Source organism: Paenibacillus sp. J2R1T-4 (genome assembly GCF_059692235.1).
Genome location: NZ_JCAUBA010000007.1, coordinates 1 through 115,343, shown reverse-complemented (window position 1 = coordinate 115,343; position 115,343 = coordinate 1). Strand labels below are relative to the sequence as shown.

The following is a 115,343-nucleotide window of genomic DNA, read 5'->3' as shown; positions in this document are numbered from 1 at the left end:
CGCGAATAATGCGCTTGCCAGATTCGTAAGTGAATGCCGGAGTGAGCGATACACGGAAGGTTGAACGGCAAGCATGGATATTATGCCTGCGAAATGGTCAGGCTCAAGTCCGAGAAGTCGGGCAATAGAGATGCTGATCATAATGGAAACGGCTGTTTTTACAACACGTAGACCGACAATCATGCAAGCACCTCCAAGGCTGAGTTATATGTATGTTATGTATTGTAACACATAATATCGGAATTGACTTGAATTTATTATTTTATGTTATTTTATATGACATAATATCAACTTATCTGCAAAAAAAAGACCCGCCTCAGCGAGTCTGACATTTCGAATGTATCTCTTATACTATTGAAGCTTCTGAAGCAGGGCTTCCAGCTCTATTCGCGCTTCGCGGATCGTTGCATCCAATTCTTCGAGGGTTGGAGCAGTCGCGTTCGTGCCATCTACACGCTCTACTACTACAGGCCCGTTGAAACCTCCCGCATGCAGGTAGCGGAACATGGCTCCAAAATCCACATCGCCTTTACCTGGAATAGGAAAATCGTTAACTGCCCGACCGCCTTTATGATCTTTGGCAATGAAGGAAGTAATCTGACTAACAGTCAGCAGCTCCATATCGCGAACAGGATCAATTCCTTCATAAAAATGTACATTTCCCGGATCATAGCTGGCTTTTACGAATGGCGAGCCAATCGAAGCTATCGTCTCAATCAGATGAGAGGCCGTTGCCGTATTCCCTGTGTGAGGCTTGAGCGTAACCGTAATCTCGTATTCCTCGGCAAGCTTGGCAACATTACGGAATTGCTCGGCGAATCGCTCGCTCTTCTCGCGAATCTCCTGCTCTGGCAGCGGGGTATCCGGGAACGCTTGATATCCCCACACGCCAAGTGAGAGCAGCTCAGGGATGCCCAACGCTCGTGCTGTCTCGAAGCGCTGACGGGCTCTTTCGATCGGTTGGTCGGGAGCTAACTGGTTCGTACTGACCAACATAATCGGCTCCACCCCGTACTGATCGAACAAACGCTGCAGCTTGGCGACGGCCTGCGGGTCCTGCTCATCGGGGACGTCGCTTCCTGCATGAGGTAAACCGAACGCGATATAACGGAATCCAGCTTGGGAGATTCCTTGCAGCGAGCGTTCGAATGAATATTTCATGTATGGCAGGGTCATACAAGCCAGTTTGAAGTTCGAGGAGGTAGTGTTCACGACAGCGCTCCTCCTGTCTGTACGAACACTTCACGGCGTTCCTTCAAGGATGTGTAAGCCGCTTCGGATACAGCGATTACCTTCAAACCGTCTTTGAGTGAAATTAGCGGCTCTTGGTCATGGCGGATGCAATCAATGAAATGTTGGTTCAGCTTCACCCACATATCATTTTCCGAGAAGGCGATCCGTTGTTCTGGGTCATTACCAGATTTCAAACGAATCTCGCCGTTGTTGTTCACAACGGTTAAGTTCTCTGTAGCGACACCGGTCATATCATACTCCACACGTGTAATCCAAGGAGTACTGACATGAGCGATACCTCCGTTCTTGAAGCGCAGCGCAACAGTAAAGGCATCTGCAACGCTTCCAGGAGGAAGCAAGTAAGTACCCCCGTACGCGAACACACTTTCAATATCTCCGCACATCCACATGAGCAGGTCGTAATCGTGAGAGCCATGGGAGTAGATTGGTCCTTTTGCCGTTACATCATCGAAGTACCAGCTAGGGGTATCGTAGTGGTGGTCCCTATATTTGTCGTACACTTGTTGATTCGGATCCAGAAAATGCGTGCGCATTGACCAAGCCTGCAGCGGCTTGCCCGCTCCAGCGCTGGACACGGTTTCTTTCATCTTACGGTATCTTGGATCGAAGCGAAGCGGGTACCCAACCATTGCCTTCAACTCAGGATGACGGTCACCTGCCGCAACGATTTCTGCGCCATCGGCCACAGAGGTCGCAAGCGCTTTTTCCAGAAACAAATGCTTGCCTGCATCCAGTACGGCTTTGGAAATATCAACATGCAGATGATCCGGGGTAGCTACCCATACTGCATCAATATCTTGCTTCAATAATTCTTCATACGAATCATACACGGTTGCTCCGACCTCTTTGGCCAAAGCCTCTGCTTTACCTCTTGAACGATTATGAACAGCCGTTACCGATACACCAGGCAATGTATGCAAGGTTCTGCCGTGCAGCGATCCCATGAGACCGCAACCAATAATTCCAACTTTGATGTTCTTCATTAGATTCAATCTCCCTTTGGCTTTGTAGGCTATTTCAGAAAACGAACGGCAGCTTAAGAGATAGGCGCATCCGCTGGGGATACAGGTTTGCCGGCATTTTCAGCTGACTCATACATTGCCCAGATTGTCCGTAATGATTTCATCGCTTCCACTCCGTCTGTATCTGGTTGCGAGCCATTCTCTATGCACTCAAGGAAATGCTCCACTTCATATAATGCATTCGTGCCTTCTTCTTGCTTCAATGGAGGGATCGGACCCACGATCGTGTGTCTGCCTTCGGCATCAACTACATCAATTTGGGACATATTGTCGAGAATAAGAGCCCCCTCAGTAGCATGAATCTGCATAAAGCCCGGACTTTGCTTGTATTTCATCCCCCAGCTCGCCTGCAAGCTAGCTACAATTCCGTTCTCAAATTGTAGAATACTGTGTGAAGTACCTTCTCCCTCCATCCACTCCGTACCTACTCTTGTTCCGAATGAAGCTACCGAAGTTGGGGTTCCGAACAGCCAGATCAACAAATCGACATAGTGACAGCCATGACTGAACATTACACCGCCGCCCAGAGCATCTTTGCGAGAGAACCAGGTTCCCGGCATTGGCGGAAGATAGGCTTGAATCCAAATGTTGCTGCTGAAAGGCTTGCCATACTTTTCGCTTGCCAAAATCTCTTTCAACTCCATAATGGCAGGAAGGAAGCGAACAATGTATGCCATCATAAATGTAGTGCCTTTTGCTTTGGCCGCTTCAATAATTTTAAGACAATCACTTTCGGTGTTAGCTAACGGCTTCTCCAATAAAACATGTTTACCTGCTGCAATAGCCTGAAGTGACTGTGGAGCGTGCAGATGATGAGGAGTTGCTAAGCTGATTGCATCGACATCGTCGATGATCTTGGTCCAATCTGTCGTATAATTACAGCCTAGCTCCTTCGCCACTTTAGCCGCTTTCTCTTCATCGAGATCGACGACCCAACGCAAATCAGCCCGTTCTGACTTGGCATAAGCATAGGCGTGCTGAAGACCCATATTTAACCCTACAACAGCTGCACGAATTTTACTCATAATAATATAGCCTCCCAAATATAGTAAGATTCATTTGTTCCTGATCGGTTGCATTCTTTCCACTGTAACTTCTACCAGTTTGACCTTCATGTTAAGGGAATTCGGGAGAAAGGTCTTTACATAATCGGACTGATTTTTTGCACTTTTTTATCTGCAGGTGAAGAATGAAAAGGGTTTCTTTTGATTGAAAATTCGATTAAACTAACAAGTGTAAGTGCTAACGACCGCTTGCAGGAAGCATGCATAACGCTGTTCGGGAGGACAAACCAGTATGAGTAAGTTCGTCAGGTTGCGCCTGCATGAAGATATCGTCGTTAATAAGCTCATATCATTCCACTACAACGAGCTTGCCAAAGATTATGTGTACCCTGGGGAAAAGCATAATTTCTGGGAGTTTCTTTACATGGACAAAGGGGAAGCTGAATTCACGATAGCCGACCGCACACTCATCGTGAAGCAGGGGGAGCTGGTTTTCTATTCTCCGAACGAGTTTCACGCCATGCGCGCTAATCAACGTGTAGCTCCCAATGTGCTTGTTATTTGTTTTGAGTGTAGATCGGAGGCTATGAATTATTTTCACAGCCAGAAGTTCAAGCTGAATGACGAAGAACAGTTGCTGCTGTCAGGGATGCTTCGCGAAGGCGGGAATGCTTTTGATGTAGGCAAGCCGAAGAAAGGCGGAATCATGAGTAAAGTCCCTCGTGTTTTTGGCGCCGAACAGCTCGTGAAGCTCTACCTTGAGATGCTGCTGCTTACACTCATTCGCAAGCAAACAGGGATAGGCACAGGGAACATCCTACACTTGGATAAAAATCATGAGGTACAAGGACAAGAGAATCGAGAATCAGTAAACTTATCCTCTTCGGCTAAGCTAAAAACGGATGCAGAGATTTGTTCATCCCTGAAGGAGCTCTTGCACAAGCATGTTAGCGAGCAGGTCAAGCTCGATGATATCAGCCGCAGGATGAATATAGGCAAAACGAGGCTGAAAACTATATTTAAACGGGAAACCGGGGTAAGCATTCTGGAGTTCCATCATCATCTTAAAATAGAAAAAGCTAAAGCCTTTATTCGTGAAGAAACTATGAATTACACCCAAATCGCGGAAGCGCTAGGGTACAGCAGCATCCATTATTTCTCCAGGCATTTCAAGCAAGTAACGGATATGACCCCCTCTCAGTACGATAAAAGCCTGAGATCGCGGGTGCTGGATAACAATAGTGTCCTTAAAGTGAAATAGTTTATTTTATTACTTCTATAATGGACAAGAAGTTGGAGGCGTCATGAATCAAGAACAATCGTATACGATCCGCACATTGAACGAATGCACGTTTGATCAAGCTGTTGAGCTATGGAACGGCGGATTCTCGCAATACTACTCAGACATGACCACGGACGTGGAGAAATTCATGATCTATCTAGGCACGAAGCGCATTTCCCCTAAGCTGTCCGTCGGACTATTCGTAGGCGATCGTCCTGCTGGTTTCGTCTTGATTGCAACCAGAGAAGTGGATGGGAAGCTGTTAGCTTGGAACGGTGGTACTGGAGTGCACCCTGACTTCAGGGGAATGGGACTCGCGAGGCCTTTAATGCGTGCAGCCGTAGACAATCTGCGCGCTGCCGGCGTACATACGGCATATTTGGAAGTGGTATCGAAGAATGTGAAAGCGATCGCCGCTTACGAGGGTTCGGGCTTCCGCGTAGTGGACGATCTAATCGGGCTGAAGCGAGCTGGTGCATTCGAAAGTGTACCTTTTGCGATCGAGCCGGGTTCCGCTGGCGTAACTAGTCCGACTATTGATGACGCTACCGGTTACAGTGTCATTTATGGCAAGCCTGCGGAAGTCATCCAACTGCCATTCTTTATGCAACACTCCCCGTGGAGCGGACAATGGTTCCAATTGCAGAGCAGTGGTGCAGACTCTTTGCAAGTGTTGGATGAGGCAGGCGTCGTTGTGGGTTACTCCCTTTTCAGTAAATATTACAACGACAAAGGGGGAATAAGCTCAATCACCCTTAACCACTGCGAAGCCGCTCCTGGCTTAACAGAAGCCGAGGCGAATGCCGTCGTGCGTATTGCTCTCTCACGTGTATTCGGCCCGTTTGATCTGGCTATCCATCGACAAACTGATAACTTGCGTGCCTCGAACCCACTAGTCATAGCTGCGCTAACAGACGCTGGCTTCGAGATGGTTTACGAGCAGAAGCTTATGCTCATTGAGTTTTGATTAGGTTAGCTGGTACGGCTTAGATTCGAGATGATTTGGCTCGGTCGGTTACTATTAGTAAATTTCACTTAACTAACTCCACATGAACACTGTACAAGCACCCACTAATCCAGATTTAACACTTGCCAATCTCTTATTCTTCCATTATTATGTAATCAATAATCATTTACGGAGTGAAGCACACCCCATCTAACAGACATTACTGTCTGTTATGGGGTGTTTTTTGTTTTCACTAACTACTCAGATCAAACAGGCTTTAGGAATTGGTGGTCTTTAACTCATGGAACAATAACCGCAGAGGATGCCGACATCTGGGTACTGCGTAAACAATATGTAATTCATCTCGCCCTTTGTAATCAGGGTCGTATTCGTCCAGCCGATGTGTCCCAATCATTCAAAATCACCAGCGTAACTGCAACTGCCTGGCTAAGAAGGTTCGTAGCCGAAGGATACTTCGAGCCAATACAACAAGCAGAGCGAGTTACCCATTATGCACTCCAGAACTATGTCCAAGCTGGCAATGAAACACTTAACAAATAAGCATAGTCGGTTTATGATACAAGAGAGGTGATCGAATATGCCCACTCCCCTTCCACCATTAGACCGGATTACTTTTAGCAAAAGCGGATCCTACGGTAAACGAATTTGTCAACCTGGTTGGTATTGGGATCATCAGATTCCTTTTACGGATTATGACATCTTCTATGTACTTGCCGGTCAAGGCGAAATGTCTTTGGGCGAGGAGAAATTCCAACTCCAGAGAAAAAGCTGCCTGATCATGCACCCCGGAGACTTGCCAAAAGCAACACAAGATCCGGACAACCGTCTTACCGTTCTATATATGCATTTTCGGATCTCAGGATACCCTGGATCTTCGCTTTCACATTTTCCCTTACCAAGATTCACTGTTGTGGATAATGCATTCCAGACGGAAACCATTCTTTATCAGCTTATGGAGCTTCTTGAATTCCCTATGCTTATGAGTGATCTGGAGTATGATTGTATGATGAAAAAATTTTTCATCCATCTGTTTCGCGAGCAGTCTAGCGACAAGAGATTGCGCGTACTATCGCCTAAGCAGGTTCAGAAGGTTCGTGAAATTATGAAATATATTCGTGAACGCAGCGGAATAGGGATTGATTGGCATAACTTAGCAGAACATATAGACACTTCTCAACAATATATGAGCCGACTATTCAAAGCTTCAACAGGTCAAACAATCAAACAGTTTATTGCTAAAACCAAAATGGAGCATGCCCAGGAAATGTTACTGGAAACACGAATGAGCCTTTCAGAGATTGCCGATTATTTAGGGTATAGTGATCTGTTTGCCTTTAGCAAAAGCTTTAAGCTAGCGTATGGAATCGCTCCATCCGATTATGCAACACATATCCGACACCCAGCAACATTAGCAGCACCTCCACCAAACAAGGCTAAAAGTTAGGCTCTATTTTTCCTTGATAGAGTTACCTCCAGATTAGCTAATCTAGAGGCGTTCAATCGGTATTCTTACGATCGTCTGCCATTTCTCGACCGGGTTCCAGTTAGGCGGATTTAAGTAAATTTCTCGCCTCTTCCCTCTGACAATATATCCCATCTCGGATATATAGGAATGAATCTCATGGGCTGTCTTATTCGTGTCCTCATAATGGCCGAGATGTAATTTCTGTGCACATAGGCCTTGCGATATTCGTACAAAAGATGGTTCCGTAAACTCGACCTTCTTGTTTTTGGTTCTTACATTGCGTATCGCTTCTTGAAATGTCACCAGGTCTACTTGATCCGGCAGTTGTACCATCACCGTTCGGCTCCATACTCCCGTAGGGAGTTGCTCATGCCACAACATCTCGAATGGCATATGCCTGAAATTGTATTGCAATCGTTCTGACGTTATTAGCCGAAGTTGATTCTGGATGCGACTGAACAGCCATATTAATGTGTGATCCTCACCAACCAATACTTCTTTTCTTGCTTGTCCATGCAATACGAGAAAATTAAGATCAGGCACCTCAAGGATTTGTATTGTTCCAGGTTTTAGTTGATATACTGATTTGAATACTTTTCGATTATCCGTTAATTTCACAGCCATCCCCTTCATCCCCTCCATTTGTTATCTCTTTTCACGAAATTGTTGCTTACAATAATTAATTCTTACACAAACGTATCACAATCTCCTGCTTCGAGAGTATTGCTTTATTGACCTTGATCAACAAAAGGTTTTATCCGCGTCTAAATTACAAAATATACGTTTCAGAACATGCCTGAGCAAGCCATTCCATTCCTAGAATTGCAGCCGCCTGTTAGGATTAAGTCAAGAATACCTTATCCTATCAAGGAGGAAACCAGTATGATAAAACCAGCAGCAGATCCATTAGAAATTACGAGTAAGCTATACAGATTCGATAAAATCGCGTCACATCGAGTCGCTACCCCCGAAGATGTAACGGAACAAACAATAAGTACGTACAGAGAGCTCGGTTATATTGCCATTGAGCAAGTGCTTACGGAAGAAGAAGTCCAAGCAGCCCTTCAAGACATTAAAGATGTCATACATGGTAAAATTGTTGGGCCCCGAATACAATCCATGAAAGATGCCCAGTGGAATACACCGGAAGAGAGAGAATTCGTCGTGCGTAAGCTGCACAAATTCATCGAACATTGCCCTGCTTTGCACTACATCTGCTATCATCCCAAAATTCTGCGTATATTGGCCCAAGTTTTCGGAGAGGATGCACGCTTCTGCGAGGATCAAGCCCTGCTCAAGCCTCCTTCTCCGGATGCGGGAATCGAGAAACCATGGCATCAGGACATGGCATACTCGAATTTCAGTTATACTCGAATGGTAGCAGGCGTCTGGGTCGCCTTGGACGAGGCTACTCCCGAGAACGGCTGTATGCACGTCATACCAGGCTCCCACCGCGAAGGACCTGTCCCTCATTATGCTATCCGCGACTGGCAGTTATGCGATGCTTCCGTGAATATACTCCGCGATGAGATGGTTCCTTTGAAGCCAGGCGGACTCATGATTTTCTCGGGATTGATTCATCATGGAACACCGCCGAACATGTCCAATCAACGCCGACGTGCACTTCAATTCCACTACGCGCCTACTTCCGCTGTCAAGATGACGGCGGACCAGTATAAGACAGCTTTTACGAACGAAATGACTCAGGCCGAATGCTAAGGCTGGCCTGAATACTAACGAATTGACGAGGTGCCATTGCCTGGCATCTCTTTTTTTGATTTGATATTGTTGTTGAAAGCATGGAAAAGATTTGGTAAAGTGTATACATAGATTTACGATGCATTACAAACCTATGTATATATCTAATTTATGAAGGAGCCCTCGTATGAGCGTGAACAAAGAACTGATGAAAGGCAGCACCGTTATTATGATTCTCAGTCTCCTTGATCGTAAGCCTATGTACGGATATGAGATTACCAAAGAAATTGAGAGGCTTTCGAGCGGCCTGTTTACTCTCAAAGAAGGAACCCTCTACCCGATCCTGCATGGTCTGGAGTCAGAACGCGATGTAGATACCTATTGGAATGAAATGGATGGACGCAAGCGCAAATACTACGTCCTGACAGAACATGGCCGAAGAAAATTAGGTGAGAAGAAGCAGGAATGGTCGCTGTTTCACAAAGCAGTGGATCGTATCCTGGGGGAGGGGTCTGTATGAAATATAAGGACAATCCTCCCATTATTAATGAGTACGTGACTAATGTCTGCAGACAAGTTAGAGCATACGAGATGCATCCGGATATTCGAACTGAGTTGGAGAATCACATCCTTGAGCTTGCTGATGACTTGCAATCCGATTCACCTAATTTAACCTATGAAGAAGCGCTAAAAGCTGCTATAACACAAATGGGTGATCCAAAAGTGGTTGGAACACGATTAAATCGCATTCATCGCCCCCAAACCGACTGGAGTCTGGTCTCCATTGTAGTTTCTTTACTAGGTATGGCCTTAATTACAATGTATTCAGCTGAGAAATCACTTCTTTTCCGTACTAGTGTACATCCGTTTGAATTGTTTGACAAAAAAATCATATTTGTCGCAATCGGCCTTATCTTCCTTGTCGGAGTACGTCTAATTGATTATCGAAAAATCAAGAGTTATTCAAACATTATTTATTGGTGCATGCTAATATTAATGATTATCACGATTCAGCAAGGTCTATCCGTAAACGGAACGCGTCACTATTTATCATTATTCGGAATCATGTTCCCTATTATGAGCATTAGTCCATATGTACTGCTTGTTGCGCAGTGCGGTCTGTTATTCAAAGAAGAGAATAACCGGAACCCATGGAAGCAATGGGCCATTTATGGATTCCCGCCTTTGGTATTATACATAATGACCTCTGACCTCACTTTGATGTTATTTTATTTCATCGCAGCTTTTATACTCTTTGCTTCAGCATACAAGAGTAGGTTATTCCGAACGCTTGTTCCAATGATTCATTTTGTTCTCCTGCTTCTTCTCATTTTCATCAAGCCTTCAACATTAATGAATCTAATAGAAAGGTTAGACATTTTTCTCGATCCCTACAGCGATCCTCAAGGAAGGGGTTATATGGCGGTCCAATCATTCAAAATCATTCGTGAAGCAGGCTGGTTCGGTCAAGGAATAGGTACTCCAAACTCGGTACTCCCTAATCATCACACAGATGCAATTTACACCTATATCATCTTTTCATTTGGATGGTTGGGAGGCCTTGTTCTTGTCTGGACCGTTCTAGCACTGATGTTCCGAATTATCGTCACAGCAAGAAAAGTGAAAGACGATTACGGCAAGCAAATCATAATTGGATTAGGTCTCTTTTTAAGCATGAAGTTTATCTGGTCCATTGGGATGGCTTTAGGATGGCTGCCATGGACCTCAGTCCAACTCCCCTTCCTATCCTTCGGGGGTTCCGGCTTAATAGCCGATATGATAGCCGTAGGACTAATAATGGGCATTTACCGTCGCAAAGATATGATCCGTCTGTCTTCCCAACCAAGCTCATATCGTATAAACTAATAGAACATACGAGTTATATATTGAACCCTGGCAACGTGTCAGGACGATATGAGGGATAAGAATGACAGAGGGAAAACCAATCAATTGTTTGAAATGCCGACATTTCTATGTCACATGGGATCCGAAATTCCCTAAAGGCTGCCGAGCCTTTGGGTTCAAAACTCAGCTGATGCCAAGCCATACTGTGCTGCAATCCTCAGGGAAAGCATGCTTGAACTTCGATCCCAAGGACAACAGAGGCAGCTGATGATCCAGAAGCCATTTAGATACCAACATGATAATCAAGTAGTCTTAATAAAGAAGAACCGCATTCTCTATTGGAGAAAGGCGGTTCTTCTTTGCTTACCCATAACCTATCAGCGAAATGAAACAGCAGAATCTTGCGTAGACCTGGCCAGGATTCGCACAATCTGTTCACGGTTAACGTTATCGCCGCGAGCTGGAAAAGGCATAGCAGGCGTGGCGGTTGTAAGACTATACAAATAAGCAAAGTTAGGAAAGGTAGATTGATCGAGCATATACGCTGATCTTCGAGCCCATCTTCTGCGTAATTTGTTAAGGTCTGCAATGACACCTTCTGCTGTCATAACACCAATGCCATGGCCGAAGTACGCGTTCTGTCCGACTTTTATCAGATTCTCTCCGCTCCACTCAGGCTTATTGCGGTCATAATCCGGGTTGTTGATATAAATGACATCACCGACGAACATTTCGGTCTTCGTCTGAATGGTCGTGAGACCTAAATCCCTGTCCGCATTCGTAGTTATTAGCAGCAAATTGTCAAAATAACGATTGAACAGCTCGTCACCAAGCAAGTCCAAAACTGCTTTGTACATGATGATAATGACCGCCGAGGCGCATTCAAAAGCATACATGGGTCCATTCATGTAAATATCACGGATCGCATCCGATGGGCGAACACCTGGTCTTAGCTGAAACCCGCCCACTCTGGTGCGAATCCAGTAATACCCATTCGCTTTTGAATGTCGAAGCGGAGCAAATACAGCTCCACTTTTACCCAGATCCAGTGCAGATTGAACTATACCCGCCCTCAGCTTAAGCTCGAATAACAGTTGATCCAATGATTCATAATTATATACCACTTGAGATTGTTGCTTGCTGGCAAGTATCGCTTGTTCAATTCCGCTAAGCGAGTAGCTATCAATCGGGGTACTACCCCCGGCAACCTGAATCATGATAAACCAAGCCTCCATACAAGTAATTGTGCTGTTGTATTGTATGAAAGCAGCCCATGATTGGCTACAATACCAGAATCTTCACTGTCTCGCCTCTTAGTCTGAATGACTAAGGGGTATTCGGAAGGCTGCACCTGGTACCAAATCATAAATGAATCCTTGCTCAGGTTCTTCCTGACTCCGGTAACGACGGATCAAGGTGATATCCCCAATGTCTAGACGGAACTTCCCAAGCTCTAGCTGTGTCACATCAAGAATCTTATAAGATGCATTCCACTCTCCGTCATTTTCAACATAAATAAAAGTGCCCTTAAGCTGATCCATAGCAAAAGAAGTTAGATTCATCGATACATCTATGTAATTAGTTGAACTCATTTCCCTCGTAAAATCCACAATCTCTCCCTCGATATGCCCTATTCCAAGTAAGTTCGATTCCCCGATGATACCAATCCGGGTTCCGTCATGAACGTAACGGTGCACAGTTTCCCCGTTGTTTTCGGAATATAGACCGAAGAATCCGCTGAATTCAATACGTCCATCAACCAAGTATATTCGATCCGAATGGCTGGCACGCATCAAATAATCCACTCGACCATTGCTCAGCGTAACCTTCACCGCTTTCGCTTCCTGTTCATCTACATAATCCCCGTTGCCAGTCACAATCTCGACAGACTGAATAGAGGAAATAAAACGTTCCCCCTTATAAGGTTCTATTACGGAAGTGAACAGACTGTCAAGCGCTTCTCCGCGTCCATCTCGATGAGCAAGCATATATCGGAGAGTTGCTGGATTGCCGGGCTTATTTCTGGGAGGTACGCCATCTGCTAGAGCCACCTCGTCAACTTTGGTCAGCATTGTCAATCGTAAATGGATGTCTGTTGTCGCACCCGTGCCGTTACCAAGGACATTCCAAGTATCCTTCACACACCAATCAACACTGAATCCAGCAGATGGACTTCCATCACGCTCCACATTACGAAGCCAATGGAATCCTGGTCCACTATAGTTTCCGCCTACCACAGTCTCATGTTCAGGACGAATACCGAATTGTGTATCCGTACCGGCATAGGTGCCTGTCTTTTGTTCTACTAAATCTAATCCTTCTGTTAGCACCGTGCCTTCAGCCCCATGGAAACTGAAATGGTGTTCACTTCCCCCGCGTACACGGAAGAAATCAATGGCGTAGGAGTTATTGTCATCTACTCTGATTAATGCTGAGGTCCGCTTATATAAGTCCGTCTCGGGATACAGCAGAGGCGCTTCAACATCGATCAATTTTACTATTTCCGAGTCATCATAATGCTTAGGAGTTGCTACCCATTGAGTTCTAGGATTGTGACGATCCACTTGGATCGTATTATGGCTAACGACATGCTTCACCCATTCCAGCCTGTGCATGTCCGCAGGATTGGCCTGCTCCGGATACCCTAGATCTGGCATCAAATCTATTCCAAATGCATGTATACCGATATTCAGAGTATCGCAATGTCCGTGTCCGCCATTATGTCCATAATACAGCCATAGATCACGCAGGGTGCTGTTCCCTGCTTCCAATTCCGACGGTCCCCCATCTCTCAATGCAGTGAAGCCGTATCCTGTCAAATTAGCACTATCAAGCTCGAATTTACCATACTCTTGAATAACTTGCGCAATATCATCCGCAACACGCTCCGGATTGTCTGTGAATATATCTCCATGAATACCCGTGACGACATTTCCATTCAACATGTAAACAATCTGGGCAAAGATGGGCTCCCCATATCTTTGAAAGGCAAGCACAGATTCCGCCTTATTAAGTAAGGTTCCTGGATTGCCTGTCACTCCAGTATCCCCGATTTGTGCGGTATAACGCTCAACCATCGTCACGGGATATACACTATGGAACATCTTACGAAACTTAGCATTTCGGAATAAATCTACCGATGGATATCGGTCGTAACCGTCTAATACATCCGCCACCTTTAAAAATGTAGTCAGCCACAGACGATTATAACCAGGGGCCGCTTCATTGCCATGCCCATCCCGATCCACATCATTGATCAATGTATTCCAGACGTTACCTCCAGTTAAATGCTGTGGATTAGTCTTGTAACCACCAGCCTGAAACGTATAATCAAGCCATTCCTTCGTTTCTGGATCTGAGTCCAGGACAACAGCCGCATAAGCCAAGGCACTTTGATGAAAGCCATTATTGCCGCGAATCTTGGCTGTCTTAAACCCTTCGAAGGTCTGCCTTAATATACCGTTTTCTATATTAAATGCAATCTCTGCGGCCGAATTCTTCGGGGCTAACCCATATCGTTTCGATTGGTTACTCAGGAAATCAATTGTAATGGGATCATCTAACGCTGGAAAAAGAGCATCATATGAGCTTATTAGTTCTTTTACCAACCCCGTCTCCCATATACACCCGATCGCTTTCCCCTGCCCGCTGCCGCCGTGAGAATTCAAGTACAGCTTGGGATCATGCAAACTTACGTCCATGCTCGGGTAGATGTCCGCAATGCGGTCCAACAGCACAATTCCAGCCTTTGCATACTTGCTATCTCCAGTGAACAAATACGCATCACGCAGAGAAGTAAGACCTCGAACAACCAGATTATTCGCACCGAACCATAAGAACCAGTGCACATAATATGATATAAACGTATATCGATAGCCAGTGTCGGTATCCACCCAACCGTATCCGTCATCAACTCCCCAATCCGCCCCTTTTTCAGGATAAAGCGTATTCACAAGTAAGCTGCGGTCAGCTAGCGCAGGATTAAACTCTCCTTTACCATCCAGACCGCTTCTGTAGTAGGCACCAAAATCATTAGTAGGAAATTGATAGCCGGTCGTAGGATCGGTCAGCTTCCAAGGATTGTTCAAAGGATCCGCAATCCAAGGATAATTCCCAAGCTTGTTCAGAGGGTTATCGCTTGGTTCGGCTGTTGACAACGGACTTAAGTTACCTAGAATTTGATTAGTCTGGTAGCTTCGAGGCAAATTCTGCCCTGGTACAGCTTCCCAAATAAACATGAGCCCTCTGTCCAATAATTGATTGGCTTGGAGTACTGCCTGGTCTCGTTCCGCTGCTGCCCAATCTAATTTCTCAACATTTGCACGAGCCGCTTTTACTTTTGCGGGCGTATAATAGGTGCTTCTGGTCTTCACTTGTTTCAAGTTTGTCCCTCCCTAATACTTATGATCGGTTCCTCATTCGCTTCCATTATGGAGTTCTCCCCTTAATCTGTCTACATCAAAAGCTCGCAAAAACAAAAAGACTTACATCTGAAGGGGTTAGCCTCCAGATATAAGCCTTTACGAGTTACAGAGCTTGAACCACTAGTCGATAAAATCGGCCTTGGTCAAGAAACGCTTAAGCATTGTTGCGGACTGAGCCCGAGTTGCATTCTCGCGAACCGCCAATGTTGTGTTGGTCATACCATCCACAATACCGGCTTCGATTGCTGCTGCAATCTCGTTATGTCCCCATACGATCTGGTTGGAGTCACTCCAAGCCGCCAAGATCGAAGCTTGCTTCGCAGCGTCGATTTTGATCTCCATGCCCGCATACTTGAGAGCACGAACGACCATTGCCGCTAATTCTTCGCGGGAGATCTGTGCATTCGGACGGAATGTACCATCTTCATAACCGTCTACCAGCTTGGCTTTAGCTGCTGCGCCAACAACTCCACTGAACCATTCACCTGCAGCTACATCACTGAAAGTGGATGTGTCTGTAGCAAGTTCAAGTCCAAGTGAACGAACTAGTAATGCTGCGAACTCGGCACGAGTAATGTTGCGGTCCGGCTCGAACAACTGATCCGTCACTCCATCAACAATCAGCTTACTGGCTAGCATCTCAATATAAGATTGAGCCCAGTGCGCATTGATGTCGTTGAAAGACTTCTCTAGCTCTATTACCGTATAAATACTGTTCGAGTTGCGCTTAATAGTAGCAATTGTTTTGTCATTCGTTGTAGAGAAAGTACTTGGAACAAAGCTAACCTTACCATTTTCGAATACCACGCCTGTTGTTGGTTTAGTCGGCTTGCTCGTTAATGTAAGTTGGCGAGACACATAAGTGTCTCCGAAGGATTCGATCGCAATTTTCTTGCCGTCTTTTCCCTCGGCGGTCAGAGTGAAGTCCACAATATCTGCAACCAAAGCAGCGCCCAATTCTTCGACCGCCTTTGTAACAGCTGTTCCTTGTTCACCTGTTACTTTTGTGATTCCAACGTTGATTTTCAGATCTTTGACATCAACGCCTAATTCTTTAGCCAGTTCTTCTAGCAGAAGTACCGATACCGGGAGTATATATGTACCATTTTCCCCAACTATCGTAATCGTAACGCCGTCTTTCTTGGCAGCGTCGATTAATGCTGAAGCTGGAATTTGTACGGTGTCCCCTTTAATGTTCAGGGTAACATTGTCGTATTTAGCTAGTGCATTTTTCAATGTATCGCTATCTACTTTACCGTTTGTTACTTCAATCGTGTCTGTTCCTGTTGGCGGGATAATGACTCCACCACCGCCACCGCAATTGACTGTACATCCAGTTGGCGGAGCAGGAAGCCTGGTTAAAGGACCATAAACATCCCACGTAACTCCATCTACTAAAGCATGTAAGTCAATCGAGTTATACGTTGCATCGGTTACTCTAATATTTTCGAGATTATAGTAATAATAACCATTCTCGTAAGTTGCATAAGTCGCCGTATTTACGGAATTCGCAGAATAAAAGTCTCCATTGGAGTACACATTCAGATATACACTGTCTGTGACTCTCTCAGAGTCGAAATATACTTGACCCGTAACGGTTCCATCATGATTAAACTTAACATCCCTAAACCCCACAAAATTTGCTGCGAAAGCAAAAATTGGGACGAGCATGGAAACTATCATCACTGCTGCTAGTAAACTTGAGGTTTTCTTTAACATAGATTTGTTCAGCAAGCTTCTTCCGCTCCTTTCTCTCTCTGGAATATGTTCTGCTGTCTCGTAAAAACTATTTTTATTCATATAATTTTTTTCACCTCCTTTCCACATGAATAAAAAGGCATACGAATCCCTAGACATATACATTTATAAAGATTCGTTATACGTTAATAGTATAAGGGGGTTGTTGGAAAAAAACAACAAAAATAGGGCAACATGAACTATTAACCCTCGCAGTGATGTTTGAAACATAAATAGAGCAGCTATTGTAAAATTATTTTTTGAGCAGAAAATAAAGCTGAAAACAAACAAAAAACCTTCCGGACAATGCCCGAAAGGTCTGTATTTTCTCAAATATTTGAAGTTTAATTCCTTATTTAAGTAATAAATCTAAGAATTAGAAATAAATAGATCACAACTACTGGGATTAGGAAGAGATTCTTAAAAGCTAGCAAAATAGCATTTTGCAAAGTAGGTCCATCAAAACGAGTCCCATTTAAGGTGTCGCGAAGAGTAAAGGTTATCGTTGCACGCACAATGAAAAATAAGAATAATTTATAGATCGAAAGAACTATTACAAATCCTGTAATTTCCCAGATCACTTCAGACTTATGTATCAGGTGAATTCCGGCGAACATTTGCCCCCATGCCGATATGGATGAGAGCAAATCACTTACCGATGTCCCCGTTCCTAACATTACAATTGCCGTATATTGGATGAGTCTGACCAGCTCAACGATAACCTCAATTGCACCATGTACAATCGCTCTGAACTGGCTCTTGTATAGGACTTGAAGAGTTCGGACAACTGCGATCGGGATGGAGATCAGGTATAGCACAGGATGCGAGAAGTAGTAGCTATAAGCTTCCCCAAGCTGTTGCAAAGCATGAAACAAGAACAAGCTGGATCTACCTCCTCAAGCTATTGCTGAGCACTTTGCTTCGTGTAACTCATCTATTTTTTTGACATTATTCGACAGATGTCTATTTGATGCTAATCTACTATATCTTTACTTTAACAATACCATTTTTGCAAGGCTCTTAGGAGCTGCAAGACAGTACCCCTCCACAAGAAGAGGTTCCAAATCCGCCCAAATTCTCGGCTCTTTGGCCCAAGTTGACACCCAACCGTGCTGACCCACATAGGGTGTCTTCCAGTAGGGCTCCTGCTGCACAAGGAATTCTTGAGTCTCGCGGGTAGCTTTGAAAGAAAGTGAGAATCCGCGTTCGTCATCTCCTCCTATCCGAGCAAAAGATTTGTCTTTCACTCGGAATACAATATGACCAAAACCATCCACCTCTTCGACGACTTCGGGTAAGGAGCTAACGATTTCTCTCACTGCTGCCACCATTTCCATACCCTGTTTAGATTGTTCAATATTCATGTTCATATTAAGCTCCTCCTTTACGTCTAGATTGGGCTGATAGGAGAAATCTGGTTCCCTTTCTCCGCAAGCTGTTCCCTGGCAATCATTCTCGAAACAATATTCTCTACCTGACCTTTAACGTCATCTGTGGCTCGCGATAAACCAAACAATTGACATATTGCTTGAGGTAAATCCTCCCTATTCATTCCGTACGAAGCTTCAACCACTTTCCTTATGGCAGCTGCAATTTCTTGCGGAGCGATAAGATCTATCTTTTTAAAAGCAAGCTCACTGCGATCTCTAACGATTGGAACTTGCATATCTGGAATCCACAGGAAGTCGCCTCTTGGAACAATCTTCTCTTTGTTAGTCAAATAGCGAATAGCCTCTTCCACAATAGCTTGTATTCTCGTACCGGCTCTCTTCAACCCAGCCAATTCACTAAGGCGTCTTACGACTTCACTGCTGTGAATAGGGCTTTCTACTCTAACAATATCATGCACCCAGGAAGCAATCGTTGCGATTGGAATGGTATGCAGCTCATGTCCAACGAGATCGATCAGGATATCCGCCACAACATACTTTGGATTTTCTTGATTCGTCTGTTCCAATCTTGCTCCATCGTTGCTTTCACGTTGGATCTCTTCATTCTCTGTTGGAACCTGCGGAACCTGTTGTACCGGCAGCGGGTTCGGTTCTGGAGCTTCTCTCAAGCCCAGACGGGCTTTTTCAATAGCTTCTATAACGCGGGCCAATTCTCGCTCAGGATGCCGGAACCAATCGGTGCTCCATATTCGGTGAATCGTCCAACCTAGCCCCTGGAGAACCTCTTGACGCAGCCGATCGCGATCCCGAGCGGAACGGGCACTATGATAGCTGGCTCCGTCACATTCAATCCCCATCATGTATTTTCCAGGCTTGAGAGGATCAATGACTGCCATATCGATATAGAATCCTGCCGATCCTACTTGTTTTTGTAGCTCATAACCAGCATCGGTCAATTGCTTGAACACGGCCTCTTCAAAAGGCGAATCGGCTTCCTTCTTAGTTGCAACGGGCACATCAAGTCTGCCACTTTCCGCATATTGCAGAAAAGTTTTGAGAGCTTTGACACCGCGTGCTCCACTGCGATTCAGATCGATGTCTTCTGATCTCAAGTTGGTGAATACTTCACAGCGAAGTCGTGCTCGCGTGATCAACACATTCAGTCTTCGTTCTCCGCCTTCGCGGTTGAGTGCGCCGAAGTCCATGGCGAGGTAGCCTTCTGCGGTCTTGCCGTAACCAATACTGATATAAATAACATCACGCTCATCTCCCTGCACATTTTCCAGGTTTTTGACAAAGAATGGCTCGTGAGCGTGGGATGCGAAGTAGGATTCACAGGAAGGATCTGCCCGTCGTAACAGCTCCAGCTCATCTATAATCGCCTGCATCTGGGCCATACTGAAGGCTGCGACCCCAAGAGACAGCATCGGATAGTCTCTCGCGTGTTCCATAACCGCTTGTGCAACAGCTGCGGCTTCCAGTTTATTCGTACGGGAGCGTCCGCGATCATAGCTTGTATGACCCAAGTAGCGGCTGATTAAGCCAGAGTCACTGCGGTCCGCATCCGGGCTTGGAAAAATAACGAGTTTATGATCGTAGAACTCATGATTGGACACGGTGATCAAAGACTCATGACGACTGCGGTAATGCCATCTCAGCATTCGCTGCGGCGCATTTTGCCCCACACACAGGCCAAGAATACTTTCCATATCTCGGGCAATATGATCATCGTCGTCATCCAGATCATCTTCCTTCGAGATGGAATCGAAGAAATTACTTGGCGGCATTTGTTTGCTGTCACCGACAACAACAACCTGCTTTCCTCGAATAATCGCACCAAAAGCATCAACCGGTTTGACCTGACTCGCTTCATCGAATATGACCAAGTCAAATTCCAGACTGCCTGGGTTCAGAAACGTAGCGATTGATAAAGGACTCATCATAAAAACCGGCTTGATAGCCTGGATTGCGTTACCAGCTCTCAACATGAGCTGCCGAATCGGCAAATGTCTTGTTTTCTTCTCGAACTCCCGCCGCAGTACACCCAACTGTCCGCCTGCATCATATTGCGGAAGTTTACGCCAATGCGCTTCCGCGAGCTTATACCGGTTCATATAGGTCAGATCCATATCTAATTGCCCGAACTTCTGGATCGTATGCGCATGGCGGCTTCCCTCGAACTGAGATAAGGAGGGCCGTTCTTTGAATGCTCTCGCCGCAAGCGTCTGGTACCAGTTCCAGCGAAGACAATCGAGCAGTCTCTCACCCGAAAGCTCCCATTGAACCGCCAACTCGATGAAAGGCTTCAAGCCCTGGTCCTTGCATGCTTCCGAAAGCTGATTGAAGGAAACCAGGGTCTGTACGGTCGGCACATGTTCGGACCATCCTGCAAGCATGTCGACGACAAGGGAGAAATCTTGACGCATAAGCGGAAGCTGATTCTCAAATCGTACAGCACCGTCGAATTCCAATAGGGATTCTATTCGATCTAGGCATGAGATATAACGGTGATTGAGTTGTTCCAGCTTGCTAACCATCTGCCCCATATCCGGATTGTGCAATTGACTATTCACATATCGAATCGTCCATTCCGGTAGGACACCGCTGCGAATATCCTGTTGCAGACGACTAACCCAATCAAAAACTTGCGCCGCTCTCTCCCAGTCTGTGTTCATCCCGTTCCAATCCCCGTCGAATAGCTCTCTTGCCAGTCCTTCGTAAACCATTGCAGATTTATTCGTTTGTTGAACCTCAAGAATGGCGTCGATGGTACCTAAATAGTCCAGGTTCTTATTATCTGGTGACCGGTGCAAGGCACTTATTTTATTCTTGGCCCTCCTGTAATCAGAAGAAATAAACCCCCACCATTTGCCTTGAAAACGAATAATCGATTGTCTTGCCTCCAGAACATCCTGCTCCCATGCTGCAGCAAGGAGCTGATTCTCCCATTTGAATCGAAGGGCTGCGTTCTTCTGTCCTAGTTCTATAAGCTGCTTCAGCTTATCCCCGTTTGACACCCATTTGTCTGAGAGCAGATTAATCTGTGCTAAGGAAGGGGCTTGCATTATCCTTTTACCTAACTCTATGAAAAGATTCACATCCGATTGCTTACTTAGCTGCGGATATTGAGTTACGGTTGCCAGCTCTGCCCCATACGCATGCAAAGCCTGAGTTTCTTCTATCGCTTGGAGTAACCCGATTCTCAGCTCGTCCAGTTCATAGGGCATAATCATTCTTTTCCGGCTGCCCCAGAAAGGATGTTTACTCGGCAGGCCCATGGAACGTACTGTACTCTGAAGCTCTTCTATTAGGAGCTCAAACTTGTTGAACGATTGGGATGTCCACTCTCCCATTGCTTCCAGCTGGATTTTGGGAAATGTCACCTGTTTGGCTACAACATTATAGCGGGTCAGCTCACCTAGTGCCTGGTAAGGTGTTACGCCGGAATTTCCTATTGGGGAATGAATGGCTTCACAGTAATCATTCAATCGATTCCGCAGATCATCGAGCAGCTCAGCGCTGTTATTAGGCGAGTACACGGGTCTGCCCAGATCTAATGTAGAGGATAGTTCATTTAGCAACGACTTTTTGTTCGTTTTATGACTGTGCAGCTCGAGACAAGCAATACCTAGACCTGCTTCATCCAGCCGGCGCTTAACAACCTCTAACGCTGCCATCTTCTCAGATACAAAAAGCACCTTCTTGCCATTTCCGATAGCTTCGGCGATCAGATTCGTAATGGTCTGCGACTTCCCAGTTCCAGGAGGACCCTGAATAACCAGATTCCGGCCTTGGATGGCGTCCGTAATTGCTAATAATTGCGAGCTGTCTGCTTCCTTGATCAGGTTGGACTGCTCGGGCTTCAAGAATTGATCGAGCTGATCATCATCTCGAATCGCTGATGACGGCTCATTAAATCCGTCCTGCAGCAGTGCCGTAATTACCGGATGATCCAGTTGATTAGCATGCTCCGGCCAGTTGTCCACATCCAGATCCCAATACATGAGAAATTTGCCGAACGAGAAAAATCCGATGACCACGGAATCATAATCAACAGACCACCGCTTCTGCCCGGCTGCTGCATTTTCAACTTGCGAGAAGTAATCGTTGATCCCAGTCTCCTCATCGTCGAATTCAGGAATCGTGATCCCGAAATCTATCTTCATCTTGGCGATTAAGGAAACATTATGACCGATGTCCTCTTCGGTATAGGTCAATGTGAACCGCTCGCGCGCACTTACACGATCGATCTTGACTGGAATAAGTATCAGCGGAGCGTGTCTGGGCTCTTGGCTGGAATCCGCCTCATACCACTTGAGCATCCCGAGCGCCATGTAGAGAATGTTAACCCCTTGCTCCTCTATATAGGTTCTTGCCGCTGTGTAGGTGTTCAAAAGACGGCTTTGAATTTGCTTTTCAGAATAGTTCGTTTGCAGCTTCGCATCCTTGTATGATTGTTCTGACACAGGCTGAGGTACGGAAGCAGGTGCAGATGTAATCTCCTGTGAATCAGGCTGAGTCTCAACGATCTCCACCTGCTCACGTGTTAGAAAGGTCATCTTCTTCTTATTGGAAACAACAATTTGGTATACATCCTCAGGCCTCTCATCCACTATATCAAGACCTCTTGCCTTGAGCGTTCTATAATTAAGTAAAGGATTTCGCAAGCCAAGATCCAGCAGCTCTTGCCTGGCTATGTCTAATTTTTTGCGTATGGTGCTGCTCATAATAGGATCCTCCGACAGAAATTTCGATATTTTCTATTATAATTCGATATTTGCTGCGGTAAACCTTTCCTGAGGGGATTTAAAAAGAAAAGCTGCATCCAGAAAAATCGGATACAGCTAGATCATTGCATAAGTCTAGTTCGAGCGATAAACTTCTTTACCCATCACATGCGTGGATTGCAGCTCCAATTCTGGATTAAGAATCAAGAAATCAGCATCCTTACCTTTTTCCAGTGAACCCTTTCGATCATCAAGACGGACTTGCCGCGCTGGAACAGAGGTCATGGAAGGCAATAATGTCTCAAGCGAATACCCAGTGTAACGAAGGGCGTTCTTCAGTGCCTGAAGCATCGTTAGAGAGCTGCCCGCCAGACTCGATCCGTCTGCCAGGTAGATCTCGCCGTTATTCACTTTGACCCTCCCATAGTCGCCATTAGGAAGACCTGCGCAAAAGACGGCATCGGTGATCATGCATACTTTGTCCACTCCTTTAACCTGGAACAATAGCTTCACCACTGCAGGATGAACATGAATACCATCGCAGATCAATTCTGTCGTAAGCTCTGGAAGCATCATACCCGCTCCTGCAACACCTGGCTCCCGATGGTGAAAGGGACTCATTCCATTGAAGTGATGAGTCGTATGATTAATACCGGCACGTACAGCTTCTTCCATCTCTGCATATGTTGCATCGGTATGGCCAGCGGAAACGGTGACTCCTTTTGCCGTGAGATGACGAACTGCCTCGTAACCTCCCTCGACCTCAGGTGCCAAGGTAACCAGACGAATATGTCCATTTGCGGTTTCTAGAAGGTGGTCAATCTCCCTCAGATTCGGCAGGCGGATATGCTCTTTACTCTGAGCCCCTCTCCGCTTTTCATCCAAATAAGGTCCTTCCAGATGAATACCAGCCAGTCCAGCCCCGGTTGTTCGACCGATCGCTGCTGCTGCATTGCGTAACGCTCCCTCTATTCGATCCATACTTGTTGTAGAAGTAGTAGCCAGGAATGCGGTAGTCCCGCGCTCAGCGTGAAACTTGCTCATCCCGTCCAGCCCCTCGAAGGTGGACTGCAGCATATCGAAGCCGCCTCCGCCATGTACATGAACATCAACAAAACCAGGAAGCACTAGCTTGCCCGTGCAATCAATAACCTCCGCGTGCTCGGGGATCTCTATATCCCCGTTTCCGATAGACTCAATTTTCCCATCTTTACTAACGAACAAGTAACCATTTATAATGACCCCTGTTGGGGTATAAATCGTAGCATTCTTTAGTATTTTCTGTGTCATTTCTCTCTCGCTCTCCTCATCTTTTGTTTATCTGGTCCGGTTATTTCCACTCACCTTTAATTCCTTTTTCCTTAAACAGCTTGTTCATTTCGATTCTCGGATTTAATCCAATTAATGGGATTGATGTACGCTTTATAGCCAGCTTAATAGCAGGCTTTGCTCCCATTCTCTCACATTACAACACTGCTGAGAAGTAGGTGTGCTAGGCAAAACGAACACCGATACTGCCTTATCCATACCTTCGGTCGACCTTGACTTGCATGTACTTCCGCAAGAGGAATAAACCCGCCAGCGGCATTCGCGAATAGATGTATACCATTTCGACATCTAACCCGAAGAATCGGCCATATTAGGACTTAGATGTCGAAGAATTGTACAACTAAGCCCTCAAAACAGCTCAAAACTAGCCCTAATACTATCCTAACTCGTCTAAACGTGACTTCCATGTCGAAATGTTCTACATCTAGACGGTGAAACTGGCAAAAACAGCTTGTCTGTGTATAAATCGTCGACATCTACTTTACCTCGATAAAGGGAATTTCGCATTTGTGCTTCAACCGAGTCGCGGGGGCGATTAAAATACATTAATCCTTTTTATTCTTCATAAAAAGTCCAATACTAATAAGAATAAAGCCGAACAATCCTATAAAAAACTCATTGCCATAAAAATTGATTCCTGGTTCCCCCTGAATGTATATAGAAACTAATAGTAGAGCTACGCCGAACAACATCAGTTTTATTGATTTCATCGGAGCTACTCCTTTCAGCTTATATAAGCCTCTTCTCATAACAAAGACTAGATTCACAGTCTATGTAATCACCAAACTTATTCGTTTCTTTATAACCATGTTTTTTATAGAAACTAACGGATTCCGGTTGCTCAACCCCGGTTTCCAATCTTATGTATTTGAACTTAAGCTGTTTTGCGGTCTTCTCTAATAAGTTCAATATTCTAGCTGCTACTCCCCTGTTTCGGTAAGGCTTATCAACAAAAAATCTTTTAAGTTCTGTACTTTCATTGTCTAATCGTCTAATTCCCCCACATCCAACAGGTAGTCTATTCATATAAGCTACAACAAACACAATTTCTTGTGTCATTGGATCATCAAAATTAATTCCAAAAACTTCTTCAGCCGGATACCTTTCAAACAATTCTTCATCTAATTTCGTTATTAAATGTAATAAATCCGGATTATTCGGTTCCACAAACGATAAAGTGATTTCTTCCATGCCATGTCGCCTCTTTCAATAATATTCCATCCTGTCATTCAATTGTCCTGTTTGAAGTTCAAATTTATGTCCTGTAATGTCTTTCTTCTTCAGCACTTATCATTTCACCTCTTGGACAACACCCCATTTCATGCCCGCATCTTTGATGTCATCCACGCTGCCTTCTACTCGTTCAGTTTTGTACAATATCCAATCAGAATATTTTTCAGAAATAAAGCCAAAATATAGCAGAAAATATATTTTAAATTTAGGATGATGCTGGCTATGTATTTATTTTTCAGATTATTTAAAAGAAAACGATCTGCCCCTCGAACACCATCCGCAAATCATTCCCAAGAACCAGGCAAAGTTGAAGGACAAACCCTCCATAGTGATTTGTCTAGTAATTTGATGAACCTTCAGCAGTTGTTCCCATTGACACCTGATCTTATTGTGCGACGGTTGACGATAAGCGGCATGGGAATTGAGGCTGCTCTTGTCTATTTGGATTGCCTGACCGACAAGACGACCATCAATAATAATATTCTCCGACCGCTTATGGACGAAACTGCCAATATAAAAGGGGAAATTCCGCTAACAAATGTAGGGAATCTTAGTAGCGGGACAAACTGGAAAGAGGTGGAGGAAGCCGTTCTTAGCGGGAATAGTGTCCTGTTCCTGGACGGTCGCGCTGAAGCCTATATCCTGGATTCAAAAGGGTGGCCGCAGAGGGCTCTCTCGGATCCACAACTGGAAACCTCTCTTAAGGGCGCTCATCAAGGCTTCTTGGAAACCGGGTCGCAAAATATTGCCTTAATTCGCAGGTACCTCCCAAATCGGGAACTTAAGATCAAGCAGATATCGATTGGGGAGCGAGGCAAATCCAAGGTGTGGATCTTGTATATTGCAGATGTAGCACATCCGGAAGTACTTCAGGAATTGGAAACGCGTATATCCAATATTGTTATTGATTCGATTATCAACACCGGGGAGCTCGTCGAATTAATTGAAGATAACCCCTATTCGCCATTCCCGCAGTTCATTCTAACCGAACGTCCAGACTCGACTGTTTCTCAACTACTCCAGGGAAGATTAGCCGTAATCGTGGATCGATCCCCGAGCGTGATGATTGCACCGGCCACCTTTATATCCTTTTTCCAAAATATTGACGATTACAGCACTCGTTGGCTGATCGCTTCATTTATTCGTCTGCTTCGTTTTATCGCTTTTGCCATTGCTTTACTGCTGCCAGCGATGTATATCGCTATTATCTCGTTTAATCATGAAGTCATACCCACCAAAATGTTGTTTTCCATTGCCGAGTCGAGGGCTCTCGTTCCGTTCCCGGCCTTGCTTGAAGCCTTGATGATGGAAATTACGCTCGAAATGATGAGGGAAGCCGGGATCCGTCTGCCCGCACCCGTTGGACAAACGGTGGGAATCGTTGGCGGTATTATCATCGGTCAAGCAGCGGTGCAAGCAGGGATTGTCAGCAACATTATGGTTATTGTTGTAGCGTTGACCGCTATCGCTTCTTTCATTATCCCAAACTATGATATGGGAACGGCTATACGGCTGCTGCGGTTTCCAATGATGGTAATCGCGTTTATGTTCGGCTTGGTGGGGATCATTATTGGAATGATGACTTTATTGGCTCATCTCGTTTCCCTGGAGTCACTGGGGACTCCATACGGAAGTCCGCTATCTCCCTTCCGCTGGGCAGATATGAAGGATACATTCGTTAGGCTGCCGATTTGGACGATGGTTAAGCGGCCCAAAAGCACCAGATCTATACAAGACACGCGTCAAGGGAAGAACCGTTCGAAAGAGGACCCGTCATGAAAAAATATGCCATGAACGAAGTCACCTTGATGCAGTATATATTTCTCATACACGGGGTTCAATTCGCCACGGGTATCCTGTCTCTTCCCAGGGAGTTGGCTGAAAAAGGGGGAACAGACGGATGGATGTCTCTGATCGTCGGCTGGATTCTCAACCTGGTTGCCAGCTTGTTCATTGTCCGAATTCTCAAACAATTTCCGGACCATACATTGTTCGATCTGCTTGTCCGTCTATTCGGCAAATGGATATCCAGAATCATCGCACTGCTTTGGATATTCTTTTTTGCCTATTCCGCATGGATCATCCAGATCAAAGGGATGCTTTATACCAAAGCTTGGTTTCTGCCTCAAACCCCTGATTACATCGTCATGCTGTTGTTTGCTGTGCCGAGTTATTTGCTCGTTCGAAACGGTTGGAGGGTATTGGGTAGGTACAGCGAACTCGTGTTTTACATGACGATCTGGATGCCGTTTATTCTGTTGCTTGCTTTAAAAGACAGTTATTGGATTCATTTGTTTCCTTTGTTCAAAGAAGGAATCCTTCCGATTTTTCAAGGTTTGGAACCTTCGATCTTTTCGCTGCTCGGATTTGAAATTACGTTTTTCCTCTACCCTTTTTTGCAAAACAAACAATTGGCTACTCGCGGGATTGTTATTGCCAATACGTTAACGCTACTCTTATACTTGCTCATCACACTAATATGTTTCGCATTTTTCAGTCCAGACGAAATTACGATTTACAATCAGCCCGTATTGAACTTGCTGAAAGTGATCGAATTCCGATTCTTAGAACGATTCGACATGATCTTCTTAGCACTGTATTTGTTTGTAGGCTCAACGGCTTGGATCCCCTATTACTTCTGTGCTTGCTTCTGTACGAGCCAACTGCTGGGAAAACAGAATCATAGTCCATTTGTTATTGTATTTGCCCTCTTGTTCATTGTAGCGACGTTCCTGCTGCATCCTTCCTGGATTCAGTCGGAGAATTGGACAAAGTGGATGAGCAGGTTCGGAATTGGCATCGCCTATGTATTTCCTTTGCTCCTTTGGATGTATGTTCATGTATATGTTAGAGTTCGGAGGGGGATCAAACCATGAAACGATGTATTTTGTATTGGATAGCCGTGATTGTGGTTGGGTTGGCTACAGGTTGCACCGACCGCACCAATGTGGAGGATACTACATTCACTATGTTGATCGGCATAGACCTGGATGATCAGAATCGTCTTGTCTTTTCCCTGTCAAGTCCTGTTTTTAGCAAAGAAGCTAAGGACAAGGAGGAGGAATATATAGCCCGTACGAAAACCCTAAGAATGTCCCGAGAAGAATTTGATCGCACCGTTGGAGGTACAATAATCGGGACAAAAGTACAAGTGATCTTGCTCGGCAAGCGAGTCCTGCAGCATGAAGGCTGGTTTAAGCTTTTGGACCCCTTGTACCGTGATGTCAAGAACACAGTTCAACCTTTTGTAGTGCTTGTGGATGGCTCTGTATCCGATATCGTTAGTTTTCAACCGAGGGATAAAGAGCGTCTTCCCCTCTATTTGTCCAAGCTGATCCGTACAGCCCATAAAAGGAATATTACGGTTCAGACGACACTGCAGGAGTTACATCGGCAAATGTTCGAGAAAGGTATGACTCCAAGCTTGATCGAATTGCGAAAAGATGGGTATTTGAAAGTAATGGGTACAGCCCTGCTGGAGGAAGACGGCCGTTACCTGCTTAGTCTGAGCTCGGCAGAAAACAAATTGTTAACTATATTGAGTCCTCACCCAAGAGGGGAGTTTCCTTTAATGATCAAACTGCCTTCTCAATCGGATAAAAGCAGTATTTTCAACTTTGATAGGATTAGTTTTAACACCACAGGTATTTCAACCAAAACAAAGGTAACCTACGCGGAGAGCAAGTTTAAATTTGATCTTAATGTGAATTTAAGAATTGCCTTGTCCGAAAGGCCGTTTCCTTACGATGTGAGACGGGATGCGCAACTATTGGAGCAAGAGATTGAACAAGAGCTCGAAGACCAATTCGCTCGACTGATCAAGAAGATACAGACAGCGAAGATTGATCCGGTCGGGTTCGGACTGTATGCACGTGCCAAACAATATCAGCATTGGAAACCCGTTCAAGATCAGTGGGGAGAAGCTTTTGCAAAGTCTGATGTGAACGTGGAAGTGAAAGTGAAAATTATGGCGATGGGCGCGATCAAATAAATCAATAGCTGCCCTGATCGGAGTTATTTGATCCTAGTCCTATCGCCATTATATCTTTAAATGCTTTATTAAGCTTATGCGAATGATTTCATCCCAAATGAGTCCCCGTCTAACTTCCTTATACCCAATTTTCTTATTGAGCTCCACAACATGTAAGTTACGTTCTTCTGTATGCGTATAGATTAAATTTATATCATTAGCTCTTGCTACTTCTTCCAATTCTTGTTTAAGTTTTGTCGCAATTCCAGACCGTCGATAATCGGGGTCAACCCATAGTTGAAAGATCTCCACAAAGCGTCCATCTTCCTGAAATAAGCTTCGATCTAGTTCATGAAATATGGTTTTCCAGGGATACTCCCCATCTCTATTAATAATTGAATACATAATCATTCCGATTCTTTTTCTACTCAGCCTATCTTCATAGATAAATGCCCCTCTATCTTTCTCTGTTACAAATTTCGTTATTTTCTCTCGATGCAATCTCAAATCATCTTTCGTCATCTGAGTTTCAGTAGTTGAAGTAACACCTTCATCTTTCAAATCTATGTGAACTAAAAAATCGAGGTCAGTAGGATCAGCATTACGTATCACAACTTCTCGCTTCCCCCTGACCCAGCATCCAGCTTGCATTCGCTGCTGACCCGATTACCCCTGCGCTATCACCCAGTTCTGCCAGCTTGATCTCCAAACCCTCGGCGTACATGCGCAGCACCTTGCTCTTCAGTTCATCTCTTGCAGCAGCCAGAATCCGATCACCCGCGTTGGACGCTCCACCACCCACCACGATTACATCAGGGTTATATAATGTAACCGCATAAGATAAAGCCCTGCCTAGTATGCGGCCGCTATGGTGCATGATCTCAATGGCAACTGCATCACCTTGATCATAAGCTTCTGAAATATGTGCTGCTGTAATGCTCTGGGTATCAGGGACAAGCTGTGTCAACAGACTTGCCCGGCCCTCTGCTAGGAGCTGCTTGGCTTGTCTGGCTAGACCTGTGGCGGAAGCTACTGTCTCAAGACAGCCGAACATCCCGCACCCGCATTGTGCGGTTTCACCCTGCATGTGAATATGACCTAATTCACCGGCTATGAATTTCGAGCCGTAGAATGGTCGTCCATTGACTAATAATCCAGCCGCAATCCCAGTTCCTAGTGTTACTCCAAGAACTGCATGATGCTCCTTACCTGCTCCGAATAAAGCTTCCCCTAACACATACATTCTGACATCGTTATCTATAAAAACTGGAATATTAAGCATTTCTGCCAGACTTTCCGCTACCTTGACATTTCTCCACCGCAGATTGGATGCCCCCATACAGATTCCTTCTAGTGGATTGATGAGACCAGGTATACCTGCGCCTACAGCCTCAATGGCAGACAGGGAAAGCCCATTTCTTTCTGTTAGTTCTATTACGGTATCTGCGATTCTACGAAGCACACCTTCACTTCCTAAGTGGACATCCGTCGACTTTTTAATTTCATCCACTACTTTATTATGTTCATTCACCAAGCCGCAGACAATATTAGTTCCTCCAAGATCAATCCCAACACGATATTTCATCTAATCGCTGATCCTCCTCGATATGTATGTGTATTCTTACATTATATAGGTTGAAGAGCTATTCGTGGAGTCTCAGTTTTAATAGGATATGTCTGTATTAAAAGGACACAATCAAAAAACCGTTCGGATGCATTCATCCAAACGGTTTTTATTCAAAGCGTTTCTTATTCTGACGCCTCTGTGTCTGCTGTTGGTGCTTGTGTTTGTTCCGGGCGAGGAGTGCGTTTGTTTTGTACAAATTGCTTCAATTGATCCGTTATTCCATCTTTCAGCTTGCTGATCAGAGTATCTTCAGACACACCTTTCTCTGCCGCAATCTCTGACAAAGATTTACCTGCGTCTTGCGCGGCTTTCAACTCATCCTTCGTTACACCAAGTACAGTGGTTAGCGTATCGGTGTTACCAAGAAAGTGGAGGCCTTTATCTCCACCCTTACCGTGTCCGCGATCATGGAACATTTGTGCCTCATTAATGAATTTTTCTACTTGATCGGTAAGCTGCGTCCTTTGTTCGTCGGCCTGTGCTGCTGTAATCTGACCGGAATTAACGGCATCATCAATAGCTTTATTCCGGATGGCTCTCAGCGCTTGCACAAGGTTGTCCTTTGTAACTCCATTAGCTTCTGACACTTGCAGCAGTGTTTTTCCTTCATCCAATTGTGCTTTCAATTCATCCTGGGTGATACCAACGATCCCCGCAAGAGCTGCATGATCTCCGAACAAATTACCATGCTTCCCCTCTTTGCCAGCTCCGCGCTCACCGACTAACTTATTGGTTGTAATAGATTGCTTCAACTGCTCAGCCAGACCGGATTTCTGTTTGTCTGCCTGCTCTTGGGTTAGCTTGCCCGCACTTAGCGCCTCGTCGATAGACCCAGTAACGGCTGCTGTCAATCTCTGCAGGAAATCTTCCTCAGTCAAACCTGCATTCTCAGCGATACTAAGGAGGGACTGGTTTTTGGCCAATTCCGATATCGATTTCTCATCTGAGTTAAGTATAGTCGCTGTGTGCTTAACTAGGTTACTTCCACCAAATCCTCCACGATGGTCAAACCCGCCAGCCTTATGTCCTGGTTTACCCTTTGGTTGGTTACTTGCCTGATCAGTCGTCTGTGTAGCAGTGGTGCTAATCGTATCTGCGAAAGCTTTGGATTGTAGTAGTCCAACAACACCGCCTCCTAATAATACTGAAGCTGCCAATGTAGTAGTAAGTACTTTTTTGCTGATCATTTTCATATGGAATCTCTCCTCTTGTTTCTCTTATTTTGTCTACATATGAAGAATAACGCACTAGTCTGAATGCTTCCTTAACGCCCACTGAAAGGTTCATGAATGTTACCTGAGCGTTCGCTGAAAAGATATGGCCAATTAGAAAAACCACTAGAGAAGTTCTCTCCAGCGGAATAAATTAAATCAAACACTATTCTGACACAGTAAACTTCAAGCCTTCCTTATAGTAGCGGAATTAGGGAAGGTGATACAATAAAATGGATACTGCGCAGCCCTGGTAGGTAAAGCAAAGGAGGAGTTGCCTGGTATAAAAACGAAAGGAGAGATTGTTCGTGGCAACCCATTTGATCTCCTTACTTGTGAACAACCAGCCGGGGGTATTGGCCCGGGTTTCAGATCTTTTCGGCCGTATTGGCTGTAATATCGATAAATTGACTGTTGGAACCAGCAAAATGCCGACTATCTCCCGGATGAAAATCGAAATTTCCATCGAAGCAAGCAGGCTTGATAACGTGACCAAGCATCTTACGGACTTGTTGGATGTAATCCAGGTCAGGGCGGATACGAAGTATTCCGTGGCCGACAAATATCCACTAGCAAACCGAATACGAGACCAAATCAAAGAAAGCAGAACGGTCGCTTTTTGGCTGGTTGCATATAGTTTATTCATTACGCTCTTCGGCACCAATGTTCCCGCTCCCCTCTATGCTCTATATCGTGAGCAGTGGAATTTGCATCCGGTCATTGTTACACTCGTATTTGCCGCCTATGCTTTCGTTGTGATTCCTACCCTCGTCGTTTTTGGAAAGTTATCCGACCGTATCGGACGAATCAATGTGCTTATTCCGGGCGTTATGTTCTCGTTGATCGGATCGGTCTGTTTCCTATTGGCGGAGGGGCCGGGCATGCTGGTATTTTCCCGGATGATGCAAGGAATATCTGTCGGCATGCTGAATGGAGTTGCTGTTGTGGCCATGATTGAAATGGGTGATAGCCGAAATCGGACGCGAGCTGCTCTAGTCGCTGCCATTGCTGTGACTTTGGGGAACGGGTTGGGTGCTGTTGTATCCGGCTTCCTCGGTCAGCTTGCGCCGTACCCGACACAACTTCCTTATTTGATTCATGTGATTTTAGTGATACCCAGCATCCTAGGGCTCCTAATCTTGAGTGAGAAGAGAATACCAACGCTTGATAAGGTGCGTTTTCGTTTGCCTCATGTTCCACCAGCGATCAGACTCTCTCTATTCCTGTCGTCAATGACATCCTTTATCGCTTGGTCGGTCATGAGTCTGATCATGTCCATCATTCCTTCCTACATCCCTATCATTATCGGTAGACTGAATCTGATCGTGTCCGGGGTCGTAATCGCTCTCGTGCTTGGGTTTTCTGTATGGAGTCAGTTTTTGACTAAAAAGCTTCCAATCCTCACCAGTCTTACGATCGGTTATCTCTTACTGGCATCAGGGCTAATTGGGCTGATTAGCACGATTGCGACAAAGTCGCTGATACTGCTTCTTGTAACCGCCGTTCTTATCGGGTTAGGCCATGGCCCCTGCTATGCGGGCAGCTTGACTTATCTTAATGAAAAGTCTACAGATGCAGCACGGGCAGATATGGTGTCCATTTATTATGTTGTGACTTACTTGGGTGTAGGCGTCCCGATTCTAGGATTGGGTCTCGGAGCGCAGGGGATCGGTCTCATACCCGCGATTCAATGGTTCTCCGCTATTATCGGCATCGTAATTCTGGCTAGTCTGTATGTATGGAGACATCATTTGAAGACTAAATGATCTAGCGTGTCGATAGCTGACATGGTTGTATGATAAACGCCAGCAACAGCCGTTTAGGCTGAGCTGGCGTTTATGTCTTACTGTCGACATCTCTAAGTCAAAACAGAGTTAAATCCTTATAAAACAACGGTTTTTCCGGTCTCCCGACTTTCATTAGCAGCTTCGATGAAGCGGATTATTTCAATCGTTTCCTGCGGTGGGACTGAAGGTTGGCCTGATTCTATCATTTTCATGATACTCTTGACGAGTTCGGCGTATTTTCCCATTCCGTCCGCCCCCGCATTGACGTAAGTGGTTCCTTTTTCCCGATGTATCAGTGCTCCTTGCGTGCCATTCGGATGTGGATTGCCTCGAACGATTCCTATACGACCATCTGACCAAACTCCCGTTATTACTTCGTGACTCTCTTGTGATATCGCTGTTACTGACACGCAGCCTGTTCCAAGAATGGCATATAAAGCTTCTACATTATGAATACCATACCAAAACCAGCCTGGTTGTGTGGGCATAAAATCGATCACTCCGTAGCTTTCAGCGCCTGTGATTGAACCATTATCCTGATTCGCAAGCGCTTCGACAAGCTCTCTGGCATACCGGCGCGTAGACGAACTCATGCATGGGATGCCATACTGCTCTGTAATTGTAAAAATAGCTCGTGCGTCAGCGCTGCTTACAGCTAACGGTTTATCGATAAACACCGGCTTGCCGAAAGAAGCGATTGTCTGAAATTGCTCCAGATGCACCCTGCCGTCAACCGAGGTGAGAAATATGGCATCTGCCTGTTCAGCTACTTCTTCAAGGGAAGCTACTATTTGAACACCGAAGGATTCCTCAAGTTGCTTCGTAAAGCCTCCCACACGATCAATGCTCAACGGGAAGTCAGGTGATCCGCCAGGATATCCTATTGTGATTTTGGCAGGAGCGCCAATAAATAGTTCATATGTAGGATCATTCAATATTTTGGTAAATACGATACAATGTGACGTATCCAATCCGATTAGCCCGATTTTTAAGCTGCTCACAGGTTAAGACCCCTTTATAGGTTATTGTTCTTCATGAGAAGTTTCTTGCTCCAACAGCTCTCTTAGCCGTTCGACCGCCATCCGCGTCCCATCCATGGGTGTGCCACCTTCTGGAGTGTAGTGTGTTTCAATCGTATATAAGCCTTGATAACCGTCTGCTTCAAGCGCTTGCAAATGCGGGATAAGCGGCTCCCGTCCATTCGCGATATACCAATGCTTCAGATGAAAGTGAACGAATAAATCACGGATATGCTCGTATCCTTGAGGAAAGGACGGGCTTCTTCTTTCTTCATTTCCCGGATCCCATAACACTTTTAGTGCAGGTGAATTGACCTTCCTGACTATATTTGCGACTTCCCACGAAAAACCACCGTTGCAAGAGTATTCATTTTCCAATAGGAGAATCACACCGCCCGCTTGGGCAGCCTCCGCAGCCTGCTGCAGATGATGGACAATCTCCGCCGTGTAAAGCTCCGGCTGTTCTTCCCGCCAGAAGGAGAAGATACGAATGTACTTCGTGTTCAACAGCTTCGCGTATCGAATCGCTTTATGCACAAGCAGATGATGCGCCTCGACATCTTGTGTTTCGTTGCCGAACTGATCGCCGGTCTTTAGCTGTCGGGATCGGTCAAGCTGGCATTTGAATAACGGAGAAGCCAAGGCCGAAATGAATAGTCCCCGTAGCAGCACTTCTAGATATAGTGCCGTGACTTGCTCCTCGGTCATATTCATCACATTGACGCCATTTACCATACGAATTTCGACGTGCTTTAGCTTATACTCTTGGACCCAGTCTCATGCTTCCACAACATTTTGCGAGACCTCGTCCGTGATGACCCCGAGCCGTTCCCAAATCATTGCAGCATCTCCTTCCCATTTTTCATAAACAAGTTTACAACGTCCCCAACATACAATCGATGAGGCGAATGTGTTGTTTACTGGGATGATATTATTCAATGAGGTAAGTTGTAAGTTTGCGCATGCTTGACTTTTACACAAAAAAAGAGCTTGATCAAAGTTTTCACTCCGATCAGCTCTTTATCCTTCTATTAAGTATTCGTAGCGCTTGCGGCCGGAGATGCTGCTGGAGATGCCGATGGTGCTGTCGACGTTTGCGGTTTCTCAGCGCGTGGCTCGCGCTTGTTCTGTACGAACTTTTTGAGCTGCTCGGTCAGACCGTCCTTCAGCTTGCTAATTAAGCTCTCCTCCGTAATCCCCTTTTCAGCTGCAATCTCAGAAAGAGATTTACCAGCATCCTGCGCGGCTTTAAGCTCTTCCTTAGTCATGCCTAGAGCAGAAGACAAGGTGTCCGTACTACCCAAGAAACCTATTCCACCGACGCCCTTGCCATGACCCCCGGGACCGCCATGACCTTTGGGACCTCCAGGACCACGATCTCCACCGACTGGCTGAGCACTAGAGATGGATTGCTTCAACCGCTCTGTAAGCTCCGCTTTTATTTGGTCCGCTTGCGCTTGCGTAATCTTCCCTGCACTGAGCTGTTCGTTAATCTTGGTTGTCTCGGCAGCGACCAGCTTCTCCAGATAAACCGTTTCAGTCAAGCCAGCAGCCTGAGCGATTTGCAGCAGCGTCTGTCCACCCCTCACTTGTTCGGATAAAGTTTTCTCATCGACCCCGAGAATCGTAGCCGTTTCTTGGATCAAGCCTTTGCCGCCAATCCGTCCCACTCCGCCTTTACCACCGTGTTTATCGCCGCCTCTATCACGACGCATCGTATCTTTCATCGCTTTATCTGGTACTGTGTTATCTGAGGATTGAGTCTGAGTTGTCGCTGTTTCGGCCAGAACGTCCGATTGCAGCAATGAGAAAGCCCCGCCTCCAAGTAATACGGATGCTGCCAGTGTGGTGATAAGTACTTTTTGGTTCAGTTTGCGCTTCATATCATTTCTCCTTTGCCTTGGTTTATTTTTCCTTGCAACTGAAGTATAGACGGGCAAACTGAAACCAAGCTTAATCCAACCTGAAAAAGGATTGAACATTAGCTGAAAGTTAGCTGAATGTATCTAATCGCCCGCGACGCAGAAGAAGAGGGCTTATCGCCCTCCTCATATTCCGAGCCACCTTTTACTTGGAATTGTTGGTTGTAGGCTTCATAATAAAAGCTGATACTGAAAGTGATTTGAGCGTGAGCTGAATCTTTGTTGAAAACAGCTTTTAATAGACCATGTTTCAGCTGGCATTCAGCTTCTCTTCAGTGATCTTTAAGTTTTACCTAGGATAATGGGGATGTCGAAAGGCTAGAATGAGTACCAACTATACAGGAGTGGATCCCGATGCAAAAAATTAAAGGAATCAAAATTGTACTAGTCGATGATGAACCGAACATTCTGCAATTTCTGGAGATAGGTTTGCAAAATGAAGGGTTTGAAGTCCAAAGTGCTCAAGATGGATTAACAGGGATCAATCTGATCAAACAATTCCAACCGCATATAGCTATACTGGATGTCATGATGCCAGGAATGGACGGATTCGAAGTGTGCCGGATGATCAAGAAAACCGAGAATGTGGCCGTCATTATGCTGACTGCCAAGGAAGAGGTTGATGATAGAATTAAAGGTCTAACCCTTGGGGCAGACGATTATATGTCCAAACCATTCAGCTTCGAAGAGCTGCTTGCCCGTATCCATGCTAGACTTAGAAATCAGTTTCCTAACTTGTTAGGAGAAGTAGCTTACGGACCATTGCGAATCGACGACCGTCGCAAAGAAATTACAATGAATGGCAAGGTGCTTGAGCTTTCTCCAACCGAATATGAATTGCTTAAATTTATGGTCATCAACCACGGGCTTGTGCTTAGTAAACCAATGATATTGGATAAAGTATGGGGATATGATTTCGTGGGGGATGACAATATCGTAGAAGTGTATGTGCGTTCTTTGAGAGAGAAGTTAGGCGATCGCGAGCATAAATTCATACGCACCTTGCGGGGCTCCGGATATCGAGTGGATTTACCATGACCGCACCGAGAAAAGGGTTCACCCTGGCCCGTTTCATCCAGCTTAACTCGCTGCGGTTCCAGCTTCTCTTCCGATCTCTGACTATATTAACTGTTTTACTCGTTTTAATAGGAGTATTCCAATACTTGTTGGTGAAACATTTCATGTATCAGAATCGCGCAAGCAGCCTGCAAAGTCAGATCAGCTCTATTCCGCGGGATATGTTCCCAGTGAGCGGCCTTCCAGGCGGCGGCGGGAGAAGAGAGCAGTTCGAGAGGTCACCGCTAGCACAGCAGGATACCACCCTTGCCTTCATTGATGAGAATGGGAATTTCACTGTACTTACGGAAGCTCCCGGGGTGGAAGCCCCTCAGTTGAAACTAGAGGATTACCTGGAGCAGCTTCAGCCTCAAAAGAAGGAGAAAACGGACTGGAAAGTAGTCCAGGGCTCTAATCCTGAACAAATGGTCGTGCTGCAACCCTTCATGGATCGCGGCAGACTTCGCGGACTCATTCAGATTAGTGCGAGCACCAAACCGATCGAGGATGTTTTGATCAGCCAGAGCCTCACCTTTATTGGACTTTCCTTATTAGCCCTTATTGTCGGACTATTAACTTTTTTCCCGATCATGAAACGTACGTTAGTTCCGCTTAACAGGATGGTGCGAACCGTTGCGCAAATCGACTCTGGAAATCTCGCAGAACGTTTCCCGATTGATCAAGGGCAAGTAGAGATTGATCGGCTATCCGCTTCCTTCAATGGGATGCTGGAACGGTTGGAGACTTCCTTTCAAGCTGAGCTTGAAGCAAATGAGAAGATGCGCCGCTTCGTCGCGGATGCCTCCCATGAGCTGCGGACGCCTCTTACGTCCATCCACGGATTCTTGGAAGTATTGCTGAGAGGAGCAGCAGCACATCCTGACCAGTTGAATCGGGCTCTTAAAAGCATGCACGGGGAATCTGGCAGGATCAATAAGCTAGTTCACGATTTATTGATTCTGGCAAGGTTAGACCGAAGCCCTACTATTCAGGCAACAGAAGGATATCTGGATGCTATTCTGCAGGAGATGGAACCGCAGCTGATGCTGTTAGCAGGCGGTCGCGAGGTGCGATTCGATCTGGAGTCCGATGCGCCTTGCCTGTTTGAAGCCGATAAGATCAAGCAAGTAATCCTGAATTTATTCCAGAATGCGGTTCAACATACCAATCCAGATACAGGTCGCATTCAGATCTCTTTGCATAAGGCAGGTAATGGGACAGAGCTGTCCATTAAGGACAACGGTCCTGGAATTCCGGTGGAGAATATCCCTCATATCTTCGATCGATTTTATCGAGTGGATACATCAAGGGCACGAATATACGGCGGAGCAGGATTAGGTCTTTCGATCACCAAATCGATTGTTGACCTGCACGGAGGCTTGATACAAGTCAATAGCGAGCCTGGTGAGGGTAGTGAATTCCGAATATGGCTTCCAGGCTCGAGTGAATAAAATATCGGAGATTGCACTTTTAAATAAAAAATCCGCCGGCAGCAAACAAGCATGCTTCCGGCGGTAGTAGCCTATAGTTTGGTTTCCACCAATTTTGCATGCTTCAGCAAGGTTTGCAACGGAGTATCGAATTGATACTCTAGAATCGATCGAAATGAATGTTTCATACCTTTTAAGGTGTCGAAGATAGGGTCCCACTGAATGCTTCCATCCCCAATGGGCTGATGCAGGTCGTCAATTCCATCATTGTCATGCAGATGAACGGCGCTAAGCCGTGTTCCCAATCGGCGGAGCAGCTCTGGAGTATCCCAGCCGTTAATATGAGCATGGCCTACGTCGACCAACGCAGATATCGTCGGAATTTCTTCAAAGAGTCTCACAAATTCATCCTCATCGAACAAAGCAAATTCATGAAATCCCACATTTTCCACCGCAAGGTCAATACCAAGCTTCTTAGCAACCTCACCCAATCGTTTCAGATTGTCGATCGATCTCGCTTGCGACTGCTTCCGATTAAACAGCATCGTGGAGTACAAGCTCGGATGCAGGACCATCTGTTCGGCTCCGATTCGAGACGACCATTCCAGACAACCTTTGTACACCTCATAGGAATATTGGCTGATGACCTCGAAGCGTGCGGACGCCAAGTTCAACTCCCATATTGGCGAATGGACACTAATCGGCCCTGGATAATCCTTGAACCTCAGAAACTCCTCATTCCAGTTGGCGGGTTCTTCCCAATTGGGGCCATCCATAGGAATTTCAAGCCCGCCCGACCACTGATCCAATAATTCCTTGCAATCATCAATCCGCTTCATATAAGGCAGTAGGTTGATTAATACAGTCACAGTATCCCTGCTTTCTTTAGAAATAAATGATAGATCCTAGATGGAGTTTAGTTGAATCGACCGTCATGTTCTACACACTTTTTCCTGTATGATTAGCTGATTCTCAGATTTAAAAAAATAGAGAACTTTCCAAACAAAGGGAAGCTTTAGACCTGCCCATCATAGGTTACGTCATATTGGCCGCGGTTGCCGATCCTACGCTGGAAGCCACACTGATCGGTGCGGTTCCGCTATAGGCTCCGACGAAATTGTTGCCTGCATACATAAACAGGGTGGTGTCGGATGTCGTATATACTAAAGTGGCCGGTTTGGTTGTCTGATTGCTCCAGAACAGATTACCATTGAAAGTGCCCTTCGTCGAACCAGCGGTGAATTCGGCAGCCTTCTGCCCCGACGCCTTTGCGGTGTTGCGAAACAAGCCGCAGATTCCGGCTCCTGAAACCAGATTGAAGGCAAGCAACAGCTGATTGCATGTATCAATGTAAATTGCATAGTTGGAGCCGGTAATGAGATTTTTATCGACCATGCAATTGACTGCCCGAAATAACTTTACCCCGAAACCACCTGCACTCGCTTGTACCGCTAAGCATACCGTTGGAAGCGCCGAACGGACTGCCTCCCGATAAATAATAGATAACTTTCAGAAAGATTGTAACTACTCTTCACCTCCCCCTTCATATAGAATTGAGTTATCTTTACAACAAAGGAGCTCCAATAAATGAACTTACTAGTGCGCAAATTACGGATGAATTCATTGTTCATGAGAATGCTTGTTTACTTCTCTATTGTAATGATTTTGCTGATTTCTTTTAACTTGTGGTCATTTACATTTTATAGCAAAAATGTAGATAATGAGATTGTAGCTTATAATCGTGCCATTATTCAGAATTCGGTTGACGGACTGGAGAATCAGTTCAAAATCTGGCGAGGACTCATGCTTAGCCTTCAGTTCGATGAACGCGTACAGGCAATTGAACGTCAAAGCTTGCTAGCCGGCAAAGCTTCACTCGACTACACCATGGTCGCGAATATTATCCAAAATCTCCAGACGATGGCCTCCCAGCCTACGTATTTGTTCGAGAACGTCATGATTCTATACAAGAAGCAGCAGTTCTTGTTGGAGAAAGAAGCACTGATCGATGCAGACCGTATGTTCTCGCAATATTATGTGAACGAGATGTATCCCCTTTCCTACTGGTTACGTAAGGACGCCCTTACTTCCGACCTTACCCCAGCCCCGAGTCGGCCTTTTCGGATATCGAGGAGTCAGACCCTAAAAACCTTAATGCCTGTCGAGATGAACTTGCCGAACAGTACCTATAGCATCATTGCTTTAATTGATATGGAAAAATGGTACAAGGCCAGCCATAAAATTCAGGGCTCTTTGCAATTTATTCTCAATGCGAACGGTAACGTTATGTTTCAATCTGACCCAGGTTCTGAGAAGATTCCTAGTTGGACTGGCAATTCTGATTGGATCAAAGATCAAGGGAAATATTTCTTCTATGAAAAAGGCGCTGCTACAGGCTTTACTTATGTGACGGTCCTTCCAACCTCCCAATTAAATACGAAAATTATACGTATGAATGGAATAGCGATATTACTGTTCCTTGTTACTGTGGCCCTAGCTCTATTCTCTTCCTGGTTGTTCAGCCGCAACATCCATCGCCCCCTTAAGATGATCATGAAGGGGATGAAGCAATTGGAGACGGTATCCTACAACAGTCCTATCCAAGAATTCAGTGTCATTCAAGATCATTTCCAAGGCTTGCTGCGGGAAAAAAATCAGATTAGCCGAAAGCTAATGAGCAGCAATTCAATGTTAACCCAATACAGCTACATAGTCCGGTTGAAAAATATATCCTTGGACAGTCAGGAAGTCAATGAATTGTCCATCAAGGAAGGCAACTTTCAGATTGTTGTCTTTCAGCTACGATTTCGTCAGTCTGTGGAGAGTCCTTTTTCATCAGGCAAGACAGCCAAGCGTATTCGGGACATCATCGACAATGTCGTCTTGTCCCACTTTCCGAATTCCACAACATTCCAAATGGAACACAATCAGTTGGTATCCATGATTCATAATACTAGCGAAAAGTCGGACTCGCTGCTGAACTGCTTCCATGAGCTCAAGCAAATCTTCGATCAGGACACCCAATATTACCTAGTAACGATTGCAACCAGTCCTCTGATTGCTTCCTCGGAACAATTCGATCAAGCCTACGCGGAGACTCTCCGTCTTGTGTTGCAGTCCAGACCGATCGAAGAAACGCAAATCCTATTCGATTATCCGAGCTGCGAAGATTTTGTAGGGTTCACGATGGATCAAGATCAAGAGTTCTATGTGTATCTGCAGGCGGGCAATGAGATGGCCTGTCATCACTTGATCGATCGTGCTCTTGATGATAAACTGACGCTCTCGATTACCGCTCATCAGATTTACGCTTTTGCTGAAAATGTTCTTGAGCGTACTAAAAAAACAATGGAATTACTCAAAATTGCTTTGCCCCAGTCCTTGGGAACCTATTCCCAACAGATCATGGAATGCGTTACACCTGAGCATTACAAGCAACTGCTCAAAACGGTTTTGAGCGAAGCTACACGGGCCGTTGTCTTGAAACGGGAAGAGAGCTACGATCTGATTCAATATGTCATGGTCTTTCTCGAGAATCACTATCAGGAGGAGATCTCTCTGGATCTGCTCGCCTTCAAATTAAGTATGTCGGCGAGCTATCTCTCGGTGTACATAAAAGAAAATACCGGTAAAAACTTCATTGACCATCTAAACGGCATTCGCCTGAACAAGGCCAAACAACTGCTGCTGGAATCCACGCTCACAATTCAGGAAATTGGGGAGGCGATTGGATACCGCAATGGAACCTCGTTTATCCGGATGTTCAAAAAAGAAACCGGAATGCCTCCGGGCGATTACAGAAAAACGATGTTACGCAAATTACAAGCAGAATAATCATTAACCCTTTACAGAACCTACCAAGGCGCCTTTTACAAAATATTTCTGAATGAACGGGTATACCATCAAGATTGGAAGCGTGGAGACCATAATCGCCGCGTATTTCAAAGAAGTCTCGACGATGGTGATCTCGCCTACAATCGGCCCGGAGCTGCTGGACGTTTCACCGGACAGGACAATGTTGCGTAAGAAGAGCTGGAGCGGGAATAAATTCTGCTCCCGCAAATATAAAAGTGGACCGATGAATCCATTCCATATCCCAACAGCGTAGAATAACCCAATGGAAGCCAGGACTGGCTTTGACAGCGGGAGCACAATCCGGAACAGAATCCCGATGTCGGATAGACCATCGATTCTGCCGGATTCCTCCAGCTCCTTCGGCATGCCCATGAAGAATGTGCGCATGATCAGCAGGTTCCATGTCGAGACCAGAGCCGGCAGTACCATGGACCAGATTGTATTGACCAAGTGCAACTGCTTGACCACCAGATAGGTCGGGATCATACCCCCATTGAAAAACATCGTGAACACGATCAGCAGAATAAATGTCTTGTTGAACATCATATCCCGTTTGGATAACGAGTAAGCTCCGATTGCCGTCACCAGCAAGCTGCACGACGTGCCCAATACGACATAGATCAGTGTATTCTTGTATCCCGTCACGATCCTGCCGTCCTGGAAAACATACCGATACATATCGAGATTGATTTCCTTCGGCCACAGCCAGACTTCCCCCTGAGATATCGGCCCTGCTCCGCTCAATGAGATAGCCAGCATATAGAGGAATGGGTACAAGCAGGCAACAATGACTCCTGTCATTAAAACCCCATTCACGTAGTCGAACCAAGTTCTTCCTTGAGTCATACCATTTCCCCCTACCACAAACTGTTGTCGCTGATTCTCCTGCTGATCCAGTTCGCAGATAGAATGAAGCTGAAGCTGATGATCCCTGTGAACAAATCTATAGCTGTCGCGTAACTATACCTTCCTTCGGACAGTCCAACACGATAGACGTACGTGCTAATGATATCCGCAGTGCTGTAAACAACCGGAGTGGCTAGCAAATACACTTTCTCAAAGCCTATCTCAAGAATTTTTCCAATTTCGAGAAGTAATATGATAATGACGGCTGGAGCAATGCCTGGAAGCGTAATATGCCAAGTCGTCTTCCAACGGTTCGCTCCGTCGATCCGAGCGGCTTCATATTGCTGCGGGTCCACTGCGCTTAAGGCAGCCAAGTAAATGATGGTCCCCCAACCGATGTGCTGCCAAATATCGCTGGATACATAAATCGTGCGAAACCAGGAGGACTCCACCAAAAAGTTAATACGGTTGAGCCCTATAGAATCCAATAAGGAATTAATCATTCCATTCCTTGGAGACAAGAACATAGTAACGATGCCGGCCACAATTACATTGGAGATAAAATGCGGCATATAGCTGACGGTTTGCACGAAACGCTTGAATATCGAATTACGTACTTCATTGATCAGCAAGGCAAGTAGAATGGGAGCGGGAAAACCAAATATCAGCTTGTAAAACCCCAATAAAAACGTGTTCCTCAGTATGGAGAAAAAGTCCGGACTTTGAATGAACAGTTGAAACCACCTAAAGCCCACCCATTTACTTTCCATGATGCCTCTGTAGAGGTTATAATCCTTGAACGCAATGATAATTCCGAAAATAGGCGCATACTTGAAAATCAAATAGTAAAGCAGACACGGTAGAAACAACAGCAGCAAATATTTATCGCGCTTTAGGTTGCGAACCCATGAATACGAGTCACGTGTTGACATAATCCCTCCGGTTGCAAGCTTTTCATTCTGTTAGATGGATAGCTCCTTCTCTTCAGGAAGACCTGATTTGAAGGAGCTTCCTCAGATAACATGAAGTTATTTACTGTTCAAAAACTTTTGATTGCGCTCATAAGCAGCCTTGTTCAAGTCCATCACTTTATCGACACCTAGACGCTGAATCTCGCTCACGTATCCCGACCACTCACTGAAGTCTTTTTGCCCTAAGATAAACTTCGCAATCTGCTCATCACGGTATTTGGTTATCGCGGCATTTGTGGTGGTCAGGATATCGTTTTCCGCCTCGGTATACGCTAAGCGCGGCTGCAGCTTAGCTTCGTTTCCTTGTTGAATCTTCTTCAATGCATTGTTCATCTTGTCGGAATTCATATACGAATAGGCGTTCATATCTACGACTAGATGAGAGCCATATGTGGCAATACCGGTTTTGGTGCGAATGTCTCCGAGATTGACGAAATCCGACTTGAATTTCCGTTTTCCGTTCTCGGTCGTATAGGTCTCGCCTTCTTTGCCCCAGGTCGCCATATCGATACCTTCAGGCGAATACAAGAAGTCGAGGTAACGGAGCGCAGCATCCTTGTTCTTGGACTTGGAGGCTACCGCAAACCCATTTGATAACAGACCTCCATAAGCGTTGAATGGTTTGCCATTAGGCCCGCCTTTAGCCGGCACCATATAATCAAGGCTGAATTCCGCAGGCGACTTCTTGATGATCCCTGGAAGTTCGTCCATCGTTCCTACGTAATCGTTGACAATGAAGCCTTTGTTTTGTGCCATAAGATCGTTGTACTGGTCTCGTTTCATGGCCATGAAGTCAGGTGGGATCAAGCCTTCTTTGAAAAACTTGTTAAGCGTCATCAACATATTCTTGAAGCTGTCTTCGGTCGGACCGTAGCGCCATTCATTTTTGTCATAATCCACATAAGGGCCGTACCAAGTGTTGAATGCAGGAGCAATGTTTGTTAAAGCGGTCAAGTTATCGAAAATAACTACAGGATAGCTCGACGGGTACAACTCCTTAAGCTTTTTGGATACGGTGTACATCTGATCCCAATCCGCAGGAGGCGTCAGATTGTTTTTCTTGAAAATATCGTCTCTGTATACCCAGGATCGGCGGGACCATTGCTCCAACCCATAATGCGGGAGATAGTAGCTCTTGCCGTCAGTCGATAAGGTGGCTGCTTTGACCTCCGGATGCTGCTCCAGGAATTTTTTGTAATTAGGCATTTTGTCCAGGTTCTCGAAGAAGTTCAACAAGGCCCCGCTGTTCCCGTTATTATTCGCTGCCGTGAGGTTGGGTACGATGAGAAGGTCGGGCATATCTCCTGAAGAAATGGCCAGATTCATGGCAGTAGTATAGTCGCTAGCCGGAACCGTAACCTTGAAATCAATGTTCGTCTTTTCATTAATATACTTGTAGATCGGCCAATCTTCTTTGTACGGCCACGCCGGATGCTGGGCCGTCATCATTTTCAGCGTAACCGGAGGATTGCCTTCCGGAGCCTTCGTAGCGGACGCTGGACTCTTAACCTCCTCTTTCCCGCAAGCTGCAACCGTTCCTGCCAAAACTGCAATTAAGCCTAATTTCGCAACTCTTGAACCTTTCCCCATTGCTTAACCCTCTCCTTAACAATCAGTTGTTTTCGCTTACAGACCAATTTTATATGGTGGTCCGTGTATGAACCAGATACATTATCTTGAAAAATTCTCTCGATTTACGAATATGAAAAATGGGTAGTTATCGAATACATGGTAAACTCACTCTGTTTTTCATCGCCATTATAGATAGTACCTGTTTAGACGCTTGAGGTCATCCTAGTACAACTCACCCACATCTTTCAATTGCTTGACGGTGCGAACACGCAACTTCTTCGTAAAACCGTCGGCAAACTGGTGATCGGGTTCAATGCCTAGGATCAGATCCATTTCATTTTCCATTATCCCTTCGCCTCCCTAAAACAGAATAAGGGGGAGGAATTATCCCCTCCCCCCCTCATCGTTATATTGCGATAATAATATCCTGCATGTGGAACGGCCCTTTATTCATGCCTCTATAAGAATCTGCTGTCTTGCACTAACTCTATAAGCTGCTATTCAGCTTCATCAATCGGAATAAGACAACGGCAGCCTGTGCCCTGGATGATGGGAGTTCAGGATTGAATCTCCGCTGTTCGTCTCCACTCATTAACCCTAAGCTGGAAGCCGTTCGAACATAAATTCTAGCCCAATCACTGACAGCGCCTTCGTCCGAATACTTAACCTCTTGAGTACTTACCAGATCAGACAGCTTCAAATTAGTGTTATACAGATAGGCTTTGACGACAAGCACAGCCATCTGTTCTCTAGTAATCAGTGCCTCAGGAGCGAAGATTGACTCCTCTATTCCACTGACGATATTGGCCTGATATGCGGCATACACGTTGCTGCTGTACCAAGCATCACTTGCAACATCCTTGAATTTGTTAGCATGATCGGGTGCGGCAGGCAGTTCAAGGGCGCGTGCTAGTAAGGTTACGAACTGTGCTCTAGTTACGTTTTGCTCCGGTTGGAACAAATGATCCGTGATCCCATCAATGATTTGCTGATCAGCCATCTTCTCAATCTCGGCCTTCGCCCAATGGGTGCTTATGTCATCGAATGTCTTATTCGACTCCATGACCGCGTATTTGGAGAAATGCGATAGCTCCGCCGTAACCGTGTTATTAGAGTTAACCTTTCCTCCGATATACTCCCACTGTTGAGATTTCTCGTTAAAATAATAGACAGCTAATCTATCGGCATTCTTAACTTTCTGATTGTCGTAAGTGAACGTGGCACGAAGCGGCTTGTCGAACGTATCCACTATGTGTTCCCCGTTAGATAGTAAAAATTCATAAATAGGTGAGGCTAGCTCAGTACTTGCACCCTTCGAGGTCCCGGCTGAAGATCCTTCTGGATGCAGAGTTGTTCTCAGGTGAAAAGCTGTCTCCTCATCCTTACTCACAAATGCTCCTGGCGGTACTAGCAGCTGCACCCCCGTTGACCGAATCTCTAATGCTTTCTGCTTATTGGCAGCTTTCCGCAGGAGTGATCCCGATAGTTCAAGCGTCCATTGCATAGCTGCAGGATCCGCATTGGATTGGATAAGAACCACTTGTCCAGATGGGCTATCTATCTGTTTCATCAGTTCTTCAACATCAGGCGTAATCACTCCCCCATTCGGATCCTTGGGAGTTGGAGACGGGGTTGGAGCTGGCATCGGCGGTATAAAAATGCCACCGCCACCGCCACCGCTTCCACCCGTTAAGATCGTATAACTGTAAGCCGCATCTTCGCTGAATATATTATTCTTAAGCGCGTAAGTTAACAACACTGAACTCTTATTAATGTTTACGGAGCTTGTATATGGGTATGTTCGGCCATCGCTGCTTGAATTAATCAGAGTATAATAAATGTGTGAATTCGGTGTAGAACTCGATAATTGCACGTTCACACTTCCAGTGTAGGACCCGCTGCCTTGATCGGGCTGAGGCGGTGCCGGTCGTTTGTACCAGTAGCTCCAATTGGATTGTACCGCTTTCTCCGCTCCATTCCCATCATCATCCAGATAGAATCGGTAGCCATAGCTGTCATTCATCGAACCCGGCAAGGTAAGAGTAACAGAGCCTGATCCATATACAGACTCGATGACGGTGCCATTCATGCCAAGATCATCGGACGCCCATGAGAAGCGATATGGGGTATCCTCTACGACCCGTTGATTAAATAAGGTATACGTATGATTGCCGGCAGCGGGTTGGCCGAACGCATCCTTCTCACTCATCATCGCGATTACGGTATGATCAACAGATACTCGACTAAGATCAAGGGTGAGCTCAAGTCGAGCTTGTGTAAATGGATTCCTCCCATTGAGCAAACCGTGACCATAGAAATCGAAATTGCTGAGTGTATTGCTATTGTTGCGGCTTACATTGGAATAGCTCAGCTCCAGAGCAGGCATTGAGGTCGTGCTGTGTTCTATCAAAGATTTCAAATGATTCAACTGAATAGAAGGATCATTGGCAATCACCAATGCCGCGAGTGCAGCTACAAATGGCGTTGCTGCTGAAGTGCCTGAAAAATAGGTGTAACTATCATAACGGTCCGTTGTATCATAAACCGTCGTATAAATATTAACGCCTGGTGCGGCTACATCCACCTTGTACGTATTGGAGAAATCAGCGACCGTCAAGCTCATATCGGCTAGCTGCGCGATTGCTCCCACACTAATCACTTCTTCATACCTGGCAGGATAACTGGGCACATCTTCTGCGTAACGGATATTCCCGTTTTCTTGGGAGCCGAACTGCCCGGGTTCATCGCTCAGCCAATTGTTGCTGTCGTTTCCGGCTGCAGCAACCACAAGGATGTTGGCTGCCACGGCGTCCTGGATCACCTCGTGGAGGATTTGACTGTTTCCGTAAGAACCTAGACTCATATTAATGATTTGCGCATGATTAGTAATAGCATATTGGATTCCGGCAACTAGATCTGCGGTGTTACCAAAGCCACGATTATCCAATACTTTGATAGGCAATATCTTGGCTCCTGAAGCGACCCCGGAATAATCCGAGCCGCTATGGACCTTCGCTGCAATAATCCCGGCTACCATGGTGCCATGGCCATGATCATCGGCTGGATTAGCATCTTTGTTAACGAAATCATATCCAGATAATATCGAACCTGATAGTCCCGGATGGGAAGTGCTCACACCACTGTCGATTACAGCAACTACGACTTGATTTAACCTCTGCGCGGTTGTGAATTCAGCTGCATAAGTGAGCTGTGTTACGGTTTTTCCCCAATTTTGCATATACGTTGGATTCGTAAGGTTGAAATAGACGGACTGGTTTACAGTCTGTGAAGAAGACACACCTGCCGCCATTACTTTATATACCGGCTCGACCAGTTCTACATTCGGATCTAACTGGAGCTCTCGAATCTTATCTGCTACTTCAATGGTTGCTGGAAAAGAGAGTTTTTGAATACGAGGAGATAAGGACTGGATGCTGAAGCCATTCTTTGCAGTACGCGGTGTTTTGTATTTGACCAGCACCTCTCCAGGTATGATCTCACCGAATAAAGAATGGTTCGATGCGGCAACCGTGTCCGAGTGGGTCGTATTATCCGCTGCGAATGCGGATGGAACGCCAAATAGCGGTGTGTATCCTGATACGATCACCGCTAGAAGAAGTAAATAAACAATCGTTTTTCTCACAGTAGTCCCCCTAGTAAATGCAGATACTTTTCCTCTATCAGCATATACTAGATTGATTGGACTGTCATCCATTTTTACCCATTTACAACGTTATCTCTATTCCTTCAACGATCCTACCATAGAGTACTTGCATTCGTGCCTGGAACAAGCTCAGGGCGGACATAACTTCACGTAGGTTGTTATCTAGTGCGCTTGATTCGGGAGATTGTCACGCTCCAATAGGAGCTCATGGACATGCCCGACTGGACGAACGCGAACAAACAAGCGTGTCCATATTCAGATTGGAACGATAAGGACTCGAAGCAGCATTAATGTGCAGGTTGAAAACCCATGGCCGCAAGACCATGGGTTACACAAACGACACTTTTTATTGCGTGACCAACCAGGAGAAGTTGCCTGAGGTTCTATACTCCCAACCGTATTTGCGCCATGGAGATACACGGTATGCTGTCAGTCCTGACGCTGGTGCACTTGGTCTCGTCCAGTAATTGACCCCGATATCGAACGTAAAGTACAGATCGTTCGCCAGCTGCTTCAAAGCCAAATCCGGTGTGCCTTGGACAAGCGAGAAGTAATAGGACCAGGCTGCGATGGAGCCGACATCGATTGCGTGCTGGACATCCGTATTGGACCGCATGTCTTTTGTCCCATCCGCTTTTATCAAATAGTCGGGATACATTAAGGAACCAGAATAGGAAGAGTATTGATGGCTACTATCGGATCTTGAGGCGGCTTTCACCATAGTGCCTATTCGCTTGATGAAATTTGCCGTATCCGTATCTTCGGAAACTCCATACGCCCTTACCATCGCATCGACGAGCAGCGTTGACATCCACGGGGAGGCAAGGAAAGCGTTCCTCGAGCCTTCCGTATGCTGTTTGCCCGTATGGTACAATCCGCCGTCGATTCTATTTGCCGGCATCTGCCCGCCAGCTCCGTTCTGATGCCAGATGAAGTCGCCTACAATCTCCGTCACTTTGTTTTTGTATGCCACATCGCCCAATACCTCGTAAGCAACCACATTGGCCAACAGCTTGAAGCCTACATGCCGCTCCGTAAACATATTTAGCGTTGGTGTCCAGCGCGTGGCGACATTCTGATAAGCGTTGACGATCAACGGCATCTTGGTCAGCACACTATTGTCCCCGGTCAACCAGTAAGTATACGCCATGCTCTCGTTGTAGCTGTACTTGGGATCAAACGCATTGAGATCGAACGAGCCGTCCGGGCGAATATGATTTTTATAAAAATCGGTCGACCGAACCGCTTCACGAAGCGCTTTGAACGAACCGCTGCGCATATACAGCACGTACATCGCCGAGGAACGGTCGTATAGCCATGGCTCATAATCCGTCTTGTACGGATTCCGGTTGTTGGCGCTGACGCCGGGATCGTCTTCGTTAATGATCGAATAGAAGAAGTTTTTTGAGGAGTAGTCGTATTCGCTGTATCCGGGATAATGCTCTGTCGCAGCCATTACATTCGGATCGTCCCTTGTATCAGATATGCCGCTGACAAAAGGATCCATTCTTGCTTTCAGCATGCCTTTGGGTAAATGCTCAGGCGGAAGCACGGCGTATACGTTGGGCTCATAGACATTGTCGGAAGCGACAAACGTCCCAGTCGTCACTTGATGCCAGCCGTTGCGCGGTTCCTCGAATGTCGCCACATTCTGGCTTCTTAACGTTGATCCCCACTCCACTGTAATCGTCTCATAATTGGGATAGCTGACGGAGAATGTATTGTGGATCTGGATGCGGGCTACGCGAACAGACTGGCCGTCAATACCTGCAGCGGTTAAATGCCGCCAAGGCGTCTGTTGCTCTACGTAGGCAGGAATTTCAATACCATTCTTGAGCACTCTCAGCTTGTTCAGATTAGCCGCCGTTACGGAACCGCGCGGAAACGGAACGCCGAACGTCACCAGTTGGGACGTTCCGGTTGAAACATTTTCTGTCGGATGGAGCTTGATTTGGATGCTTCCAGACGTTTCGACCGGAGCAAAGAACGACTGGACAGCGGCGAAGGAATCGATCGGGTACAATGTCACACACAATACAATTGCAACTAATAGGCTGACAAGTTTGTTCATTCTTAACATTACAATCACCTCTCATCGTTTTTATAAAATATTCGCAGGTCTGCACATCAGGTCAACCTTGTCTTAGCATCCTCCTTTCTATTATTGGGCACTGCCTTTGTATAATACGGGACAACGCCTCGGCCTTCGCAGGCCAAGACGCTTCCCGGACTACCCGTAATTTCTCGTACACACCTCTCAGTTATCAATGTGTATTGCTGTCTCGACCGCCGAACTGCTCCATAATCCATGTGAAACTGGAGGTGGTCCGGTACTGCCAGTTGAGAGCATTGACGACATCTTGAACCGCCGCCTTATAGGCTGCTCCTCCTAACACCTCATACACAACGACGTTTGCCAGCAGCTTCAGCCAATGCCAATGGAAATAAGTAAAATGGACAACAATAGCGATATGCGTTTGATCACCTGGTTACCCTCCCATTAAAATAAGTCCATAATGTACGGAACACGGGTTGACAATAATCGTGTCCATCGGTTGATATCGTCCTGCCCCCCCTTAAGCCTATCGGCTTCGAGCAAGTGTATCGGCTTCTGGCAGCCGATCAGCATCGTCGACAAGGTTTGAATATTGCAGACGATACCTGTATCCACTGTACTTCCTGCATACCGCTCCAGCCTGTTGACGGTACATTCTCCATACCCGGTTCCCACCATTTCGTAAGTTGCGTTATTCCAGGCTGCATGTTCATCTTCAAGATGCAGTAAATACCGCTCACCGGCTTCAATGGAGTTCCAGGGATATTGCTTCAAGAACTGCTCAGCATCCACGATTCTCATCATATAGCTCGTATCGAGCTTCCGGCTGGCACTAGGATTATCCAGCCTATAAACAAATGGATCGTTGATCGGAGCTTTGAAGGTAACCCCTTTGATTGTGGAATCATGGTTCCGGATAAACTGCCACAAGCCCTTTTCGCTATCGCGATCAAGTGGGACAAGCTCATGAATACGCATGATTTTATCCTGAAACGTATACAGCATGTAGCCCCGTGGAATTTTGTCCCCATTGTAATAGACGGCGATATTGCCGGGTGTCCGCTTCAGCACATGCTGCCTTAGCCACTCCTCGCCTCGGATTAACATCCCGTTATACCTTTTGGCGTAAGCATCATAGATCATGCTCATTTCCTGCAAATCTCCAGCTTTCTTCCGTTCCACGGTTCCTTCGGAGCCATGCCAATAAGGAATTTGTGCCGTCTCGAGCGTATAAGACTGGTTTTGAGAGAAATACTCCCAGCCGAATTTTCTGTAAAAAGAGTACATAAACGGATTAAGCAGCGAAATCGTTTGCCCGCGATCCCTCATGACCTGCAGGCTATGCTTCATCAAATGCCCGATCATGCCCTGTCGGCGATACTCCGGATAATTGGCGACCTGCGCAATTCCGCCCATCTCGAACCTTTTCCCGTCAATATATACTTGCAAAGGAAGAATGGTAAGCATGGCGGCCAAGCAGCCATCGATAAAGTAGCCCCAAACCAACTCAGGCTTAAATTTGGCGCTTCTCTCCTCCAGCTGTTGATTCGTGAAGCTCACTGAGAAAGCGACCTGCGTCAAATCCAGAAAGGAATTGATTTCACTCTGTGTCAATTGTCTGATCATGGTTTTCTTCTTCCACCCATCCTTAACGATAATCGCTATTCTTTCACCGATCCAATCAAGACTCCTTTGACAAAATGCTTCTGCACAAAAGGATACACAACCAGAATCGGCACCACGGCCACAATAATCATGGCAAATTTAAGCTGCGTAATATACATGGATGCATCCACATCCAGAACGCCCTCCAACATTTCGTTGGAGCCTCGTACGACGATCTTCATCAAATAAAGCGACAGTGGCTGCAGATTCACATCCGGCAAGTAGAGAAGCGCCGGAAAATAGCTGTTCCAGTGGGAAACCGCATAAAACAGGGAAAGCACAGCGATTATCGGCTTCGAAAGGGGAAGTACGATTTTATACAAAATGCCGACATCATTCGCCCCATCGATCTTAGCTGATTCAAATAAATCCTCCGGGATGCCTTGTATGAATGTTCTCGCTATAATAATCAGAAATGCGCTGGCGGCTGTTGGGAGCAATATTGCCCAGGTCGTGTTATAGAGACCCAGATTTTTGATCAACAGGAAGCTCGGAATTAAACCTCCGCTGAAAAACATCGTCATAACGAACATCATCATAAGCGGCTTTCTCAGAAAGAAGCTTTTCCTTGCCAGCGGATACGCCGCGGTAATCGTAAAGAAAATATTGATCAGCGTTCCGAAGATGGTGTAATATAACGTGTTCCCATAAGAACGAAGTACATTCGGGTTCTCAAACACTCGCTTGTAGGCTTCCAGCGAGAACCCTTTCGGGAATAGCCAGACGGATTGATCGACCACATGCTTCGGATTGCTGATCGACATGCTTGCCACATATACGAACGGGTACAGCGTAACTACAATGACAATGCACATGCTCATAAAAATCAAGAGGTCCACAGCCCTCTCGCCAGGCGACTTGCGAAAAGTTAACATGCGGTTCCTCCTTACCATAAAGACGATTCGGTCGCTTTGCGGCTGATAGCGTTGGCGCTGACCAGTAGAATCAAATTGATGATATTGTTGAACAGCCCAATCGCTGCGGCAAAGCTGAATTCGGCGTTAATAATTCCTTTTCGGTACACATATGTGGAAATAATATCAGCTGTTTCGTAAGTAGTAGGGTTATATAACAGGATAACCTTCTCGAAGCCAACCTCCATCAGTTGCCCCACGTTCAGAATAAGCAGGATAATAATCGTCGGCATAATCCCGGGCAGCGTTATATGGCGAATCTTATGCCATCTCCTAGCCCCGTCCATCTCTGCCGCTTCATAGAGCTGTGGGTTGATGCCCGCTATAGCGGCCAGGTATATGATGGAGCCCCACCCGAACGACTGCCATATGCCGGATGATACGTATATGGATCGAAAATATCCTGGCTCATTAAGAAAAATAATAGGCTCCATTCCGAAGCGGGTCAGCAGCACATTCACGATGCCGTGCTCCGCTGTAAAGTTGACGATCATTCCCGCCATAACTACAACCGAAATAAAATGCGGCAAATAGCTGATTGTCTGCACGAATTTCTTGAACATCTTCTCTTTCAATTCGTTCAGCAGCAGAGCGAATATAATCGGAATCGGGAATCCCCACAGCAGTGAATACAAACTAAGCAGAAGCGTATTCCGGAGAAGTCTCCAGAAGTAAATGGAATTAAAAAACTGCTCAAAATATTGCAAGCCTACCCAAGGGCTCCCCCAAATTCCCTTCAAAGGCTGAAATTTCTTGAAGGCGATCACGACGCCATACATCGGCACGTAATGAAAAATCAAAAAATACAACACCGCGGGCAAAATAATGAGAAGTAAGTATTTGTCCCTCTTGATTTTTTTGACGAGCGTTTCGGTAATGGTCATTCACTCCTTCACCCAATTGGAAGAGGAACGGCATACTTGGCGGGGTATGCCGTTCTTGCTTCACTTATTTTCCGCTTTTAAACCGATCGTACTGCTTCTGCTTCACGCTCAGCACTTGATCGATCCCCATCGTTTTCAGCGTGGCCTTGAACTTATCCCAGTTGATAGGCTCTTGGCCGGTTATATATTTGGCCATCGTCTCGTCCACATAGGTGTTGATGTCTGTCATCAGCGAAGAAATCTGCTCTACTTCACTCATGGAAGGCATTGCGAACGGATTCGCGTCTGTTAGAAACGGCTCAACTTTCTTGGCCAGATCGGCAACAGGAGACACCTTGATTTGCGCTTGTGGCAGTTTGGATGTAAAACCTTTGTCATTCGTCAGCCACAAGGTAGTCGGCATCGCTCCCAGGCTTCGAAGCGCAATGTCCAGACTCAAGCCGTCCGGGTTCTTCATCGCCCAATCGGTGAGAACAGGCTCGCCGTTCACCATATTGTAGCTCTTTCCTTCTACACCGAAGGAGAGGATGCGGTTTCCTTCTTCGCTGGCGTAGATGTAATCGAGCCATTCCATAGCGACTTCGGGGTGCTTGGTGTCTTTGGAGATACCGTGCCAGCCGTCGAACGGACCGTACCGCTCGTAATGGCCTTTGTATCCCGATCCTTGAGGCGGGAGCGTCATCGTCCAGTTCACCGTGGTCAAGCCCGCTTCTTTCTGCAAGGCGTTATATCGGTTTACGTTATTTAAGGAACGTATGGAGGCACCGGCTACGTTCTTCGTCACTTTAGCCAGAATATCGGCTCTCGAATCGGTCATGAACGTTTTGTTGATCAGCCCCTCCGAATACAGCTTGTTCAGCCAGGTGATCAAATCTTTCATTCGGTTGTCCAGGAATTCATACTGCACTTTGCCCTTGTCGTCCGGGAAAAAGCCTGCGCTGAAGAACAAGTGCAATCCGAGCGCGCTTCCGAATTGATACAGACCTCTCAATGCGAAATTCGGCAAGAACACTTCATCCTTAATCCCGTTTCCGTTGGCATCCTTCTCCTGGAACGTCTTCAGCGCCGCATGCCAGTCGTCCAGCGTCTTAGGCTCCACCAGGTTGTACTTATCCAGCCAGTCTTTGCGAATGAACAGGCCGTACGGGTCCGTCTGGGCGTATCCTTTTACGATATTTGGAAGCGCATACATTTTGCCGTCAGATGCCTTCATCAAATTATGCAAATCCGGGTTTTCCTTCAGAAACTTGTTAATATTAGGGGCATGCTTCGTAATAAGATCGTCCAACGGCTTCAGAATCCCGCTACTGGCCAGCTTGACAGGGTCGCTGTCAGGCAAATAGAAAATATCGGGCAAATCTGTAGCCGCAGCCAGTTTCACCTGCATCGTTGTTTTATATTGGTCTGCAACCGCCACTTCCCATTTGATCTTCACTCCTGTCTTCTTCTCAATCTCCTGCCATACCGGAAGATTCTGCGTATAGCTTGCAGGTTCATACAAGTTGTCGTTTGAAGCATACCTCAATGTGACGGAACCGTCTTTGATTGGCAGCTTGCTTGCTAATGCTTCCCCTTTAACATCGGATGCTGCCTCTGGTTTCTCCTTGCTGCACCCCGCCAATACGGTTGTCAAAGCAATCGCATTACATAACAACAACACGGCCAGTTTTCTTCTCATCTGCGGCTTAACCTCCCTTTCCTTCTATTAATGGATGTGATGTCTTCCTTCGAATCAACTTCATAATACAGTAGATCGTTGCTCCGAATCCTGCAATTATTGCTCATCTATCTTCAAAATCAACAAATATTGCTCGATTTATTCGTGCTTTTTTTCGTCCTTCTTCGGCTAATTTTGTTACAATAGTAGTAATACAATTGGGGGTGGCTTCATGGCCCAGAATATGGATTTTGTCTGGAAATTCGATCATTTTTACGTTGAAAAAGTCAAAAAATACGGTCCCAAACAAATCCCTTACCACCATCATGACGCTTATGAAATGTACTATCTTGTTTCCGGGGAGCGCACTTTTTTCATAACAGGCACGAACTATCATGTGATGCAAGGTGATCTTGTTCTCATTGACCGGCACGATCTGCACCGTGCCGTGGACCGCAAGAGGCTGCAGCGGATCGGTTTCATCCTCTCCTTCAGGGAAGATTTTCTGGAACCGATGCTGGACGAAACCGGCAGGATCGAATTGCTGTCTGTTTTCAAAAAGAAAATCATTCGGTTCACCGCTGTTGAGCAAAGCAAAATCGAGCAGCTATTCAATAAAATCGTCAAAGAAACCGAGTCAAAAGGCCCTAAATACAAAATATACGTCCGCATGCTGCTCTGTGAGCTTTTCATTATTCTAGGACGCAAGTGCGATCAGAACGAAGAAGCAGATATGAGAAGAATGGAGCCGAGGGATCAGAAGATCGAGGAAATTACGAAATATATACATAGTTTCTACATGCAGAAGTTAACATTGGACCACATTGCGCAAATGTTCTTTATTAGCAAGTTTCACCTGAGCCGAATATTCAAGGAAGTGACCGGTTTCACACTTGTGGAATATATACGGAGCACGCGGATTCTTGAGGCGCAAAAGCTGTTGGAAAGCCGGGAATATAATATGGCTGGAATCGCCGAACGTACTGGATTCGATAGTCCTACTCACTTCGGCCGCGTGTTCAAAGAATGTACGGGCATTTCCCCGCTGCATTACCGCAAACAGTTTCAGTAAGTGATTCTTATGCTTGTTTCTTCCTGCGGAACGAACTCCGTTATCGCACCGATGATAGGACCTATTGTTATGTGAACCATAATGGCGGCCAGGATGAGCAGCAAACCAAACCGTTAAAGGCGGAACCTAAGGTTCCGCCTTTAACGGTTTGGTTAAGTAGCCTGGATTACTCCGTCATGCCTGACGCAGATCCCTATTTATTGACTAGCCGAAGGATACTTCAACCCTTTATACGATCGCGCAAACACGGGTCCGTCATATCCAGCGTAATCAACCGCTGTATCGCATAATGTTACCACACTTCCTCCACGCTCTTCGGAGAGCTTGGCGGCGATGGCGGCCATCTCCGCCTCCACAAGCTGCTTGTCCGCTGCGAATGCGGATGGAACGCCCAATAGCGGTGTGTATCCTATTTTTACCCATTTCCAACCTTTCTCTATTCCTTCAACGATCCTACCATAGCGCCTTTAACGAAATATTTTTGCAGAAACGGATAAACGATCAGAATTGGTAAGGTTGCGAAAAGTGTAATACCTGCCTTCAACATTTCGGGCGTAAGAACCATGGATAATTCTGTTGTTGCTGCCATCTGGTTGGCCTGGTCTTCCATAATAAGATTGCGAAGCAGCACTTGTAAAGGCAAAAGATCTTTATCCCGTATATAAATAAGTGCGGTGAAATAAGAATTCCATTGCCCTACAGAGTGAAACAACGCAATCGTTGCAATAACCGGAGCTGAGAGAGGAATCGCAATGCGCGCGAAAATCCCTAACTCGGAGCAGCCGTCAATTTTGGCCGCCTCGAACATTTCTGCCGAGATCCCTTGAAAAAAGGTTTTCATTATTATGACATTAAAAGCCGCGAGCGCCCCAGGGATGATAAGCACCCAGAGGGTATTGTCCATATTAAGAGCACGAATCAAGAGATAGTTCGGGATCAAGGGAGCGGAGAAGATGAATGTCAAGATGATCCCGCGCAGCACCCATTTGCGGCCTTTCATCCTGGGACGTGATAACGAATAGGAAATGGTTGAAGTGAATGCGAGCGCAACCAGTGTACCCACCACTGTAATTGTGACGCTCACACCCATCGCATTCCATATATTACCCATACCGAGGATTGTCTCATATACATCCAGATTGAAGCCTTTGGGCCAGAAAGTAACCAACTTGGCGCCTGCATATTTCGGTGAACTGAGCGAGACGGCTAGCAAATGGACGATAGGGGCAATCATAGTTAAACATAACACGATGAAGAATATTCCATTTATGATGGGAAATAACTGCAGTTTTCTTGTTTTTATCATTTGGCTCCCCCCTCTTGATGATAGGAATCGATTAGTAAATGCTTTCCCCAGTCGTTTTGCGGCTCAAGGAATTAAGTCCTACTACCAGAATCAAACCGACTAGAGATTTGAACATTCCAATTGCGGTTGTTAAGCTGAATTGTGAACTCAGCAAGCCTACACGATATACATACGTATCGATGACTTCCCCAACATCGCGAACGAGCGGGTTCAGCATGATCAGCACTTGCTCTACGTTACTATCTAGAACATGACCAACGCGCAGCAGGAACAGCACTACAATCGCAGGCATAAGAGAAGGCAATGTAATGTACCACATTTGTCGGAACCTGCCTGCTCCGTCAACCATAGCCGCCTCATATAGACTAGGGTTAATACCGGATAAGGCTGCCAAGTAAATGATCATCCCCCAACCCATTTCTTTCCAGATCCCCATACTGGTGATCATACTCCGGAAGAATGAAGGCTCGGTAAGATAGTCAGTTTTTGAGGAACTGAACCAGCCTAGAACCATATTAAGAAATCCATCTGTACCTAATATATTAATAAAAATACTTCCCACAATGACCCAAGACAAGAAGTGAGGTAAGTATAGTAAAGTCTGTACCCAACGTTTGAACCAATCACGGCCTATTTCGTTCAACAGCAACGCCAGAATGAGCGGCGCAGGAAACCCGAATATAAGAGAGTACAAGCTAAGCAGTAAAGTGTTGGACAAAATATTATAAAACTCTGCGTAAGTAAACATATTGGCGAAATGCTTGAATCCAACCCAAGGACTGCCCGTAAACCCGGAGAAAATGTTGAAGTCTTGAAAAGCAATTACATTCCCTAGCATCGGAACATATCGGAATAATAGGAAATGCAGGACCCCGGGAAGTGCTATCAACCACAATAGTAGTACATCATTTGATTTAATCTTTTCCAGCATGATTGATCCCCCCAATGTAGTTATGATCCGAACCGTTACAGCCTCCGCCTGATCCTAATAAGTCCAGCCAGGCAAAGGCCGTAAACGATCGCGATCAGTCAATCAATCTTATTTCTTGTGGAACGTGTTGTACCATGTAGTAGCTTCTTTGATTACTTCTTCACCGCCGCGGCGCTTCCATTCGGTTACGAATTTGTCGAAGGAAGCATTTATTTCTTCTTTACCTGTAATTACCTTTGCGAACATATCCAGGAACAATGTACCTGCATTGGTGCCTGGAACAAGCTCAGGACGTGTCTTCAAAGATTCAAGTGTCGGCATATGAAGGGCATCGTTCTTAATAACATTTTTGTCCGCAGTCTTAACACCAGCCTTTAGAATGTCGGAGTTAGGAGCTACATCCAGCACTCTTGGCATCATACGACCATCTCCACGCGGGTTGATCGATAGTTGATAAAAGATGGAAGCATCATTTTCTTTATTAGCTGGAGCTTGCATATCCCACTTAGGTTTACCGTTCTCAATCGTATAATTGTTGTCCTTAATGCCCATTGCGAAGAAATCATCTGCTTCATCTGACCAAGCCCAGTTCAAGAATTTGATAGCTTCAATCGCGTTTTTATTCTTAGCAGGCATAACCCAGATGAAGGAAATTTGATCTCCTTGAGGCCAAATCCCGTTGCCTTTCCCGCCTTGAGCTGAGTCAATCATGGAAACTTTAGCATTTTTCTCGTTTACATAAAATTCAGGTATTCCCCAGTTCGTATTATAATTCGTTACGTCGTGGGTCCAAATACCTCCTTTTCCTTGCTTAATTCCGGCTTCCCAGTCTGCCGCTTTATTGGTAAATAAGTTGGGATTCACATAACCCTTGTCATACAGGTCCTTCCAGAACTTCAGAGCATCCTTCATCTCTGGTTGAATCATTCCAGGCTCAAGCTTACCGTTCTTCATGTACCAAGTGTTCGGTTCAGCTCCGAATTCACTGAAGAACAAGTTCGAATAGATCAGGTTCTCACGGACATAGAAGCCGTATTCATCATTCGGATCACCATTTCCGTTCATATCTTCTTTCTTGACCGCTTCGAAAAATTTCAAATAATCATCAAGTGTTTTAGGCTGCTGCATCTTCAGCTTGTCTAGCCAATCTTGACGGATGTACACTACCCTTGATGCAGGAAGAGCAGCTAGAGTTGGAATTCCGAATATTTTGCCGTCTTTGCTTACCTTCGGACTGTTCCATGCTTCTGCAGGAATTTTCTTCTTCAGGTTCGGACCATATTTCTCAATTAATGGAGTCAGATCTTCAAAAACACCTTGATCGACTGCTCCCGGATGCATCGTGGAATTAATGCTATCTGTCCTCACCATGTCCGGCAAATCTGCAGATGCGAATCGAACGGTCAATTGTTGGGTGAAATCGTTTCCATGTCCTAGAAATTCGAACTTTACATTGGTACCGGATTGCTTGGATAACTCGGCCACATACTTATCATCGCTCTTCACTTGCATCGCGTACTTGGCATTGGCATGAGAAAGGAGAATACTAACATTTTTCGGCCCTTGATTCGCAGTATCCGTTGCTCCCGTTTCTTCTTTACCTCCACAAGCTGCAAGAACACTGGACGCAAGTAAAGTAATGGCTAATGCAGAGGTAATCGTTCTGTACTTCCTTTTCATCGACACACTCTCCTCTTTATTGTTTGTCGGGTATATCCCCCGTCTTCTATTGTGATACCGCTTACTTTTGCATACAATTGTCATTTGATTGATTGCACCAGAACATATAATGATAAAGAAATTGTTAAGAAAAGATAATGATGACTACAACTTATAAGTTTGAGCCAAACCCGCTCCCAGCTTGACTTCTGCCGTATTTCCTGTCTCCTTATCCGTAATGGAGAACTCTATCGTATCATCGCAATCGTTAACTGCAATAACTCGATTATCCGCCACAATGACTTCAAGAGAATTACCTTTCTTCGACAAGACAGACACCGAGTTCAGCTTGAGGTCGAGACTGTATGGGCTTCTTTTATAAATGGCCTCACCAGGAGAGACGGTCCCGAATCGGACGAGTGTAGTATTCGTAAGATGCTGTCTGCCTTCGAATAATTGAATCGCTACGTCGGGCAAATAATATTTGCTCGCAGAGAAAGGAGCCGAGTGATCGCCATTGTAAATGATAACGATGTAGCCTGCAACCTCTAGAGCAACACACTTCTCTAAGTTAACCGATAAGAGAGCAGCCGTAGCAGCAGCTTCAGCGGTTTGATCGGCAGTTGAGTTAGGCACTGTCAGCACAACAAAAGGTGGAAGCCGATCACCCGTGGCAAACTCGCTATTAGAGCGCTCATTCAAGGTGAGCACATCTTCAACGCCCTTCCATTTCGGATACTCGTGCTGGTTCAAATAAGTAATCCCTTGTGAACCAAACAAAACATAACCGATCTCGTCGTTTACATTGACGTATGGAGATGGTTCGAATAGATGCGTTGCATTCGGTTCTTTACCGTAAAAGCCTTGAAAACGCTGAGTTTCATTTGCTGTCTGAATCGATTTGGATCCTGAGGCCAATTCAGGCAGAGCAGAGTATCGCTCATTACGAATGCCTATCACCCCAGTAGATAACCTGGAAATTATGCAAGACTCTACAATCTCAACCTGCTCAGCATACACGCTGCATCCGTTAGGGAGAGAGACGAATCCTATATGTTGATTCAACTGTTTGCTAGAACCGCGCTGGATCAGAGCCGTTACGCCGAAGCCATCTTCACAGAGATGCACGTTTTCTTTTGCAGTCGCTAACGTCACCGATTCATTATTAGCAGCACTTGGAGATTCCCCCTCGAAGATTACATCTCCTGTATAACTCGTATACAAGGGCGTGATACTCCACATGGAATGACCGGGAAGCGTCAAGGCCATCACATGACTGCGCCAGCTGAAGGAGGAGAAAGTGTCATTCGTGCGATGGGTTACAATCGACCCGTAGGGATAATGTTGAACTCCGTTAACTTTTGCTTGAAACACCGCTGGATCAGTCGGAACTGCTCCGTTTCCCCCAAATAAATGAAGGATATAGGCAGTAACCACGCTATGTGCAGATGCAAACTCCATATCGACCGCTGTCTGGAAGCTGCTTGCCACAACAATACATTCTTCTCCATTCTCCTCAAGCATACAGCCGCGGGAATTGCTGGCTTGTATGCGCTCAATGTACTCGAGTGCTCTTAACTCCAGCAGAGCTGCATCTCCATCCTGGTGTACCACATTCATGAAGGCGTGCCCCATTAGTGCCTCGTGCTGCCGATTATACCACCAGTCCTGCCCCTGTACCGGCACGGGGTAACCATCTAACATGCTCCATCTTTTGATTGTGCGATCATACATGGTTGTATTGTTCAGGATGAGCTCCTCTGGAATCTCTTCCCCAGCCATGATGAAGGTAGCTGCGTAATATCCTCTTAGCGATATTCCCGCCAGCATATAGGATGGATGAACGAATGCATGGTTCTCCGAAGTGAAATCTGGATGAAAGGTTACCGTGGAAACGGCCGGTCTTCGTACGGTGGCGTCCAGTACCGTGCTCACGGAGTTGATTGCCCAACGATTAGCGGCTTCCTTCCATTTCGCATTCCGGGGATGCTCCGGGAATAAAGCGGCAGCAGCACCGATCCCGGCAGCCGTCCAAGCGTTCTCTTCACATTGCGTATTGAAATACACTCCGTTGCGAGGCCATTCATCAGACCATCTGTCTGCGTAATATACCAGCACAAGCTCGATCATGCTCTGCGTTTCTTGATCCAGATCATCCCATAATAACCATGCGGTGTATCCAATAGCATTGATGGAAGTTCCAGTCTGGCTTGCTCTGAAGAAATCGTCATTCTTGCCTCCCCATTTCTGACCGCTGCAATAGGGATTACGGCCTTCTGTCCGTACGCATTCCTCCGGGCCGGTATCGTGGGTGAAGCACAAGTAGCGGAGCGCCTGAGTCGCTTTTGTAATTAAGGATTGACGCGACAGGCCCGTTATCTGTTCATCGTAATGTCCAATCTTGCCAATAACCGCGTAGACCATAGCGGTGTATGCCGTTTCGAGCTCATACCAATAAGAGCCTCCAAAGAAGTGTCCGCTATTCTCACGCTCCGGCCAGCTCTCAAACGTCTCGTCTGCATAACGAATCCAGCGTTGTAAAATGTTCCCCAGCCGTTTCGTGATGTCGCTTTCTTGAACACGATCAAGCAGTAAGCTTCGTATAACAGGCGGCACTTGTTGCGATATGGAATGATGATTCATTGCAGACCTCAACCCTCTCCTAATATGTTGTACTCTTCTCTTTTAATCATGCTTCACTTTATCCCTTGCGTTCAATAATCATTTGATCAGATTGCGAATCACAAATAATGATAAAGCTTTTAGCAAATGAAGAACAAAATAACCGCGCGATTAAGCGCGGCTTGATTGAGAAATAACGATTATGCTCCATCCCGTTTCCATTTGCGGTATTCTCCGGGTGGAATGTTGGACCACTGTTTGAACGTTCGGTTAAAATTCTGCACACTGGAGTATCCCAGTTTCTCGGCAATGTCCTTGATTGCCATCCCGGTATGCTCCAACCATTGCTTCGCTTTCTCCATCTTCAGCTCCAACACATATTCACTGAAAGTTTGACCTGATTCTTCTTTGAAAATTTTGCTCAGGTACGAAACGGATAAATTGAAATGATCAGCTGTCATTTGCAAGGAAAGCTCGTCTTGCATGCGTTCCTGAATGAACTGTATCACTTGGCGGACGATCCGGGCTTGCTTGGACAAAGCTTCGGACTGCAGATGGGCTTTTACAGCCGGGAACAGCTCCTCCACTAGCCAACGTCCAAGCTCAGGAAGGGAGCGCAATCGATTCAATCGTTCGTGCAGATCTTCTCCCGTCACCTGTTGAATATCAATGCCCGCCTGCTGTAACGTGTAATCGAGCTCACCGAGCATATAAGAGAAAAGCCCCCTCACCGTCTCAGGCTTCATTTGCGCCTTAGGCAGCTCGGCTACTAATTGGTCCAATAACAATTCTGATTCTTCCATATTCCCATGCACGACGTGGAACACAATTTGCTTTTGCAGCTCCACCATTTGTTGACTGGATTTGAGTAACTTCTCATCTGCTCGATCCGCTGACAGGGTAAGATCTTCGCCCATTACGAGACGATGGCTCAGTAAGGCAACTGCTTCCTCATAGCCTCTTCCGATTGTAGTATACCCTGGCTGAGGATTGCTGATTGCAACGCTGACAGGGAAGCGGAAGTATTGCCGCGCGTTGCTGCGCATCGCGTCCGAGCACTGGCGCAGCATCTCCCATGTCTGCTCATTTGCATCATCTGCGCCAATGAGCAGTACCACTTGTCCGGTCTTGGACGTGAAGCCTGTGCATTCCGGGAACGTATGGAACGTCTCTTCCATCATCTTGAACAAGGCGTAATGGATGAGAGCGCGTTCATTCTCCCTGTAAGTGCGATGGAAAGCCGGGATATCATCTGCCTCGGCAACACAGACAAACACAAGAGAGCCCTGCAATCGCATGTTGACTTTATCTGCTGCCTGGATGAACTCCGACTGAGACATTTCTCCCCGCAACAGTTGCTGGAATACGCCCTGCTTCAAATAAGGGAATTGCTCCGTCAAACGATCATGCAGCTTTCGGTTCGTATCAACAAGCTGCACCATATAGGCATCCAATGCATCCAGGCCGTCCACTCGCTGCTTGTCTTTTCCTCCTTTGGCCAGAGGAATTACTTTGTCAGACAACCGTTGAATCGGGAAATACATCCGCTCGGAGCCGATCAAGGCAATTAAGATCCATAGCAAGGAGAGCACGCCGGCAACGACCCATGTGGTGAGCTTGATACTTTTTGATTGTGAGGTAAGCTCGGACATCGGGGTCATCGCCACATATCTCCAATCATTCACCGGAGACTTGGTCGTATGAAGCTTGTAAGAAACACCGTCAATATCCATCGTTTGCGGGCGGTCCTGCCTGTCCGTTAGTAGTAAAGACAAGGGCACAAGATCAACGAGCTTCTCCCCCATTTCATCCAGTTGGGAGCTGATCATAACTCTGCCATTCTGATCGGCTACTAACACTCGAGTCCCTTGACCATGTTCCACCGATCCCACAAACTGCAGGATATTCTCCGGCGCTACCTGAAGCACCAGCACCCCTTCGGTATAATTCGATGAGATAGGGATCGGTCGGAAAAGCAGCATATTCGGCTGGTCATCAAACGTATTGGCTGGTACGTAGAAGGACTGATTAGTAGCCGGCTTCATTTTTTCGAGAATATTATAAAGTGCTACTTGTGAAATCGAGTTCGGATCGTATTCATTCGAGTAAATAAAATTATTGTATCGTTTGTATAAAATAGACACATGATATTTAACAGGTGAGGTGCTCCGTATTCGTCGGATCGTCTCATTCATTTCTAACGATTCACTTAAATTCTCTATGCCAGGCCCACCATTCACAGACTTCTCGACAGATAGATTGGTAGCAATATAGATGGAGTTCATGCTCAGACTGTTCGTAAATTGATTCAGCTGCACCTGCATCTGATTCAGCATATACCGGTGATTCTTATCGACCTCAGCTTGAATACTTCTAGAGGCCATATAAGAAGAGAATAACCCGACGGTTATAACCGGAATAATACTCAAGAACAAGGAGTACAACATAAGCTTTCGCTTGAAAGAAACTCCAGACATGCGTATGAATCGCAGCAAGCGCGTTCTCATCATCCCTTTGGCATCCTTTCAAGTAGAGTCTCTCTATTATACCTGTCTTTGTTGAGAGCGTATACTGTACCTGTATGCAAAATATCTGGTAGTCTGGCAATCGCGGCTTTAAACCTGCAGGAGTTACGAAACTTATAGATAAAACGACGAAAAACGTCCCTCTATCATCATCCGATGATTCAGGGACGTTTTGGGTTGACTCCTGCGCAATGGTCTTTACTTACTATCCAAAGGGCAGCTATAAATAGACAACAGCTTTAATCACATTACTTTCTGGCTCCAGCCAGCTAGTGAACTGCTCGACCATTTGCTCGAAAGAAACGCGATGGGTGATATAACGTCCCACGTCCAGCCCGCCGCTCATTATCGCTAACTTAACTTGCTCAAAGTCTTCACGGGTAGCGTTCCGGCTGCTCATTAATGTTAGCTCGTGCTTGTGAAACTCGGGATCGTTAAAGGCGATATCGGCCTTCACCAGGCCGACGAATACAAGCCTGCCGCCATGCGCCACGAGTCCGAACGATTCGGACATCGACCTCGCGCTGCCTGTCGCATCGAACACCACCGTCGGCATATCGCCTCCGGTCAGAGCAGCCAGCTGTTCCTTTGGCTGCTGCAAAGCGTTCACCGTATGGTCGACTCTCGCCCATTCGCGGCAAAACACCAGACGTTCATCCTTCACGTCCATCGCAATCACCTTCGCCCCGCGATGCTTGGCGAAGGCCATCACACCAAGCCCGATCGGCCCTGCGCCGATCACAAGAACAACCTCGCCTCCGCGCAGGTCAGCCCTGCGCACGGCGTGAGCCCCGATGCTGAAAGGCTCCAGCATCGCAGACTCGTCCAGCGTCAATCCCTCGGTCTTGACCAGATGGCTAACGGGAACCGAGATCCGTTCCCGCATCCCGCCATCCACATGCACGCCGAACACCTTCATGGTGACGCAGCAATTCGTCTTCCCATTCCGGCAGGCAATGCAGCTTCCGCAGTGCAGATAGGGAATGATGCTTACTTGATCTCCTGCTCGGAGCATCGACTCATCATCCTCCACCTCTTCAACGACCCCAGCGAGCTCATGTCCGAGCACTCTCGGATAATGGAAGAAGGGTTGATTGCCTTTGTACGCATGCAGGTCTGTCCCACATATGCCGATCCGGCGGATGCTTACAATAGCTTCCCCTGGCATCCGGACAGGCTCCGGCAGGTCGACGTACTGGAATTTCTCCACTTGTTCGCACACTATACCCTTCATGTGAAACAGCCTCCTTATACTAGTTTCATTCAACCGCCAACTCCATCATTGCCTAATAGCTACAAGATAACTCCGTCCTTGAAAATCGCGATCTCACGGAACCCATTCTGTTCATTCATCGTCTGCTGCTCACCTGACGCCAAGCTGACAATTTGATCCCATAATTCATCGGTCAAATCTTCCATAGTCTTGTCTTCCAACAATTGACCGGCATTGTAATCAATCCAGTTCTTCTTGCGTGCAGCCAATTCACTGTTCGTCGAAAGTTTCACTGTAGGAACCGGCCCTCCGAATGGAGTTCCGCGACCGGTTGTGAACAACACAATATGCGCACCAGCAGCAGATAAGGCAGTCACAGATACAAGGTCGTTCCCAGGTGCTTCCAGTAAATTCAACCCTGTGCGAGTCACTCTGCGTCCATAAGGAACAACGTCGGTAACGATGGCATGACCTCCCTTTTGCGTACAGCCTAGCGATTTCTCCTCCAGTGTACTTATACCGCCATCTTTGTTTCCCGGCGAAGGATTCTCATAGATCTCCTGATTATGACGAATAAAATACTGTTTAAATTCATTAATCAGCTTCACGATATCACCGAAGACCTCTTCATTCTCTGCACGGTTCATCAGAATGGTCTCAGCACCGAACATCTCGGGAACTTCAGTCAAAATGGTTGTCCCTCCAGATGCAATCAATCGGTCAGATATACTTCCGACAAGCGGATTAGCGGTTATTCCAGACAATCCATCCGAGCCCCCGCATTTCAAGCCAAGCTTCAGCTTGGATACCGGCACAGGCTGCCGTTTGAACTGCTCTGCGTATCCAACGAGCTCATCGATAAGCTCTAATCCTGTCTCCAGCTCATCCTCAACTTCCTGGGATTTCATGAACTTAACTCGATTCCTATCATACTCACCGATCGCATGCTTGAACGAATCGATCTGGTTGTTCTCGCAGCCGAGACCCACCACGAGTACGCCTCCTGCATTCGGATGATTCACCAGTGAGGCCAGCAGCTGTTGGGTATGCTTCAGATCATCTCCAAGCTGTGAGCAGCCGAAGGGATGGGAGAAATGGAACACGCCGCCCACTCTACCCTTATAGAGCGAATTGGCTCGCTGCGCAAGGATTTCACAGGTCTTGTTGATGCAGCCGACTGTATTGATGATCCAGATCTCGTTGCGAATTCCAACATCTCCATTTCCCCTTACATAGCCCTGAAATGTACGCTGCTCCTGATTACCCCCAGAAGCTTTCGATGCCTCGATCGATCCTGATTCAGATACATCTGCAACAGCGGGCTCATACGCATAATCCAGAAATCCTTTCAATCCCGTCCCCAGGTTCTGTGTGTGCACCCAACTTCCAGGCAGCAGCGGTTCCTTGGCTTTGCCTATAGAGTAACCGAATTTCAACACATCTTCCCCTGCTCTAACTGGTTTAGTTGCAATTTTGTGGCCTTTCGGCACGTCCTCAAGCAGCACCAGTTCCGTTCCCTCAACTGATATCGTTTCACCTTTGACAAAATTCTGCAGCGCTATGATGACGTGATCCTTGTTATTTAATCGTACCCAACTGTTCATTGCATTTCCCCCCATCTTAGCCGTGTCCATTGCCTGCTTACAGCTTCGACCAATCCTTCGACCGCTGCAAGATTATGCCCCCATACTTCGGATAAGCTAAGCAATTGTCCCACTGCCTGCACAATTTCGTCTTCCTTCGAATCACACATTTCACCGACTGATGCCCATACACCGGCCAGCAAACCCAACAGCATCTCGTCATCACGGACCGTATACTCCACACCGTCCAGCGACTTCCCTGTATACCCGCCGCCGTTTTCACTGCGCTCCACTTGGTAATAGCGCAGCAGAGCCGCTAAGGAACGAGCCAGCTTTTCTGGAATGGGCTTTCCTTGCTCAACCGAATATAGAATAGCAGGAAGCAATCTTACCTTAAACTTACTTATACTATTCATTGCGATGTCGCTCAATCTATGCCGAATATGCGGGTTCATGAACCGCTCGAACACTGTAGACGCATACACACGCATCTCTTCGGCTGAAAAAGGCAGCGCAGGAATCATATCTTCCTGCACGGCTGAACGTACGAACGCTCCGAATTCAGGATGCTCCATTACTTCCCGAACCTGCTCAAAACCGTTAAGCAGTCCAAGCGGAGTCATAAGAGTGTGCGCTCCATTCAGAATTCTTACTTTCCGCAGCTGATAAGGCTTCAAGTCAGCAGTCCATACGACATTCAATCCGGCTTGTTGAAAAGGCAGGATCTGACCCAGCTCCTCCTCTCCTTCAATTGCCCAGAAATGATAAGGCTCCGCTGTATTGAGCATCGCATCGGAATACCCCCACTCGCTGAACCACTGCTCCGCATGCTCTGTCGGATATCCTGTTACAATGCGGTCCACAAGCGAATTCAGGAATCGGTTGTGTCCAATCACCCAAGCTCTGAACCCGGCAGGTAGGCTCCAATCCTCGATATATCGCAGTACACAAGCTTTCAGCTCATCGCCGTTGCGTTCAAGCAGCTCACAAGGCAGCAGCAGCAGCCCGCTCTCCGCAGACCCTCCAAACGCTTCAAATCTCTTATATAAAAACACCGTTAACTTCCCGGGAAACGACTCTACAGGCTGTCCTTCCAACAAAGACTCTTGCCTATAAACGAGACCCGCTTCTGTCGTATTGGATACAACCACCTGCAAATCCGGATTAGCAGCCAAATCGAGAAAAGAAGACCAATTAGAATAGGGATCGAATACTCGCGAGAATACCGATATGATCTCTTGATTTGCTACTTGTTCCCCTTGGGTAATCCCTCTTGTTACCAACGTATACAACCCATCTTGCTCGGCTAGCGCCTCAATCTTAGGTCTGCCAGAGGGACGAGGCTGTGTGACCGCTATGCTCCCTTGATACAATCCCTTATTGCGGCACACCTGAATCATCCAGTCGACAAATCCGCGTAAGAAATTTCCTTCGCCAATTTGAAGCACCGTTACAGGACTTTCAACAACAGCGTCATACCTGCGTCGATCCGCCTCAGTCAACTGTTCACGATTCAATCGTTTCATAGTTTATAAAACTCCTTCGCATTCCCGCCGAATAGTTTGGCACGCTTTTCTTCATCCCCAACTCGATCCTTCAGACCTGATTGATCTAGAAGCAGTTCTACTACCTGATCATAACTTGCAGCCAACAGACATACAGGCCAATCACTTCCGTACATGACACGGTCCCAGCCAAATGCTTTGAGAACATGCTCAATATAAATAGAGCAATCACCCGGCTTCCAACCTTCGTGGTCGGCTTCCGTCACCATACCTGACAACTTGCAATAAAGTCTCGGATGGGATGCAGCAAGCGTAGATATCTGTGTTCTCCAAGGCTCCAATAGGCCATCCGCGATTCGCGGCTTAGCTATATGGTCAATCACACCTCTCAGATTCGGAACCTGCTCGAGCAGCCGGATTAGTGCATCCAGTTGAGGCGACAGCACCAATAAGTCTACGGGAACGTCTTGTTCGGCAAAATATTTTAAAGCTTCTACAAAGTGCGGCTCCAAGATGACATTTGCATCCGGCATAGCCTGGATCATCACTCGAAAACCTACATATTTCGGATGGTGCGCGAATCGCTCATACTGCTGTCTATACGCCGGATCGTTCAAATCCAGCCATCCTACCACTCCCGCTATCTGATCCGTTGAGTCGGCGAGCGATAACAAGTAATCGGTTTCTTCCAACGTAGCAGCAGCCTGAACTACAATCGTCGCGTCCAATCCATGTTCCTGCAAGTGCGGAAGCAGATCTTCAGGCAAATAATCCCGATTCAGGACAGGCATGTCCGGCGTAATCCAACCATAGTCTCCGCGGTCCAGCTTCCAATAATGTTGATGTGCGTCTATTCTCATTCGAGTTCACTTCCTCTTAACCATTCATACTTCTATTTTATCAGCAAAATCAAAAGTTAAAATAACGTATTCTTGCATATTTGTACTGTTTTTTGATATCTTGAATCTATTGTCTTAGCTTAAAAGAAGGAGTCATCCCATGAATCCATTCCGCAAACGATTCGAGTCCAGCGCGTTTCCATTCTCACTTGTCTATAAAGATACGAAAAATTTCCAAAGTGAGCTTCCCGATCACGTGCATGATTGGTACGAGCTTGTTTATGTATACCGCGGAAAAGGTACCTTTTTCATCGATCAAACGTTCTATGAGATGAGACAGGGCGATCTGTTCGCCATTCCGGGCAACACCATCCATCGGGCATTTCCAGATCATGAAGATCCCGTTACTTCCACGGCCATTTTCTTCAATCCTATTCTCGTTCAACAGGCTGCTCTTGGCGATACCTTCTCCTATCTGAATGGTTTCAAGCAATGTAAAGAAAGGAAAAGCTACAAATTCGAACAATCCGTCGAACAACAACAAGCAGTGGAGTCTGATATTGATCGCATGTTTACAGAATTAAATCATAAACCGGTAGGCTATCGACACGCGATCGTACTGAATTTGCAAAAGCTGCTGCTGCTGCTCATTCGCGAATTCGGGGTTAACGACCAACAGCACCCGGATGGCATGGCGATCGGCCCCAAGTGGATGAATGATACTCTTGTATATATTGAAGCCCATCTGAATGAAGATATCGGGCTCGCCTACCTCTCTCATCTCGTATCTGTGACCCCTGCTCATTACAGCCGCGTGTTCAAACAACGAGTGGGGATGAATGTCTCCGAATATTTAATTACCAAACGAATCGTAAGAGCGAAGGAGCTGCTGTTAGAAACAGACTCTAACGTTAGTATCATTGCTGAAAGATGCGGGTTTGAGAGTTTACCCCATTTTCATCGGATGTTCAAACGAATGTTAGGGATGACACCCGCGGTCTATCGCCGTTCATCTGTATAGAAACAAATAACCGTTAGGGAAGCTGAATCTCCCGTAACGGTTATTTGTTATATTTCATTTATGGACCGTTGAAACGTTTCCTCTACACTCTTGGATTAACTACGGAAACCAATAAAGTGTTTTCCGTTGAAATCAGGCTTACCCCAGTTGGCAGCTCTATATCTCCTGCTTGAATAGATTCGCCGATATCAAGATCACTAATATCAGTCGTTATCGACGCTGGCAATTGGCCAGGCAGTGCTTGTACCTCTATGAAAGAGCCCTGCGTTTGCACAATGCCGCCTTGCTTCGTGCCTTTTGCAATACCGATATAATGAATGGTAATTTTCGTGCGCACTACTTCATTTGTCTTAACTCGGAGAAAATCAGCATGAATGAATTCTCTTGTCACCGGGTCTCGCTGCACACCTTCCAGTAATACTGGGATCGTACCGATTGCTCCAAGGTTGATTTCCAGAACACCAGTACCGCCCCCTCTCGTCCATTGTTGAAATTCCTTCCTAGATATATGAATCATAGCATTGTCCGTATTCACGCCAAAAATGATGCCCGGAAGGCGCCCCTCATGACGCAGTCGCTTCAAACCAGTACGGTTCATAGGATTTCGGTGCTCCGCTTGAAAACATGGATTCATTTAACTAATCTCCTTCTAACTATTTTATTTGTGCTCCAGAAATCGATCGCCTTTAACGACCATGGATTCCGCCCCCTTCACAGGGGGAAAAAAGAGCACCATAACATCACCACCCTAATACATTTAATGTAAAAACCCGTATAAACATACGAAAGCACCTCGCTCCAACGGAACGAAATGCCTTGTTGATACCATATCATAAAGAGTAAGGACTGTCGAATAATGCATATGTTACAATTAGGAGTATAAAAGAGTATTTTGGGGGGGTTAACAGCTTATGTTCGAGTATAAACACAGGATATTCCAATTTATTGCTATATTATTCGGAATAACTTTGGTTTCGATCGGTCTTGAAATGTTCCTTACCCCTCATAAAATCATTCCTGGCGGAATAAAGGGAATTGCCATCATCCTGTCTCATGTGACCGAGATGAAGATGGGCCTATTTCTATTATTTATTAATTTGCCATTTGTTATATTCAAAAGAAGAAATGTGATGAAGACGTTCTCGGCTCTTTTAACTCTTTTGGTTATCGCCGTCTTGACCTTATATATGCATCCCTTTCCGCCTCTTGTTCAAGAGCCGTTGTTAGCGTCAATGTTCGGTGGAGTTATTTTTGGTTGCGGAGTCGGATTGGTTGTTCGTTACGGATGGTATCCCGACGGAGTGAATGATGTCGCCTTCTATCTGAAGAAAAAAATTAGATTATCGATCAGTGAATTATTGATGATCATTAATATTATTATCCTTAGCTGCGGCGGGTTTTTATTCGGATGGGATCAAGCGATTCATTCTATTATCGCGTACTTTCTTGCCTATAAAGCCATTCAATTCACCCTGGATTATAAAAGCAGAAAAATGGTCTGGGTCAGCTCTGACAGGCAGCAGGAATTATCTCAATTGTTGGTTCAGGCATTCGACCGCGATATCCAATTTCTAGCCTCCAAATCTGAAGTAGCAAGCCATGATGGGTCCGAAATATTCTTTATCTTATCAGAAAAAAATACAAAGAAGCTTAAGGCGATCGTTCATAATCTCGACCCTTCAGCCAATGTCGTCGTCTCGTACGCAAATTACTCGCAAACGGAATCCTATTATAGAATGTAAATAAACAAGCCTGGCCGGAAGTGCACCGGTCGGGTCCTTGGTGTTGGATATCAGTTGGGTGCGTGGAAGGGCAGAAAGGCGGGCTCCAATCGCTCTTGAACTTCGGTTCTTTTGATTCTACTTTTTATCGGTTTGAACCCAAGATTCAAATGCGACCACTGACGCTTTTCCGCTCCACCTTCCTGCCCTCTTCTGTTCGACTTTGGATGAGGATATGTAAAAAAAGCATCTGGAATATTCGATAATCGAATAACCAGATGCGCTTTTATGTCTCATTATGAACTTGTACTTGATACCTTCAGATTACCCGTTCATCAAGAGATCTTTGAGTAATTTGATTTGCTTTCTTTCTCCAGCAATAACAAGAGTCATTTCCGCTGACAGTTTGTCATCTGGACCGGGATTGATTTTCTGTGAATGCTTTTCCACAAGGGCCAGAACTGTGGCTCCAGTTCTTTGGCGAACTTGCAACTCAGCGATAGATTTATTAACGGATTTGAAGTGCGGCTCTATTTTGCACCATTCTATCACTAATTCCTCGAGGGACACTTCGATCGTTTCCAGCGCTTTGGGTCTATAATTCATTCCGCCAATAATTGCAGCGACCTGTCTCGCTTCTTCATCGTCCAAGGATACCATTGAGATGCTCTCTTCCGGATCGTCATCTTCAAAATGATATAACTCCCTCCTGCCATCATCATGAATGACAACAACCATCTTATCTCCGGATCTCGCTTCTATTTGGAATTTTTTCCCGATACCTGGTAGATCGGATTCTCTAATAGTACTCATTTTCAACATCCTCCGTTCAGATTATCCCATATTTTTGAGCTTTTCCTTTGGTTTGCTCCATTTGAATATTTTATTTAGGCCACTATAAATATGCTTCGACTCTTTTGCCAACAGAGGTCCAGCAATAGCCAATACTAAGACGTAAAGAGCGGAGAAAGGCTTTAGCAACGGCATTAGCCCTGCAGCTATACCTAAGTTAGCCACAATAATGGTAAATTCCCCGCGCGCCATAACCGTAAGCCCGATATTCGTAGAAGCTTTATGGGACAGCCCTGCTTTTCTCCCGGCGATCATTCCGGACACAATATTTCCCACGATGGTTAGCAATACAGCTCCAATAGCTATCCATGCAGCATCACCTAAGGTTAAGGGATCAATACCTAGACCAAAGGAAAAGAAGAATACGGCACCGAAGAAATCACGGAATGGTACAACTAGATGTTCAATCCTCTTACTATGCTCGGTTTCAGATAAAGCCAGGCCGAACAATAAGGCGCCAATGGCTTCCGCAACGTGTAATTTTTCTGAGAATCCGGCAATGAAGAACAACGTAGAGAACACCACGATAATAAATATTTCATTTGAGGTGATATTTAACAATTTGTTCAATACAGGAGTGCCTTTTCTGGCAATAATGAAAAACAAAAGCATGTAACCCATTGAAATGCCTACTGATAGAAGGATTCCTCCGATGGATGTCGCTCCCCCAAGAAGCAGGCCGGACATGACCGACAGAAAAACAGCAAGAAATAGATCATCGAACAAAATCATGCCGAGAATTAATTCGGTTTCAGAGTTCCCGGTACGTCTTAGATCAACCAAAACTTTTGCCACAATCGCAGTGGAGGAGACGGATAGCATTCCTGCGATGATTAAAGTTTCATACAAAGGGAAGTCGACCAAAAACCCATAGGCTACTCCGATTGCAAAATTCAATACAACGTAAATGGTCCCTCCAAAAACAATGTTGCGGCCTGACTTGATCAGCTTGGATACAGAGAACTCCAGTCCTATATAGAATAGCAGAAAAAGAACTCCGATTCGCCCAAGAAATTCAATGATTGGCTGACTTTCAATAAACGTAAAGTCAATAATACCAATTGTTGGTGCATGCGGACCTACCAGCATTCCTAAAATAATAAGAAAAGGAATGATGGAGAACTTCAATTTCCCAGCAATTACAGAAGCAATCGCAATTAGCACAAGTGCGGTTCCAACCTCAAAGATCATATGATCCATACAATGTTTTCTCCCCCTTATTTAATCTTGATTCTACTTCTATAGTATACAGGAACATGTATAAGTATCCAACCCGAAGCTCTTACACCCTCTTATCTCTTTTCACGAATATAGAAGGAGCAAATATTTCAGCATTGCCTTTGTATGACAAAGTACTCTGCTGGAGCAAATTAGGCCCGCGATACAAACTCAACATGTAGAATTGATCCTTGTGTTCCATGAGCGTTTTAAAGCCAAGGTGACTTTTATACCATTCCGCCGCTGCATGAATATGCGTTTTAACCACTGCAACTATTGTCACCTCTTACACAAAAAAGCCTCCCGCCGGATAGACGAAAGGCATGGAACCATTTGAATTGAATTGCACGTATACTAGCAGGTTGCTCTCACTTTCAATTACTCCTGCTTTTTATTAATTTTAGACGGGTTATTCACTTTATAGAGAATCTCTTTATTGAACTTCTTGTCCACGATCTTCCCTTCGAATTCGAGCAGATCACCGACCTCAAGCTCGAGCCCTTTCAGCGTGTTGCTGTATCCGCACCAAGCATCGCCAACAACTAGCTGAGGTTCACTTAAGATAATCACATCCGCGAAGAGCAGCACTTCATCATCATTATCTGAGAATGGATTAGGCTTCGTTGTAAACTCTTTTACCGCAGCCGAGAACTTTACCTTATCAACCGGCAGATCAAGCTTCTTCGGCTTCTCTTTCTTTTCTTTTGTCTTTTTGGGTGCTTCCTCCACTGAGACAGAGGCTGCTGTCTTATCCTCTATCTTCTCCACTGTTTCTTCTACTGTCTTCTCAACTGTGTCAACTTGTTCAACCGCTTCATCCGGCTGGACTAGTTCCGATTCAGGCTCTGCGACAATCGCGTTTACCTCTTCAGTTCCCACGGTTTCCCCACTTAGAAGCTCTCTGAAGAATGTACCGGATTGCATCTCTTTCAAGAAGGACGGATGAATACAGGACAGCTGCCCGTCTTCAAACTCAATAACCAATATTTGCAAATTTTTATATTCCTGATACCCCTTGATCGCTACTGTGCTCTGGTTTGACTTGTTTTTGTACCAAAATTGCTTCTTAGAGGTTTTACCGAACAACCCCCACTCTCTACCCTTAACGGCGTAGTCTTCTTCATTAGCGAACGTTGTATATTCTCCTTGCGGCGGATAATAGGTTGTACCGCTTCGACTCGTCTCTGCCATCTAAGCCACTCATCCTTTGTCCTATAATTTCGTATAATCCAATCATAGCCTTAATCCTTGTACTCATCAAATGTATTGTATTGTTAAGACGCACCCAGATTCTTAAACTGATTATACACCATTCGGCTATACGTCCCCTGTTCCTGTATTAATTGTTCGTGGCTGCCCTGCTCCACAATGCCCCCTTGATCGATGACCATAATACGATCCGCATCGCGAATCGTATTCAAGCGATGGGCGATGACGAAGCTCGTACGTCCCTTCATCAAAGTCAGCAGCGCATCTTGAATATGAAGTTCCGTACGTGTATCGATGCTGCTGGTCGCTTCATCCAGGATGAGAATGGACGGATCGGCCAAGATGACTCTTGCAATCGCGAGCAATTGACGCTGTCCTTGACTGATGTTCCCGCCATTCTCGGTGAGCATGGTCTTGTACCGATTCGGCAGCCGCTGGATGAATCCATCGGCATTCGCCATCCTCGCCGCCGAACGCACCTCTTCGTCCGTCGCATCCGGTTTTCCGTACTTGATATTATCCTCAATCGTGCCTGAGAACAAATACGTATCTTGAAGCACGACCCCGAAGCTTCTCCGAAGGCTATCCCGTGTATAATCCTTAATATCGGTACCATCTATGGTGATTCTACCGCTCGTAATATCGTAGAAGCGTGTGACGAGATTCACAATAGTCGTCTTCCCAGCGCCAGTCGGCCCCACCAACGCGATGCTGCTTCCTTGCGGCACTACGAAGCTGACATTCTTAAGAATTGGAACATCCGGCCTGTAGCCGAAGCTTACATTCTCGAATTCCACACGGCCTCTCGGATTACTAAGCACCTTCGCTTGCGGATTATCATCCGGCTCTTCGATCTCCTCAAGCACCTCGAATGCTCGTTCCGCTCCGGCTACCCCAGACTGAAGAATATTGAACGTATTGGCCATATCGTTCAAGGGTCTGACGAATTGCTTAGAATAACTCAAGAAACTCGCAATCACACCTACTGTAATATTCCCTTGCACCGCCATGATCCCGCCTACAATGGCTATTGTCGAGAATCCGATATTATTTATGACGCCTAGAAGCGGCATAAGGAATCCGGACCAGATTTGCGCTTTCAACCCGACTTCATACAGCTTCTCATTCACTTCTTCGAACTCCGCTACCGCTTTTTCTTCCCGATTGAAAGCTTTGACAACTTCCATGCCCGAGATCGTTTCCTCAATATGTCCATTCAGTCTGCCAAGCTGGATTTGTTGATTCTTGAACAGCTTGCTTGTGCGTTTCGTAATCGTCCGCGCCAAAATATATACAAGCGGTACCGTTATCATGCTGGCTAATGTCAGAGTAGGACTAAGCACCAGCATCATAATGAGGGAGCCTACAATCGCCACCGAACCGGACATAAGCTGTGTAGTGGATTGCGAGATCGTATTACTAACGTTATCTATATCATTCGATAATCGACTCATTACTTCCCCGTGAGGACGAGAGTCGAAATAGGATAGAGGCAGCTTCTGCAGCTTCTCGAACAAAGTGCGGCGAAGATTCATAACAACCCTCTGCGACATGCCAGCCATAAGCCAGCCTTGCAAGAAAGTGAGGATCGCATCACCTAGATAAGCGGCCACTAACGCAAGCAATACAATTTCTAGCAGCGAAAAGTCTACCTTCCCGCCTTCCCCTCCCGTCATGGAATCAACGGCCACCCCGATCAAATAAGGACCCAGTAATCCGATCCCAGCACCTATTAACAACAGGAAGAATAAAGTTGTTAACCATTTCCGTTCCGTTCCGAGATATTTCCACAGCTTTTTCAACGTCTTCGTGAAGTTTTTCGGTTTAACGACCGCGGCTCTTCCGCCACGGCCCATCATCGCCCCGCCAGGTCTTCCAGGACCTCCGCCCATCAGCGACAAGTCAGGCTGGTTAGCAGCATGGCCCGCTTCTTTCTTACGCTCATTTTCCTTGGACATTGACCTGCGCCTCCTTGCCTACTTGGGACTGGTAGATTTCCTGGTACACCTTGCATTCCTGCATCAATGTCTCATGCTTCCCTATACCAACGATCTCTCCTTGATCAAGCACTACGATTTTATCAGCATCCATAACCGAAGTAATTCGCTGGGCAATCAGTAAGCAAGTCATATCCTTGGCGTAGTGCTTCAAAGCTTCTTTGATATTGGCTTCTGTTGCTACATCAACCGCACTCGTGCAATCATCCAGAATTAATATTCGGGGCTGTCTGATGAGCGCTCTGGCAATGGATACTCTCTGCTTCTGTCCCCCGGATAGATTCACGCCGCGTTGACCAAGCAAAGTATCGTAGCCCTCAGGGAAGGCGGTAATAAAAGCATGCGCTTCGGCCATCTCCGCCACTCGCTGCACTTCCTCGGGGGTAGCCCCGTCATTGCCCCACTTGATATTGTCCATAATCGAACCTGTGAACAGAATGGACTTCTGTGGAACAATCGCAATCGTTTCTCTCAAGACAACCGGATCTACTTGAGTTACATCAACACCGTTAACTTTTACAGTACCGGAGCTCGCATCGTAGAATCGCGGAATAAGACTAACCAAGCTGCTTTTGCCTGAACCGGTAGAACCGATAATGCCTACCGTTTCACCAGGCAAGCAAGTAAGTGTAATGTTCTTGATTACAGGCTCACCTGAAGATCCTTCATAAGCATACGTAACCTGCTCAAAATCAATTCTGCCTTGAAGTCCTGGTTCGACAGTGCCGCCAGATTGGAATCCGTCCTCGTCCTTGTTCCATTTCATCGAATTCTCTTGAGAGAACACTTCCCCGATTCTTGACGCTGATGCTCTAGCTCTTACGAACATATTGAATACCATCGAGATCGTCATCAAAGAGAAAAGAATCATAGTCATATAGTTAATAAAGGCAATAATATGTCCCACCATAATGGAACCGCTGTCCACTCCGCGCCCACCATACCAAATCACAACCACGATCCCGAAGTTCACCGTCAACATAGTAGCCGGATTGAATACCGACATAGCCCTCATTACGGTAATGGAACGATTCTGATACTCCAGATTCGCTTTCTTGAACTTGGTGACCTCATAGTGGAAACGGTTGAATGCTTTTACAACTCTGACGCCGGATAAATATTCACGCATCACACTGTTCACACGGTCCAAAGCCTTCTGCACCTTCATGAATCGCGGATAACCGATCTTCATATTCAATGCAACAAGAGCGGCTACCAGGGGGACGACTACCGCGAGCACCAGAGAGAGCTGAGGATTGAGACGAACCGCCATAATCAAGCTCCCGATGCATAATAGAGGCGCTTTCACGAATATTCGCATCAAGCCGTTCATAAAGTTCTGAACCTGAGTTACATCGTTTGTTAATCGGGTTACCAGGGATGCTCTCTCGAATCGGTCAATGTTGTCAAACGAAAACGTCTGGATTTTGCGAAAAAGATCACTCCTTAGCTCCGTCCCGAATTTCTGCGAGACATGACTGGCCACGATATTCCGGGCCGTAGCTGACAGAGCTCCAAACGCAGTAATAAGCAGCATCAGACCGCCCATCCTCCACACGTAATCCATATCCTTATTAGCAATCCCTACATCAATAATCATCGCCATAATCGTGGGCTGCATAAGATCGCAGACTGACTCCAAAGTAACGAAAAAAACAGCCAAGCTAAAAAACTTCCCGTGCCTTCTGGCATATGTGCGTAAAAAACCCATCCTATGTCCTCCTCGTCTAGCATACCCATACTAAGAAATATACTCCTTAGTCGACTAATTGTCACTCGTTAGTGAACAAAAATACAAGTTTGGGAAGCCCTTTCAAGAAGATGGTCTGGCCGATCTGCGTTATATTCTAATTAATCTTGCACGATCATATAGAGGAGGAATCGGAACATGCCAAGCTTACAAACCATATCCAACTTTCAGTTAACCGAAGAACAGATTGAGGAATTTTATCGCGAAGGTTACTTCTATGCTCCGAATTTCATCACTCCGGAAACAGTAGCTGCCATTAATGCAGAGCATGAGAGCTTCTCGCACAACCAGGATGGATCAGCCTGGCAATCGAATGCGTTCCAGAACGTCGAGAAGCATGGCTCCACCTTTCCATTGACTCAGCGAATGCTGACAGACCGCGTGCTTGTGGACTGTTTCGAACGAATCCTTGGAGCAGAAGAGGTTCGTCTATGGCTTGGAATGTATGCCGTCGTTCCGCCGCGCGGTAACGGTCTCGAATGGCATCAGGATAATATGTATACGCACATTCTTGGACATATGCTGAACGGCTTTATCGCGCTTGACCCAATCTCTCAAGAGAATGCTGGCCTGTGGATCGCTCCGCGCTCTCATCGTCTTGGCCGTCAACCGAATCTTAACGAACCAGGTCAACACCGCAGAGCAGCCGATCCAGAGAATGGTATGCCTTGTAAAGCATTTGCACCAGGCGATGCAGTCATCTTCCATCGGGAGACACTTCACTCCAGCAAGCAGAACTTTACAGATAAAGTTCGTCGCGCTTATGCTTTCCAGGTTGCCTCTGCGAACTGCCGCTATGCCGAGACCGGCAAATTGTTGCTAGACCGCGACTTAATCTCGCAAATGAAAGTATAACCAAGTGTTGAACACACCCAACCAATTTCCGATTGGGAGATTGGTTGGGTATTAATACAATATTTGTCCCATCGGATCAATCTGAGCCGATCGGCGCTGCTCGCGTGGAGTGACCCCCCAGAATCTCTTGAATTCTTTATTGAAGTAGCTTAACGAGTGAAATCCGCATTCAAAAGCGATGTCCGTTACAGACTTGCTGCTATGCCTAAGCATGGTCGAGGCTTGCTGCAGCCGGAGCCGATTGATGAATAAGTTCGGAGTAACGCCAGTAACCCCGCGAAAAGACCGATAAAACCACGTTTTGCCAAGACCCGATAAACGAATCATTTCTTCAGCATCGATATCCTCTGCGAAATGGGCGAGCAAGTATTCAATGGAGCGTATAATGCCCTCATGCCCTTGCACTTCTTCAGAATCCGTCATCGCCTTTACAGCATGTTGATTATAATGGCGGTAGATCGCGACAATAATATCGATCAAACACGTCCACTGCTTAGCTTGCCAACCCGGCTGCCGAGCTTGTTCTTCCTTCACAGCAGATTCCGCAGCAGCCCGAACCTGCGAGGCGCACACAGAATCATGAGGAATAAATGGCGAATAAAGCTCTACCGCATAAAAAGGAGCAAGCAGCTTGTACCCCTCCGGAATCAATCGGATTACAGAAGGGGAGAACAGCACCATGATCCATTCCACTGGCTTAGCCGAATCACGAGTCAAGTTAAAATGAGGCTCGAAGGGCCGATACAGAAACACATCGCCCGACTTTCCATAATAATCACGCTTCAGTGTGCGAAAGTTCGCTTCTTCATTCAATACCACACTGATTTCAAGTGCGTCGTGCATATGCACTTCATGCTCCGTGAGCGCGCCGAACTTGTGTTTGATCGTCAGTTCACTCTTTAACCGCAAATCTTGAAAGAACAACCTCACTCACCTCGTGCTTCCATCATCGCAAGCAGATCGCGATCCCTATTCTTACTATAGGAGATAGAAGCGCGAACGACAACCCATAATGCATCGATTCTTTTTACCAAGGTCAGTCTGCTTCAGCTAGTGTTTCTTAAGCTTGTCTTTTACCCAATTCTTCAGCACAATACCGCCCAATACGAATCCAACAATAATTCCGCTGAATGTAACGAACAAAGCGATCCATTCGAATACAGAATAGTCTTCAAGCTTACTCCAATCAATATTTCCCTTCAAATCCTCAATCACCTGATTCATTCCATAAATCGCACCAATTACGGAATATATGGTCAGGACCAGCAGTAGATAACCTTGCCGCTTGGAAGAGAATTGATCCTGATATTTGAACAAATCCATAAGTGTCTGCTTCACATCCGCATATAACTCATGATTGCCCAGTATACTTCCAATTTGGTTAAACAGCTCTTTTCCCTGGGATTGAGAGATCAGTTCATTAAAGAAATATTTGGAGGAAAACGTCGTTATGGATCGTATCAAATCTTCAATAGCATCCTTATCCTTCTCCAGCTTAATCCGGGAATACTGGTTAGAAAGCTTGAGCAGCACGATTTTGTAAAATAGATTAAGCAGCATCCCGTAATAGTGCGAACCGTACATCTGGTTAGCCAATGATTGATATTCAACGCTGTTATTGGTCAAGCAATTGAAGGAATGTTCATTCACAATGTAGATCGTATTCGGACTCCAGCGATCATAGCAATGCTTCTCGCAATAATCTCGAATGTAATTGGGATTGGTCGAGCTAATGTATGCTTGGCCGTTGAAATTCACCCCGTCCAGCTGAGCAGCCAGAAAAAGATCTGCCGTCTCTATGGGGCTCTCATCTTCAAATCTATATACACTCTGCACATACATCCTCTCATCCACAAAAAAAGGCAATGTTTCAAAGTACGCGCCCTCCACTCCTGTTTGATCCAGAAAAGGCACGATAAAAGGAGTTAGTTTGCGAAATATAAATTGCTCTACCTCCTCATACTCCGTGTCATCGCAGCCGATCGAGGTCGTATTATCTTTGGAATTTACGTCCTGTAACACCCGGAATCGACTGGCAAACTCAAGAGCTAACGAGTAATCAATAGTAGGAGAAGTTATTTCGGTTCGGATTGTAATTAAGCCTAATTGGAAGGGACACAGGAATACATCTACAGATATGATGCGGAAAGGAATCTGGAACAACGGCGTTTTCAGCTCACATTTATAATCCATCCGTTTGGAGAAACGTTGGAAGCACTCTTCATCCTCTTCATGCGGAAACAGGATGTTGGCTGTGAACGGTAGATAAAATCTTTCCATCTTAAGATGCGAGACCGAGTAATCATCCCCGTAGTATGCGTGCTCCAGATCAAGCTTATCTAACAGGAAAAAATCAAACCCATTCTGTCGAAGCTTTTCCTTTAATGCTGAGTGGCATTGCTCCTTAATGGAAAAAGGGAAAATGAACGTATGCAGAGTGCTAGTCAGCGTCTTATTCTCTAAGCCCTTTTCCATTCGCTGCTCCTCCAATCACATCGTTATATTATGATCATTAATACCCCTATCCTCTTAACGGTGAACCAGCTAAAAAGCCATACAAAAAGACCGTCTGGCAAATACTAACATTTGCCAGACGGTCATTATTTATACTTTATACTACGCCCTGTGCGATCATAGTATCGGCTACCTTCAGGAATCCAGCGATGTTAGCGCCAACGACCAGATTACCTTTGTGACCATACTCTGCTGCTGCACGAACACTGTTCTGGTAAATATTGCTCATAATATGTTGAAGCTTCGTATCAACTTCTTCGAACGTCCAAGATTGTCTCATGCTGTTCTGGGACATCTCAAGCGCCGAGACAGCAACTCCGCCCGCGTTAGCCGCTTTGGCTGGTCCGAACAGTACATTGTGTTTCAGGAATACTTCAATTGCTTCAAGCGTTGAAGGCATATTGGCGCCTTCCGCTACAGCTTTCACACCATTCGCAACCAATTTCAGCGCTGATTCTTCATCGATCTCATTCTGGGTTGCGCAAGGAAGAACGATGTCGCATGGAATATTCCAAAAGCCATTGCAGTCCTCATTAAAGATAGCGTTCGGGTGGAATTTGACATATTCGCTTAATCTGGCGCGCTCCACTTCTTTTAGACGCTTCAGTGTGTTCAGGTTAATACCTTCCGCATCGTACACGTAGCCGGCTGAATCGCTGCAAGCTACTACTTTTGCTCCCATTTGGGTAGCTTTTTCGATTGCATATATAGACACGTTTCCAGAGCCAGATACAATAACGGTACTGCCTTCCATGTGCAATCCATTATCCTTAAGCATCTCGTTTAAGAAATACACCGCGCCGTATCCTGTTGCTTCCGTTCTAGTTAAGCTGCCTCCGTATAAAAGGCCTTTGCCTGTTAAGACCCCTGCTTCAAACCCGCCGCGAATTCTTTTGTACTGACCGAACATATAGCCGATCTCGCGCGCGCCTACCCCAATATCGCCCGCTGGAACGTCTTCGTCAGGTCCGATATACTTGCACAGCTCAGTCATGAAGCTTTGAGTGAAGCGCATCACTTCTCCGTCAGATTTGCCCTTCGGATCGAAGTCGGATCCGCCTTTACCGCCGCCAATTGCTTGTCCGGTCAAAGAGTTCTTGAATGTCTGCTCGAATCCAAGGAACTTGATAATACTCACATTAACGGACGGATGGAAGCGAAGTCCGCCTTTGTAGGGTCCGATCGCACTATTGAACTGTACCCGGAAACCGCGGTTTACTACAGTCTTCCCTGAATCGTCCACCCATGGCACCCGGAAAGAAATGACACGCTCTGGTTCAACCATCCGTTCTAGGATGCTTGCTTCCATATACTTGGGATGTTTCTCGAATACGGGAACTAGCGATTCCAATATTTCCTTTACCGCCTGGTGAAACTCATATTCGCCGCGATTGCGCAGCCTTACCGTCTTGTATACCTCGTCCACGTACTCCCTAGCTGAATTCATTCTGTCTATTCCTTCCCAGTTCCCTATTTATTTATCTAATGCAATCTAGATTTTATTTTAAGACTTTTTTCGGCATTTATCAACAATCGGGTTCAAAACATATTATTCTATTAATTTCATAAAATGAATAAAAACCTCCAGAGTGATATTCAAGAGGTTTGTGGAGGATGGAATCGGTATCTCATATTGTTGTGATAAATCTTTGGAAATTGGGTAAATAATAGATGGTATCCAAGTATAATAATTTTGTTCTTTTAGTAATCTGTATGAATAGGTTTAACAGAATAATAGACCCTTCAAAAGGAGTGAGTCTTATGAACCGTTATCTTCTACCTTTCATCTTTGTTGCCAGCATACTGGACGCGATCTTGACGGATGTCGGCCTACGTCTTCAATTCATTGAAGAAGGGAATCCGATTATGCGCTTCCTGTACGATAACAGCTACTTATCCTTCTACGGCTTCAAGGTCCTACTACCCCTCTTCCTTTTCTTTCTTTCAGCGAAGATAGGCAAGCGGCTCGTGATCCATCGACTGGTCCAATTATCGGCAGTCGTGTATGCCGGCATCCTGATCATTCATTACTATTGGATCTCCGTATCATTCAACTTTACAGCTTGAAGATCTGAATCGTGCGTTGAAGCTGTGTAACCATACGCAGCATCTGCTCCGATTGCGATACGACCGCTTTAACTGAATTCGTCTGCTCCACCATGCTTGCCGAGACTTGCTCTGTACCTGCCGCAGATTGCTGTGTTATGGCAGAGATATTCTCCATTGTACCGGTAATGACTTGCGCTGACTCCATCATCTTCACGCTTTCACCCGTGAATTCATTCATGCGATTCGTTATGAATTGAATACTGCTTACCATTTCCCCGAATACTTTCTCGGTTTCCTCAATGGATTGACTTTGCCGTCTCGCAATATCTTCATTGATTTGAATGTTCTGCAGCGCCTGTCTGATGCTGTGCTCAATGTTGCGAACCATATGAAATACTTCCTTAGCTGAGCGTTGCGATTCTTCCGCCAGCTTGCGAACCTCCTGTGCTACGATGGAGAATCCTTTGCCATGATCACCTGCGCGTGCAGCTTCGATCGATGCATTCAGGGATAACAAGTTAGTCTGCTCGGCAATTTCTGAGATCGTTCTTGTAATTTTGCTAATACCAGCAGCTTCTTTCACCAGCTCATCGATTGTTCCAGCTACATTAGAGGTGGCAATTACGTTATGCTTCACACTCTCTGCTTGACTTTCTACTGCTTTCAAGCCTTTTTTGACCAGCTCCAGCGTCTGACCGCACCGATTATTCATTTCCTGAGTAGATTCCACATAGTCCGCAACTTTCGTTTCAATGTCCTTGACCACCGAGAAGCTCCTGAACACGCCATCCGATATTTCATTCGCCCCGGATGCAAGATTAGTGACCGAACTGGTCGCCTCTACAAGCATCATATTGATGCCTTCGTTCTTGAAATATATATCTCGGCTCGAGTCCGCCACATGTTTCGATATGGCCGTCGTCTCATTCAACAGCTCCCGCAATTTCACAATCATGCCGTTAAAAGAACGTCCCATTTCACCCAAAGCATCCTTGGAACGAGCGTCCACAGTCTGTGTAAAATCCCCTTTTGCAATATTCATGGCGATTCTGGATACGTCCTCGATCGGTTCGGTCAACATTTTCTCCAACCAACCGAGATAGGGAAAGCTGATCAACATAAGAACAAGCGAAGAAAGGAGTCCGAATAATACTGAGACATTTGCACTTAACATCAGAATAAGAATGATCAAAGTATAGAAAACAACAATCGCATAATAACCGAGCTGCAGCTTAGCTCTGAACGACTGGGAACGAAACCATTCCATAGGGAATCGACCTCTCTCTTAGCGTGACTTTTGTCCAACTTACATCAGGATGAGGTCCATATACCAACCCACTATTTGATCTCCATAGCAAAATGACACCAAACAGGCAACTGCAATAAATGGACCGTAAGGGATGGGAGTTCTCCTCGTTAATTTGCCTGATCCAATCAGAGCAAGACCGATTACGCTGCCTAACAGCGCAGACAGGAAAATGCACAGAAGCACGAGCTTAATTCCCATAACCAGGCCCACAAGCGCCATTAGCCGAATATCACCAAATCCCATTGCAGGCTTTCCAAGCAAAGTGGACACGTACGAGACGCTGATCAATATGCCTCCACCTAGCAAGAAGGCTAATGCATAATGCCACAGCGGCAGCGGATGAATGAATACACGAAGCACCGTGAACAGCAACATCGCCGGGTAAATAATTCGGTTCGGCAACAGCATATATTTCAGATCGCTGACGGTCAGTATTAGCAAAACCGATACAAGAGGATAGGCAATCAATAGCTCCTGCGGAGTGTCTAAGAGGAAGGGGAGAGCGGCGAATAACAGCCCTCCCGCCAGTTCGCCAAGCACATAGATAAAGGAAAAGCGCTCCCCGCAGTAGTGACATCGACCTCTGCGTATCATCCAGCCAAGAATAGGGATCAAGTCAACAGCGCCGAGCTGTGTCTTGCAGCTTCCACAGCTCGATCTTGGAACAACAATCGACTCTCCTCTCGGTACCCGAATACCAACAACATTGAAGAATGAGCCGAATAAAGCGCCTAGAATGAATAACGGGATGATGACAGCCCACACTTGCAAATCCATATTACGGTCCCCTTCTAGTATCCATAGTCTGATTATCAGTAGTCGGCGCGCTTGGACAGCTCTCGTACATTTACGGGTGCGTTACCGAGCTTGTCCTGAAGCCAAGCATTCAGCTGCTGGAATCCCTCAATAGACAAATGGATCGTTTGCTTCTGGTTACCATTCGTTACTACTTCGATAGCCATCTTGTTCTCGCTTTCTGTACAGACGACAAGAAATTGCGACGGATCTCCATTGACCTCTTCATTCCAATTACACATGTAGCTGCTCGTGAAATTTTTCATTGGTCCATTCCCCCTGAATAAGTTGATGATCTTGCCGCTATCTCCGGACTTTCCAATTTTCTTTTGCGTTTCGGTAGCTTCCTTGTCTTCAACTTGATCAATAACCGTCTGCGGCTCTGTTTCAAACGCAATTATCTGCTCTTCGAGGTCTGACTGTTCCATTGTTTGGTCGTCCTGGTCGAGATCAGGCTCTTGCTCCGATAACTCGAGCAGCTCATCCTTCTTTTCACTAAGTTCGTCATCGTAATAAGTAGTCAGAGAATCGGAGAGCTCTGTTAAGATCTCCTCCTGCTCCATCGACTCCTCATCGGAAGGCAATTTGTCTACATACCCTTCATCTTGAAGCTGTTGCTCCAATTCTAAGTACTCTTCACGCTCCAAAAGCACTTCGTCTGCCGGAAGCTGCCAAGCCGGCTGCATCTGCAGCTCTACTTCGGCTTCTTCCGCGGCTTCGGGAAGCGGCTCCTCCAATGCAGCGGCGATCTCCGAGACCGCAGAGGCCTCTGCGGACTCCATTGCATCAATCAGCCGTTCCGCAACAATCGGCTCTTCGACAGCTTCCGCGCTCGGAAGCGTTTCCGACTCTTCCGCCGCGGCAAGAACGTACTCTACCGGAAGGACCGCATCGACCGCTTGCAACTGCAGTTCAACCGCCAATGCTTCCGGTTCAACCGTGACGGCTTGCTCCGTCAGCTTCGATTCCGCGTCAACACGCGGCATGCCGTACTTCCGGATAATCTCGTCAACTCGATTCGGTTTGAACGGCTTCATTATATACCCGTTCGCCCCCGCCTTGAGCGCATCGGAGATCAGATCCTGCTGGCTCATTGCGGAACAGATCAGGACAATAGCATACGGATCGATCCGACGGATTCCCTTCATCGCTTCAATTCCGTCCATCTCCGGCATCGTGATGTCCAGAACAACTACATCCGGCCGCAGCTCCTCATACCGCTGAATCGCCTGTCTGCCGTTTTCCGCTTCCCCGACGACCTCGTACCCGAACTGCTTCAAAATATCGGTCAACATCTTGCGCATAAACTTGGTGTCGTCCACAACCAAAATTTTGAGTGACATAGGGTTGCCTCCTTTCAAGTTGCTATCCATTTCATTACTTCATATACTGAATGTCCTTCACAAAAACGTTGAATTTATTTGTTGTAGGAATTCCTGACGGGGGTTTCTCGTATAAGTTGCTGTCATAATAAATTTGCAGTCTGGATGAATCGGCCGGCTTGCCAATCTGTACCTCGGGAATTTTACCTGTCCAAACTCCGGAGTAAGTATTCACTGTACTTCCGCTTCCTTCATTCAAGTTTCCCCGGACCGCATTCAACTCGACACCGCCTTCACCGTGTATGCCTCCGATCAAATTCAGCTTGGAGATAACGCCATATAATTTCATGCTTTTTTCCGAGTAAAAAAACGCTCTCACTTCTTCATTATTCTCGTTCGTATTGTTCCCGAGCACAATCTCGCCCGTAGCGACAATAATGAGCGGAATCGGATCCGGGTTGCCAGTCTCCTTCTTGTTAATCGATTTCATTTCTTTCAATTCCACGTTACCGTCCACATATACCGTTCCTTGGAGTTTGATATCGCCGATTACTTTCAAATCTCCTTTGATATACATGCTGCCCTGCGGGAATTCGAAGCCGTTGTTCAAAGTTACATTCCCTTGCACAGAGACAAATTGGTCCTCATCAATGTCAATCTTACCTTTCAAGTCCGCTGCGACCAGGTATTTATCCTCTTGCGTGATATACAAGGAGCCGCCATCCATCGTTAAGTGCGAATTGCTGTCAACCATCGTAAGCACACCGTTTTTGATATAAACGTTGCCTGTGTTGTCCTGACCAGTAACCGTACTCGGTTTCACTTGAACATTTGCCTGAACCGTTACCCACACACCGTCATAGAACATACTCCCGGTATAATCGGTCATCACGTAATCCAGATTGTTCGCTCCAACAGTCAAATTGAAATTCCCAGGCGGAACCAATTTGGGTTCTACATAATCGGATACGTACACATCAACGTCATCGTCAAGCGAAGAATCCTCCAATGGGAAATGGTTAGCCGTAAAATAATTCGGATCTAGCTTGGCTTGAGTCGTTGTTGTGCCGCTGTCGGTAAGAGTCAGCGCATATTTTGGGGTGCCGTCGGTTTCATCCCCGTCACCATCGACACGAATAAAGCCTCGAAGCGCCGGTAACTCCGTCTTAACACCAAATCTGCTATTTTTTCCGTTTCCAGTAAATATTGCCTCGTCTTGAATGAGCAATCTTCCTTTTTTGACTAGAATATCCCCTATGACATACGGCGTTCCATTCAATCTCATATCCCCATTAGACGACACCGGATAGCGGAAAACAGGATTGATTGTACTTACATAGACGGTCATTTGTTTCTTCACTACAGTTTTAGGCTTGCTGTCGATCGTACCTGTGGACTGGATTACAAGCTTGCGTACGTAAGGGTAATCCGGACTTGTTACTGCTTTTTTGGGAGATTGCTCGGGATTCGCCAGAACGGTGTCACTCATGATTTCGATCTGGTATTTACCACGATGTGTAATGACTTCGTCGTAATCATTAATAAATTCAGCAGTTTCTTCCGTAAGCTCTTTCTCTACCTTTTCGATTCGAGCCCTGTAGCCTTCAAGCTTCTCTCCTTCGACAGTCGCTCCGCGAATGAGGGCCAGTGTATCGTCTAGTCCTCTCTGAGCGATCGCTTCCGCTTGAATGCTCCCCTCCGATGCGACAACCTGCAGTTGGCTGCTCCTCAGCACATCCAACAACACAATACCTAGGATCGTCATCAGAACGACGGCAAGCAAAGCAAGTACGAGAGCAGAACCTTCTTCCCCGCTGCGGCCGATAAAAGACTGAGCGGAGTCGTCATCCTGGCGCGCTGTGTTCACAACAGCTCCTCCTTCCTTAGGATCTTAGTCGTTTCGGAAAAGCGGAATTCTGGAGTTGATTTCCAATTTTGGACTCTCCGTCTTTCTCAGGGAACCTGCGTTCGTTCGCGCATAGATCAGATTCAATTGAACCAGATCATGACTAATTTCTGTCAAACTGCCAGCTTCAATTGTAAATTTGCTCCCAAGTTGAAAAGTTCGAATAACCTCAGTAGTACCTGCCTTCCGAACCTCGATCTTGCCTCCTTCAGGTTTAGGAGTTACTTTCATTTCGTAAAGTTCGATATACGTCTTCGTATCATTGGGATCCAGCGGCCTTTTAACATATCGGATTTCCTTGTCATCGGATGACTGCTGCACATAAATGGCGTCTTTCAACTCGGTAATCAGTTGACTGTACAAGGCGTCGCCCTGATTCCTCATCTGGCTTTCCACGGTAACACGCTTATACATGGAAACGCTCATCATCAGGAACGAAAACAGAATCGACACCACCATACCGAAAATGAACAGAGCCGCCAATAGCTCGATTAAGGTCATGCCCTTTTCATTTTGCCGCATCCGGTGTTACCACCCTTTTACAATGTAAGTATCGAGTGTCGTCGACGTCCTGGGCGGCAATGATTCTGACGTAGCGTCTCCCGCCCAGTAGACCGTGACGAGCATTCTCGCCAGAAACTCTTCTGTGTTCGTAAGTTGCAAATCCATATCCTGTTTCCGGTTCCCATCCGAGGTGTTGTCGAATTCTACCCGATACTGATAGGTCGTTCCATTAATATCGGTCGAATTCAGCTTGTTGCCGATCAGATCGGAAACGGGATCAGAGCCTCCTGGATATTTGTAATAATGAGGGGCGCTCGAAACCTTAGTCTTGAGCACCTCGAATTGATCTTGAGCTTTGAACAAATTGCGAAGCTCGGCTGCCTTCAGACGGGCCAGATTGGCAGCAATAATCCGGCGGCTCTCTTCGGCTGATTTATCCATTGCCGAGGTGAATTGCCCCATAAGCGTAACGCTGATGAGCGCCATGATCGTGACGGCAATCAAAATTTCCACAAGTGATATACCGTCTTCATTGTTAGTAAGTCTTTTCCAACGAATTTTGCGGTGCACCTGCATCACCTTCTTAATTGCGATTTTGTTCGGTATCGAATTCGATCGCCAAGGGTCCTGTTACCGAGGAAATGCCTTGATCATCCACCAGCTTTAAGTACACGAAGTACTTCCCTTTAGTTACATTTGTTTCTGTTGTCACGGTAAGCCTGCTGGATGGGAGCTTCTTCCACACATCTGACGATCCAGGCTCATTCGAATTCGATTTGATCAGGTAATATTGCTCCTTGACGGTAAACGCCGGTTTAATGACTGCAGGGAACACTCGTTCAACTACCGGATGACTTGATGTGACTTGGACCGTTACCGGACGATCCGCAATGTCTCCTGCTGCATAAGGTGCCATCGGGTTAAGAGATCCGGCAGGTCCGGGATTGACGACGAAATAGTCGGGACTCGAGTAGGATGTACCTCCGGCGGAAGTAGCCTCGTACTCGATTTGATGCCATCCTACTCGTTTGTCCGCTGTACCATAACCGGTTACCTCGCTCAGATTGAAGGTGTACATATACGTATTGCCGTTCTGCACAAGCTTTTCGGCCGTGGCGGTGATTGTCTTGTCGCCGTCAATCCGTACTTGGATGCTAGTAACAGGGCTCCAATCTTCAATCGCTGTAATTGTGAAGGTCGCATCGTCAGACGGATCGACACTTATCTTCTTCCAACTGATCAATGGACCCGTGCTGTCCAACGATACTTTACCGGCAGCAACAGCTCCGACAATCGGAATGCTGGGGGAGCCGCTGATTGCGTTAGTGAACGCTCGCGCGTGAAGGCCGATGTCTTTGCCGTCAGGCAAAGCCACTCCGGAAGCAGAGCTGAAATGATTCCAATTCTCATACCCAATGCTGTATTGATAACCGGCAATATAGTTGGTCTCAAAATCTGCATTGGCATACACAATCGAATTCGGCAGTTGGTTCTTGGAACCTGCAATGCCAGCGATTGTTCCGGCTCCTTGGTGCCAGCCCGTATCCGTAATGACCGTTCCATCAGCATCCTTTAGCACAAATTCGGTAGGCGCCATTGGCTTCAGGTCCCAGTCAACCTTCGTTCCATTTCCGTCCCGATATGACACCCGAACGACGGAATGATCCAAGTCTACGAACTGAATGTCGGTGACAGCAGCATCGCTTTCCTTGATCGACCACTGCAGTTCATTGTCCCCTGTGCGCTTGCGCTGCACTTGACCTTGTCTGCCTTCGCTGTTGCCTAAGTACACATTGCCGTATTTATCCATAATGCGGATCGTCACCGACAAAGTCGCGCCCAACGAGATGTTGAACCGCTCACTGGTGTTACAGGCATTATTATAAGTGACGCTCGCGTCCTGGAGCGGATAATTGCCTGCCGCCGTATCCGGAATCAGATTCACCGCAATCTGGTAGTTATCTTTTACGAAGGGGTAAGGAATATCGCCAAGGTGAACGACAACCTCTTTCGTAGTGCTGTTATAGGATACATTCGAAGCGTTTTCTCCCGGAGCAAGAATGAAGCCTTCCGGAACGGGCTGGCTAAGGATGACATTCGTCAGCTTGGCGGGAGCTTCGTTTGTTTTCGTGATCTGGTCGAAAATGTCGGCAAGCTGGCTGGTCGAGCTGGCTTGGTACGCCGCACCGCCTGTCGTTGTCGCAATCGATTGGAGAAGTTCAAGATCAATTTCGTCGGAACCAGGTAGTGCTAGAGCGATCGTGAACACTTTGATCCCTGCGTTTTTTAGAATGGTCCCATGGGCTCTAGCGGCGTTAGCGGAGCTTCTTTCGCCGTCTTTTACCTCATTGTCGTCTTTCTCGTCCGTCCATGCCGTCGCTTTCCCGTCGGTTAATAGAATGATTTGCTTGGGAGTCGTCGAACCGGATGCGGAGAACATCGTCTTGGCATCAGTCAGCGCTTCGTCAATATTCGTGCTGCCACTCGGTGATAAACCATTGATCTGATCTTGAATAATTTGGTAATTTTTTGTCAAGCTTTGTACCGGATACGCCCTGGTGCTGAACTTAACCAACCCAAGTCGATCGTAATTATTCGCTTTGAATTTATTGATTAAAGTTGTGGATGCCTCTTTCAAAACGGTCATACGCTTCGGAGTTTTTGGGTCGCCCTTATCCATGTAAAAATCCATACTGCCCGAAACATCGGCAATAAACACGATATCGATAGCGGGCCTCGTAGTCGTGACTGTATGGGTACCGCCGGGATCCAGCGTGTAATTGATCGTCACCATCTCGTTTCGTTCGATTTGCGTATTTGAGACGGAGCCGCTCCCAACCATCGCCAGACAACCGTCCGCCGCGTAGACCGTTCCGTTCGTCATAAGTGCCGAAGGCAGCATAGCTGCTGCTATAATTGCTGCCATCGCAATGGAGCAGATCTTCTTGATCTTGCGCAACCCGATCATTGATTTTATTCCCTCCTTAAACATTCCTTTAGAAATGCCATCGTAAGTAAGCATAAGATTAAAGAAGATGAATAACTCTCGAGATTACTTTAAAAGCTTCGGCCCGGGTTAGCGACCCTTGCGGTCTGAAGCTGCCGTCCGGATAACCTCCGACGATTCCGGCGTTCACTACTGCCTTCAGCGCAGCTTTGTTCGCTTCCGGCAAACCACCGGTGTCGGTAAACGTCAATGATTCGGCTTTAAGGGTTACTTTGTATTTGAGCAATATCCGGTTAATCAATTCGGCCATCTCCATTCTGGATATCGCCGTATCCGGTGCGAAATTCAAATCGACCGGTTTAGCTTCCAGCAGACCAGATCCCTGTGCAGCTGCGATCATGGGTCCAGACCAATGGTTGTTCAAATCCTCATACCCAGATACACCGGACTTCGCCGGGTCGATGCCTAACGATTTGACCAACAGCGTGATGAATTCCGCCTTTGACAATGTCCGGTCCGGCCGGATCGTGTGGTCCTCATAACCTTCAATGATCGATTTCTTCATTAAATCCAATATTTCTTCCTGCGCCCAATGCGATTCCGCATCGGAGGGCAGCTTCGCCACGGCGGTTTCTTTGAATCTCTTAAGCGTCGGTACAACATCAGGAATATCTGTTTCTTTCTTGACCGGTCCCGGTGAAGAAGCTTGGGCGCGATTCTGATCCTGGAAAACAATTCCGTACACGTTCACTACACCGTCGGACGAAACTTTGGAGCTGCCTTCAAGAGCCGCCTCAGCATCGGTCGGAATGTCAGCCCAAGGAAATTTACCCAAATAAGCTTTCGTACGGTACGATTCCTGAGACGCGCTCTCGAAGTAGTCGGTCATCGTATCGCCTACATCTGTCGCATGGAAGGCGATTCGGCCTGACGATTCTACCCTGATCTCGTCCCAATACACCAACAAATCGTTATAATCTCGCGCGATCACACCCGTCCAGATCCGCACGTTAGCACCCATCGCATCCACTTTGGTCACAACGGCATAAGGCTCCTTCGAAATGACCATCCCCACTTGCCAGCCGGCGGGAGACAGCTTCAACGCTTCATATTGCTTATCACGTTCTTCATAGTCCAATCCCTGCACTGGAGCGAAAGGACTGCCTGCGACAGCCGCTTGGGCTACGCCCGCCATGATACCGGGTTGCACCAGAATCGCAATGGATACAAGGGATGCGATTATTATTCGCTCAAGCTTTCTTTTCATTTAATCCTCTCCTATGCTCATTTCGTATTCCTTGATTGCCTCCCGATGGATGAGACCTTCTTCCACCAGCTGCTTCAAGCTCGACAGCATCGTTTGCATGCCGAGCTGCCGATTCGTCTGAATGACGGATTTGATCTGATAAATTTTCTCCTGTCGAATCAGATTGGCTACCGCCGGGGTATTGATCAGCACCTCCAACGCCATAACCCTTCCTTTTCCATCCAGCTTCGGGACGAGCCGTTGCGACAAGACACTGATCAGCACGGACGCAAGCTGGACCCTGATTTGCCGTTGCTGCTCCGTCGGGAATACATCGATTATCCGGTCCACCGTCTGCGGCGCATCAGGCGTATGAAGTGTCGCAAATACGAGATGCCCCGTCTCTGCGGCTGTGATCGCTGTCCGGATCGTTTCCAGGTCTCGCATCTCCCCCACTAGAATGACGTCAGGGTCCTGCCGGAGCGCCGCCCGAAGCCCGTTCGAGAAAGACAGCGTATCGATGCCGATCTCTCGTTGCGCGACGAGACAATTTTTACTGGGATGGATATATTCTATCGGATCCTCTAACGTGATGATGTGTTTCTTCTGGGTTTCGTTGATGAAATCGATGATCGAAGCCAACGTAGTGGACTTACCGCTTCCAGTCGGACCAGTTACCAGCACGAGCCCTTGATGCTTCAAGGCGAATTCGCGAACAAGATCCGGCAAATTCAAGCTGAACAGTGAGGGTACGGTTGTGGACAGGACGCGGAAGACCATGTTGATGACCCGCTTCTGCTTGAATACGTTGCCCCTGTAACGGCTCAATCCCGGCAGCTCAAAGGAGAAGTCGACCTCGCCTTTCTTCGTCAGCTGCTCGTACTGCTCGTTCGTGAGAATTTCTTTGGCCATCCTCTGCGTATCAACCGGTCGAAGCACAGTATCCATCACTTTCATCAGCTTGCCGTGCAGCCGCATAAGCGGTTCCGTGCCGGTGTTGATATGCAAGTCCGATGCTTTCGACTCATAAGAGATCTGCAGCAATTGTTTGAGTGAGATCACATCTGACGTAGTCGGCGTGACCGTATTTATCATGTGATCGCCTCCTGTTAGTAGATCGGGTTCGACTTGCCTTCTGGCTTGTTGTAGTGAACCGGTACTGGCGTTTTATAAAACTTCTGCAGCCCCGGCGCGAAGTAGGAAACCATCGACAAATTCATGGTTATTTCTCTTCTGGACGCATTAAGCTTTACCGGAGCGGTCGACTTGACGGCGAATGCGATTTTGTCGATCTGCATCAGCCGGTTGGCCGACTGAAGCTCTTCCAGAAAGCGGTGAACCTGTTGGTAATCCCCTTTTGTGGTCGTGTTCAGCTTGATCGGCAAGGCAAGTGACTGGTTCGCCGCTGCGGCAGCGGATTCAGCGTTTGCCGTTTGTCCTTGAGCTTGCGCTTGGCCGGCTTGTTCGGCCTGTTTGCCCACTTCGAAGTTGTAGCTGGCCAGTTGGATTTTGCTTACAGTTTCCAACATTCGGACGTCCCTCAGCAGGCCTTCCAGATCCGGCACTTCCGGAACCCGGTTGCGCGCCTTGGCCAGATTCACTTGCTCTTCGGCACTCAAAGCTGCTGCGCCTTCCGTCCGTTTCTTCAAAACTTCAAGCTCTTTCTGCTTCTGTGCCAGGAGCTTTTCCTTGGATACTCGCTCCTCGCGAATAGGCGATACGAAATTGAAATAGACCATCACCAGAACGAGCGAGGCAACCACCGCGGCGAACAGTAGATTTCTTCTGCTGTTGAATACACCCATATGGATTCTCAACCTTTCTTGTTGGCGTCCGCCGTGAATTTCAAGTCAAATGTTGCTTGTATAACCGGCAAAGGGACTTCAGCCGTAGGCGGCGCATTTTTGTCCTCCGGCACGGTTGGAATTTTGGTCATGCCGCTTGATGCTACCAGGCTGAAGTTAGACGAGGACTTTACCGCTTGCATAAAGCCGATGACTTCTTCTGTCGAAGCGAAGTTTCCTATGACCTTCAGCGTGTTAGCATCCCCGAACGAGAGAGAGGTTAAGTTGGAAGCCATTGGCATCAGCAGGGTCAGCTTGTCCAGCACCTCAGTCGCGTTCGGCCGGCTCGCTCTGATTGTTTGCGGCAGAGCGATGAAATCCGCAGCCGCTCCAAGCGTCGGCGTGCTGGCCAACTTGCTCTGGCTTTCTTTAATCTGGGCATTTACCTTCTCCAGCGACTCGTTCGCTTGCGAGATAGCCGACTTTGCGCTCAGCCACATCCAGCCCATTGTAATGGTTGCCGTTGCAATAAGCAGGATCAGCAGCGCCGGGATCAAAGGGCTGTTGCTCTTGACTTCATCTATCCGATTCTGCAGCAAATTGATCTCAATAGACTGATTACGCTGTACACCTGCACTCATCGCTTCTTAAGCCCCTTTCATCGCCAAGCCAAGTGGCACGGCGTACGAGTGATTAGAGGAATCGTCGCTCTCCAGAACTCCGTCTAAGGGAAATGCCGCAATTTCGCCGGAGAACGAGCCTTCCAGATGAGCAGGCAGCGCTTGAATCCAGTCTTGATCCCCTACCAAATAGATGAGCTGGACGTCCTCTTGTTCCGTTGAGACCGAATATTGAAAATAGTTGAGCACGCGCCCCAGCTCCATTGATAAATTGCGGCCGTATGCAGCCACCGGATCGGTGCCCGTGTCCATGAAGAAGCTTGTGTTGATCTGAATAGAACGGAAGAAAACGGGAATGCCGCCTATGAAAATGCTTATGTCCGCATGATCGGACTCGACATGCAGCAGCATGAAGCGCTCCTTCAAGACGGATCCGGTCTCCCTGTTATGGCGGAGGAGCATGCGGTGCAGCGCCAACGGTGCCAAGTCAACACTTACCGGGATAAGTCCCGATTGCTTGATCACACTGGTGTAGCTATCTACGACCTCGGAAGGTGTAGCGAAGATCAACACTTCCTCCTGCCCCAGTGCCTTGGCCTTCTTGCTCTTGCCTTCATCCGCCGCGGCAGCGGCGGCCGTATTTATCGGAGCGCCGAGCCGGACAAAGTCGAACACTGGATTTTTGAAGGGCAGCTGCTGTCCACCGTGCAGTTCGACGTCGATCAGGTTGCGCAATTCTTTATCTTTTAAAGACGAAAATACCGACTTGCGAAGCACTACATTGGACATAGGGACGGTGACGTTCACCCTGGTTCCCTGAAGGCCAAGCTGCGACACAGTCGCCTCAATGCGGCGGATGACCGATTCTTCGTCCATGAATTTTCCGTTTTTGATACTGCCTTTATCCAGCGCGATCGAATGGCGCTGTGTCACGACTACCTGTTGCGGGAGGTTAATAATTTCTACCAGTTTTGCAGTTGTATCCGAAATTTGCATGCCGTATGTGTATTTGCTCATTTTGCGTCCAAACATCGCGATGACTCCTCTCGGTATTGCTTTAGTTAAGGTGGCGCGCCGCCTGGGACGGCGCGCCGGGATCTGCATTTATGGTGTAACTGCATCAGATGTGCCAGTACCATCTTCGGATACATAACCATCCTTCTCGATATTCGACTCCAGGACAAAATTCAAATAGCTTAGACTATTACCGTGTAATGTTACATGATACTGGAAATTGCCATTAGTATCTTTGGAGACCTGTACATAGGAACCTGTTGTATCCCCAGCTATTGGTGTTGCAGCAGAAGGACCAGCCGCACCGGCAGTATAGTTATCCGGCTTCTTAGATGGATCTTTTGGTATTACTTCCAGATAACCCTTATTATTAAGGTCTGTTAATGAGAGAACTACAGTAGGATTAGCTGCATTTAGAACGACCCCTTCATTTGAAACATAAAGCCTTGCCGCATCAATCGCCATATGTGCATTAGAACGATGAGCGTTCAATCTCGTTTTCTCGAGAATCGAACCAATCGACGGAATGGCGATAGCTGCGATAATTGCAATGATGACGATTACCGCGAGCAATTCGATCAAGGTCAAACCTTTTTCATTCTTCATTACCTCGCGGAAAGACATTTTCTGAGCCTTAAAGCCTTCAAATTGTTTGTTTTCCATTACCATTTCGTTCATTTCATTCCCACCTCTTCGATTATTTTTGGTATGTACCTGCTCTTGCAAGAACTCAAATCCTTTGTCGTACATTGCAGTCAACATATGTGACATGTATGTGTATTCACCCCCTTTCAAGCATAGATGCGATAACGTACTAGGTTTACAAATAGTTCTCGTACATTTTGAACATCGGACTCATCATCGCAGCGACAATGATTCCGACCAAGACGGAAACAAATAACAGCATCAGAGGTTCAATAACAGACTTGAGCCGGTCGACGCTCTGGTCGACGTCCGCTTCATAGAAGTCGGCGATCTTGGACAGCATGTTATCGATCTGGCCCGTCTCTTCTCCGACGATCAGCATCTGCACGACCATCCTCGGAAAGAGTTCACTCTTAGAGAACGGATCGGACAGCTGTTTTCCTTGCTGTAGGCTGCTCTTCGCTTCTCTCAGCACCTTTGCCATCACTCGGTTACCTACGACCTTTTCCGTGACATCTATCGCTTGCAGCACCGGTACGGCGCTCACGAACAGTGATGACAGCGTACGGGTTAATCTAGCGATCGCTGCTTTCCTGAGAATGATACCGAAAACTGGAATTTTGAATTTCATGCTGTCTATCAGGAACTTTCCTTCGTCCTTTGCAGCAAACGCCCGATAGAGGAATATCAGACCGATAATTCCAGCCAGGAATATCCACCAATAGGCCACTACGGCATCGCTTGATCCCATGACAAATTTGGTAATCAACGGAAGCTCAGATCCCTGCTCCAGGAACATTTCCGCAAATGTCGGCACAATCTTGATCAACAGGAAGATGACAACGATGATGGCTATGAACATGACGATGATCGGATATGACATGGCTGACTTTACCTTTTGAATCGTCTTATGCTCCTTCTCGTAATGGTCTGCCATCCGGTCGAGCACGTCATCCAGATTCCCGCCCGTTTCTCCTGAAGCGATCATATTAATGAACATCTCCGGGAAGATTCGCGGATGATCACTCATCGCCTTGGATAGAGGGTGTCCGGTTCGGATCTGCTCCGATACGTCACCCAGAGCCGCCTTCAGCTTCTTGGCGGACGTTTGATCCTCCAGAATCGTGATCGCCTGGTCGATCTGAATTCCCGAACGAATCAAGGTAGCGAACTGACGGCAGAAGATGACGAAATCCTCCAACTTCACCGCCCGGCCGATCGAGATCTCTTTGTCCATCGCGGTCGATTGCTTCTCTTGAATGCTGCGAATAATCATTCCCTTACCCCGAAGCTCGCTGATCGCTGCATTTTTGTTCTGCGCTCGAAGCACGCCCTTCAATTTCCTCCCGCTCTCACTGACGGCCTCATATGCGAAATTTGCCATTGCTTTCACCTCCACCCATTAGTGACATATACGATTACTCGTCCGATACCGCTTTCAGAACTTCCTCGATGGTTGTGCTTCCGTCACGTACTTTCAGCAGACCGTCGTACAGCATATTCTTGAAACCGTGCTGGGCTAAATGCTGATCCAACTCATTAATCGGGCGGTTCTGCACGATCAGTCGGCGCAGCGGCTCGTCCACAACCAGCACCTCGTGAAGAGCAATCCTCCCCCGAAATCCCGTCTTGTTGCATGTTCCGCAGCCCTTACCGCGAGTAACCATGAGGGTTCCGTCGAACAGCTTGGAAACGGCAGAACGGATGAATCCGGCAGTACCGGTAATCGCCAGCTTATCCTCATGGCCGTGCAACCCGTGCGCTTCCAGCAGCCGGATTTCTTCATCCTTTGCCGGTACTTGCTGCGCGCATTCACGGCAGACACGACGCACAAGCCGTTGAGCGACTACGCAGGAGAGAGACGAAGCGATCAAGTAGGAATCGATACTCATATCGACGAGTCGACTGATCGTGCTGACGGCGCTGTTCGTATGAATCGTGCTTAGTACCAAGTGTCCGGTCAGCGAAGCGCGAACCGCGATCTCTGCCGTTTCCGCGTCCCGGACCTCCCCGACCATTACGATGTTCGGATCCTGTCGCAGAATGGACCTCAATCCGGAAGCAAACGTAAGCCCGACTTGTGTATTCACTTGCACTTGCGTGACGCCGGTCATCCGGTATTCGACCGGGTCTTCGATGGTGATGATCTTCACGTCATCCCCGTTCAGTTGACCGAGCGCCGAATATAAGGTCGACGTCTTCCCGCTCCCTGTAGGTCCCGAGATGAGAATGATTCCGTTTGGACGCTGAATCATTTTGTCGAACTTGACCAGATTTCCTTCGCTTAAGCCAAGATCGGCAAGCTTCTTCACACCCGCCGACTGATCCAGAATCCGCAAAACGATACTCTCCCCGTACACAGTCGGTAGCGTCGAGACCCGAATGTCTATTCGCCTATTGTCGACCTGCATCTGAATGCGCCCGTCCTGGGGCAGACGCCGTTCAGCGATGTTCAGCTTAGAGATGATCTTCAGTCGAGCGGTCAGCACCCCTTGCATGTGCTTCGGCAGCGCTTTCTCCGTCCGAAGCACGCCATCGATGCGGTATTTCACGATTAGTTGCTTCTCTTGCGGATCTACGTGGATGTCGGAAGCTCGCTGCTGAACCGCGGATTGAATAATTTGATTCACCAGCTTGACGATCGGCGAGCCCTGGTCGTTCGCTTCATGCTCCTCGTCTTTGATCTCCAGCTTATCGAGGTCAACCATTAGCTCATCGACCGATTCCTTCATGCCGTAGTTCCTCGTAATCGCCTGTTCCACTTCCGAACGAATCGCGATGACTGGCTGCACGTTCATATTCGTAGCCATTCGAATTTCTTCAATGGCGTCATAATTCAACGGATCAACCATCGCTACCTTGATTTTCCCGTTCTTGCGTTCAATCGGAATGATGCAGTGTTTGCGAGCGAGCGACTCTGGAATGAGCTGCACCGTATTCATGTCCAGCGGGGTTTCGTACATGTTGACAACCGGAAACCCAAGCTGGAACTCCAGCACTTCCACCAACTGCCGCTCTGTTATTAGCCCTTTATCAATCAGGATCTCGCCAAGCTTCTTTCGCGTATGAACCTGCTGCTTGAGCGCCTGTTCCAATTGTTCCTCGGTAATGAGTCCGTTCATGACAAACAGTTCACCTATGCGCATAAAGGAGTCCGCCTTCCTGTGATTGTATGGGCTTACTTCAATTCCTCCGCAGTTGGACCTCTTGCAATGATCACCGGGCGCGGAGCGTAAAAATCTTTGTACAGCAGCTCGCTTTTTCCATCATTCTTGGCATCGCTATGCACCTTCACTAGCAAACCGGGTACTCCCTCATTGCGGACGACTTCGCCTCTGCCAGTAAGCGTGAAGTCGGTTAGAAGCATGCGCTCCGGGGTAAAGGCTTCTTTGTTCACCGTGATCTTAGGTGCCATCCATGCGGGTGAGGGAATACCATTGAACGTCAGGACAGGTGATTCACCGTTATAGATCACACCTACTGAAACCGCGAATCCAAGCGAGTTGTAAAAGGTTAAATCTTTCTTATCCGGTAAGTACTCTACATCGAATCCAGCAGAGGCATACGTGGGGATGTCCAGATGAGCATGACGTTCTCCAACCTTCATTCCGCTTCTTATCGCAGCCTCGTACAGCATACCGGCGATATGAGATAGCTCACTTTCTTTCTTCTCAGGTGTTTTCGCCTTCTGCTCTGCAAACCATGTGTTGTAAGAGAACAGCTTGCCTGGCTCCAGCTTGATCAAGCCAATCATATCCAACCATGCTCGCTCATTAGCGTTAACCGGTACTGTGCTTTGCGCTTGGGCTAGCATTTGAACTCCGGGAGCTGGCGCCGTCTGGACTGGAGCTGGTGAAGAGTTGGATGCAGCAGCAACAGCAGGAGGTGCAGATGATGGAGCAGGACTAGGTGAACCGCTTGCAGTTGTGAGAGCGGGAGTTGCAGATTGTTCAGTCCGCTTTATGGTGGCCGCTTCTGCCGAGAACTCCTTGATGTTCGGTTCCTTTGTTTTCCAGAACATTACATTTTCCAACACTTTGTCCGAATTCAACTGAATAAGTCCCAGCGCTGACATCCCAGCTATTGATCCAGCACCGACTATCATGACCAGAAGAAGCCATTTAATCGGCTGTAGAATAATGTTCTTTCGTCTCTGTCTCATCAACCATCCGTCCTTCAAAGCTCGACATATTCCCGCCTTATTCGGGGGGTGAGTCCAATATAACCGCAAAATTCTGCAGCGCAAATCATACACACACATTACATCCTTCTACCTAACGCAAGTGCAATAATCTGTACGCATCATATAGTAGTGCTGCCGATGCGGACATTGGACCTATGGCAGATCAGTCTTTCATTCTGCTCGCAGGCCAATGGCCAGGTCCTAGGAGTAGGATATCAGTTAGGTGCGTGGAAGGGCAGAAAGGCGGGCTCCAATCGCTGTTGCACTTCAATTCTTTTGAATCATGTTTTTAGTGGTAAGAATTCAAGTGCAAAGGCGACCGCTGACGCTTTTCCGCTCCGCCTTCCTGCCCTCTTCTGTTCGACTTTGGATGAGGAGCCTCTGGGATCAAATTCATGTAGGGTAACCCCCTCGAATTATATTTATATACTTTCTGAACTATCAAAAAAGGCCAAACATGACTCCCCTTTTCGCATGAAAAGGTAGTCATATTCGGCCTTAATGTCTGCTATATCGCTCCTAATACTCTAAGGATCAAAGAGGCTTTGGAGTTCACTTTTAGCTTGCTATTGATCTTCGTAACATAGACTCTGACGGTATTCTCGCTTATGGTCAATACTTTGCCTATCTGCTTATAGTCATAGTCCAACAGCCAGTACATGGCGATTTCTTTCTCACGAGGGGTTAATTTGAAAGACTTTAACCGCTCCTCCAGAACTTCCTCTACCAGCCACGATTTGCTCTGAAGCTCTGTCTTCCGAAGCTCATACTCCATACTCAAGGCAATCGACTCAATACATGGATACACATAAGGAGCCGAGATATGGTGCAGAGCCGAAAAAGCCAGGTAAGCCACAACATGATTCTCCGAGTTATGTATCGGTACGCACATCGTCACCCAATCCTGCATTGTATTCAAGTAATGATCCTTGCCGTTAATCCACACCGGGCGCTGAAGCTCTATGGCTGCCGATACTGCGTTCGTCCCCGCGCTTGTCAGCGATAGAGCTGATCCGATTCCGATATTATTCATACTTGCGGCATTTAACGTAGACTTTTCATCCCCGCTCATATGTAGAATCACGCCATTGCTGTCTGTCACCATTAACAGATTCGGAAAGTAGAAAGCGTTCACCTTTAGCAACCCTTGCTTCTGGATCACATCCATTATAGTCTGATTTTTGATGATCAGCCGTTCCATCATTTTTCCCTGAACCCGAAATCGGACTCGCATGGAATCTTGCTGAACCCCGTTCTGAAATGATTTCTCATGAAGCTTCATAATCTCTTTTTTGGAAATCCCTACTTTTCCTGCAAAGTCATCGGTCCGGACCTCTTCTGCAAAAACCTTCATCGATTCCACTCGCTTTTCCTGTTCAATTTTGGAGTGCCTTGTGCGAACTTCTTGGGACAAAACGCTAATCCTTGTCGTAATTGCTCGAAGCCCACGGCAAAATGTTCCATCGTGCCCGGATGAAACTAACTATAAGCCCCTATCATTGTGGATGAAATAGTACAAAGGCATTAATTCACATAAGATAGTATCCTTGCACTATAAGAGCGATAGCGCTTTCAACATTTATCATTCTTTATACATGTCCTTCATCCCGAAAGCATGTCTTTTAGTCCCTGACTTTGGAACGAGATGGCATGAATTGGCACTACTGGGTCAACATCACATCCATATCAGCGACAAAAACTGGAACTAGCGGAGAGGACTTCGGACATAAGCCTTCTGACCGGGTGAAACAGCAAAAAAGCATCCAGACATTGGTCCAGATGCTTCACAATTATTGAATTGATAGGAATGGATCTCTCCCGCAGCCTAATCTATCTCTTCAACCGGCTGATCGAGAACGGCTAATTGCAGACTGCGCATCTCCTGTTTCAAAGCGCGGATCACCTCTGCATAGTCCGGATCCTTGTACACATTTTTCAACTCATACGGGTCTTTCTCCATGTCGAACAGTTCCCACTCCGGGGGACGTTTCTCTTCTATAGAGCCAGCAGTGCCTAGTGCTTCCGCATAATAATAAATGAGCTTGTATCGCTCCGTTCGGATGCCATAGTGGGAATATACGTTATGCCATACATCCAAGTGCATCCAGTACCTATAGTACATCGATGTGCGCCAATTGTCAGGCACAGACCCGCTCCATATCGAGCGCAAGCTTTGACCTTGCATCTCTTCAGGGATGGGCACTCCTGCATAGTCTAGGAATGTCGCTGGGAAATCAATGTTGAGCGCCATAGCATCCGTTGTGCTGCCTGCTTGAATCTCCCCTGGATATCGAACAAGGAAAGGCATACGAAGAGACTCCTCGTACATGAACCTCTTGTCGAACCACCCATGATCCCCTAGGAAGAAGCCTTGATCCGATGTATAGACCACAATCGTATTGTCGGCGAGGTTCTCAGCTTCCAGATAATCAAGCAGCCTGCCTACACTCTCATCTACTGAAGCGACACAACGCAAATAATCTTTCATGTAGCGCTGGTACTTCCATTTCTTTTCTTCAAGCGGAGTTAGTCCCGGCGGTATTTGACCCTCATAGTCGTCCATATCGCGATCGATACGCATTTTTGCCACTTTTGCGGCCTCAGATCTAGTCTCATAGTCATCATAAAACGTTTCCGGTTCCGGAATATCCCGGTCATCGTATAGATTAGCGTATTTGGCTGCAGGCTCCCAAGGGCGATGCGGCGCTTTGTGATGGCACATTAGCATAAATGGCCTATCTTTGTCTCTGGCAGACATCCATTCCATTGACAGGTCCGTTGTAATATCCGTGACATACCCTGGAATTGTTCGGGGACCCTCTGCTTCAATAAAAACAGGATTATGGTACTCCCCTTGCCCAGGAACGACGGACCAGTAATCAAATCCAGTAGGATCTGCGTTTCCCCCGTGGCCCAAATGCCATTTCCCAATAATCGCAGTCTGGTACCCATTAGCTTGCAGAAGCTTCGGAAAGCTCATTTGACGTCCATCGAAATGATCCCTAAGCGATTTCACACCATTCAAATGATTGTACTTTCCTGTAAGTATAGCTGCCCTGCTTGGGGAACAGATCGAATTGGTACAAAAGCAGTTATCGAAACGTATTCCCTCATCGGCGATCCGATCAATATTCGGTGTCTCGTTAATCTTGCTTCCATAACAGCTCATAGCATGGGAAGCGTGGTCATCACACATGATGAATAAAATATTCGGAGTATTATTGTTGCTCATATGATTCACCTCGTTGTTCATTATATAGTTACACCTGATTGATATCAATATTTGGGGTTAAAAGCAGAAATGAAATGGGTACAGAGTCCTTCATTTACAATCGTACTGAAACGGGAGACTGAACAATATGGTCTTTTTTGCATAAATATGTTTAATTCCTGACCTAAAGGGCTAACACAATTAATAAGGAGCTGGAGGCGTCGATGAACGACACTTCCTGCTCCGTGATTATTTGCCCGTCATCATTTTGCAATACATCCTTCAAGTGTCAGACACTTATGAATGATTGAATCCCCTTGTGATGGTTAATAATTGGGATATGATGTATATGTTACTATTATTTTTTATTATAAAGAAGGTGAGCCCATGGATTCAAATTCCAATCAAGATTCAGAAAAACGCGGTGTCAAACAAGAGAAAAGGCTTATAGTTTTATGTGCCTGTGTAGCCATCATTATGCTTCTTTCCCTTACTCGTCATCTTTTTTCTTAATGATTGGCTCATGTTTTCGTAGTACATTTTCTCCGAAATTGTTTTAGGAGGGGTTTCCATGTCCAGCGTCTACGATCCGGTCCTATTTAGCCGCTTGCTTACATCGCTTACACTCGCTTTTCACATTATTTTTGCCACAATAGGTGTCGGTGTTCCGCTCATTATCGCTCTAGCTGAGTGGATCGGCATCAAACGCAATGATCCCCACTACCTGCTGCTTGCACGCAGATGGGCGCGGGGATACGTCATCACCGTGGCTGTGGGTGTTGTTACAGGTACAGCTATAGGGCTGCAGCTCAGCTTACTGTGGCCGAGCTTCATGCGGGTAGCCGGTCAGTCCATCGCCCTTCCGCTCTTTATGGAGACATTCGCCTTTTTCTTCGAAGCGATATTTCTTGGAATTTACTTATACACTTGGGACCGATTTCAGAATAGGATGGCCCACTTCTGGCTGCTCGTCCCTGTTGTGATTGGTTCTTCCGCCTCAGCCTTTTTCATCACCATCGTGAATGCCTTTATGAATTATCCAGTTGGTTTCAACCTAGTCGACGGTAAAATAACGGATGTGAATCCAATTGCAGCCATGCTAAGTCCGGCTATGCCGACCAAGGTCGCGCATGTGCTCTCCTCTGCCTATTTGACATGTGCCTTGATTCTAGCAGCAATAGCAGCATGGTCCATTCTCAAAGGACGCAACCATATTTACTACAAAAAAGCACTAAAGCTGACGATGGTATCGGCCACTGTCTTTCTCATTTCAACCGCACTAATCGGTGACTTATCCGGTAAGTATCTGGCCAAATATCAACCAGAGAAACTAGCGGCAATGGAATGGCATTTTGAAACGACCAAGCATGCGCCGCTCTTGCTGGGCGGTGTACTGGGCGAGGACAATGAAGTGAAGTATGGAGTACGGATACCGAATGCACTTAGTATTCTTGCTCATGGTTACCCTTCGGCTGAAGTGGTCGGATTGAACGATATCCCGGAAGAGAACCACCCCCCGCTATGGATTCATTATTTATTCGATATCAAAATGGGGTATGTGGCGTTCATGACGCTCGTAGTGCTGTTATTTGCAATCGCCTTATGGCGGAAGAAAAGCAATCCATACAGCAAGTGGCTTCTCAGACTTATCATTATCTCTGCTCCTGTCGCCATCCTGACTATCGAGCACGGCTGGATCTTCTCTGAAGTCGGAAGACAACCCTGGATCCTGCGTGGTATTATGCGCACTTCAGAAGGGGCAACTACATCGGACCACGTAGATACGATGCTGTGGCTATTCTCGCTCTTGTACTTGCTGTTAGGCATCACCTCTGTCCGTGTGCTTACCCGTATGTTCAGAACGAATCGGGCCGAGGATGAATTAATTGCGTTAGGACAAGAAGGAGGTAAACGGAAATGAGCTATGAAGTACTTGGGATTACTGTTTTATGGCTCTTCCTGTTCGGTTACCTTATAGTAGCCTCCATTGATTTCGGTGCTGGATTTTTTAGCTACTACAGCTCTATAACCGGCACACGAAGTGTCATTGAGAACGTGATAACTCGTTATTTGTCCCCCGTCTGGGAAGTAACCAATGTGTTTTTGGTTTTCTTCTTCGTAGGGTTCGTCGGCTTCTTTCCCGATACAGCCTATTATTACGGAACAGCCTTATTGGTCCCGGGCAGTATCGCTATCGTACTGCTCGCCATTCGCGGTTCCTATTACGCTTTTAATACCTACGGATCGCGCACCAGCAGCACTTACATGTTCTTGTATGGGGCGAGCGGGCTGCTCATCCCTGCTAGCTTATCGACGGTGCTGACTATCTCAGAAGGCGGATACGTGGTAGAGACCGACAGCGGAAGCGTCAAGTTTCTATTCGGCAAGCTATTTACGAGCACCTACTCCTGGTCTGTTGTTCTGCTAGCCATTGTCAGTGTGTTATATATCTCGGCCATGTTCCTTAGTTATTATGCTCATAAAGCTAACGACCGTCCAGCCTTCGAGCTCGTACGGAAGTACGCTCTAGCTTGGAGCTTGCCTACCATCTTGAGCAGTTTACTAGTATTTTTCGCCATTCGCGGACACAATCTAGAGCACTACGAGAAAATGCTGTCTCTCTCCTGGATGTTCGTCCTATCGTTCCTTTGCTTCCTCATCGCTGTGTATCTGGTCTGGACGCGCAAACATCTCGGCCTGTCTTTCGTATTCGTTATGCTGCAGTTCGCTTTTGCCTTCTTCGGTTACGGCGCTGCGCATCTACCTTATATTCTGTACCCTTATCTGACGATCTATGATAATTTCACCAATGAAGCTATGGCCGCAGCTTTAATCATAGTCTTCATTCTCGGGCTGCTGTTGCTCATTCCTTCCCTGTATTTATTAATGCGTCTGTTTCTGTTCAATGCGAAATACGTCAAAGGTAATTTCGACAAACATTAATGCAAAGGCTGGGATTCATATGGAGAACTTTCTAATACTTGGCGCACCTCTCATCGTTGTTGCAGTAGCCGTAATCGGACTGTTCATTTGGGGAGCCACTGACTCGGTCTTACCAAGAGAGGGAGCTGACCCTACGTCTAAGAATAGCCGATAACCGCACAAATCCCGAAACCAGAGTTTATGGCTTCGGGATTTTTCCTATTGATTCAATGAAAGGACTTCCAGAAAGATCCTTCCCGATCCAGAATGCGATTGATTTCCTTCCAAGGAATTGTGAACGTCGGAAAACCGGCAGCATATGGACCGATCTCATAGGGAGCGAAGTAAATATTCAGAGCATCCTCAGTTACAGAGAACGGCTGGTCTTGTTGGATGCCTGTATAGCTGTCAGGGAATACATAAGAATATTGGGGATCCGTCTTGATTTGTTCGCCAATAATAGTGCTCAATACTTTAACGTAGTCGCTATCCGGCTTGAAAAGGTCCTTCAGCTTATAGATTTTTCCCGTCTTCAGGTTCACATGAGCATATACCTCAGTCGGCATGCCATGCGCTGCTCCGAACGGATAATTGTAGCCGTGTAACTTAAACACGATTAGATTGTTACGGTAAAAGGAGATCTCAAAATCACCAGTATAGCTATAATCAAGCTGTACATCACCGGGGATAGGCTTCACCTGAGAAAGCTCTTTGAGCTGCTTATTGGCTCTTTGCTGACCCTTCGAGTCTGCCATCCCCTCTAACTGCGGGTAGTAAACAAGATAATCTCTATTAGGCTTATAAAGTTCTTCTTTCACTCGAAGCTTGCCCGTCAATGGTAGCGTGGAGTTCTGCTTCCATACGAGGTTACCCCAGCGGTCATAATATGAGATTCTTCGATCTACATCCGCACTAACCAACGAGCCTACCCAACGCATAGTACCGCTTCCGTTCACCCTTGGGGAATACGGGGCCACATTGCCTTGCCGATTAATAAAAAAGGTTTGTTTGCTATCGTAAGCAGAAGCTAACCCGTTACTGAAGTTATTGATCTGGTAGAACATGAATCCCGTCAGAAACTTCCCGCTTGCTGAATCGGCTAATGCATATTTCGATCCAATATAAGGCTGCTCCTGATCGATCGCCTCTCCAATTGCGGCTCTCTCTTCCCCAAGCAATTCGATACTATTGTATTGCGGATTCATAATGAATTTACCTGTACGATCAATTAACCCATATTTATTATGGTAATCCTCTGCTGTATTCACAACCGCTCGGCCCCCTTGAAAGGCTTGAGCACTTGTATATCGAGGAGGGATCACAACTTTTCCTTGCTCATTGATATAGCCATACTTGCCTTGCGCTTGCTGTTGGAATGGCAGTAACCCTTCTGACGACGGGCCTACGTAAGTATACGGGTATGTGGTGATTCGCTGACCATCTAGTCCAATCAAAGCATATTCATGATCCGACACTTGCACAACAGCTTTGCCATTCGAGAAATCATTCGCGGTTTTATACTGAGCCGGTATTACTTCCTGTCCTTGCAAATCCAAGTAACCATAGCTGCTTCTTGCTTCTGAATCGGTTTTTGAATAGAGCGCTCTTCCATTATGATAGGTGCCGATATAGTCATATTCTTTGTGAGTTAACACTTCTCCAGTCTCGTCGATGACCCCGAATCCTTTTTCGCTTATAACGATGGCTCGACCTTCTGTAAACTCATTAATGTAATTGTAACTAGGCTTTACCACATATTCACCATTAAGCCGGATGAGGCCATATTGATCGTTTAGAATAACAGCAGCTAATCCATTCTTCTGAAATTCGTTCGCGTAATCATATCTAGGCGTGATATAAATGGCAGCCCTGTCATTCATATACCCCCATTGCGTGCCGCTGACAGTCATTACAGAAATCGGGTACAAATTCATAACTCGATACGCATCGGCATTCATCGTCCAATATATAGGAACATACGGTACTCTTCCATAACCATAAACCACCATGGCTTGCACACATCCCATCTTATTCATTCTCTTCAGATTATGGGCGTCATGCCTAAAAGGTGATATCCATCCTCCCCTTATCCCGAAAAATAAAAATAATATAGTTGTCCTAGTACGACCTCTCATCTACCTGCATATGATACATTACGGAAGATAGATTAGTTCCGGGAGGCAGGTGAACCAGTATGATCTTCACACTTACCGATTGGATGCTCTATGGAATGTGGCTTGTGCTTGGACTGATGGCTCTTGACTTTCTTGTCGGCCTATACAAATCGTTCAAAACAAACACGTTCTCCCACACATTGATCTTGGGATATTTACAAGACATGTTATTCTACATCTTCCCCTTATTCCTACTCGTCAACATCGAATCCCTCGACCATACAGGATGGCTGATTACGATCGGCTACTACATCGGTATCGTCGGTGTTGTACTCAAATACTTGTCGGATATCAAGAAGAAGCTGTAAACGCTTCAGGAGAAAGCAATGAAAAAAGCAGGAGACCTGTTAAAGGCTCCTGCTTTTGTTATGTATACATTAGATAATACTCTTATGGTCGGGACGACACGATTTGAACATGCGACCCCCTGGTCCCAAACCAGGTGCTCTACCAAGCTGAGCTACGTCCCGACAAAGGTGATATTGAACAGGTTACTGCACAGCCATGTGCAGTTCACACTCTTCCAGATGGGCTTGCCATCCTGTTAAATGTTGTACCCTGAAAACTGGATGCGAATTACGGTAACGAGCCGTGTTTGTTGTGCTTGTCACTCGGGTATGAGTGTATTGGATAAGCCCTCGACCGATTAGTATTCGTCAGCTCCATGCATTACTGCACGTCCACCTCGAACCTATCAACCTCGTTGTCTACAAGGGGTCTTACTAAATTGGGAAATCTCATCTTGAGGGGGGCTTCACGCTTAGATGCTTTCAGCGCTTATCCCGTCCGTACTTAGCTACCCAGCTATGCCTCTGGCGAGACAACTGGTACACCAG

The 115,343-nt window shown here is 46.5% G+C and carries 91 protein-coding genes, 1 tRNA gene, 1 rRNA gene and 1 pseudogene (1 of these 94 running past the window's edge); 22 read left to right on the top strand and 72 right to left on the bottom strand.

The window, feature by feature from the left end; genetic code table 11:
* The 4 genes from AC58QD_RS14000 to AC58QD_RS13985 form a co-directional block, all read right to left on the bottom strand.
* Nucleotides 1-183, bottom strand: partial view of an FUSC family protein gene (locus tag AC58QD_RS14000; protein WP_497334174.1) — the start only. It extends 897 nt beyond the left edge of the window; only the first 183 of its 1,080 coding nucleotides appear in the window; its start codon is at nt 181-183; the stop codon falls past the left edge of the window.
* Nucleotides 184-351: 168 nt separating this feature from the next.
* Complete coding sequence (locus AC58QD_RS13995) at nt 352-1,212, bottom strand: sugar phosphate isomerase/epimerase family protein (protein WP_497334172.1); 861 nt, start codon at nt 1,210-1,212, stop codon at nt 352-354.
* Nucleotides 1,209-2,246, bottom strand: a complete 1,038-nt coding sequence (locus tag AC58QD_RS13990; protein WP_497334170.1) for a Gfo/Idh/MocA family protein — start codon at nt 2,244-2,246, stop codon at nt 1,209-1,211. The genes AC58QD_RS13995 and AC58QD_RS13990 overlap by 4 nt, the downstream gene beginning before the upstream one ends.
* A 44-nt stretch (nt 2,247-2,290) precedes the next feature.
* Nucleotides 2,291-3,301: a Gfo/Idh/MocA family protein gene (locus AC58QD_RS13985; protein ID WP_497334168.1), complete on the bottom strand. Its 1,011-nt coding sequence runs from the start codon at nt 3,299-3,301 to the stop codon at nt 2,291-2,293.
* Between the two features lie 271 nt (nt 3,302-3,572).
* Here AC58QD_RS13985 and AC58QD_RS13980 point away from each other — a divergent pair, with 271 nt between their 5' ends.
* The 3 genes from AC58QD_RS13980 to AC58QD_RS13970 all read left to right on the top strand — a co-directional run bounded on the left by AC58QD_RS13980 (nt 3,573) and on the right by AC58QD_RS13970 (nt 6,973).
* Nucleotides 3,573-4,541 carry a helix-turn-helix domain-containing protein gene (locus AC58QD_RS13980; RefSeq protein ID WP_497334166.1) on the top strand — a complete coding sequence of 323 codons (969 nt, stop codon included), beginning with the start codon at nt 3,573-3,575 and terminating at the stop codon, nt 4,539-4,541.
* 43 nt (nt 4,542-4,584) lie between these two features.
* On the top strand, nt 4,585-5,529 hold the full coding sequence (locus AC58QD_RS13975) for a GNAT family N-acetyltransferase (protein WP_497334164.1): 945 nt from the start codon (nt 4,585-4,587) through the stop codon (nt 5,527-5,529).
* 577 nt (nt 5,530-6,106) lie between these two features.
* The gene (locus AC58QD_RS13970; RefSeq protein WP_497334162.1) at nt 6,107-6,973 is read left to right on the top strand and encodes a helix-turn-helix transcriptional regulator; all 867 of its coding nucleotides are present in this window, start codon (nt 6,107-6,109) and stop codon (nt 6,971-6,973) included.
* Nucleotides 6,974-7,015: 42 nt separating this feature from the next.
* Here AC58QD_RS13970 and AC58QD_RS13965 read toward each other — a convergent pair whose 3' ends face one another.
* Nucleotides 7,016-7,618, bottom strand: coding sequence for a GyrI-like domain-containing protein (locus AC58QD_RS13965; protein WP_497334160.1), 603 nt, complete (start codon nt 7,616-7,618; stop codon nt 7,016-7,018).
* Nucleotides 7,619-7,876: 258 nt separating this feature from the next.
* Here AC58QD_RS13965 and AC58QD_RS13960 point away from each other — a divergent pair, with 258 nt between their 5' ends.
* From AC58QD_RS13960 to AC58QD_RS13950, 3 genes are all read left to right on the top strand, one after another.
* Nucleotides 7,877-8,713: a phytanoyl-CoA dioxygenase family protein gene (locus AC58QD_RS13960; RefSeq protein WP_497334158.1), complete on the top strand. Its 837-nt coding sequence runs from the start codon at nt 7,877-7,879 to the stop codon at nt 8,711-8,713.
* A gap of 166 nt (nt 8,714-8,879) precedes the next feature.
* On the top strand, nt 8,880-9,212 hold the full coding sequence (locus AC58QD_RS13955) for a PadR family transcriptional regulator (RefSeq protein WP_497334156.1): 333 nt from the start codon (nt 8,880-8,882) through the stop codon (nt 9,210-9,212).
* Complete coding sequence (locus AC58QD_RS13950; protein WP_497334154.1) at nt 9,209-10,558, top strand: FtsW/RodA/SpoVE family cell cycle protein; 1,350 nt, start codon at nt 9,209-9,211, stop codon at nt 10,556-10,558. Before AC58QD_RS13955 ends, AC58QD_RS13950 begins: the two co-directional genes overlap by 4 nt.
* Before the next feature lie 356 nt (nt 10,559-10,914).
* On the opposite strand, the gene tgl is transcribed toward AC58QD_RS13950, so the two are convergent.
* From tgl to AC58QD_RS13910, 8 genes are all read right to left on the bottom strand, one after another.
* Nucleotides 10,915-11,754: a spore coat transglutaminase TGL gene (tgl, locus tag AC58QD_RS13945; protein ID WP_497334152.1), complete on the bottom strand. Its 840-nt coding sequence runs from the start codon at nt 11,752-11,754 to the stop codon at nt 10,915-10,917.
* A gap of 96 nt (nt 11,755-11,850) precedes the next feature.
* Nucleotides 11,851-14,910: a heparinase II/III domain-containing protein gene (locus AC58QD_RS13940; protein WP_497334537.1), complete on the bottom strand. Its 3,060-nt coding sequence runs from the start codon at nt 14,908-14,910 to the stop codon at nt 11,851-11,853.
* Nucleotides 14,911-15,081: 171 nt separating this feature from the next.
* A complete protein-coding gene (locus AC58QD_RS13935; protein WP_497334150.1) occupies nt 15,082-16,761 on the bottom strand; it encodes an S-layer homology domain-containing protein in 1,680 nt (559 codons plus the stop codon).
* A gap of 293 nt (nt 16,762-17,054) precedes the next feature.
* Entirely contained in the window at nt 17,055-17,579 is a 525-nt protein-coding gene (locus AC58QD_RS13930; RefSeq protein WP_497334148.1) for a hypothetical protein, read from the bottom strand.
* Between the two features lie 108 nt (nt 17,580-17,687).
* The gene (locus AC58QD_RS13925) at nt 17,688-18,068 is read right to left on the bottom strand and encodes an MmcQ/YjbR family DNA-binding protein (RefSeq protein ID WP_497334146.1); all 381 of its coding nucleotides are present in this window, start codon (nt 18,066-18,068) and stop codon (nt 17,688-17,690) included.
* Between the two features lie 20 nt (nt 18,069-18,088).
* A complete protein-coding gene (gene proA, locus AC58QD_RS13920) occupies nt 18,089-22,816 on the bottom strand; it encodes an anti-phage protein ProA (protein ID WP_497334144.1) in 4,728 nt (1,575 codons plus the stop codon).
* A 135-nt stretch (nt 22,817-22,951) separates the two neighbouring features.
* On the bottom strand, nt 22,952-24,106 hold the full coding sequence (nagA, locus tag AC58QD_RS13915) for an N-acetylglucosamine-6-phosphate deacetylase (protein ID WP_497334142.1): 1,155 nt from the start codon (nt 24,104-24,106) through the stop codon (nt 22,952-22,954).
* Between the two features lie 768 nt (nt 24,107-24,874).
* Entirely contained in the window at nt 24,875-25,336 is a 462-nt protein-coding gene (locus AC58QD_RS13910) for a GNAT family N-acetyltransferase (RefSeq protein WP_497334140.1), read from the bottom strand.
* Between the two features lie 264 nt (nt 25,337-25,600).
* Between AC58QD_RS13910 and AC58QD_RS13905 the strand changes: the two genes are divergently transcribed.
* The 3 genes from AC58QD_RS13905 to AC58QD_RS13895 are packed head-to-tail and all read left to right on the top strand — an operon-like array spanning nt 25,601 to nt 29,369.
* The gene (locus AC58QD_RS13905) at nt 25,601-27,157 is read left to right on the top strand and encodes a spore germination protein (RefSeq protein ID WP_497334138.1); all 1,557 of its coding nucleotides are present in this window, start codon (nt 25,601-25,603) and stop codon (nt 27,155-27,157) included.
* Nucleotides 27,154-28,254, top strand: coding sequence for a GerAB/ArcD/ProY family transporter (locus tag AC58QD_RS13900; RefSeq protein ID WP_497334136.1), 1,101 nt, complete (start codon nt 27,154-27,156; stop codon nt 28,252-28,254). Before AC58QD_RS13905 ends, AC58QD_RS13900 begins: the two co-directional genes overlap by 4 nt.
* Entirely contained in the window at nt 28,251-29,369 is a 1,119-nt protein-coding gene (locus tag AC58QD_RS13895; protein WP_497334134.1) for a Ger(x)C family spore germination protein, read from the top strand. Before AC58QD_RS13900 ends, AC58QD_RS13895 begins: the two co-directional genes overlap by 4 nt.
* Before the next feature lie 48 nt (nt 29,370-29,417).
* On the opposite strand, the gene AC58QD_RS13890 is transcribed toward AC58QD_RS13895, so the two are convergent.
* The 3 genes from AC58QD_RS13890 to AC58QD_RS13880 form a co-directional block, all read right to left on the bottom strand.
* Nucleotides 29,418-29,960, bottom strand: a complete 543-nt coding sequence (locus AC58QD_RS13890) for a GNAT family N-acetyltransferase (RefSeq protein WP_497334132.1) — start codon at nt 29,958-29,960, stop codon at nt 29,418-29,420.
* Nucleotides 29,950-30,933 (bottom strand): ROK family protein, encoded by a 984-nt coding sequence (locus tag AC58QD_RS13885; protein WP_497334130.1) that lies wholly within the window; start codon nt 30,931-30,933, stop codon nt 29,950-29,952. The genes AC58QD_RS13890 and AC58QD_RS13885 overlap by 11 nt, the downstream gene beginning before the upstream one ends.
* A gap of 164 nt (nt 30,934-31,097) precedes the next feature.
* Nucleotides 31,098-32,168, bottom strand: coding sequence for a hypothetical protein (locus tag AC58QD_RS13880; RefSeq protein ID WP_497334128.1), 1,071 nt, complete (start codon nt 32,166-32,168; stop codon nt 31,098-31,100).
* Between the two features lie 326 nt (nt 32,169-32,494).
* Here AC58QD_RS13880 and ilvN point away from each other — a divergent pair, with 326 nt between their 5' ends.
* The gene (ilvN, locus tag AC58QD_RS13875) at nt 32,495-33,952 is read left to right on the top strand and encodes an acetolactate synthase small subunit (RefSeq protein WP_497334126.1); all 1,458 of its coding nucleotides are present in this window, start codon (nt 32,495-32,497) and stop codon (nt 33,950-33,952) included.
* Between the two features lie 116 nt (nt 33,953-34,068).
* Here ilvN and AC58QD_RS13870 read toward each other — a convergent pair whose 3' ends face one another.
* From AC58QD_RS13870 to AC58QD_RS13860, 3 genes are all read right to left on the bottom strand, one after another.
* Nucleotides 34,069-34,974 (bottom strand): Gfo/Idh/MocA family protein, encoded by a 906-nt coding sequence (locus tag AC58QD_RS13870; protein WP_497334124.1) that lies wholly within the window; start codon nt 34,972-34,974, stop codon nt 34,069-34,071.
* Nucleotides 34,975-34,995: 21 nt separating this feature from the next.
* On the bottom strand, nt 34,996-35,706 hold the full coding sequence (locus AC58QD_RS13865) for a sugar phosphate isomerase/epimerase family protein (RefSeq protein WP_497334122.1): 711 nt from the start codon (nt 35,704-35,706) through the stop codon (nt 34,996-34,998).
* A gap of 317 nt (nt 35,707-36,023) precedes the next feature.
* Nucleotides 36,024-36,875: a hypothetical protein gene (locus AC58QD_RS13860; protein ID WP_497334120.1), complete on the bottom strand. Its 852-nt coding sequence runs from the start codon at nt 36,873-36,875 to the stop codon at nt 36,024-36,026.
* A gap of 393 nt (nt 36,876-37,268) precedes the next feature.
* Between AC58QD_RS13860 and AC58QD_RS13855 the strand changes: the two genes are divergently transcribed.
* Nucleotides 37,269-37,952, top strand: a complete 684-nt coding sequence (locus AC58QD_RS13855) for a response regulator transcription factor (RefSeq protein WP_497334118.1) — start codon at nt 37,269-37,271, stop codon at nt 37,950-37,952.
* Nucleotides 37,949-39,421 (top strand): sensor histidine kinase, encoded by a 1,473-nt coding sequence (locus tag AC58QD_RS13850; RefSeq protein WP_497334116.1) that lies wholly within the window; start codon nt 37,949-37,951, stop codon nt 39,419-39,421. Before AC58QD_RS13855 ends, AC58QD_RS13850 begins: the two co-directional genes overlap by 4 nt.
* 71 nt (nt 39,422-39,492) lie before the next feature.
* On the opposite strand, the gene AC58QD_RS13845 is transcribed toward AC58QD_RS13850, so the two are convergent.
* Complete coding sequence (locus AC58QD_RS13845) at nt 39,493-40,269, bottom strand: sugar phosphate isomerase/epimerase family protein (RefSeq protein ID WP_497334114.1); 777 nt, start codon at nt 40,267-40,269, stop codon at nt 39,493-39,495.
* A gap of 166 nt (nt 40,270-40,435) precedes the next feature.
* Nucleotides 40,436-40,795 (bottom strand): hypothetical protein, encoded by a 360-nt coding sequence (locus tag AC58QD_RS13840; RefSeq protein WP_497334112.1) that lies wholly within the window; start codon nt 40,793-40,795, stop codon nt 40,436-40,438.
* A 192-nt stretch (nt 40,796-40,987) separates the two neighbouring features.
* On the opposite strand from AC58QD_RS13840, the gene AC58QD_RS13835 reads away from it, so the two are divergent.
* Nucleotides 40,988-43,234: a helix-turn-helix domain-containing protein gene (locus AC58QD_RS13835; protein WP_497334110.1), complete on the top strand. Its 2,247-nt coding sequence runs from the start codon at nt 40,988-40,990 to the stop codon at nt 43,232-43,234.
* A 3-nt stretch (nt 43,235-43,237) separates the two neighbouring features.
* On the opposite strand, the gene AC58QD_RS13830 is transcribed toward AC58QD_RS13835, so the two are convergent.
* The 11 genes from AC58QD_RS13830 to AC58QD_RS13780 all read right to left on the bottom strand — a co-directional run bounded on the left by AC58QD_RS13830 (nt 43,238) and on the right by AC58QD_RS13780 (nt 57,505).
* A complete protein-coding gene (locus AC58QD_RS13830; protein WP_497334108.1) occupies nt 43,238-44,101 on the bottom strand; it encodes a carbohydrate ABC transporter permease in 864 nt (287 codons plus the stop codon).
* An 11-nt stretch (nt 44,102-44,112) separates the two neighbouring features.
* The gene (locus AC58QD_RS13825; RefSeq protein ID WP_497334106.1) at nt 44,113-45,033 is read right to left on the bottom strand and encodes an ABC transporter permease; all 921 of its coding nucleotides are present in this window, start codon (nt 45,031-45,033) and stop codon (nt 44,113-44,115) included.
* A gap of 96 nt (nt 45,034-45,129) precedes the next feature.
* Complete coding sequence (locus AC58QD_RS13820) at nt 45,130-46,662, bottom strand: extracellular solute-binding protein (protein WP_497334104.1); 1,533 nt, start codon at nt 46,660-46,662, stop codon at nt 45,130-45,132.
* 204 nt (nt 46,663-46,866) lie between these two features.
* Nucleotides 46,867-46,989 (bottom strand): hypothetical protein, encoded by a 123-nt coding sequence (locus AC58QD_RS13815; RefSeq protein WP_497334102.1) that lies wholly within the window; start codon nt 46,987-46,989, stop codon nt 46,867-46,869.
* A 142-nt stretch (nt 46,990-47,131) separates the two neighbouring features.
* Nucleotides 47,132-50,287: a S8 family serine peptidase gene (locus AC58QD_RS13810; protein WP_497334100.1), complete on the bottom strand. Its 3,156-nt coding sequence runs from the start codon at nt 50,285-50,287 to the stop codon at nt 47,132-47,134.
* Nucleotides 50,288-50,654: 367 nt separating this feature from the next.
* Nucleotides 50,655-52,388, bottom strand: coding sequence for a hypothetical protein (locus AC58QD_RS13805; RefSeq protein WP_497334098.1), 1,734 nt, complete (start codon nt 52,386-52,388; stop codon nt 50,655-50,657).
* Nucleotides 52,389-52,572: 184 nt separating this feature from the next.
* Nucleotides 52,573-52,713 carry a hypothetical protein gene (locus AC58QD_RS13800; protein ID WP_497334096.1) on the bottom strand — a complete coding sequence of 47 codons (141 nt, stop codon included), beginning with the start codon at nt 52,711-52,713 and terminating at the stop codon, nt 52,573-52,575.
* Nucleotides 52,714-52,808: 95 nt separating this feature from the next.
* On the bottom strand, nt 52,809-53,990 hold the full coding sequence (locus AC58QD_RS13795) for a GNAT family N-acetyltransferase (RefSeq protein WP_497334094.1): 1,182 nt from the start codon (nt 53,988-53,990) through the stop codon (nt 52,809-52,811).
* Between the two features lie 35 nt (nt 53,991-54,025).
* Nucleotides 54,026-54,904 (bottom strand): carbohydrate ABC transporter permease, encoded by an 879-nt coding sequence (locus tag AC58QD_RS13790; protein ID WP_497334092.1) that lies wholly within the window; start codon nt 54,902-54,904, stop codon nt 54,026-54,028.
* 11 nt (nt 54,905-54,915) lie between these two features.
* On the bottom strand, nt 54,916-55,827 hold the full coding sequence (locus AC58QD_RS13785; RefSeq protein WP_497334090.1) for an ABC transporter permease: 912 nt from the start codon (nt 55,825-55,827) through the stop codon (nt 54,916-54,918).
* Between the two features lie 64 nt (nt 55,828-55,891).
* Nucleotides 55,892-57,505, bottom strand: a complete 1,614-nt coding sequence (locus AC58QD_RS13780) for an extracellular solute-binding protein (protein ID WP_497334088.1) — start codon at nt 57,503-57,505, stop codon at nt 55,892-55,894.
* A gap of 211 nt (nt 57,506-57,716) precedes the next feature.
* Here AC58QD_RS13780 and AC58QD_RS13775 point away from each other — a divergent pair, with 211 nt between their 5' ends.
* Entirely contained in the window at nt 57,717-58,556 is an 840-nt protein-coding gene (locus AC58QD_RS13775; RefSeq protein ID WP_497334086.1) for a helix-turn-helix domain-containing protein, read from the top strand.
* A gap of 197 nt (nt 58,557-58,753) precedes the next feature.
* Here the strand turns inward: AC58QD_RS13775 and AC58QD_RS13770 are convergent, their stop codons facing one another.
* From AC58QD_RS13770 to AC58QD_RS13725, 10 genes are all read right to left on the bottom strand, one after another.
* Nucleotides 58,754-58,951, bottom strand: a complete 198-nt coding sequence (locus tag AC58QD_RS13770; RefSeq protein ID WP_497334084.1) for a hypothetical protein — start codon at nt 58,949-58,951, stop codon at nt 58,754-58,756.
* A gap of 41 nt (nt 58,952-58,992) precedes the next feature.
* Nucleotides 58,993-59,862, bottom strand: coding sequence for a carbohydrate ABC transporter permease (locus AC58QD_RS13765; RefSeq protein WP_497334082.1), 870 nt, complete (start codon nt 59,860-59,862; stop codon nt 58,993-58,995).
* A 31-nt stretch (nt 59,863-59,893) separates the two neighbouring features.
* Entirely contained in the window at nt 59,894-60,793 is a 900-nt protein-coding gene (locus AC58QD_RS13760) for an ABC transporter permease (protein WP_497334080.1), read from the bottom strand.
* Nucleotides 60,794-60,901: 108 nt separating this feature from the next.
* Nucleotides 60,902-62,473 carry a type 2 periplasmic-binding domain-containing protein gene (locus AC58QD_RS13755; protein WP_497334078.1) on the bottom strand — a complete coding sequence of 524 codons (1,572 nt, stop codon included), beginning with the start codon at nt 62,471-62,473 and terminating at the stop codon, nt 60,902-60,904.
* Between the two features lie 144 nt (nt 62,474-62,617).
* On the bottom strand, nt 62,618-65,095 hold the full coding sequence (locus AC58QD_RS13750; protein ID WP_497334076.1) for a hypothetical protein: 2,478 nt from the start codon (nt 65,093-65,095) through the stop codon (nt 62,618-62,620).
* A gap of 179 nt (nt 65,096-65,274) precedes the next feature.
* A complete protein-coding gene (locus tag AC58QD_RS13745; protein ID WP_497334074.1) occupies nt 65,275-67,584 on the bottom strand; it encodes a helix-turn-helix domain-containing protein in 2,310 nt (769 codons plus the stop codon).
* Nucleotides 67,585-67,819: 235 nt separating this feature from the next.
* Nucleotides 67,820-68,833, bottom strand: a complete 1,014-nt coding sequence (locus tag AC58QD_RS13740) for a zinc-binding alcohol dehydrogenase family protein (protein ID WP_497334072.1) — start codon at nt 68,831-68,833, stop codon at nt 67,820-67,822.
* A 59-nt stretch (nt 68,834-68,892) separates the two neighbouring features.
* Entirely contained in the window at nt 68,893-70,416 is a 1,524-nt protein-coding gene (locus tag AC58QD_RS13735; RefSeq protein WP_497334070.1) for a UxaA family hydrolase, read from the bottom strand.
* Complete coding sequence (locus AC58QD_RS13730; RefSeq protein WP_497334068.1) at nt 70,413-71,921, bottom strand: tagaturonate reductase; 1,509 nt, start codon at nt 71,919-71,921, stop codon at nt 70,413-70,415. The genes AC58QD_RS13735 and AC58QD_RS13730 overlap by 4 nt, the downstream gene beginning before the upstream one ends.
* Entirely contained in the window at nt 71,918-72,760 is an 843-nt protein-coding gene (locus AC58QD_RS13725) for an amidohydrolase family protein (RefSeq protein ID WP_497334067.1), read from the bottom strand. The genes AC58QD_RS13730 and AC58QD_RS13725 overlap by 4 nt, the downstream gene beginning before the upstream one ends.
* 139 nt (nt 72,761-72,899) lie before the next feature.
* On the opposite strand from AC58QD_RS13725, the gene AC58QD_RS13720 reads away from it, so the two are divergent.
* Nucleotides 72,900-73,760 carry a helix-turn-helix domain-containing protein gene (locus AC58QD_RS13720; RefSeq protein ID WP_497334066.1) on the top strand — a complete coding sequence of 287 codons (861 nt, stop codon included), beginning with the start codon at nt 72,900-72,902 and terminating at the stop codon, nt 73,758-73,760.
* 82 nt (nt 73,761-73,842) lie between these two features.
* On the opposite strand, the gene AC58QD_RS13715 is transcribed toward AC58QD_RS13720, so the two are convergent.
* A complete protein-coding gene (locus tag AC58QD_RS13715) occupies nt 73,843-74,394 on the bottom strand; it encodes a 50S ribosomal protein L25 (RefSeq protein ID WP_497334064.1) in 552 nt (183 codons plus the stop codon).
* Nucleotides 74,395-74,671: 277 nt separating this feature from the next.
* Between AC58QD_RS13715 and AC58QD_RS13710 the strand changes: the two genes are divergently transcribed.
* Nucleotides 74,672-75,502: a YitT family protein gene (locus AC58QD_RS13710; protein ID WP_497334062.1), complete on the top strand. Its 831-nt coding sequence runs from the start codon at nt 74,672-74,674 to the stop codon at nt 75,500-75,502.
* A 303-nt stretch (nt 75,503-75,805) separates the two neighbouring features.
* Here AC58QD_RS13710 and AC58QD_RS13705 read toward each other — a convergent pair whose 3' ends face one another.
* The 5 genes from AC58QD_RS13705 to AC58QD_RS13685 form a co-directional block, all read right to left on the bottom strand.
* Entirely contained in the window at nt 75,806-76,294 is a 489-nt protein-coding gene (locus tag AC58QD_RS13705) for a cation:proton antiporter regulatory subunit (RefSeq protein WP_497334060.1), read from the bottom strand.
* Between the two features lie 21 nt (nt 76,295-76,315).
* Nucleotides 76,316-77,533: a cation:proton antiporter gene (locus tag AC58QD_RS13700; protein WP_497334058.1), complete on the bottom strand. Its 1,218-nt coding sequence runs from the start codon at nt 77,531-77,533 to the stop codon at nt 76,316-76,318.
* Between the two features lie 396 nt (nt 77,534-77,929).
* Nucleotides 77,930-78,742, bottom strand: coding sequence for a hypothetical protein (locus AC58QD_RS13695; RefSeq protein WP_497334056.1), 813 nt, complete (start codon nt 78,740-78,742; stop codon nt 77,930-77,932).
* Nucleotides 78,743-78,825: 83 nt separating this feature from the next.
* A complete protein-coding gene (locus tag AC58QD_RS13690; RefSeq protein ID WP_497334535.1) occupies nt 78,826-80,652 on the bottom strand; it encodes an ABC transporter ATP-binding protein in 1,827 nt (608 codons plus the stop codon).
* A gap of 49 nt (nt 80,653-80,701) precedes the next feature.
* Complete coding sequence (locus AC58QD_RS13685) at nt 80,702-82,468, bottom strand: ABC transporter ATP-binding protein (protein WP_497334054.1); 1,767 nt, start codon at nt 82,466-82,468, stop codon at nt 80,702-80,704.
* Nucleotides 82,469-82,645: 177 nt separating this feature from the next.
* On the opposite strand from AC58QD_RS13685, the gene AC58QD_RS13680 reads away from it, so the two are divergent.
* Nucleotides 82,646-83,362: a phytanoyl-CoA dioxygenase family protein gene (locus AC58QD_RS13680; protein ID WP_497334052.1), complete on the top strand. Its 717-nt coding sequence runs from the start codon at nt 82,646-82,648 to the stop codon at nt 83,360-83,362.
* Between the two features lie 51 nt (nt 83,363-83,413).
* Here AC58QD_RS13680 and AC58QD_RS13675 read toward each other — a convergent pair whose 3' ends face one another.
* The 3 genes from AC58QD_RS13675 to gdhA form a co-directional block, all read right to left on the bottom strand.
* Nucleotides 83,414-84,286 carry a helix-turn-helix domain-containing protein gene (locus AC58QD_RS13675; protein WP_497334050.1) on the bottom strand — a complete coding sequence of 291 codons (873 nt, stop codon included), beginning with the start codon at nt 84,284-84,286 and terminating at the stop codon, nt 83,414-83,416.
* Between the two features lie 126 nt (nt 84,287-84,412).
* The gene (locus AC58QD_RS13670) at nt 84,413-85,837 is read right to left on the bottom strand and encodes a hypothetical protein (protein WP_497334048.1); all 1,425 of its coding nucleotides are present in this window, start codon (nt 85,835-85,837) and stop codon (nt 84,413-84,415) included.
* Nucleotides 85,838-85,973: 136 nt separating this feature from the next.
* A complete protein-coding gene (gdhA, locus tag AC58QD_RS13665; protein WP_497334046.1) occupies nt 85,974-87,323 on the bottom strand; it encodes an NADP-specific glutamate dehydrogenase in 1,350 nt (449 codons plus the stop codon).
* A gap of 314 nt (nt 87,324-87,637) precedes the next feature.
* Here gdhA and AC58QD_RS13660 point away from each other — a divergent pair, with 314 nt between their 5' ends.
* Nucleotides 87,638-87,943, top strand: coding sequence for a DUF5658 family protein (locus AC58QD_RS13660; RefSeq protein WP_497334044.1), 306 nt, complete (start codon nt 87,638-87,640; stop codon nt 87,941-87,943).
* Here the strand turns inward: AC58QD_RS13660 and AC58QD_RS13655 are convergent.
* The 18 genes and pseudogenes from AC58QD_RS13655 to AC58QD_RS13570 all read right to left on the bottom strand — a co-directional run bounded on the left by AC58QD_RS13655 (nt 87,933) and on the right by AC58QD_RS13570 (nt 109,432).
* Entirely contained in the window at nt 87,933-89,192 is a 1,260-nt protein-coding gene (locus tag AC58QD_RS13655; RefSeq protein WP_497334042.1) for a methyl-accepting chemotaxis protein, read from the bottom strand. The genes AC58QD_RS13660 and AC58QD_RS13655 overlap by 11 nt on opposite strands.
* Nucleotides 89,193-89,231: 39 nt before the next feature.
* A complete protein-coding gene (locus tag AC58QD_RS13650; RefSeq protein ID WP_497334040.1) occupies nt 89,232-90,011 on the bottom strand; it encodes a prepilin peptidase in 780 nt (259 codons plus the stop codon).
* Between the two features lie 1,010 nt (nt 90,012-91,021).
* Nucleotides 91,022-91,372 (bottom strand): annotated as a pseudogene (locus AC58QD_RS13645) (response regulator); the annotation flags it as partial.
* Between the two features lie 34 nt (nt 91,373-91,406).
* Nucleotides 91,407-93,218, bottom strand: coding sequence for a hypothetical protein (locus AC58QD_RS13640; protein WP_497334038.1), 1,812 nt, complete (start codon nt 93,216-93,218; stop codon nt 91,407-91,409).
* Between the two features lie 24 nt (nt 93,219-93,242).
* A complete protein-coding gene (locus tag AC58QD_RS13635) occupies nt 93,243-93,779 on the bottom strand; it encodes a type II secretion system protein (protein WP_497334036.1) in 537 nt (178 codons plus the stop codon).
* Between the two features lie 6 nt (nt 93,780-93,785).
* The gene (locus tag AC58QD_RS13630; protein ID WP_497334034.1) at nt 93,786-94,331 is read right to left on the bottom strand and encodes a type IV pilus modification PilV family protein; all 546 of its coding nucleotides are present in this window, start codon (nt 94,329-94,331) and stop codon (nt 93,786-93,788) included.
* Between the two features lie 13 nt (nt 94,332-94,344).
* Nucleotides 94,345-96,729 (bottom strand): vWA domain-containing protein, encoded by a 2,385-nt coding sequence (locus tag AC58QD_RS13625; protein WP_497334032.1) that lies wholly within the window; start codon nt 96,727-96,729, stop codon nt 94,345-94,347.
* 58 nt (nt 96,730-96,787) lie between these two features.
* Nucleotides 96,788-97,975 carry an S-layer homology domain-containing protein gene (locus AC58QD_RS13620; RefSeq protein WP_497334030.1) on the bottom strand — a complete coding sequence of 396 codons (1,188 nt, stop codon included), beginning with the start codon at nt 97,973-97,975 and terminating at the stop codon, nt 96,788-96,790.
* Nucleotides 97,976-99,049, bottom strand: a complete 1,074-nt coding sequence (locus AC58QD_RS13615; protein WP_497334028.1) for a type IV pilus twitching motility protein PilT — start codon at nt 99,047-99,049, stop codon at nt 97,976-97,978.
* A 14-nt stretch (nt 99,050-99,063) separates the two neighbouring features.
* On the bottom strand, nt 99,064-99,759 hold the full coding sequence (locus AC58QD_RS13610) for a hypothetical protein (protein ID WP_497334026.1): 696 nt from the start codon (nt 99,757-99,759) through the stop codon (nt 99,064-99,066).
* 8 nt (nt 99,760-99,767) lie between these two features.
* Nucleotides 99,768-100,379, bottom strand: coding sequence for a hypothetical protein (locus AC58QD_RS13605; protein WP_497334024.1), 612 nt, complete (start codon nt 100,377-100,379; stop codon nt 99,768-99,770).
* A gap of 6 nt (nt 100,380-100,385) precedes the next feature.
* Nucleotides 100,386-101,390, bottom strand: a complete 1,005-nt coding sequence (pilM, locus tag AC58QD_RS13600) for a type IV pilus biogenesis protein PilM (protein ID WP_497334022.1) — start codon at nt 101,388-101,390, stop codon at nt 100,386-100,388.
* 72 nt (nt 101,391-101,462) lie between these two features.
* A complete protein-coding gene (locus AC58QD_RS13595; RefSeq protein WP_497334020.1) occupies nt 101,463-102,143 on the bottom strand; it encodes a prepilin-type N-terminal cleavage/methylation domain-containing protein in 681 nt (226 codons plus the stop codon).
* 49 nt (nt 102,144-102,192) lie between these two features.
* Nucleotides 102,193-103,401 carry a type II secretion system F family protein gene (locus AC58QD_RS13590; protein WP_497334018.1) on the bottom strand — a complete coding sequence of 403 codons (1,209 nt, stop codon included), beginning with the start codon at nt 103,399-103,401 and terminating at the stop codon, nt 102,193-102,195.
* Between the two features lie 34 nt (nt 103,402-103,435).
* Nucleotides 103,436-105,163: a GspE/PulE family protein gene (locus AC58QD_RS13585; RefSeq protein WP_497334016.1), complete on the bottom strand. Its 1,728-nt coding sequence runs from the start codon at nt 105,161-105,163 to the stop codon at nt 103,436-103,438.
* 32 nt (nt 105,164-105,195) lie between these two features.
* On the bottom strand, nt 105,196-106,179 hold the full coding sequence (locus tag AC58QD_RS13580) for a hypothetical protein (RefSeq protein WP_497334014.1): 984 nt from the start codon (nt 106,177-106,179) through the stop codon (nt 105,196-105,198).
* 529 nt (nt 106,180-106,708) lie between these two features.
* Nucleotides 106,709-107,554 carry a helix-turn-helix transcriptional regulator gene (locus AC58QD_RS13575; protein ID WP_497334533.1) on the bottom strand — a complete coding sequence of 282 codons (846 nt, stop codon included), beginning with the start codon at nt 107,552-107,554 and terminating at the stop codon, nt 106,709-106,711.
* Between the two features lie 471 nt (nt 107,555-108,025).
* On the bottom strand, nt 108,026-109,432 hold the full coding sequence (locus AC58QD_RS13570; RefSeq protein WP_497334012.1) for a sulfatase family protein: 1,407 nt from the start codon (nt 109,430-109,432) through the stop codon (nt 108,026-108,028).
* A gap of 550 nt (nt 109,433-109,982) precedes the next feature.
* Here AC58QD_RS13570 and AC58QD_RS13565 point away from each other — a divergent pair.
* The 3 genes from AC58QD_RS13565 to cydS are packed head-to-tail and all read left to right on the top strand — an operon-like array spanning nt 109,983 to nt 112,508.
* Entirely contained in the window at nt 109,983-111,332 is a 1,350-nt protein-coding gene (locus AC58QD_RS13565) for a cytochrome ubiquinol oxidase subunit I (RefSeq protein ID WP_497334010.1), read from the top strand.
* Nucleotides 111,329-112,354, top strand: coding sequence for a cytochrome d ubiquinol oxidase subunit II (locus tag AC58QD_RS13560; RefSeq protein WP_497334008.1), 1,026 nt, complete (start codon nt 111,329-111,331; stop codon nt 112,352-112,354). Before AC58QD_RS13565 ends, AC58QD_RS13560 begins: the two co-directional genes overlap by 4 nt.
* Entirely contained in the window at nt 112,317-112,508 is a 192-nt protein-coding gene (gene cydS, locus AC58QD_RS13555) for a cytochrome bd oxidase small subunit CydS family protein (RefSeq protein ID WP_497334006.1), read from the top strand. Before AC58QD_RS13560 ends, cydS begins: the two co-directional genes overlap by 38 nt.
* Nucleotides 112,509-112,560: 52 nt before the next feature.
* Here cydS and AC58QD_RS13550 read toward each other — a convergent pair whose 3' ends face one another.
* Nucleotides 112,561-114,360, bottom strand: a complete 1,800-nt coding sequence (locus AC58QD_RS13550) for a WG repeat-containing protein (RefSeq protein ID WP_497334004.1) — start codon at nt 114,358-114,360, stop codon at nt 112,561-112,563.
* A 167-nt stretch (nt 114,361-114,527) separates the two neighbouring features.
* Between AC58QD_RS13550 and AC58QD_RS13545 the strand changes: the two genes are divergently transcribed.
* Nucleotides 114,528-114,815: a hypothetical protein gene (locus AC58QD_RS13545; protein WP_497334002.1), complete on the top strand. Its 288-nt coding sequence runs from the start codon at nt 114,528-114,530 to the stop codon at nt 114,813-114,815.
* A gap of 85 nt (nt 114,816-114,900) precedes the next feature.
* On the opposite strand, the gene AC58QD_RS13540 is transcribed toward AC58QD_RS13545, so the two are convergent.
* Together AC58QD_RS13540 and AC58QD_RS13535 are read right to left on the bottom strand one after the other, a co-directional pair.
* Nucleotides 114,901-114,977, bottom strand: a tRNA-Pro gene (locus tag AC58QD_RS13540).
* A 156-nt stretch (nt 114,978-115,133) separates the two neighbouring features.
* Nucleotides 115,134-115,343: ribosomal RNA gene (locus AC58QD_RS13535) — 23S ribosomal RNA — on the bottom strand; the annotation flags it as partial.

Excerpts from the sequence above, each read along its gene's own strand:
- AC58QD_RS13985 (WP_497334168.1), bottom strand. The coding sequence starts at position 3,301 with ATGAGTAAAATTCGTGCAGCTGTTGTAGGGTTAAATATGGGTCTTCAG.
- AC58QD_RS13980 (WP_497334166.1), top strand. The coding sequence starts at position 3,573 with ATGAGTAAGTTCGTCAGGTTGCGCCTGCATGAAGATATCGTCGTTAAT.
- AC58QD_RS13975 (WP_497334164.1), top strand. The coding sequence starts at position 4,585 with ATGAATCAAGAACAATCGTATACGATCCGCACATTGAACGAATGCACG.
- AC58QD_RS13970 (WP_497334162.1), top strand. The coding sequence starts at position 6,107 with ATGCCCACTCCCCTTCCACCATTAGACCGGATTACTTTTAGCAAAAGC.
- AC58QD_RS13965 (WP_497334160.1), bottom strand. The coding sequence starts at position 7,618 with ATGGCTGTGAAATTAACGGATAATCGAAAAGTATTCAAATCAGTATAT.
- AC58QD_RS13960 (WP_497334158.1), top strand. The coding sequence starts at position 7,877 with ATGATAAAACCAGCAGCAGATCCATTAGAAATTACGAGTAAGCTATAC.
- AC58QD_RS13955 (WP_497334156.1), top strand. The coding sequence starts at position 8,880 with ATGAGCGTGAACAAAGAACTGATGAAAGGCAGCACCGTTATTATGATT.
- AC58QD_RS13950 (WP_497334154.1), top strand. The coding sequence starts at position 9,209 with ATGAAATATAAGGACAATCCTCCCATTATTAATGAGTACGTGACTAAT.
- tgl (WP_497334152.1), bottom strand. The coding sequence starts at position 11,754 with ATGATTCAGGTTGCCGGGGGTAGTACCCCGATTGATAGCTACTCGCTT.
- AC58QD_RS13935 (WP_497334150.1), bottom strand. The coding sequence starts at position 16,761 with ATGAATAAAAATAGTTTTTACGAGACAGCAGAACATATTCCAGAGAGA.
- AC58QD_RS13925 (WP_497334146.1), bottom strand. The coding sequence starts at position 18,068 with ATGAACATGAATATTGAACAATCTAAACAGGGTATGGAAATGGTGGCA.
- proA (WP_497334144.1), bottom strand. The coding sequence starts at position 22,816 with ATGAGCAGCACCATACGCAAAAAATTAGACATAGCCAGGCAAGAGCTG.
- nagA (WP_497334142.1), bottom strand. The coding sequence starts at position 24,106 with ATGACACAGAAAATACTAAAGAATGCTACGATTTATACCCCAACAGGG.
- AC58QD_RS13910 (WP_497334140.1), bottom strand. The coding sequence starts at position 25,336 with ATGGAAGAAATCACTTTATCGTTTGTGGAACCGAATAATCCGGATTTA.
- AC58QD_RS13905 (WP_497334138.1), top strand. The coding sequence starts at position 25,601 with ATGTATTTATTTTTCAGATTATTTAAAAGAAAACGATCTGCCCCTCGA.
- AC58QD_RS13900 (WP_497334136.1), top strand. The coding sequence starts at position 27,154 with ATGAAAAAATATGCCATGAACGAAGTCACCTTGATGCAGTATATATTT.
- AC58QD_RS13895 (WP_497334134.1), top strand. The coding sequence starts at position 28,251 with ATGAAACGATGTATTTTGTATTGGATAGCCGTGATTGTGGTTGGGTTG.
- AC58QD_RS13885 (WP_497334130.1), bottom strand. The coding sequence starts at position 30,933 with ATGAAATATCGTGTTGGGATTGATCTTGGAGGAACTAATATTGTCTGC.
- AC58QD_RS13880 (WP_497334128.1), bottom strand. The coding sequence starts at position 32,168 with ATGAAAATGATCAGCAAAAAAGTACTTACTACTACATTGGCAGCTTCA.
- AC58QD_RS13865 (WP_497334122.1), bottom strand. The coding sequence starts at position 35,706 with ATGAATATGACCGAGGAGCAAGTCACGGCACTATATCTAGAAGTGCTG.
- AC58QD_RS13860 (WP_497334120.1), bottom strand. The coding sequence starts at position 36,875 with ATGAAGCGCAAACTGAACCAAAAAGTACTTATCACCACACTGGCAGCA.
- AC58QD_RS13855 (WP_497334118.1), top strand. The coding sequence starts at position 37,269 with ATGCAAAAAATTAAAGGAATCAAAATTGTACTAGTCGATGATGAACCG.
- AC58QD_RS13850 (WP_497334116.1), top strand. The coding sequence starts at position 37,949 with ATGACCGCACCGAGAAAAGGGTTCACCCTGGCCCGTTTCATCCAGCTT.
- AC58QD_RS13840 (WP_497334112.1), bottom strand. The coding sequence starts at position 40,795 with ATGGTCGATAAAAATCTCATTACCGGCTCCAACTATGCAATTTACATT.
- AC58QD_RS13835 (WP_497334110.1), top strand. The coding sequence starts at position 40,988 with ATGAACTTACTAGTGCGCAAATTACGGATGAATTCATTGTTCATGAGA.
- AC58QD_RS13830 (WP_497334108.1), bottom strand. The coding sequence starts at position 44,101 with ATGACTCAAGGAAGAACTTGGTTCGACTACGTGAATGGGGTTTTAATG.
- AC58QD_RS13825 (WP_497334106.1), bottom strand. The coding sequence starts at position 45,033 with ATGTCAACACGTGACTCGTATTCATGGGTTCGCAACCTAAAGCGCGAT.
- AC58QD_RS13820 (WP_497334104.1), bottom strand. The coding sequence starts at position 46,662 with ATGGGGAAAGGTTCAAGAGTTGCGAAATTAGGCTTAATTGCAGTTTTG.
- AC58QD_RS13815 (WP_497334102.1), bottom strand. The coding sequence starts at position 46,989 with ATGGAAAATGAAATGGATCTGATCCTAGGCATTGAACCCGATCACCAG.
- AC58QD_RS13805 (WP_497334098.1), bottom strand. The coding sequence starts at position 52,388 with ATGTTAAGAATGAACAAACTTGTCAGCCTATTAGTTGCAATTGTATTG.
- AC58QD_RS13795 (WP_497334094.1), bottom strand. The coding sequence starts at position 53,990 with ATGATCAGACAATTGACACAGAGTGAAATCAATTCCTTTCTGGATTTG.
- AC58QD_RS13790 (WP_497334092.1), bottom strand. The coding sequence starts at position 54,904 with ATGTTAACTTTTCGCAAGTCGCCTGGCGAGAGGGCTGTGGACCTCTTG.
- AC58QD_RS13785 (WP_497334090.1), bottom strand. The coding sequence starts at position 55,827 with ATGACCATTACCGAAACGCTCGTCAAAAAAATCAAGAGGGACAAATAC.
- AC58QD_RS13780 (WP_497334088.1), bottom strand. The coding sequence starts at position 57,505 with ATGAGAAGAAAACTGGCCGTGTTGTTGTTATGTAATGCGATTGCTTTG.
- AC58QD_RS13775 (WP_497334086.1), top strand. The coding sequence starts at position 57,717 with ATGGCCCAGAATATGGATTTTGTCTGGAAATTCGATCATTTTTACGTT.
- AC58QD_RS13765 (WP_497334082.1), bottom strand. The coding sequence starts at position 59,862 with ATGATAAAAACAAGAAAACTGCAGTTATTTCCCATCATAAATGGAATA.
- AC58QD_RS13760 (WP_497334080.1), bottom strand. The coding sequence starts at position 60,793 with ATGCTGGAAAAGATTAAATCAAATGATGTACTACTATTGTGGTTGATA.
- AC58QD_RS13755 (WP_497334078.1), bottom strand. The coding sequence starts at position 62,473 with ATGAAAAGGAAGTACAGAACGATTACCTCTGCATTAGCCATTACTTTA.
- AC58QD_RS13750 (WP_497334076.1), bottom strand. The coding sequence starts at position 65,095 with ATGAATCATCATTCCATATCGCAACAAGTGCCGCCTGTTATACGAAGC.
- AC58QD_RS13745 (WP_497334074.1), bottom strand. The coding sequence starts at position 67,584 with ATGATGAGAACGCGCTTGCTGCGATTCATACGCATGTCTGGAGTTTCT.
- AC58QD_RS13740 (WP_497334072.1), bottom strand. The coding sequence starts at position 68,833 with ATGAAGGGTATAGTGTGCGAACAAGTGGAGAAATTCCAGTACGTCGAC.
- AC58QD_RS13735 (WP_497334070.1), bottom strand. The coding sequence starts at position 70,416 with ATGAACAGTTGGGTACGATTAAATAACAAGGATCACGTCATCATAGCG.
- AC58QD_RS13730 (WP_497334068.1), bottom strand. The coding sequence starts at position 71,921 with ATGAAACGATTGAATCGTGAACAGTTGACTGAGGCGGATCGACGCAGG.
- AC58QD_RS13725 (WP_497334067.1), bottom strand. The coding sequence starts at position 72,760 with ATGAGAATAGACGCACATCAACATTATTGGAAGCTGGACCGCGGAGAC.
- AC58QD_RS13720 (WP_497334066.1), top strand. The coding sequence starts at position 72,900 with ATGAATCCATTCCGCAAACGATTCGAGTCCAGCGCGTTTCCATTCTCA.
- AC58QD_RS13715 (WP_497334064.1), bottom strand. The coding sequence starts at position 74,394 with ATGAATCCATGTTTTCAAGCGGAGCACCGAAATCCTATGAACCGTACT.
- AC58QD_RS13710 (WP_497334062.1), top strand. The coding sequence starts at position 74,672 with ATGTTCGAGTATAAACACAGGATATTCCAATTTATTGCTATATTATTC.
- AC58QD_RS13705 (WP_497334060.1), bottom strand. The coding sequence starts at position 76,294 with ATGAGTACTATTAGAGAATCCGATCTACCAGGTATCGGGAAAAAATTC.
- AC58QD_RS13700 (WP_497334058.1), bottom strand. The coding sequence starts at position 77,533 with ATGGATCATATGATCTTTGAGGTTGGAACCGCACTTGTGCTAATTGCG.
- AC58QD_RS13695 (WP_497334056.1), bottom strand. The coding sequence starts at position 78,742 with ATGGCAGAGACGAGTCGAAGCGGTACAACCTATTATCCGCCGCAAGGA.
- AC58QD_RS13690 (WP_497334535.1), bottom strand. The coding sequence starts at position 80,652 with ATGGGCGGAGGTCCTGGAAGACCTGGCGGGGCGATGATGGGCCGTGGC.
- AC58QD_RS13685 (WP_497334054.1), bottom strand. The coding sequence starts at position 82,468 with ATGGGTTTTTTACGCACATATGCCAGAAGGCACGGGAAGTTTTTTAGC.
- AC58QD_RS13680 (WP_497334052.1), top strand. The coding sequence starts at position 82,646 with ATGCCAAGCTTACAAACCATATCCAACTTTCAGTTAACCGAAGAACAG.
- AC58QD_RS13670 (WP_497334048.1), bottom strand. The coding sequence starts at position 85,837 with ATGGAAAAGGGCTTAGAGAATAAGACGCTGACTAGCACTCTGCATACG.
- gdhA (WP_497334046.1), bottom strand. The coding sequence starts at position 87,323 with ATGAATTCAGCTAGGGAGTACGTGGACGAGGTATACAAGACGGTAAGG.
- AC58QD_RS13660 (WP_497334044.1), top strand. The coding sequence starts at position 87,638 with ATGAACCGTTATCTTCTACCTTTCATCTTTGTTGCCAGCATACTGGAC.
- AC58QD_RS13655 (WP_497334042.1), bottom strand. The coding sequence starts at position 89,192 with ATGGAATGGTTTCGTTCCCAGTCGTTCAGAGCTAAGCTGCAGCTCGGT.
- AC58QD_RS13650 (WP_497334040.1), bottom strand. The coding sequence starts at position 90,011 with ATGGATTTGCAAGTGTGGGCTGTCATCATCCCGTTATTCATTCTAGGC.
- AC58QD_RS13635 (WP_497334036.1), bottom strand. The coding sequence starts at position 93,779 with ATGCGGCAAAATGAAAAGGGCATGACCTTAATCGAGCTATTGGCGGCT.
- AC58QD_RS13625 (WP_497334032.1), bottom strand. The coding sequence starts at position 96,729 with ATGATCGGGTTGCGCAAGATCAAGAAGATCTGCTCCATTGCGATGGCA.
- AC58QD_RS13620 (WP_497334030.1), bottom strand. The coding sequence starts at position 97,975 with ATGAAAAGAAAGCTTGAGCGAATAATAATCGCATCCCTTGTATCCATT.
- AC58QD_RS13615 (WP_497334028.1), bottom strand. The coding sequence starts at position 99,049 with ATGATAAATACGGTCACGCCGACTACGTCAGATGTGATCTCACTCAAA.
- AC58QD_RS13610 (WP_497334026.1), bottom strand. The coding sequence starts at position 99,759 with ATGGGTGTATTCAACAGCAGAAGAAATCTACTGTTCGCCGCGGTGGTT.
- AC58QD_RS13605 (WP_497334024.1), bottom strand. The coding sequence starts at position 100,379 with ATGAGTGCAGGTGTACAGCGTAATCAGTCTATTGAGATCAATTTGCTG.
- pilM (WP_497334022.1), bottom strand. The coding sequence starts at position 101,390 with ATGTTTGGACGCAAAATGAGCAAATACACATACGGCATGCAAATTTCG.
- AC58QD_RS13595 (WP_497334020.1), bottom strand. The coding sequence starts at position 102,143 with ATGTCACATATGTTGACTGCAATGTACGACAAAGGATTTGAGTTCTTG.
- AC58QD_RS13590 (WP_497334018.1), bottom strand. The coding sequence starts at position 103,401 with ATGGCAAATTTCGCATATGAGGCCGTCAGTGAGAGCGGGAGGAAATTG.
- AC58QD_RS13585 (WP_497334016.1), bottom strand. The coding sequence starts at position 105,163 with ATGCGCATAGGTGAACTGTTTGTCATGAACGGACTCATTACCGAGGAA.
- AC58QD_RS13580 (WP_497334014.1), bottom strand. The coding sequence starts at position 106,179 with ATGAGACAGAGACGAAAGAACATTATTCTACAGCCGATTAAATGGCTT.
- AC58QD_RS13575 (WP_497334533.1), bottom strand. The coding sequence starts at position 107,554 with ATGAAGGTTTTTGCAGAAGAGGTCCGGACCGATGACTTTGCAGGAAAA.
- AC58QD_RS13570 (WP_497334012.1), bottom strand. The coding sequence starts at position 109,432 with ATGAGCAACAATAATACTCCGAATATTTTATTCATCATGTGTGATGAC.
- AC58QD_RS13565 (WP_497334010.1), top strand. The coding sequence starts at position 109,983 with ATGTCCAGCGTCTACGATCCGGTCCTATTTAGCCGCTTGCTTACATCG.
- AC58QD_RS13560 (WP_497334008.1), top strand. The coding sequence starts at position 111,329 with ATGAGCTATGAAGTACTTGGGATTACTGTTTTATGGCTCTTCCTGTTC.
- cydS (WP_497334006.1), top strand. The coding sequence starts at position 112,317 with ATGCGAAATACGTCAAAGGTAATTTCGACAAACATTAATGCAAAGGCT.
- AC58QD_RS13550 (WP_497334004.1), bottom strand. The coding sequence starts at position 114,360 with ATGGGATGTGTGCAAGCCATGGTGGTTTATGGTTATGGAAGAGTACCG.
- AC58QD_RS13545 (WP_497334002.1), top strand. The coding sequence starts at position 114,528 with ATGATCTTCACACTTACCGATTGGATGCTCTATGGAATGTGGCTTGTG.